The organism is Saccharospirillaceae bacterium (assembly GCA_022448365.1).
Classification (GTDB): Bacteria; Pseudomonadota; Gammaproteobacteria; order Pseudomonadales; family Oceanobacteraceae; genus Bacterioplanoides.
The window spans coordinates 1-100,838 of sequence record JAKVCS010000007.1 but is presented as its reverse complement, the minus strand read 5'-3'; the positions used below and the strand labels follow the sequence as shown (position 1 = coordinate 100,838).

Below are 100,838 nucleotides of genomic sequence, written 5' to 3'. Positions count from 1 at the left end.
GTTTTACCATGGTCAACGTGACCGATGGTGCCAACGTTTACGTGCGGTTTGGAACGCTCAAACGTTTCCTTAGCCATAATTACAGCCCTCAAAACAATATAAGTATTAACTGAAACCCCAACCAAGTCAGACCACACCGGGTTTCCACACTTGTTTCAGGGCGAAATAAAGTGGGCAATATTAATGTTCTGGAGATGGGAGTCAACAACCCTGTTGAGAGGTTTGGTCAACTGTCACATTGACGTAACACCAAAACGCCTGTTCATGGGGCTTATTAGGGCACCGCTTGTGCCACTCAATCGCCGCGAAAAGGCAGTTAAAAAGCGGCTGTTGATAACGATTGAAAATTGCCACACAAAGACAGTACCTTTCGGCGGGCAAACCTTGTAGAATGGCGCGCGATTTTGACCTTACCTTTTTGAGTAACGATATGACTGACTTAAGCAAATACAGAAATATCGGTATCTTCGCTCACGTTGATGCCGGTAAGACCACTACAACTGAGCGTATCCTGAAGCTCACTGGTAAGATCCACAAGACTGGTGAAGTTCACGATGGTGAATCCACTACTGACTTCATGGATCAGGAAGCTGAGCGTGGTATTACCATTCAGTCTGCAGCTGTTACTTGTGAATGGGCTGGTCACCGCCTGAACGTTATTGACACTCCTGGACACGTTGACTTCACCGTTGAAGTATACCGTTCCCTGAAAGTACTGGACGGCGGTGTCGGTGTATTCTGTGGTTCTGGTGGTGTTGAGCCTCAGTCTGAGACTAACTGGCGTTACGCTAACGAATCTGAAGTATCCCGTATCATCTTCGTGAACAAGCTGGACCGTCTGGGTGCCAACTTCTACCGCGTTGTTGATCAGGTTAAGAAAGTACTGGGCGCAAACCCACTGGTTATGGTTCTGCCAATCGGTGAAGAAGACGAGTTCGTAGGTGTTGTTGACCTGCTGAGCCGTCAGGCGTTCGTATGGGATGACACGGGTCTGCCAGAGAACTACGAAATCAAAGAAGTTCCTGAAGACATGAAGGACGACGTTGAAATGTACCGCGAGCAGCTGATTGAAACTGCTCTGGAACAAGACGAAGACCTGATGATGGCTTACCTGGAAGAAGGTGAAGAGCCGTCTATGGACGACATCAAGCGTTGCATCCGTGAAGGTACCCGTAAGCTGGACTTCTTCCCGACTTACTGTGGTTCTGCATTCAAAAACAAAGGTGTTCAGCTGGTACTGAACGCAGTTGTTGACTACCTGCCGTCTCCAACTGAAGTTGACCCTCAGCCGCTGACAGACGAAGAAGGTAACGAAACCGGCGAACACGCGATCGTTTCTGCTGATGAACCACTGCGTGCGCTGGCGTTTAAGATCATGGATGACCGTTTCGGTGCCCTGACCTTTATCCGTATCTACTCTGGTGTAATGAACAAGGGTGATACCGTACTGAACTCAGCCACCGGCAAAACTGAGCGTATCGGTCGTATGGTAGAAATGCAGGCAGACGATAAGTCTGAGCTGACTTCTGCACAAGCGGGTGACATCGTTGCTGTTGTTGGTATGAAGAACGTACAGACTGGCCACACTCTGTGTGATCCTAAGCACGAATGTACTCTGGAAGCCATGGTATTCCCAGAGCCAGTAATCTCTATCGCCGTTAAGCCGAAAGACAAAGGCGCTGTTGATAAGATGGGTGTTGCGATTGGTAAACTGGTTGCTGAAGATCCATCTTTCCGCGTTGAAACTGACGAAGATTCCGGTGAAACCATCCTGAAAGGTATGGGTGAACTGCACCTGGATATTAAAGTAGACATCCTGAAGCGTACTTACGGCGTTGAGCTGGAAGTAGGTGAGCCTCAGGTATCTTACCGTGAGACTATCACTCAGGCGATCGAAGACAGCTACACCCACAAGAAGCAGTCTGGTGGTTCTGGTCAGTACGGTAAGATTGACTACACCATGAAGCCAGGTGAGCCAGGTTCTGGTTTCGTATTCAGCACGTCTGTTGTTGGTGGTAACGTTCCTAAGGAATTCTTCCCAGCAATCGAAAAAGGCTTCAAGGCTATGATGGCTGAAGGCCCACTGGCTGGCTTCCCGGTACTGGACGTTGAAATCGACGTGAACGACGGTGGTTACCACGCGGTTGACTCCTCTGCAGTCGCATTCGAAATCGCTGCAAAAGGTGCTTTCCGTCAGTCTATGCCGAAAGCAGGCGCACAGCTGCTGGAACCAATCATGAAGGTTGACGTATTCACTCCAGAAGACAATGTGGGTGATGTGATCGGTGACCTGAACCGTCGTCGCGGCATGATCAAAGACCAGGAAGCTGGCGTAACAGGTGTTCGCATTAAAGCAGACGTACCACTGTCCGAAATGTTCGGCTACATTGGTCACCTGCGTACCATCACTTCTGGTCGTGGTCAGTTCTCTATGGAATTCAGCCACTACATGCCTTGCCCAATGAACATTGCAGAAACTGTAATGGCAGAAGCAAAAGCAGCTAAAGAAGCTAAGTAATTAATCCTTAATCCTTAATTACTGAATTTCAGAAAAACCCGGCATCGTTTTGCGATGTCGGGTTTTTTATATCTGTTCTTTAACCGATCATCGGTTTTCTGTATCTGATCTGTTTTGACCCTGATCAAAAGTCCATTAATTTTTCACAATAACGCCCGTTTTAAATTCAGGTGTGAAAGTGATGAAGCCGCTCAACTTATTCGTGTCCTTAGCTTGTGCTGCCTCGCTGTCAGCATGCTCAGTCAATTCTTGCAGAGATCATCAGGCTGATAAAATTCAGTTTCTTGCCTTTGGTGACAGTGGTTATCATTATGATTACCTGAAGACCAAACTGCAGAAAAATCCACAAACACCAGCGAAGTTTCAGGCTGCAAAGTTGAAGAAGTGGCTGAAACAATACCGTCCGAAAAAAGACTTTATTGCGCCACCCATGTACTTATTACCAGGCGGTCAGTTTGCCGTCGAACGCACGGGTCTGCATGCAACAGCAAAAGCGATGACCCGTTTCTGTCAGCGGGCAGTATGTGAGTTTGGGATTATGCTGGGTGACAATATCTACCCGGATGGTGCGGATGGAAAAAACGATGATGAGCGTTTTTATAAAATATTTGAGCAGCCTTATAAATCCCTCGGTGCCGGCGTTGAAGACTTTAAGTTATACGCGGCGTTAGGTAATCATGACTGGAATACATCACGCCTCGGACGCAATGCCCAGGTTGATTATGCTCAACGCCACGATACAAAAATCACCATGCAGCAACCCGGCTACTTTACGTTTAAGCGTCAGCAGGGTGAGCTAACGGCTGAATTTTTTGTTCTGGATACCAACCTGTTATTAAAAGGACAGAATGTCCTTGATGATCAACTGAATCCGGATGGCAGCCCAAAACAACATACTGAACTGAATCAGCCGGAAAGTTGGGAAAAGCCGACCAAGGCCGACAGTCGGCAATTGCAGTGGTTAGATGATCAATTAGCAGCGTCCGACGCGGACTGGAAAATTGTGATGGGACATCACACGGTCTGGTCATCCGGTGGCAGTAAGTTTGAAGAAGCTAAAGTTCTGCGCCGGTTGTTATTACCGTCTTTGTGCGAGTATGCAGACATGTACTTTGCTGGTCATGAACATGACCTGGAGGTCCATCTGGATACGTGTCAGGGTGAACAAGGGGAGGAAGCAAAATCACTGCCGTTGATCATTTCCGGTGCCGCAGCAAAACAGCGCGCCATTCATACGACGTTTCAGCAGTGGCAAAAAGCTAATAATCCAACGTACCGTGAGTTGTGGCTAAAAGGAATGGTTTGGGGGTTCAGTCATATTCAGTTGGATAAAACCAACGCCCGGGTTGATATGTTTACCACGCCAAATGATGAAAGCGGAAAGGTCGTGCACGAGGTGAGCTTTAACTTCGGAAACCGATAACAGCACAATATGGGCTGCATTGCCGGGAAACCATCTGTTGCTTGTTATCACCAAACCGTTCCAGCTGTGCTACCTACTCATCCTTATGGAGCTTGCTATATTGAATCGAGGTTACTGAGGTTACTGAGGTTACTGTGATGAATGAGCATGAAAAAATTAACTATGTCGAATTTCCAACCTGCGACATGAGGGCCACCCGTAATTTTTTTGTGGACGCCTTTGGCTGGCAGTTTCAGGATTTTGGCCCGGATTATATGGCGTTTTCGCGACAGGGAATTGAGGGCGGTTTTTTCCGTGCCAATTTACGTTCATGCACGCAAAACGGTGCGGCGTTGCTTGTGTTGTACAGTCAGAATCTGGAAGCCACCAAAGCGTCCATTGAAAAAGCCGGTGGTCGTATTGTTAAGGATGTTTTTGATTTTCCGGGAGGAAGGCGTTTTCACTTTTCAGAGCCGAGCGGCAATGAGCTGGCAGTATGGAGTGATTGCTGAGTTTGAGAGGGCTTTGCGGGTTAATGAATAACCCGCTCTTGCGGAATAATAAAGCTGAAGGTAGTGCCTTTACCAATTTCCGACTCCACTTCCAGCCAGGTATCGTGGTGCTCAAGTGCATGCTTAACAATAGCAAGCCCCAGGCCTGAACCACCGACGCTTGATTCCCGTGAATCGTCGACGCGGTAAAAGCGCTCAGTCAGGTGCGCAATGTGCTCTGGCGGAATGCCTATCCCCTGGTCGGAAACACTGACACGAATGCCATTATCGTTTTCTTCAATCCGAAACTGCACGTCGCTGCCATTACCGTATTTTACCGCGTTGGTAATCAGGTTACTTAACACCGAACTCATCTCATCATTGAAGCCGTCGATCGCAAATTCTTGATCACAGTGAAATACAATCTTTGACTCGCCGTACTGCTGCAGCTGATCGACCACAGAATGTCCCAAATGCTGAAGGCTCAGGCGTTCTCCTGCCCGTTCTGTGTTGGCACTCTCCAGCTTTGACAATTCGATCAGGTCGTTCACCAGGCTTTTCATCCTCTGCCCCTGACTATTCATCTGACCCATTGCTTTACCAAGGCTGTTCGGCAATTCCATATCGCTGAACATTTCCAGATAGCCGGTGATGACGGTCAGTGGTGTGCGCAGTTCGTGGGAAACATCCGCGATAAAGTTCTGACGCATGGTCTCGACACGTTTGCGTTCGGTCATATCCCGAATCAGCATAACTTTCTGATCGATACCGAACTGGGTGATCTGAACCTGAACACTCAGTTGAGTGATGTTGTAGGTATCGAATTGCAGTGAGTCTGAATAGTCGCCCTTATCAAAATATTTAATAAAGCGCGGAGTCCGTATCAGGTTTTTGATGTGCTGGCCGGTATCTTCTTTTCTCAGGGCCAACAAGCGACTTGCAGCCGCATTAAAGGTGGTGATGTATCCCTCTTTGTCGATCACCACAACACCATCATGTAATGACTCGATCCCCTGATTATACCGACGTAGCTGCTTAGCCTGCTGAGCCAGCTTGCTTTTGAGGTTCTTCTCACGACGAATCAGTTTATCAACGCTGTAGCCAATCAGACCGCTGTCCTGAGGCGCAGTGCCCTGGCGATAACTCCATTTATACAGAGCTCCCATCGTACGTAACGAAATAACCAGCGCAACAGTGACGCCGATGAGCAGACCATGCAGGGGTTGTTCCACCGTCCAGCCAGATGCCAGACCCAGGGCGATGACGACGCCGGTTTTGGTTAATTCACCCTGCCAAGCAGATTGGTGCAATGTTCAAGCCTCACAACAGGCGGGTTTAACCGCCTTTATTATTCATCCGGACTAAAGCGATAACCGGCGCCACGCACCGTTTGAATCAGCTTGTCCTGATCTTCGATTGAAATTGCCTTCCGTAAGCGTCGGATATGGACATCCACTGTTCGGTCTTCAACGTAAACGTTGCCGCCCCATACCCGGTCTAGCAATTGGGCGCGCGAGTATACGCGATTCGGGTGCAGCATGAAAAATTCCAGCAGACGAAATTCCAGAGGACCAAGGGAAACCTCATTACCGGCGATGTTACAACCCTGACTGGAACAATCCAGCTCAATTTTTCCCGCATTTAACATGCCGTCACCACTGGTATTGGTGCGTCGCAGTACCGCACGGATACGGGCGATCAACTCGCGTGGCGAAAATGGTTTCACCACATAATCGTCAGCACCAGCATCCAGGCCAGAGATACGGTCATCTTCGTCGCCACGAGCGGTGAGCAGAATAACCGGAATGTCCGCCGTGCGATCATCACGCTTCAGCTTACGGGTTAATTCGATGCCCGACACCATTGGCATCATCCAATCGAGCAGTACCAGATCCGGACGATCATTAATGATCATCTGATGCGCCAGCGCCCCGTTGGCCGATAATTTAACGTTAAAGCCAGCCATTTCCAGGCTGGTCGAAATCATTTCCGAAATGGCTGGTTCGTCGTCCACGACCAGAATATAGCCACTCATGCGAGGCTCCTGATTTTACGTTAAAATTCGGGATTCAATTGTGACATTTTTATTAAGACCCTGCAGTGTCTATCTGCTACTTTTGCCCGAATGCTGTGCCAAGACGATAAATTGAAGTTTTTCATAAACTTAGCGAAAAAAATGGTTGACGGATGGTCACTTGGTCATTAGTATTCGCAGCCACTTAGCCGCTATAGCTCAGTTGGTAGAGCAACTGACTTGTAATCAGTAGGTCCCGAGTTCGACTCTTGGTGGCGGCACCATATTAAAAAGCCCGCACTGTGTGCGGGCTTTTTTTTGCCTGTTTTTCAGAATCGCATTGTCAGCTCAAGGCTATAACCATCTTCTTGTGGCAAGCTTAGTGAGTAACGCCATTCACCTTTTTGCGGTTCTCCCTGATAAATGTCCCATGCGGCTTCTGCTGCAAATTTCATAATGTCCTCGGATGACGAGGAGGCACCAACACGCTCGTAGGCAAAGTCACTCCAATGACTGATCTGCGACCAGGGCTGGGTATCGGCGCTTGGATCATCACTGGCAAAGCAATCAGAAAAAGGACTCATCAGCGCAAAACAGGCGGCACATGGACGTAACCAGCGTTGTTTGCTCAGAGTGCGTTTCAGGGTCTGTTGTGAGATGTAGCCAAGATTGACAAGAATTTCTCCCAGTTTCAGATCGCTCTGGCGCTGACATTTGAGTGCCTGGTGCAGTTGTGTCCGATCAATCAGCTGCTGTTTCAGCAGTAGTTGCCCTAAGCGCTGGCGCTGGTCACCTGACGCGGTGGAGTTGGGATTGTTCCAGTTCATAGCCAGTCTGTCTCATTTCTGAATACGCTATTCAGAATGGCATATCGTTACCGAATCACCATTGCAATTGGTTTGCTTTGCGTAGCGTTTCGTAACGTTGCCTCGCTTATCTACTGACCGATGTCTAGCCTTTCTGCCTAACAAGTTGATTCAGGGGCAGTTTATGGTGTTGGTGAACTGGCTGGTTAACCAGCTACGACCTCATATTGACGAGCTGGCAGTGGCAATAATTGCAACTGCATTGGTCATTTTCGGTGATCACATTAATGAACTGTTACGTTTCTTGGTAAAGCGGCGGCCGCTATGGCTCCGGCTAACAGCATTTGTTGCGCTATGTACTCTGGGTTACGGGGCGATCGCAGTGTGGTTGACACCGGTACTGGAGAGGTTCTTGCGGGGATTACCTGGCTGGCAAATGTTGTTGGTTGTTGTCATCGCTTTTATTGCGCTTGCTTTGTTGGCACAAAAACAAAGGAAGATTTGAAGGTTCAGGCAACCCGGTGAATATAATCAGGATGCAAAAATAAATCGGGCGGCTCGGACATCCTGTCCGGCCGCCACAGCACCCTAAAACCGTCCTGGTTTAAGATCTTCCCTGCCGCCTTACCTGGCGATTGATCAATCCCTGACTGCTTCCCGGCACTCGTTCCCTGTCCGCAATCCATTGCGTCTGATCCATCAGTACAGCCATCCAGGCTGGGTTCCATTCTTCCTTACAGCATCCTGCTGGTCTTCCGTGCGGCAATCATTGCCGTGTCCAAGAGAGGCTCCTGCCTCGGATCCACTTGGAGCTCCTGCTCCGGGTCCTGATGAAGCTCCGCTTCATTCTTCCTTGCGATCATCCAGATCTGCTAACTCCGTGTCAGCGTTGCGTCCTGCGAGATAAAAGATAGCAAATTGACGGCAGCGGGAAAGGACAATTTCTCTATACTGTGAAAGTGTTCCGAAATCTTCTGTTGGATAAAATCCCATAAAAACAAGGGTTTGAAGAGATTTCTCGGCTGGAACCAGCAAATTGACGAAGTACTTTTATCGATATGTCGCACTGGCTTGTGAGATATATCTCACACGTATCCAGGGGAAAGTCTGCAAGGTGTTCTATGGCAGAAGTATTAAAACCGAACGTGTTACTACCACAGTGGGTCTATCTGGCACTGGGAGCGGATGCGATACCTCTATTGAAGCGAGGTTTTTTGCCGCTTCAGCCACTATCGATGGAATATGCACCCTGGTGGTTGCAACCTGCGCCGATAGCCCAGACGTCGATCTCTGAAAAAGAGTACCTGGCGCATATGGAACGTGAATTCGGTAAATTACCGGATTCGTTGAAGGGACTGCTGGATTTCGAACAATTCTTACAGCAAGCACAGCCTAAACGATGTGAAATTGAAGCAGCAATACGCAAAACGAATGATCTGCGGCAGCAGGCCAAACAACCAGACGCATCTGCCTGGCTGCAGCAGTCGTTTTACTCACTGCCTTACCACAGTCTCAGTTGGCAGCATCATCGCAGCGGCTATGGGGCTATCTGGCTGGCGATTGATCATACCCAGTTGTCAGCTCAGATTTCGCCAGTGAGATATCGTATAGATCAGCCGGCCCGTTACAGCGAGCGACTGATGTCGGCACCGATGGATCAGGAACCATTACAGCAATATCGCTTGCTGCTGCAGAAAAATCAGTTAGACAGGTTTATCGATCTGAATGGGTGCCGACATGGTCTGCTGCGTTTGCCGCCAAAGGCGGTGAAGGCAGCATTGCTTGGAGCGCAGGTTTCGCAGACGCTGAAGTCAGAATTTTGCGATTTCTGGCGAATGGACTTCCTCTATCAAAGGTCCATTCTGGCGCAGATGAAGTGGTCGCCGGGTGATTATGACTTTGCCTTCGAACGCCTGTAGTTCGAGGTGGTATCACTGTTTATGATGCGGCTGTTTGTATCAGTTGCAACGCCACGATTCCATTGTGTCGCTGCTCTCTCATTGTTCTCGGTCAGTTATTTTTTTGCTGAATCCGGCGAGTTAATTAACCTGGAAAATGCTTGTGGGTCGGCCAGTTCACCATCTTCACGTAAAGGTGGATATGGCAGATTGTATTTCTTGCACAGCTTCAGCTCGACCGGACGACACCATTCAAACATCATTTGATTGTAGGTTGCATCATCAAGGCGGCGTTCGTCATACATACCCGCTTTCTGACGCTGATGTTGCGCTTCGGTAAGAATAATGGCGGCTGCAACTGACACGTTAAATGATTCAACCATTCCCTGCATCGGGATAATCAGATGATGATCGGCCAGTTCAGCCGCTGCATCGCTGATGCCTTCTTTTTCTGTACCCATCATCAGCACCGTTGGCTGCGTAAAGTCATATTCCCGGTAGTTCATCGCCTCATCACTGAGGTGCGCGGCGCAAACTTTATACCCCTTTGCCTGAAAACCAGTAATTGCAGATTCAATATCCGGGTGAGTATGCTTCTCGATCCAGGAATCCGATCCCGCCAGTGCCGCTGTTTTCAGACGAAACTCATCGTGCGGCCAAACGCAATGAACCTCCGGAATTCCGACGGCGTCACAGGTGCGGGCAATCGCTGCCAGATTGTGCGGCTTATACACCTCGTCGGTTAATACGGTCAGATCCGGTTGACGCTTGGCAAGGGTTGCTTGAATTCGTTGCAGGCGTTCGGGTGTCATGCGGCGATATCTCCGGCTAAAAATCACGGGTGTAGTATTTGCGGGGCACGCATTGTATAAAAGCCACGCGATTGATGCACGTTGTCGGCGCGTGGTGATTTTTCTTTGATACAAAAGCCACGTTGTCTATTGCCAGCAATAAGAAAGGAATAAACCGATGAAAGGTAATCCACTGTTGGGTTGGGGTTACGTCTTGCAAGGCGTAAAGAATTTAGGTCAGCCCGGTCTGCGACGTTTTGTTGCTTTACCGCTTCTGATCAATGCTCTGCTGCTATCAGCGCTGAGTTATTCCGGTATTCGCTGGCTCAACAGTGCAATCGAAAGTGTTGTCAGTTACTTACCGTCGTGGCTGGAATGGCTCTACTGGATAGTGATGCCGCTGGCGGCCATGACGCTGCTGCTGATCTTTGCCTACTTTTTCAGCGCGATCCTGATCACAATTGCCAGTCCGTTTAATGGTATGTTGAGTGAGAAAGTTGAGCGTCAGCGGGGCGTTGAGATCGCCGATGAAAGCGTTGCCAGTGTTGTAAAGCGCACGTTCGCGCGCGAATGGACAAAACTGAAATACATCCTGCCGCGTTATCTGGGATTATTAATTCTGAGTTTTATTCCCGGTCTGAATCTTGTCAGCCCATTTTTATGGTTCTGGTTCGGCAGCTGGATTGTGGCGTTGCAATACATCGATTATTCGTTTGATAACCATGCACGCAGTTTTACAGAGATGCGTGCCGAGCTGGCTACCCAGCCACTCACCGTACTTGGTTTTGGTGCGACCGTTGCGTTGTTAATGATGATACCGGTACTCAATTGGTTTGTAATGCCGGCTGCGGTTATTGGGGCGACACTGTTAAGGATGGAACAGATGCCACTGAACGGCCCAATCGTTGATAAATCAGGCAAAAATGACTCAGTGAACTATGCTGACAGTAATACTGATCCTCTCAGGCTGACTGATGGCAAAACTGAAAATTCTGGTCGTGGATGATGCGGCATTCATCCGCGACCTTGTAAAAAAAGCCGTAAAAGAAACCTACCCCGGTTGTGATTTATTCGAGGCTATTGATGGTCGCAAGGCCATCAGCATCATGAATGCACAGGACATCAATCTGGTTTTGTGTGATTGGGAAATGCCTGAATGCTCAGGCATTGAGGTGCTGCAATGGATGCGCGCTGATGAGCGTTACAAGAAAACCCCATTTATGATGATCACCAGTCGTGGCGATCGTGATCATGTTATCAAAGCGGTGGAAGCGGGGGTGTCGGAATACATCGGCAAACCCTTCACCCGAGAGAATTTTGTTGCCAAACTTAGCAAGCTGGTGTTCAAACATCTGAAGATCAAACCCAATCAGGATGCACGCCAACACGCGACCGGACTGGGGGGCGATTCTGCCAATGTTCTGGCGACCGCCAGCGCTAAACCGAATCCTAAGGAGGCAAAACAAGCCGCATCACAGGACATGGGGGGCGCATCAGTGCTGATGGGAAATACCAAATCAGCCAAGGTGGTCGTGGATTCTGCGCCCGTTAAGGTTAATAAAAAGCCGGCAGTTCGTGCCAAGGGGATCGTCAGTGTCAGGTTTGGTTCCGGTGGTACGGCCAAGCTGGTAATTAAGGATATTAACCTTCAGGAAATGCTGGGCGTATTTCGCCGTGAAGGCAGCCTGCCTGCTCTGCTGGAACAGGTTGTGCTCGATATTGTCGACAAAGAAGGGGGCGAAGTGGCACGTATTAACGGGTACGTACGCATGATGCAGGCTCAGGAGCCGCATGTGGATGCTGAAACGATTCAGATGCTGATTCGCTATGTCGATGACGATCCGGATAAGATGGCAACCCTCTCAAAATACATCGCCAGCGTGCGCTGAAAACGATTGCATCCCAGTGCTGTGGAGTCGGTGCCAATACCGCTCTTTGCAGTCCTCCTATGAAACCTCGTCTTTATTTAAATCCCGGCATTTTTCCGTGTCCATGGGGCCAAATTCACAACGACCTGCCGGGAAATGCACTCGGAATTCACTGCCTTTGCCGAGTTCGCTGGCAATCTCCAGCTCTGCTTGATGGCGCAATAATACGTGCTTAACAATGGCCAATCCCAAACCGGTGCCGCCGGTCTGATTGTTGCGACTGGGGTCTGCCCGATAGAAACGCTCGGTTAAACGGGGTATGTGATGTTGTTCGATGCCCGGGCCATTATCTTTAACGCAGAACCAGGCGCCGTCGCTGTTGTGAAACCAGCGAATCTCAATGTGGCCACTGTCCTGGGTATATTTAACGGCATTAAACACCAGATTCGAGAAGGCACTGCGCAATTCATCCTGATAACCTTTGATCTGATCGTTGCTTTGAATATCCAGCGTAATGCGATGGCAGCGTTCGCCACTTAACGCCCGGGCATCGGCAGCAATACATTGCAGCATGGATGTTATTGCTATGTCATCCGGTTGCTGCTGGTGGCTGGTTTCCAGCCGCGACAGCATTAATAAATCGGTGATCAGATTCTCCATACGGCGACTTTGCTGGCTCATTTGCGAGATCATCCGGCCCCATCGGGGAGGTAAGCTGTCAGCGGCCATGTCCATGGTTTCGATATAGCCAGAGACCACCGTCAGGGGGGTCCGTAACTCATGGCTGACATTAGCCACGAAGTCTTTACGCATCTCTTCCAGCTGCTTGAGTCGGGTGATGTCATGTACCAGCATCAGACGATCTTTGCGGCCAAATAAGGTGATATTAAATTGCAGCTGCAATTGTGGGTTAACCGGAGACGGAATGGACAGCGGATCGTCGTAGTTAACGTGATCGAAGTAGTCTTTGAACAACGGGTTACGGATTAAGTTGGTGATCGGTTGACCGACATCCACCGGCGCTTGTAACCCCAGAAAGTCGCCAGCAGCGCGGTTCCACCATTCCAGGTTTCCCTGGCTATCAACCATTAACACGGCATCCTGCAACGCTGCTGTTGAATCCTGAATACGATTAATAATGGCTTGCAGTCGTTGCTGATGTTTTTGGCTGCGTTGTTGTAAACGCTGGGTGTCGCGGAAAATACCGCCCCAGATTCCGATTGTTGAGGGCAGTTGCCCGGCTTGTTCTCGCTGCAGCCATTTTTGCAGGCGATAAAGTTGCAACCATTGCCAGACGATATACAGGCTACAGGTGACGGCAAAGGCCAGTTCCATCCGATTAACGTGATAGCCAATACCAAGCGCCGCGACCAGCAACAGCAATATACGGCGCAGCTCCCTGCGCCATACCGGATTCATAAGGCGTTATGACGCTTTGGTGGAGAAGCGGTAACCTGTACCACGTACGGTCTGAATCAGATGATCATGGGCATCACCCAGTGCTTTGCGTAAGCGACGAATATGAACGTCGACAGTGCGCTCTTCAACGTAGACGTTACCTCCCCAAACCTGATCGAGCAGTTGGGCACGGGAGTAGGCACGCTCCTGGTGTGTCATAAAAAACTGCAGCAAGCGATATTCGGTAGGACCAATATCGATTGGATCTTCATGAGACATCACGCGGTGGCAGACCGGGTCCAGCACCAGGCCACCCACTTCGATTGGTTCCTCGATCCCTTGCGGAGTGGCGCGGCGCAGCACGGCCTTCAGGCGGGCAACCAGCTCGCGTGGCGAGAACGGTTTAGTGATGTAGTCGTCGGCACCCGCCTCTAACCCCTGCACTTTATTATCTTCCTCACCCTTGGCGGTCAGCATAATAATCGGTAGTTCAGCGGTCAGCTCCTCGCGCTTCAGGCGACGCGCGAATTCAACACCACTGGTACCGGGTAACATCCAGTCCAGCAGAATCATGTCGGGCTTCTGGTCAACAACGTGGGAATGAGCTTCCTGAGCGGTCGCTGCTTCCAGGCATTCATAACCAGCCATTTCAAGTGCTACTGCAATCATCTCACGAATCGGTGCTTCGTCATCGACGATCAGTACGGTTTTACCTGCTTTGCTCATAGTCTTGGTCACGCAAGTGTAATAATCGATAATGCGGCGCTATTACACTGGGGGAATGTTACAAGCATGTGACAGGGGTGTTATTACTTACTGTTATCGCAACAACACTGTCTTATTGGAGGGGGGCAGCGAGTGCCAGATTCGTTTATCTGAGCAGGTAATGGGCGACGAAACCACCCCAGATAATCAGGCCAAACCAGTGGCTCTTGCGGAAGATAGCGAAGCAGATATCACGCTCGCGTGAGCGAATACTCCACACTTGCCAGGCCAAAAATACGGCCCCAGCGGCCAAACACAGATAATAAGGCCAGCTCATTTCCAGTTGCGTGCCAGCCAGCAGCAAGGCAAATACTACCAACCCTTTCAGTATCGCAACCATAGCGATATCCAGATCGCCAAACAGCACGGCGGTGGACTTCACGCCAATTTTCAGATCATCGTCACGATCAACCATGGCGTAGACGGTATCATAAGCCACCGTCCAGCTCAGATTTGCCATATACAGCAGCCATACGACGGCTGGTAATTCGTTACTCTGGGCGGCAAAAGCCATCGGGATGGCCCAGGAAAACGCGGCTCCCAATACTACCTGAGGCAGGTGCGTGTGGCGTTTCATAAAGGGATAGAGAGAGGCCAGGACGAGGCCACCGATTGACAGTAATACCGTGAATTGATTGGTGAATAACACCAACACAAACGCCAGCAGAATTAACACGGCAAAGGTGATTAGCGCTTCTTTCGCGGTAATTTTTCCGGTGGCCAGTGGCCGATCGACGGTGCGTTTAACATGGCCGTCAATCTTTCGGTCGGCAAAGTCGTTAATGACACAACCGGCGGAGCGCATCAGAAACACACCCAGGACAAAAATCAGCACATTGGCGAAATCAGGGTGTCCCTCTCCGGCCACCCACAATGCCCACAACGTTGGCCATAACAGCAAATAGGAACCAACCGGTTTATCGATACGGGTCAGTTGTACCCAGTCAAACCAGCGTGGCAGGTGGCGATCCAGTTGCTGGCGCAACGGTTGTGTCAGAGCGTTCATGGGCGCTAGTCGTTATGCAAAGTCGTATAATTGGGCAGTAAATGCCTCGGAAACCATGAGCGGTTTGTGGCCGAGGGTAAATACCGAATGGCGACACCATTCTAGCCCTAATTGATTAGGATTGCAGTGAGATACCGCCAGTGGCTGACGTTGCAGGTTGGGTTGCTGAAACAAATAGCTGCCGAGCGATTTCTCGCCCAGGTGTTGCAGGCGTTTCTCTTTCCCTTGCAGGGTTCGCTGCGGCACTGCGGTGCGGGCGTATACCAGGGCAACCCCATCCACTTTGAGTACCACTTCCCGTACCCAGACTCTCGCCTGGTGATTCAGTGCCAGTTGCTGACGTTCAAGTTGCGTCGGTGCGCCATGAAATTCACGCAGAATTTCGACCCGGAAATTACCCAGGCCGCACAGTCTGGTGGTCAGAGATCCGGTATCGAGTAACCAGTCACGCCAAAACGCAGGCAGGCAGCAAGCCGCCATGTGATTGCGTGTTGACCAGTTGGGAACCAATGGGTGCAGAATGCCGTTGAGAGTGTTGCTGTTCATCGCCGCGCAGGATGCGCCAAAGCCATTGTTTACGCAAGAAAAAGCGCAGTATTTTAGCGATCCGGGGCATGATGACGCCTTCTTACCCAGTATTTGCCCGGAAAAGACCGTTGATTTTACTGCCTCAGGTGCGTACTTTTACCGCCCTCCTTGATGGCATGTATAGAGGGATAAAGATAATGAAAAGATGGCAATGCGTGGTTTGTGGCTGGATCTATGATGAAGCCGAAGGCGCACCGGAAGAGGGTATTGCACCAGGTACGGCGTGGGACGATGTCCCCGACGATTTTATCTGTCCGGATTGTGGCGTCGGTAAAGAAGATTTTGAAATGGTGGAAATCTGATCCTGAAGCCTGCTTGAGCCAGTGCCGCCCGGCGCTGGCCACTTATCACATCTCTTTAAATTCCCAGGAAAGACACTATGAGCAATGCACCTGTTATCGTGATTGGTAGCGGTCTGGCCGGATACAATCTGGTTAAGGAACTGCGCAAACTGAATCCGACTCAAGAAATTATGATGATTACTGCTGACGATGGCAGTAATTACTCCAAGCCTATGTTGTCCACCGGTTTTGGTAAAAACAAAACCGCTGCTGAACTGGCGATGGCGTCCGCAGCGGACATGGCAGAGCAGTTCAATCTGGTGATTCGCACCAACACCCGTGTCACCAATATTGATGCTGCTGCGAAAAAAGTCTTCGTTGGTGAAGAGCCGATAGAATATAGCAAACTGGTTCTTGCCTGGGGCGCCGAAGCAAGCAGCCCGCGCATGGAAGGGGATGCTGGTGATTGCATTTTCTCCATCAATGACTTGCAGGATTACGCCAAATTCCGCGACGCGGCGGAAGGTAAGAAGCGCGTTCTGATAATGGGAGCTGGTCTGATCGGTGCTGAGTTTGCCAATGATATGGCGACAGGTGGCTTTGAAATCGATGTGGTAGCTCCGTGTGAACATATTCTGCCTTCGCTGTTGCCGGCTGAAGCAGCGGATGCGGTACAGAATGGGCTTGAGGGCCTCGGTGTTCGTTTCCATTTAGGGCCGCTGGTTACCCGTGTCTGCAAAGAGGGTGACGCTCTGGTTGCTCACTTAAGCAATGGTCAGACGATTGAAACGGATATTGTAGTGTCAGCAATAGGGTTGCGACCGCGCCTTGATCTGGCTGTTAAAGCCGGTCTGCAGGTGAACCAGGGCATTGTTGTAAACCGTGAGCTGCAGACCAGCGAGCCGGATATCTATGCGTTGGGCGACTGTGCCGAGGTAGAGGGCCGTGTGTTGTTGTATGTATTGCCACTGATGGCATCGGCACGTTCATTGGCGAAAACACTCAATGGTGACACCACTGCAGTCAGTTACGGCGTAATGCCGGTAACCGTAAAAACCCCGGTGGTACCTGTGGCAGTTGCTCCGGTTGCCTCCGACAGCGAGGGAAGTTGGTCAATTGATGTACAAGGTAACGATGTACAGGCAGAATTTCGCAATTCTGACGGCCAATTACTCGGGTATGCTTTGACCGGAGCCAAGGTTATGAATAAAGTAGCGCTCAACAAAGAATTACCACCGTTGATGCCATAAGGATTAGTGGTTAAAAAGCATTCAATGGTGTGGTTGTGATATGTACGTAGCAGCCAGATTCGCGTTACTTGATATTGATGTCCCGCTCCGGCGGGGTTAGACACAAAACACAATAAGGATTTGATCCATGCGTAAACCAGAACTGGCAGCCGCCATCGCAGAACAAGCTGACCTGAGCAAAGAAAAAGCATCTGAAGTAATCACTGCAATTACCGATCAGATCGCTAAAGCTCTGAGCGAAGGCGATTCTGTAAGCCTGATCGGCTTCGGTACTTTTGAAGTCCGTGACCGTAAAGAGCGTCAGGGTAAAAACCCACAGACTGGTGAGCCAATCACCATTGCTGCGGCTAAAGTTCCTGCATTCAAAGCCGGTAAGGCTCTGAAAGAGGCAGTACAATAAGTACTGACCCCAAGCTGCTGACCCGCGAGTGGGTTAAGCAGCTGGTGATTGGTGAGGGGCTGTGTCCCTTCGCTCATCCCGTCTTTTCTACCATGCTGATTGACGTCAGCAACAGCGACGACCTCGAAACCGTCACCGCTGAATTCATGACGCTGCTGCAGAACGTTGCAGAAGCTGATTCTGAACAAATCCCCACCGCTTTATTTGTTACCCCAAACGTTCTCAACTGCTTTGATGAATTCTGGAATTGGGTCGGAATCTGCGACAACCTGCTGTTCCAGATGGGTTACGAAGGTGTATTGCAGCTGGCAACATTCCATCCGAATTATCGGTTCGATGGCGAAGACGATGACGATATGAGTCACTTCACGAATCGTGCGCCATTCCCGACATTACATATTATTCGCGAAGCCGAAATGGAACAGGCATTGGCCAGCATCAGCAAACCAGAGCGAATTCCCGAAAGAAATCGACAACATATGCGCCGTTTAGGCCAAGAGGGGCTATTAAAGGCTATGCCTGCTCTGGCAAAATCACGGGTGTTTGACGACCACCACTGATGTCGAAACGCTCTCTATCCAGTTTGGTGGCTAACGAGCGACAACTCATTCCGATGTAATTGAGGAAACTCCTGATGATTAAGTTCCGTCTGTTATTGTGGGCTTTAGGTCTGCTGATGAAAAAAGGCGCTAAAAATAACCCTGACTTCCAGAAGCAACTGGAAGGCAAGGACTTCGCGTTTCAGTTGCAAACCGAAGGTGCTGGCATCGTACGACAGTACGTTATCAAAGATAAGAAGGTGAAAACGAAAGGCAAAGCCCATAAAGAGCCAAAATTCACCATTAGCTTTAAAGATGCGGAAACCGGATTGGCAATCCTGACGTCGAAAGACAAAAATGCCTTTATGAAAGGTATTCAGGACAAAAATATTGTCATCTCGGGTGACCTGTCTCTGGTAATGTGGTTCCAGGGTATTTCCAAGTACCTGAAGCCGAAAAAGAAGAAGTAATTGTAAAGCTAGCTGCATCGCCATTACTGCGTTAACAATTCGCTCTCAATGCTCATTTATGGTTTATAAACTGCGCTTGCTCGTGAATTCTATGCCTTGTTCTGGCATCTTCGCTTACGCTTTACGAGATAGATGACTGATGATTGTTTTTTAACGTGGCAACAGGATGTTGCGGTAGGATCAAGGGCCATGTTCTGCCCACTGCTCCGGCGGCTGAAAAATAATCGTTAGTTGTCTATAGAATCGAAAAATAAAAACAGACCAACAAGGAACCTGATATGAATCTGACCAAACGAATTCTGATAGCCATGCTACTGGCGGTGGTGCTCGGCAGTATCACTCAGGTTCTGCTTGCGGATGAAACGTTGAATGAAACCCTGCGTTATGTCCTCGACGATATTCTCGCCAATGGTGTGTTCTTTGTTATTGGCAAAATTTTTGTCGCCAGCTTAAAAGTGTTGGTGGTGCCGTTGGTATTTGTCTCCCTGGTGTGTGGTGTTTGCCACCTGAAAGATCAGAGCAGCTTGGGGGTACTGAGTTTAAAAACCATTGGTCTGTATATTCTGACCACAGGCATGGCAATTTCGTTGGCGTTATTCCTCGCTACCCTGATTGAACCCGGTTCTGGTGTATCGCTTGAAACCGATGCCAATTACAAGGCACCGGCAGAAACCTCGCTGAAACAGGTCTTGATCAATATTTTTCCAACCAATCCAATTGCTGCCATGGCTGAAGGAAAAATGCTGCAGGTCATCGTGTTTGCTGTGCTGATTGGTATTGCTATCGGTCGTGCCGGAGAAGCCGGAGACCGTATTGGTGCGGCCTTCAATAATTGGAACGAAGTCCTGATGAAGCTGGTGACTCTGTTGATGTCGCTGGCGCCGTACGGCGTGTTTGCGCTGTTGTTCAGTCTGTTCGCAAAACAGGGGCTGGGTACCATCGGTGACCTGGCAATCTACATGTTGACGGTCGTTGGTGCGTTAGCCCTGCATGCGTTTGTGGTATATCCGCTGCTACTGAAAACCTTTACGGGTTTGTCGCCCGTGACCTTTATGCACAAGATGCGTAATACACAATTGTTCGCTTTCAGCACGGCTTCAAGCAATGCCACACTGCCAATTACCTTGCGCACGGTTAAGCAGCGTCTTGGGGTTGAAAACCGGGTTGCATCGTTCGCCGTGCCATTAGGTGCAACCATCAATATGGACGGCACTGCGATCATGCAGGGTGTGGCTACAGTGTTTATTGCCCAGGCGTTTAATCTCGATCTGGCACTGACGGACTACCTGTTGGTGATTGTGACAGCCATGTTGGCATCCATTGGTACGGCTGGTGTACCGGGTGTTGGTTTGGTGACTCTGGCGATGGTGCTGCAACAGGTCGGATTGCCGGTTGAAGGGATCGCGCTGATTATTGGTGTCGATCGTATCCTCGATATGATTCGTACTGCGGTGAATGTTACCGGTGATGCCATGGTGTCGGTTACTGTTGCTAACAGTGATAAAGGCATTGATAAAAACGTATTTAATGATCCTAAGGCCGGAGTCGCTCAGTGATTCGATTCGGAGCCAATGTGAATATAGTAAAACCTCTGACGGCAGCTCTGTTCGTTGCCTCTGTGTCTTTGGTGCAGGCTGAAGCGGATGCCATCTCGGTTATTGATTCGCCCGTGCTACAGCAACCCTCCGGGTTAACACCGGAACAGCAGTCGCAGAAACAACGGCAGCTATTACGCCAGGATATTGTGCAGTTGTCTGGCTTAACCGGGTTAAGCCTGCAGGCACGTAATCTGGCGCAGCAGGCGTTAAATGATCAACAAGCTGCACTTGGATACCAATATCAGGTTGCCAGTCGTGTTGCTCAACTCTGGAACCCACAGTTGATTGAAGGTCAGCTGCAGCAAGCGCTGGAAAGTGCCAGTGATGACTCGCTGTTGGCGTTGCAACAGTTGTTGAACGACGCACGTTTGCAGGATGCCCGTGTTAAAGAAAGCAGTGCCGTTTCTGACCAAGGCAGCGAGGCTTTTCAGGCATACGTGCAAAAATTGCGGACCCAACCGCCAGCTGCTGCGCGTTTAGCGGTGCTACAGGAATTGGATAACGCGATGCGTTTTTCTGATTTTATGCTTCTGACCCGTACCTCGGTGTATGCACAGTTAGAGGCGGTACTGAAAGACTGGCAGCCTGCGGAAAACTGGCAGCAAACACTGCAGAACGAAATTCAGGAATTTCTGTTATACACCTATCGCAGTACTCCGAATGACGGCATTCGCGAACTTATTTCGCTTTACCAGAATCAGACACTGCAGCAATGGCTTGCCGCGGTAAAACAATCGTTGCCACAGCAACCCGCCGGGCAAAAGGAGTCCTGATTTCTGATGGCCAGAGCCCAGTCGTTTTCGACGATCGCCGCCTGGCCTCTGGCAATTGCTCAGGCGTTGGAGCAGCACAACATCAACCCTCAGCCTTTATTTCAGCAAGCGGGAATCGACCGCGAGCAACTTCAGAAGAACCCCGACGGTCGGATTGAAATTCAGTGTATGACCCGGCTCTGGCAATTGGCTGAGGCGGCTACGGCTAATCCCGCTTTTGGCCTGGAAGTCGCGCGGTTTGCCCAACCGATGCATTTCCGTGCTCTGGGACTGGTGGTTATGACCTGCGACACCATGTTGCAGGCTATTGAAAAGTTGGCGGAGTATCACGCGCTGGTGTCTAACACCGTCAATGTAAGGCTGGTACATCAACCCGATCGTATCGGCTTTGCCGTTGATCCGTTGGCGGAAGTCACCATCAGCCCGATGGCGACGGAAGCTTTTTTTGCTGCCATGGCAAATCTGGCGAGGCAGTTAACCGGGCGACCTGACCTGGTTGTTGGTGCGGAATTCATTCGCAGCCAACCAGCCAGTAGTATGCCGTGGCAGCCTGTTTTCACCGACCAGGTGCGTTTTGCGGCGAGTACCAACTGTTTATGGTTTTCGCGACAGAAATTAAAAGACACTCAGGTGATGGGTAATGCGGAGTTACGTGAAACCAATGAAACTCTGGTAAAAAAATATCTGCATCAATTACAGGCATTGGGCTGGCGCGCGCGAGTCGAGCAGAGCATTCTGGCCAGACTGGAAGCGGGCGAACCCAGCCTTGAAGACCTGGCGAAACAGTTTGATTTAAGCGAGCGCTCCTTGCGTCGTTATCTCAGTGAAGAAAAAACCAGTTTCCGTGAATGTCTGCAACGGGTACGCCAGCAACTGGCCTGTCGTTTATTGGAGCAGGGGTTGAGTACTCGTGAAGTGGCACTGCGTGCAGGTTTTAGCGACAGCAGTAATTTCAGCCGCGCATTTCAGCGCTGGACCGGGCAAAAGCCCGGTGATTTTAAGCGCCGATAATTGTTTCGTCTTACAATTGTACGGGTGTGACGATCGGGAAGTTATTTTTCGGTTTTTCGAATAAGGCGAAGAAACGGACCAAATCCAACGTGCTGCCATCAATGGTCAATCGATCTGAAAACAGAGTTTCTTTAATGCCCGCGGCACCCAACAGCATATCAACAAATAATTCATGCTCGACGTTTAACGTGGCATCTGCCTGATCATTTGTGCGCAGTGGACGATGATGCATAACGGAATTTTCAAGCCACAATAAATGCGCTTCTTTCAGATCCGGAAAGTTAATGGCGATGCGCCAGTCTTTATCCTCTGCGTCTTCGGCTTTTAGTCGTACTGACATGGAATCGAAAAAATTACTGACGGGTGAATGCATCATCACATCTTTCATCTTGGTGATATCCAGCGCGTTCTGACTGGTGCCTTCGCGCAATTCTTTCGCAGCCGATAAATACACATCCCGCCATGGGCCTGACTCCGCTTGAAAGCCGAGCTGATCATAGCTGGCAGCTAATAAATTTTTAGCGGGCTGGTTATCCGGTTGGGCGTATACCAGATGATTCAGTATCTCTGCAGCCCAACGATATTCGCCGGTGTTCACACTTTTTTGCGCTTGGGCTAACAAAGCCTCAGCGCCTCCGGCTAATTCAACATAACGACTGGCGCTTTGGCTTGCTGGCAATGGATCTAAGTGAGCTGGGTTAGCGTCGTACCACCCCATATATGCCTGATACACCGCCCGGCTGTTATGTTTTAAGGTGCCGTAATAACCCCGATTAGAAAAGTTCATGGCAAGCGACTGAGGTAATTGAATGCGCTCGGCGATTTCGCCCCCATTTAAACCGTTATTTAAATAACGCACGGTCTGATCATGAATGTATTTGTAGGTATCGCGTTGCTGACTCAGAAACGTCTGAATTTTCTCCTGTCCCCAGATTGGCCAATGATGGCTGGCAAAATAGGTATCCGCGTCGGCAAATAATTCTTTTGCTTCATTGATATAGGCACTCCATTTGCGTGCATCCCGCACCTTAGCACCACGTAACGTGTAGAGATTGTGCATATTACGCGAGACGATTTCAGCGCCACAAAAGGCTTTGTGTTGTGGCAGATAAAACGCCATTTCAGCCGGAGCTTCGGATTCTGGTGTGAACTGAAAAATAAATGGCACGCCATCAACATTGAGTTTGGTGCCAGTGGTATCAATAATGGTATTGGGTTCAATCACACCAAAAGTGCCGAATGCCGGGCTTTTCCCCAGTCCTGATCCGACATGACCAACTTCATTGCGTGGCAGTTCTTTGCCATACATAAAGCTGGCACGACGGCTCATCGCGGTACCGGCAATAATATTTTCGCTGGTGGCTTCTTCAAGAAAACCATGGGGTGCAATTACTGGAATATTCTTATCTTTGGCGCGATCGATTAAACCCAGCACGCCGCCAAAGTGATCAATATGGCTGTGGGTAAACAGGATGGCAGAGATGGGTTTGTTGTTCAGGTGCTGCATGGCGAAATCCATCGCAAATGCGGCTGTTTCTTTCGCCGTCAGAGGGTCAATGACAATCCAGCCACTGTCACCTTCAATCAGGGTCATATTGGATAAATCGAAACCACGCAGCTGGTAAACCCCCGGTACCACTTCGAACAAACCGTGAATGTTATTTAACTTGGCCTGACGCCACAGACTGGGGTTGACACTGGCGGGAGCGTCGCCTTGAACAAAATCGTAATCGGCAATACGCCAGATGATTTCGCCCTGGTCGTTGCGTACTTCCAGTGTTTCAGGTTTGGCAATCAGGCCTCGGCTGGCTTGCTGGAAATCCTCTCGATCGGCAATCGGTAAGCGACTGGCAACTGCCTGGTTAGCTGCGAGCGTAAAGTGACTGGCAGCTTGGTATGAGGCGCTGTCAGCAGCTGGGCTGACGTCAGTGGAGTTATTGCAACCGGCCAATATCGCGGCTGATAGAGCAACAATGCTGACCTTTTCAGAAAGGCGCAAGCGGTTTAAAAGATGGGAAGGGCGGATTGATCTCATAGTGCTGATATCCTGATGTTATCTCTTATTTCGATAATCTCAGTGTATGTCAGTAGCGGGTTGATGCTGTGGTTTGATCTGGCCAGCTTTTCGTCTTAAACGGCCAGGTCATTGAGTCGTTCTGTGCGTAATCCACAATTGACGCACAGGAACAGTTGTTTCGACTTCTCGTCGTCGTATGACTGCTATAAGCTGGCCGCTTTGATGAAAAACTGTCACAGCTGGGCGCTATACTGCCAGCCATTGAGTTTCACCCGTTAAGTTTCATAAGGACATCGTATGATTATTAAGCCAAAGATCCGCGGTTTTATTTGTACCACCACGCATCCGGTTGGCTGTGAAGCCAACGTTCAGGAACAGATTGCTATCACCAAAGCACAGGGTGATATCAGCAATGGCCCGAAGAAGGTGTTGGTGATCGGGTCTTCCAGTGGCTACGGTCTGGCCTCTCGCATCACTGCTGCGTTTGGTTCTGGTGCGGCGACTGTCGGGGTGTTCTTCGAAAAACCAGCGACTGAGAAAAAAGCCGGTACTGCAGGTTGGCATAACTCAGCAGCGTTCGACAAGCTGGCGCACGAAGCAGGTCTGTATTCCAAAAGCTTAAATGGTGACGCGTTCAGCCACGAAGCCAAAGCCAAAACCATCGAACTGATAAAAGACGATTTGGGTCAGGTGGATATGGTGGTGTATTCCCTGGCATCGCCGGTACGTAAGCTGCCGGATTCCGGTGAAGTGATTCGTTCAGCACTGAAGCCTATGGGTGATGTGTACAAAGCCACCGCTGTCGATACCAATAAAGACACCTTGTTTGAAGCCGAGGTAGAACCGGCTTCCGAGCAGGAAATTGCGGATACCGTTACCGTCATGGGCGGTCAGGATTGGGAACTGTGGATGTCGGCACTGGCAGAAGCCGGTGTACTGGCGGACGGCTGTAAGACCGTCGCCTACAGCTATATCGGTACCGAAATTACCTGGCCGATCTACTGGAACGGTGCTTTAGGTGAAGCGAAAAAAGATCTGGATCGTGCCGCTCATGCGATTGATATCGAGATGAAAAAGATTGGTGGTTCATCCAACGTTGCGGTATTAAAAAGCGTAGTGACCCAGGCCAGCTCGGCGATTCCGGTGATGCCGTTGTACATCGCTATGTCGTTCAAGAAAATGCGTGAACTGGATATTCACGAAGGGTGTATCGAGCAGATCAACCGCATGTTCCGCGAGCGTTTATTCCGCACTGACGGTATCGCGCCCGAAGTGGACGACAATAACCGGCTGCGCCTGGATGATTGGGAATTACGCGAAGACGTGCAGTCACACTGCAAAGCGCTGTGGCCAACATTGACGGACGACAACCTGCGCGAGTTAACCGACTATCAGGAATACAAAGACGAGTTCTTAAAGCTGTTTGGCTTTGGTATTAAGGGCATCGACTATGACGCGGATGTCAATCCGCTGGTGCCGTTTGATGTCGTTGAGATATGAGATAGTTCCTGTCTCAACACCGGGGAATCGTTTCAGAGCAAACAAGCGGACGTTGTAACAGTCCGCTTTTTTGTGCTCTCCAGCCGCTTATGAATGTTTTACAATGGCGGCTGTCACCGAGAGATATCGCCATGAACCGGAAGAAAAAGATCAAAACCATCCTCACTAAAAAACTGAAAAAAACGCAGAAGCGTGAGGCCCCGAAGAACTCCAATAAGCCACGCTATATATCTAAAGCTGAGCGGGCAGAGCTTGAAACTTGTGTTAACGGGCCAGCTGAAAATCTGGAAGTTTCTGAATAAATGGAATGGCTGGAACCGGGTTACGCCGCCCTGTTTTTCCTGTCATTTGCCGCAGCAACTCTGGTGCCTTTGGGTTCGGAATGGCTGTTGTTAGTGATGTTATCTCAGGGTTTTTCACCGCTGTCTTCGCTGTTGTTTGCTACAGCAGGCAATACGCTGGGTAGTTATGTGAATTATGGCCTGGGTTTTTATGCCCATGAATGGCTACAGCAACGCAATACAATTGGTGGTCTTGGTTGGTTGCGGGCTGAGCAATGGTTCGAAAGGTATGGCGTCTGGAGTTTATTACTGGCCTGGGTACCGGTGATTGGCGATCCATTAACTTTTATTGCCGGTATGCTTAAAGCATCCTGGAAGAAAGTCTGGTGGCTGATTTTATTGTCGAAGCTGGGTCGGTATCTGGTGCTGGTAGCACTGTTTTATATCGCCAGCTAACAGGCAATAAAAGCCGGCGTCAGAATATTCTGACGCCGGCTTTGTTTTTATATCGCAACAGAATTATTGTGACGCTGTCATATCTGAACGGGTAAAGGTTGGATAATCAGAAGGTTTATAGTTATTCACGTTGCCTACAAAATTCCCGTCTTTCATTGGAATCGTGGCTGAACCATAGTTATAGCTGTTCATTTTATTACGCATTTCGGAGTTGCTTACACCGTCACCTGTGACTGTGTACCAGCTGACCAACGGTGGTAATACCCAATAGCCGTATGGGTTTTCTGCTGCTTCGTTTGATTTGGCAAAACGCAGGGCATGAGTCAGGCCGCCATCCTTATGATAGACAATTTTCAGATGACCATTTTCGAACGGCAATTCTGAAGCCGGTTTGGTGTTCAGGTCGCCATGTGCGCTATAGCTGCCATGGGTCACAGCGCCATTTTTAGTCCAGACCGCAGCATGTTCCCAATCGTGACGGTGGCCGCCACCAACGTTACTTATTATCTGATCTTTCATAAAATACAGCGAATAAAAGTGTACGCAGTATTGATCGCCACTGCTGTTCTTACACATATAACGGTGCAGGGTATTGGAATAATTGAGAAAGTCGGATTTACGACATCCGCCACCTAAATCACCACTGGTATTCAGGCCGCCATTCATCGCACCGTCACGACCAATCCCTGCGCTCGGCAAACAGCCATCGCCGTCGAAGTCGAATACCGGATGAGTGGTGCTGATATCTTCATAAGCCGGTAAAGCGATATCTAATGAAGCCAGGTGTTTTACCCCGCTGGGGTTACTGGATGCAATGACTCCGCTTGCCGCGACACCCAGCACCATGGCTGTCATATATTTAATCAGTTTCATTGTTATTGTTCCTCCTGCTGAACTAAGGTGGAACAAAGGTACCATTCAGATGTTGATGAATCATGACACCAAACAGGTCATTTGCGCTAAAACGTCACAACACCGGGCTTAATTGATACATTGGCCTGTATCGCAACACGGTGATGCGTCAGCCCAAGTACGACCGTTATTGCATTTGCGACTCTCGCAACCCTGCAATGGCGCTGGTGCGGATGATTTTACCGGCACGTAATAATTCCAGATCGACACGGTCGCCGGGACGCAGAGCGGCTATCTGATTCATGGCCCGCTGAGCATTGGCAGAGTCTTGACGATTAATCATGGTGAGAATATCACCAGTCGCCAGTCCGGCTTGTTCGGCTGGGCCTCCCGGATAGATTCCGGTAACAATCAGCCCATTTAGCGCATCCGGTAAACCCAGCAATTTCAGCAGTTCCGGGTTGGCTTCCTGTACTTCAATGCCAAGCCAGCCACGAATGGTTGCGCCGTGCGTTACCAGATCATTCAATACCTGAGTGGCAGTTTCTGCCGGAATGGCAAAACCAATCCCTTCGCTGCCGCCGGACTGTGAATAAATGGCGGTGTTGATACCCACTAACTCGCCATAGGCATTAATCAGTGCGCCGCCGGAGTTACCCGGATTTATCGCGGCGTCGGTCTGGATATAATTTTCGTAGGTATTCAGCCCCAGTTGGTTGCGGCCAATGGCAGAAATAATTCCCATGGTAACTGTCTGACCAACACCAAAAGGATTGCCAATCGCCAGCACCACATCACCAATACTCTGACTGCGTTGTGACGTCACCTGAATCACCGGCAGGTTGTCGAGTGTGATTTTCAGTAACGCCAGATCGGCCTCGGGGTCGGTGCCGACTAACATGGCTGGCGCTTCGCGGCCATCACGCAAAGCAATCACAATTTCATCGGCACTGCGGATAACGTGATGGTTGGTCAGCACATAGCCACTGGACGACATGATAACGCCGGAGCCGAGGCTGGATTTCAGTCGTTCGCTTTGCTGCGGTGTTTCACGCAGAAACTGATTGAAATAGGGGTCATCAAAAATTGGGTGATGCTGACGTTTTACGGTTTTCCGGGTGTAAATATTCACAACTGCCGGAGCGGCCGCATCAACCGCGGCTGCATAACTGACCACGCCCAGATTTTGCGGTGGGATCGCCGCAGATTCCAATGGTTTAGTAGCCTGGCTGACTGGTTGCCGGAGAATCCATTCCGGTGCCAGATTCAGTACGGTTAATGCCGCGATGATGCCGAACAGAATGGGCAATAAAAAACGATAGATCATGTGAGTTGCCTGGCCCCTGCCATCGGCCATAAAATTAGAGTTTTTATACTGAGCGAACAGGGTACTAGGATTATGGATCGCCGCCAGCTAATCAAGCATCTCGATACATTATTACAGTCTGCGCGCATTCGCGATTATTGTCCTAATGGTTTACAGGTCGAAGGCAAAGAACAAGTCAGCAAAATCATTACCGGCGTGACCGCCAATCAAGCCCTGATTGATGTGGCCATTGAACGCGGTGCCGACACCTTGCTGGTTCACCACGGCTATTTTTGGAAAGGTGAAGATCAGCGTGTTATCGGAATCAAAAAAGAACGCCTGAAAGCGCTGTTAGCGCATGATATCAATCTGATTGGTTATCACCTGCCGCTGGATGTTCATCCTGTTTATGGTAATAACGTTCAGTTGGCGGATGTCCTCGGTCTTCAGGTAGACGGCCCGATTGATGAACATGATTTATCCAAGCCGGGCAATATTGGTCGCTTGCCTAGACCCATGAGTGGCAAAGAATTTCGCGCCTGGATTGCTGGATGTCTGCAACGTGAACCGCTGCATATTGGCGAAGACGGCGATATGATTGAAACCATCGCCTGGTGTACCGGGGGAGCTCAGGGGTATCTGCAGACTGCCATTGATGCCGGGGTTGATGCCTATTTAACCGGTGAAATTAACGAGCCGGCAGTGCATCTGGCCCGTGAAACCGGGACACACTTCTTTAGCGCCGGGCACCATGCTACCGAACGTTATGGCGCCAAAGCGCTGGGTGAATACCTGGCAGAAGAATTTAACTTAAATGTTGAATTTGTGGATATCGATAATCCGGTTTAATTATCTGAGATTTATTGTTGTTCGTTGCCGGATATCATGAACCGCATATCATCAAACACCCGCATCACAATATAAGGTGCGGTGTTTGAGTTGTACGCCAAGATGGTTTTTTTGATGTAACTCCACTTGCGTTGTAACCGGCCATTGTCAGCAAAACTCTGATTAATAATCGCTTCTGCCCGGGCAACTTTATCTTCAATGGTGTCGCTTGCCCGGCTAACGCCATAGCCGCCGGTGGTGGAGTTGGCGAATTTCATGTAGTGCACCAGAATCTGTTCCAGTTCTAAACGCAGTCGGAAGGCCGCAGAACTGTGTTCACGCGGATTCAGTGCAGCAATTTCTTCCTGCAGGTCCAGAGTTAATAAACTCCAGCCAGCTTCCAGCGTCATATCAAAACCTTCGAATGAACGGTTTTCATTGTCAGCGATAAACGTTTGTGCCGTTTGCCATTTTTTTTGAATATTCGGATGCTGTTGCGCAAGAGAGGCGAGTAACTGACTGCCCTGTTGCAGGTGTTGTTTAGCTTGTTGCAGATATTCCTGCTGACCTTCAAAAAAGATATAGGTCGCGAATGAGGAAGAGAGCCGATAAGACAATAATTCTAATTTTTGTAGTTGAGAACTGCTGGCCTGTGAGAGGGAACTAACCAGCAACAATAACAATACAGCCAAACTTCTCATCCGCACTTCCTTCGTCAGATGCTATCCGAAAGCATTGGTCTATCGGTGCAAAAACCGCTCAAACCAATCGTTATTCGTCTGTTTTAACAAAAGTAAGGCCGGTTGGCTATGGCTCTATGTGCTATGAGCGTGGCAAGTCAGTGGGGCGATCGATATCGCGCAGAATGCCAGGATCGTTTACCTGGAGGTTCTCGATCTGATGGGGGTTGGCTGCAATCACATGACGTGCGCCACGGTCGCCGCAGCATTGCATCAGTTCAAAGGCGAAGGTTTGAGAGAAGGCAACCGGATTGCCCGGCTTTGCTGTCGAGCCAGATCCAGCAACGCAAGGTCTGATGATGTTTTCGCCATTCAACCGAGCGGCCAAAGCCTGATAGGTGGTTGCCAGGACCCAGGGCATATCAGCGAGTGCGATCAGCCATCCCTGCCAATGCTGGGTCGAATGCACACCAAAGGCCAGGCTATGACCCATGCCCAAGTGAGCATCCGGGCAAATGCCCCATTCAACGTTCAGCTGATTCAGTTGCAAACCCAGCGACCGATCTCCCGGACGGAGCACGACAAAACAGGGCAGCTTGCTGGCGCGTATCTGACTCAGCGTACTGAGCAGAACCGATGACTTCACCTGTTCCGATTCCGGGAAGGGCGCATGACGTTTATCACTGCCAAAACGTTGGCTGCAGCCTGCGGCTAATAATACAACTCCAACCGTCATTGATTGCCCTTGATGTGGATAACTGACTTTCGACACTAGCATAGGGATTGAGCCTGCCGCTACTGGTGAGAGTGCGGTAAAAGGTCGAACAGACAGGAGTTATGCGGGTCGATACTGAACGACGTGTGCCATTATCGACAAAGCAATTTCGTAGGGCGTTTTACTGCCGATATCCATGCCGATAGGCGCATGCAATTTTTCCAGCTGTTTCTGCTTGATGTCCAATGCCAGCAACCGCTCGCGACGTTTAGTGGAGGTTTTCAGCGACCCCATAGCACCAATGTAAAAAGCGTTTGAGTTTAGTGCTTCTAACATCGCCATATCGTCGATGCGAGGATCGTGTGCCAGTGCAATAATGGCACAGTGTTTATCGGTGAAAGATTCGGCAATCAGATCGTCGGGCATTCCTTTAATAACAGTGACGCCATCGACCTGCCATCCTTGCAGAAACTCATCGCGAAAGTCACAGAGTGTAATATCGAATTCGAGGTTCTTTGCAATTTCAGCAACGCAGCGTGCGACTTCACCAGCTCCCACCATTAATAATTTATCGTGGGGCCGTAATGCGTGCTGAATAATATCGCCGTCACGCTGTATATCTTTTGGCAGGTTTTCGTCATCGATGATGTTGAGTTCACCGCTGACTAAATTAATCTGACGGCCAATATGATGACGCTGTTTTAATGCCAACAATAATTGCTGAAAATGGAATTGTTGGTTTTGATCGACTTTTTCCAGCAGTACATCGAGATGGCCGCCGCAAGGCAGTTGCAGGCGTTGTTGTTGTTCGGCATCACCGCCGTAACGAATGACGGTTGGGCAGCTTGGTTCACTGTTTGAAAGCTGTTCGATTAACTCCTGCTCGATACAACCACCGGACAATGAACCTACGACGCCTTTATCCGGGTGATACATCATGAGAGAACCAACCGGGCGTGGCGAAGAGCCATAGGTCTCCAGTACGGTTGCTAACCAGGGTTCAATTCCCTGATCTAACCAGTACAGAAGCTGTTGTAAAAGGTGCCAGTTACTGCCGTTCATGAGGTACTTTTAGTCGTCGTTGCTGATCCGGTAGCGAATTTAATCTCGTGACACGCCGTGAATATGTCCCTCGAGGCTCTGGTGCAGCATCCCTGCTGCTCAAGGTCGCTCTGATTAAATACACTACCGAATCTGATAAATCAGAAAGCCGTTGCGGTTTACCCGAGTAAAGAGCGCCAGATATTTATGAGTCGACCTTTTATAGCAGGGACGCTATAAGAGAGCATACATGGACGGACTTGCTGCGTGTCGACGTTAAATGTGCGGCGTTCTTTGCTCCAGTGCTTTAAAAGATCAGCTCTTCAGTTCCAGTGGCAAACTATTAAAACGCTGGCCGGTTTTACGGGTGACCGCATTAGCGATTGCCGCAGCAATTGGTGGAACACCTGGTTCACCAACGCCCGTCGGTTTTTCATCGCTGTCGATGATATGAACCTGAATATCCGGCGATTCGTTCATACGCAACAACTGATAATCGTAGAAGTTATTTTGCTGTGGCTCGCCATCCACGATGGTGATTTTTCCGTACAAAGTGGCGGTTAAACCGAAAATAATCCCGCCTTCCATTTGTGCCTCAACGGTGTCCGGGTTTACTACCTGACCACAGTCGACCACACACACCACACGTTTTACTTTCAGGCGGCTGCCATTGACTTCGACGTCGGCAATTTCAGCCACCCAGGTACCAAACGATTTGTGCAGCGAAACACCCTGAGTACAACCCGGAAGTGGTGACCCCCAGTTAGCTTTCTCGGCTGCTGTTTTCAGCACGTTAGTGGCACGAGGATGACCTTTTAGTAAATCCAGGCGGAACTGAACCGGATCTTTCTTCTGGCTGTCAGCCAGCTGGTCCATAAAAGTTTCGGTAATAAAGCCGTTGTGTGAGAAACCGACGCTGCGCCAGTTACCGACTAAAATACCGGAGTCGGATTTTTTATAGTCGACGGAAATACTCTCAAATTCATAAGGTAAGGCTCCGGCACCCTCAAAAATGGAGCCGTCTGCCGGTGCAATAATACCTTCACCCATTTTACCGGCGCTTTCTAACATGCCGTACATAAATTTGGGAGCAAATGGGTATTGAGCCGGAGCCGCTTCACCAACAAAATAATCGAACACACCAGAGCCAGCCATCTGATGCTGCCAACCGGTGATATCACCTTGTTGATCTAACGTTGCCGTTAGCTGGTGATAACTGGATGGACGATAGAAGTCACGCTTGGTGTCTTCTTCACGCGACCAGATTAATTTAATCGGCTGTTGCAGCTTGTCGGAAATGGCTGCGGCTTCAGCCACGAAGTCGTTATTAATACGGCGACCAAAACCACCTCCGATAAAGGTGACGTTGACCTTAATATCGTTCAGCGAATAACGGCTGGCTTTCGCGGCAGCAACCTGTGCCATGCTCGGACCCTGAGTGGGCGCCCAGATTTCCATACCGTCTTTTTTCGCCCAAGCGGTGCAGTTCTGTGGCTCAAGTGTTGCGTGAGCCAGGAATGGCATTTTAAATTCAGCCGTGATTGTCGAAGAGGCTGACTCCAGTGCTTCGGAAATATCACCTTCATCACGCACGTTTTTACCGCTGTCTTCTGCCATATCGGTTTGATACTGCCGGAAGATGCTGTCATCACTGACGTTATTTAATGTGCTGTTGTGCCACTCAACGGTTAACTGTTGTTGGGCTTTACGCGCTTGCCAGTAACTTTTGGCAACCACGGCAACGCCTACTGCAGCTGGTGCATTAATTTCGAACACATCAACGACACCGGCCACTTTCTTCGCCGCACTGGCATCAAAACTTTTAACCTTGCTGTCCCAACGACCCGCACGGGTTACAACCGCGTACAACATGCCCGGCAGATCGGTATCGATGCCAAAGTCAGCGGTACCGGTTGCTTTCTTTTTCGCATCCAGGCGCTTGTTGTATTTACCGATCACTTTAAATTCGGATTTATCTTTCAGCGTAATATCGGAAGGAATGGCGTAAGTTGCAGCAATGGTTGCCAGCTGACCGTAAGCGATTTTTTTTCCGTTATTTTTGTTAATAACATGACCCAGTTCGGCATAGCACTGATCGGCTTTAACACCCCAGGTATTCGCAGCGGCCTGAATCAGCATCATACGGGTTGCAGCGCCACATTCGCGAATGACCTGCCAGCTGGAACTCACACTGGTGCTGCCGCCGGTAATCTGCAATTTATAAATGGTATTCCGGTAAGCAGAATCAACACCGGCGAATTCAACTTCGACCACCTCTGGATCAATTTCCAGTTCTTCCGCCAATAATGAAGTCATGCCCGTGTAGGTGTTCTGACCCATCTCGGTACGGTCGAGTACAAAATGAATGGTGTTATCGGTATCGATGCGCACCCAGGCGTTGGAATCCCAGCCTTCTTTACCGTTATCAACATTTACACCACCATTTTTCAGCGTGCTGCAGGCCGGTAAAGCCATGGTCATCATCAGACCACCACCGGTAACCGAAGTGGCTTTCAGGAAGGTACGGCGACTTATCGAAGTGTTCGTTGAATCAACCATAGGTCACCTCCTTGAACAAGTCGCTGTTGCGTTCTGCGGATAAATTGCCCGCAGCTTGTTTAATGGCTTTTTTGATACGAGGGTAGGTGCCACAACGGCAGATGTTACCGCTCATGGCATTATCGATATCCTGGTCGGATGGCGTTGGGTTGTCCCGCAACAGAGCCGTCGCTGCCATAATCTGGCCTGACTGGCAATAACCACACTGTGGCACGTTATTATCGATCCAGGCTTGTTGCACGGTGCTGAGGTTATCGGGCGAGCCAACACCTTCAATGGTGGTGATATGCTGGCCAGCCGCCGCAGTGACCGGAGTGATGCAGGTACGGATTGGCATACCATTTAAATGCATGGTGCAGGCACCGCATAAACCGGCACCACAACCAAATTTACTGCCTTTGAGGTCAAGAAAATCACGCACGACCCACAGCAGTGGTGTATCTGCTTCAACATCCAGCGCATGTTTTACGCCGTTCACGGTTAATTCAATCATCAGGCACCTGTATCGTATTCGATCGGGTTATTTTTCTAAGTGACCGAAGGTTACCAATGTTTAATGAGGCCCGTAAAGGTGCTTTTCTGCTAAGATGCGCAACCTGATCGAAACAGTCCGTCTTGGGTTGAATGCAGAATAGCGGAAAGTGAATGGCAAAAAAGTTTTACGTGATTTGGACTGGTCATAAGCCAGGTATCTACAGAGATTGGCCAACGGCGAAGAAACAGGTCGATGGCTTTCCGGGCGCGCGCTATAAATCCTTTACCAGCGAGGCTGAAGCGCTGGCGGCTTATGGTCGCCCGGCAACGATACAAGCGGCTGCGTCCGGCTCTAAGGCCAAAGGCAAAGCCAAGCCGAAACCTGCTGCCAAAGCCGAAACCTTCACTACTGACTATACCTTTTATTGTGATGGCGGCTGTGAGCCGAATCCTGGCAAGGCGGGTTCTGGTATCGCCATTTACCGTGCCGATCAGCTGATCCAGCTGTGGTACGGCATGTACAATCCAAACGGCACCAATAATTCCGCTGAACTGAATGCTTTGTATCAGTCGCTGGTGTTATCGGAAAAAGTCATTGCCCAGGGTAAAACAGCCCAGGTTCGTTGTGACTCGATGTATTCGATTCAGTGCATCCGCGATTGGGCACCGGGTTGGGAAAAGCGTGGCTGGAAACGCAAAGACGGTGACATCCAGAATTTAGAAATGATTAAACGGGCTTACGCGTTGTTTAATACAATCAAAGACAAATTAATTCTGTCTCATGTGAAAGCACATGCAGGTACAGAAGGTAATGAACTGGCCGACCGTATGACCATGGTGGCTGTGGACCGGAAAAAACCGGACTGGAATAAATACCAAACCCGCGACGATGGCAGTTTTGATATTGCTGCGTTATTAAAAATGCGCGCGGGTTAATCAGAAAATTCTGAGAAGTATTTAAGAATGTATTTTTCGATACCGAGAAAATTATGACCCAATTTCGCCCATGCATTGACCTTCACCAAGGCAAGGTAAAACAAATTGTTGGTGGCAGCCTGAATGATCAGGGTGCTGATACTAACTTCGTCAGTGATCACGATGCGGCGTATTACGCTGAGCTGTATCGCAAGCATGATTTACTCGGTGGCCATGTCATTGCGCTCGGTCCGGGCAATAAAGATGAAGCTTTAAAAGCACTGGCGGCCTGGCCGCAGGGTTTACAGTTTGGTGGCGGGGTGAACCAGGGTAATGCCGCTGAATTCCTGGAAGCGGGAGCTTCTCATGTGATTGTCACTTCGTATTTGTTTGAAGACGGTCAGTTCAGCTGGGAGCGTTTAGAACAGCTGAAAAAAGAGACCGGTAAAGATCGTCTGATTCTCGATTTAAGTTGTCGCCGAACCGATGATGGCTGGAACATTGCCACCGATCGCTGGCAGACGGTTACCGCTACTGCAGTGAACGCTAAGAATCTGCGTGAGCTGGCCAGCCACTGTGACGAGTTTCTGATTCATGCCGCCGATGTGGAAGGTTTACAGGCCGGTATTGATGAGCAGCTGGTGGCCATGCTCGGCGAGCATTCAACCATTCCTATGACCTATGCTGGTGGCGCCCGTTCTCTGGACGACTTAAAGCGGGTGCACGAGTTATCCAACGGTAAGGTCGATTTAACCATTGGCAGTGCGCTGGATATTTTTGGTGGTAAAGGGGTGACGCTGGAAGAATGTTTGAGCTGGAACCGACAATCGGATAGCTAAAGCCTCCTGATCGGGGCATGGCCTCTGCAAACACTGTTATCCGGGTCTGTCAGAGGCCGTTACGTTATTTATTGAGCAGGCTTACCAGCTCATTCAGATCATCCATCTTGGTCATAACATTTGCGGTTAATTCATCAACCCTTTCCTGAGTAAGTCCCAGATCATCAAGAATGTACTGTTCCGGTAATTCGAACGGTCCGTCACCAAAACCATGGCGACGCAGGCTGCGGGTAGCAACATAAAGAATCTGTGCATATTCCTTATGCTCGCCGTCGAACTGTGCGTTGTGCTGCTGCCGCAGGGCCGTGACCAGCTCCTCCGGCATCCGCCATTGTTGCATCAAGCAGCTGGACACCTGTTCGCGGGTCATGCCCAGCAAATGGCGCTCGATGTAAAAGCGATTGATGTGTGGGTTGGCTTCAATATGGCGATTAACCAACGAAAACTGTGGTGGGAATACGTGCCCCAGCACCAGGAATCCGAAGTTGTGCATCAGACCGCATAAGTAGGCCAACCCCTGACTCGGACGGTGTCTTGCCGGAATCATACGCACCAGCTCGCCGCATAATGTCGCGGTAATCACAGCTTGCTGCCAGAACGGTGCGTAACCGTGAGGACCTTCCTTGGGAACCGATAGACTGCGCCCCAGAGCCAGGCCCAGCGCCAGGTTAATAACCAGATCAAACCCCAGCACCCTTAACACCGCATCTTCGACGGTTTTAATCTCTCCGCGCACGCCGTAATAGGGTGAACGCGCCCAACTGACTACCTGCGCTGACATACCAGGATCGAGTTCCACAGCCTGTGCCAGCGAGACGGTGTCGGCATTCGGATCCACCCGCAAATCAATAATTTTCCGTGCTGTTTCCGGCAAAGGCGGTAAATCCAGGGTTTCCTCAAGCCGTTGTTTTATACGCATCGGGGTAAACTGTCGAATGGCAGCATGGACATCATCCAGGTCCTGGTCCTGGCTGTTGAGGTGGACTTCACTGGCCAGCGGTGCGGTGTAATTACCAACATGAGAGCTTGAGGTGAGATTGCGGAAATCGTCCGTCGGTACCTTCAACCACTCGTGTTCAGCGCCGGATACGATAAACAGCTCCGGTTGTTCGAGCAGGGTCTCATCCACCAGTGAATCGACCCCCGTGACTTGCGGCAGCGCCGGAAATTCATCCAAACCAAATTTGTTCTTTAAGTGTTGCAGCTCTTCGCCGGACAGTGCTGTGAACTGACGACCAAACTCATGCGCCAGCATGTTTAAATCCAGTAAGCGATTGCCCGGGATAACGACCTGAACCTTGCCATCTCCGTCCTTGAGGAAAACAACGTTGGCCACTTTGGCAGAGTAGGAGGCGGGAGGGTTACTTTGCATAAGCTGAAAAACTTCTTCGTCATCGGTCAGTGAATAGGGGACGTGCCAGTCATCCAGCACTTTCATGACTGTAGCGGGGATAGCCATACTAAAATCCTTATGATTTGCGGCCAATACCGCTCAGCGTCAAATTTGTCTGCCTTAAATATAGTTCAGGCTGGCAAGCTCGCCCGCTGGAATCGGGATTTTTTTAATGAGCGGAAAATTGTGGTCAGGGTCAACGAACGATCAGACGTTGGCGAAACGTTCGGCTTCACCCAACCAACGCTGAATCAACGGTTCCACCGTTTGCGGGTGGTGGTTCCAAAGCTGTTCGGCCATTTCCCGAACCTGGGGTAATAAATCGCCATCGCGCTGTAAGTCGGCAACACGTAGCATTTGCAAGCCGGTCTGACGGGTGCCAAGCATTTCACCGGGGCCACGAATCTGTAAATCCTGTTCTGCGATATAAAATCCATCCTGACTGTCTCGCATCACTTGCAGCCGCTGTTTGCTGGTAAAAGACAACGGCGATTTATACAGCAGCACACAATGAGATTTGGCGCTGCCGCGGCCAACCCGACCTCGCAGCTGATGTAATTGCGCCAGGCCTAAACGCTCCGGATTTTCGATAATCATGAGGCTGGAATTGGGTACGTCCACTCCCACTTCGATCACTGTTGTCGCCACCAGTAAGTCCAGTTCATGGGCTTTAAACGACGCCATGATCCCGGCTTTTTCAGCGGGTTTCATGCGGCCGTGTACCAGGCCGATGCGCAAGTGTGGCAGCGCTTGTTTCAGTTCTTCGGCAGTATTCTCGGCGGCCTGACACTGCAGTGCTTCGCTCTCTTCGATCAGGGTGCATACCCAATAAGCCTGCGCGCCTTCACCGCCCTGTGCGATTGGCGTACAGGCAGCACTGACCCGCTGAATAATTTCCGGGCGACGATTATCGGCAATCGCCACCGTCGTAATGGGGCTGCGACCCGGTGGTAATTCGTCAATGACTGAAGTGTCGAGATCGGCATATGCACTCATCGCCAGTGTGCGGGGAATGGGGGTCGCAGTCATAATCAGCTGGTGCGGTGATAACCCCATCTGAATACCTTTTTCGCGCAGTTCCAGACGCTGATGCACACCGAACCTGTGTTGTTCATCGATGATGATCAGACCGAGTTTGGCAAATCTTACGTCTTCCTGAAACAGTGCGTGAGTACCGACTACCAGCTGTGCACTGCCATCAGCGATATCACTGAGAGATTGGGTTCTGGCTTTACCTTTAACCTTACCTGCCAGCCAGCCACAACGAATGCCCAGAGGTTCAAACCAGGCGGATAAATTCTGCAGATGTTGTTCGGCAAGTATCTCCGTGGGTGCCATCAGTGCCACCTGATATCCAGCTTCCAGCACATCACAGGCTGCCAGCGCTGCCACCAGAGTTTTACCGGAACCAACGTCTCCCTGAACCAGTCGCAGCATGGGGTAGGGTTGCTGAATATCCTGCTCGATTTCTGTCACTACCCGCTGCTGCGCACCGGTCGGTGTAAACGGTAGCTGACGCAGTAGTTGCTGCTGCAGACTCTGTTTGCAGTGAATTGCTGGCGCCTGATGTGCCTGAACCTGCGCGCGGATTTTATGCAGCGACAGTTGATGGGCCAACAACTCTTCCAGAATCAGGCGCTTTTGTGCCGGATGCTGGCCGGATAACAGGTAGGCGAGATCGGTATCTCGATCCGGTTGGTGAAGAAACAGTAACGATTCTTCGAGAGTCGGTAAACGCCATTGGCTAAGCCATTCACGGGGTAATAAATCCACCAGATCAACCTGATGATCCCGCAGCAGACCGTGGGCTTGCTCATGCAATAAGCGCAAACGTTGTTGCGAAATACCGTCGGTAGCCGGGTACACAGGCGTCAGGCTGGCTTCCAGTTCTTCATCCAGACCGTCTTCGAGCACTTTGTATTCTGGGTGATAGATTTCTAAACCGCTGGCACCGCGGCGCGGCTCGCCATAACACCGCAACGTGGTGCCGGAGCTGAATTGTTTCTTCTGGGCCGCGGTAAAGTGATAAAAGCGCAGGCTAATCACCCCGGATGCATCCTGCAGTTTTACTAATAAGCTGCGGCGCTTACCAAAGACGATGTTGGCGACCCGCACTTCTCCCTGAAACACCGCTGGACGCTGCGGCTGCAGGCCACCAATCGGAGTAATCCGGCTGCGGTCTTCATAACGAAACGGCAGGTGAAAATAGAGATCGGCTAAACTGGCGATATGCAGCTTGTGCAGCTGCTCTGCCAGCTTGGGGCCAACCCCTTTCAGATCGGTGAGTTTACTCAGCTTCGCCACAGGTTTTCCTCAATAGTACTGGCCTGCTGAATCAGCCGATACGGCACTGGCGCGCGGTTTCAAGCAACAGGTCCACTGCCTGGCCGCGGGGGAAGCTGGTGCGCCAGGCTAAGGCCACGGTGCGGCTGGGTGCTGGCTGCGCAAATGGCTTGGTCGTTACCAGGTTCTGATCAAGATTACTCACCGCCGACTCTGGCAGAACAGTGATGCCCAGACCTGTGGCAACCATATGCTTGAGAGTTTCCAGCGAACTGCCTTCGGTGACGGTACCGAGTCGGGTGTGGTGCTTATTACTCAGCGCCGGACAAGCTTCAAATACCTGATCACGGAAGCAGTGGCCTTCGCCCAGCATCAGCAGATCTTCATCAATCAATTGCTCTGGATTAATGGTGGTCTGGCTTTCCCATGGATGATTCTTCGGCAGTACAACAACGAAGTTTTCATCGTACAGAGGGCGGGTTAAGACATCGGGTTCGGTAAATGGCAGGGCAACAATAATAGCGTCGAGTTCACCATCGCGTAATTGGCGACGTAATACACCGGTGTAGTTTTCCTCCAGATACAGCGGCATGGTGGTTGCCAGCTGGTGTATTTGTGGCACCAGATGGGGAAACAAGTAAGGACCGATGGTAAAAATGGCGCCGATTTTTAACGGTGTGGATAACTGATCCTTACCAGCGTTAGCAATTTCTTTGATGGAACGCGATTCTTCCAGCACTTTTTGCGCCTGAATGATGATTTTTTCACCCAGCGGAGTAATGGTGACGGAGCTTTTACTGCGTTCAAAAATCGCAATTTCCAGCTCGCTTTCAAGCTTTTTTATCGCTACGCTCAGGGTCGGTTGGCTGACAAAACACTTTTCAGCAGCACGACCAAAATGACGCTCCTGAGCGAGGGTGACGATGTACTTCAGCTCGGTTAATGTCATGACAAATCTCGTTTATAAAAAGGTTTAGCAGCCCCAGGCTGATAATCAGCTTGTATAGGTATGCTTCAATTGATTTAGCTTATCTATAAGAGCGCCGGAGATCCAGCAGAGCGTTGCCGATCCGGCTGAAATAAAGCCTGCTAGGCTGATAAGCAGAGAGACAATAAAAAGTTGGAGGGAAGTACATGGCTCGGATTCTGGTTGTAGGTGCGGGTGATATCGGGGGGCATCTTGCCGGGGACTTAGCTCAGTCTGGTCATCAGGTTTACGGTGTGCGTCGTTCGAATAAAGCCATCGCTGATGGCGTGGAACTGGTCAGAGCGGATGTTGCTGATCCGGAAAGTTTGCTCGACTTACCGACCGATATCGATGTGGTGGTATACAGCGTCGCATCCCCAGTGTTCTCCAAAGAGGGTTATCACACGTACTATTACAAAGGCTTGCGCAATGTACTGCGGGCCGTGCGGCCGATGAAGCCAAAACGGATTGTGTTTGTCTCCAGTTCCAGCGTTTATCATCAGATGGATGGTGAATGGGTAGACGAACATTCTGAAACCACACCATCGAGCTTTGCCGGTAAAGAAATGCTGGCCGCCGAACAGGCCCTGTTGAGAGACAAGCTGCCGGGCACCGTTGTTCGTCTGACCGGTGTCTATGGTCCTGGTCGTAACCGCATGATCGAACAGGCGAAGCAGGGTGGGCACTGCGACCCCGAACCACCGGTCTGGACCAATCGTATTCATCGCGATGACTGTGTTGGCGTGCTGAAAATCCTGGTCGAAAAGGCACTCAGCGATGAGCCGCTGGAGGATGTGTATCTGGCCAGCGACGATGAACCCGCCACTCTGTTTGATGTGCTTGAGTGGATGAAAGATCGGATTGGCGATGTTGAAGACGACCACGATCTGCCAGAGGCAACGCGCCGGGCCAATCGTCGGTGTTCTAATAAACGGATTAAAGACCTGGGTTATCGTTTGAAATACCCCAATTTCCGCATTGGCTATGATCAGCAACTGGCAGATATTGGCCTGGTGTAACTGGATTGTTCTCTGGCCGGGCATGACCCGGCCGCTCGGTATTTCCTCATCTGCGGGTTCCTGACGCCACCTTCGTATCCTCTCCATACCATCCTATTTGTAACAATACCGGGCCATTCACACGGAGGCGGTCGCGATTTTGGGACCATGGCGGGTCATGATTTTGTCTTTTCGGCACGGTTTTTCGTTTTCAGGCGATTCTTCCCTCAGCTGCTACACTGTCTGTACAAATCTGTTTTTCTGGAGCGGGGTGAAATGGTGAGGGATAGCAGGGAAGAGGAGTACGATCTCAGTGATGGTCAGCGTCTGAGTATTCTCGAAAGTAACGTCAGTACCCACCGGAACATGCTGATTGCCATCGTATTAATGGCACTGGTCGGAGCATCAATTGCTATTACCGTATTGGTGATCAAGTTCACCCAGCCTAAAGTTGTGTATGTTCAGCAGCGGAACTTTGAGCCGGCGTTGCAGCGCCTGGCAACAATCGAAGCCGCCATGGAGCAGGTTCGTGAAACAGCCATAGATACCCGCAATGTACTCGACAGCAGCAGCGCCACGGCATTTAAACAGCAGTTTCTGGCTCAGGAAAAAAGCTACCAGTTACACCTCAGTGCGTTAAAACAAGGCATGCGTGATCTTGCTCGAATGAATCCTGGTTCGCGCACCTGGCTGGATATTTACAACGAGAAAATGGACCTGGCGTTAATCCAGAGCAAAGAACGACAGCAGCAGCTGGAGTCTTTACAGACCAGTCGTATCGCGGTGAAAGCTAAGCCACTCGATGAGTGATAACGACGGTTGCTGAAGAGCAAACATGGCACCTTCGGGTGCCATTTTTAATTCCACCTTTTTATTGGCCTGACTAGCCTCGGTGGTCAGATACAAACGGATTGTGCTGGCGCTCATGGCCAAAGGTCGAGTTCGGGCCATGGCCACAAATAAACTCAATGTCATCTCCCAGCGGAAACAGCTTGTCACGTATCGAGCTGACCAGCTCAGCATGATTGCCCCGAGGAAAATCGGTACGGCCAATCGAGCCGTTAAACAACACATCACCAACAAAAGCCAGCTTTTGCTGCGGGTTATAAAACACCACGTGTCCGGGAGTGTGCCCCGGCGCATGGATGACCCGGAACGTCAGCTCCCCGACTTCGACTTCATCACCATCGTTCAGCCAGCGATCTGGAGTGAAGCTTTCCACCGCCGGGAAGCCAAACATCGCCGACTGCTGCGGCAAGCTCTGAATCCAGAACAAGTCGCCCTCGTGAGGGCCTTCGATGGTCAGATCAAGTTCCCTGGCCAGTTCAGCGGTGCCTCCGGCATGATCGATATGAGCATGGGTTAACAGAATTTTGCGGGCGGTGGCCCCCATTTTTTCCAGCTGCTGTTTAATACGGCCGACTTCGCCGCCGGGATCAATAACGGCAGCTTGTTTGGTGTTGTTACACATCAGAATGGTGCAATTCTGAGCGAAGGCAGTTACCGGTACAACGGCCACGGATAAAGCGGACATGGCGCTCTCTCTTCATTTGTTGATCTAATCACGGCGGCTAGGGTAAACGCCGATGAGTTGAAAAACCAGTAGCAAGCTGGTGGCAACGTGTATTTCGTGGCAACAACATCTTGTGATGTTGGGGGGTGATTAGCAGGCCAAACATAACTCTGCTCAGCCTGCGGGCAGAGAAAAATCAGAACTGCTGAACTTTCGGTGCTTTACCGGCAAACTGCGGCATGGTCATACCTGCGTTAGCGTTAATGTAGGTTGGATCTGCGACCACATAACGGCTGCCCTGATATTGCCATGCATCTCCTTTTACTTTGCTGTTAAAGCGGACTGCGGTCGCCACATGACCGGGATAATCGAGAATAATCACATCCAGACCCAGCAGGCTTTCGGTTAACCAGGCAAACAGTGCAGCACGATCTTCACAGTCAGAATATGGGTAGTGCAGCGTTTCCAGCGGGAACAGGTAATTTTCCTCTTTAAACTGCTGATCATCGGTTTTGTACTTGAACGCCGTTTGGACGAAGCGTAACAGACGATTCACGGCTTCCTGTTCACTTTGTCCGGCAACAACCGGACGCAACTGATCAAGCAGCGAAGCCGACGTCACAGCGGGCAGGCCAGCTTTGAAGTAGTTGGGTAAAGACAGCTGTGGGAAGCTGTTGAAGTAGGAAACATAGCGCGCCGGGTAATCCACCATGATTCGATAGTCTTTACCACCATATGCGAATTTTAATGCGCGTTTGGTGTGTTTACCCTGGGCAACAAATTCGTTCGGCTGGCTGAAATCCAGTGTTTTAGAACCGGCGCCATGTTGCCCTCCGTACGTGAACACTTTACCGGGCTTCAGTTGCCTACCATTCAGATTAACGGCGTAATACTTTTTGCCACCGAGTTTGAAGAAGGTAACGCCAAACAGATCTTGTCGGGATGGAATTAATAAATGCAGTTTATTATTGTAAGCCACCCGAGCATCAAACCCGGATTTTACCAGTAAGAACCAGGTTGTCAGACGGCGACTGGTTTCCTGACGCAGAATCGAGCCGGCGAAGCGATCAAATAATAAGGCAGTACCCCAGTCATTTAACTTCAGTCGTGTTGCCGTTTGTTTCAGCTGTTCAATGGTCGGCTTATGCTCTTTGCTGGCCAGGTACTGCCAATAAGCTGCAATTTTCTCGCTGTTCAATTTTCCGGCAAAGATGCGTTTGAAGTTTTTCGGATATTCAATTTTTACCGGGTTACCGTAGAAATTAAAACTTGCCGTGCGGACTGACTTACTCTTGATCTCGATTGCTGGGCTGACCTCAGGTTTTTTAACGACGCTGGGCTTCTGGGTAATATCAGGTTCGACAACGGCTACCGGTTTTTTCGGTTCAGGTTTTTTCATCACCGGAGGTTGAACCGGTACAGGCACTGGTGTCGTTACCGGAGCCGGAGTGGCCTTCACCTTGGGAGCCTCAGGAAAGGTCGTTGGCTTCGGTTGTGGATCACGTTTTTCTGCCGGTTTTACCTCTACCGGCTTCCATTGTTCCTTCAGAAATTTAATAAACGCTTTGTCATTTTCATCCAGATAACTCTGAAAACTCTGTAGCTCTTTTTTACGCCATTTCTGATATTCATCCATCTCGCTATCAGAATGAACAATCGAAGCTGACAACACAGCTGCGACCAGTAATAGAACCTTTTTCATTGCAAAATCTCCTGCATCAAACAAAAAAGCCGGCAACAAGGCCGGCTCTTTCTAAAGTCGTTACAACTTATTCCATGTTGGCAATTTCAGAAGCCAATTCGTCGAAAGACTTCTCCGCCTGGAATTTTTGCCACAGAGCGCGCTCGTTCTTCATAGAAGTTTTCAGCGCTTGCTCAGACAGTTTGGTAACGGTGTCAGCATCTAAACCAACCAGCACCACCATGCCACCGCTTGGGGTTGGCATCTGACGGAAGATTTTAGAACCAACCAGAGTTTCTTTAGTGATCTGCTTCGTAACAGAGGTGTTTACACGGTCAACCGTTTCGCTGTCGCCTGCGCCGGTAGTTTCGGCAAACTGTTTGATCATATTCTGAACTTCAACTTTCATGGTCTGCGCCAGTTCAACACGAGCGGCAGTTGCAGCCATTTGTTTCATGAAGTTAGGGCCTGCGCCAGATTTGTCGGCGTAGCCAACAGCAGACAGATCAATGCCGTTAACCGGAGCGCCACATACCCATTCAGGCGCTGCCTGACCAGAACCGTCAGCGAACACGCAGCTGGCGACTGGCTGAGGTGCTGGTTGGTTAGATGCGCAAGCTACCAGCATGGTGGCTGCAGCAGCTGCAAAAATATTACGAATCATCATCTTCCTCTCCTTGATTGAAGCGGCTATTAATAAAGAATGTTGGTCGAGAATAGCGAATGATATGGCAAAATGCTACACAGGATTTAAGACTTGTGAAGGAGATCAAAAATGCGCCAGCTTTTTACCAATGCAGCGAAAAAAATCGCTGTTGTTTTTACCATTTCAATATTGTCGTCTTGTAAACCGGTGGCAGTAAAACAAGGCCAACCTGAATGGTTGCTGAATCCGGGAGATGGCGTTGTTGCGTCGTGTGGCTTTCATATTCAGGGTCATTACGCCCAGCAGGAGTGCGCTTTGCAACGCGCAAGAGAGCGACTGGCGGCTCGCCAGGGGGTCGAGGTGAGCAGTATTTCGTATTTAAACACGCGAGTTAAGAATGATCGGTCCAGCGTTAGCATGGATAAAGAAACTTTGGAAAAAGTGAAACGCGTCACAGTTAAAACCCAAGTAAAAGAGACTTGGTACGACGTTCAGCGCGACGAATATTATGTGTGGATGTTTGCGGAATAGAGTGTTGCCATTTTGATGGCTAATACAGCAGAGCGCCGCCGGTGTTTTCCATAACCACTGGCGGTGCGATTGCATCGGCGTTGCATTGTTACTTCAGCCGATGCGTGGAATGGAAAATATAAAAGTTTCCGATTGCTCTGAGTATCGACCAGCGATTAATGCTGGTGGCCGCCGACACCATGGGCGTGTTTGTGTTCAATTTCTTCCGGTGTTGCCGCACGTACGTTGACAATATCCACATCAAAGCGCAGCGCCTGGCCAGCCAGCGGATGGTTCGTATCCACATCCGCCATAAAATGACCCACTTTTACAACAGTGACCTGGCGAGTACCCTGAGGGGTTTCCACCCAGGCAACCATGCCTTTGCGCCACTTTTGTTTCTTGGTGGTGTTCGGTCCCTGCAGGTGCTTAACCGGCACTCGTTGTTCGTTGCCGTCTTTACGCTCACCATAAGCGTCTTTTGGCTCAAGGGTGAAGCTTTGTTGCTCACCGGCCTCCATACCAGTAACCGCGTTTTCAAAACCCGGAATCATATTTTGATGGCCCTGCAGATAGGCCACCGGGTCGCCACCGGTTGATTGGGTACTTTCAATCAGGTTGCCCTGATCGTCATACAGGCTGTAGTGCAATTGAACGACTGTGTTTTTGGCGATTTTCATAGAAGTACTTCTTATTTAAAAAAGCGTTGGCCGTCAGGACTTATGTATGACCTGTTCCGGCAACGTGGATTTCTGGTAATACCTTGGTTGAAGCGAGCAGTATCGGGATTGAGCTGCTGGGGTACAAGCTCTTGAACTCTCGATCAGTGTCCCCATATCAGAATCATCTATAAGTTTCGTGCTAACAGAATCAGGATTCAGCGATGACAACAATTGTATCCGTGCGCCGTGGTGATGAAGTGGTCATTGGCGGCGATGGCCAGGTGTCTCTGGGCAATACCGTAATGAAGGGAAATGCCCGTAAAGTTCGCCGTTTATACAACGGCCAGGTAATTGGTGGTTTTGCCGGTGGAACGGCAGACGCATTTACATTATTCGAAAAATTTGAAGCTCAGCTGCAAAAGCATAACGGTCAGCTGACCCGTGCAGCCGTTGAGCTGGCGAAAGAGTGGCGCTCTGATCGTGCGTTGCGCAAGCTCGAGGCCATTCTGGCTGTGGCTGATCACACCGCCTCGCTGATCATCACCGGTAATGGCGATGTGCTGCAGCCGGAGGAGGATCTCATTGGTGTTGGTTCCGGGGGTAATTATGCGCTTGCTTCAGCCCGTGCATTGCTTGAGAACACCGAGCTGAGCGCCCGCGATATTGTTGAAAAAAGCCTTAAGATTGCCAGCGATATCTGTGTGTTTACCAACGTCAACCACACCATTGAAAGTTTAAGCGCTACCGATGTGGCGGGAGATAAATCATGAGTCAAATGACCCCACGTGAGATTGTTCACGAATTAGATCGTCATATCATTGGCCAGAATAATGCCAAGCGCGCAGTGGCTATTGCGCTGCGTAACCGCTGGCGCCGTATGCAGCTGGATGCTGACCTGCGTGATGAAGTAACGCCAAAGAATATTCTGATGATTGGCCCAACCGGTGTCGGTAAAACCGAAATCGCCCGTCGGTTAGCCAAGCTCGCTAATGCGCCTTTTATTAAGGTGGAGGCCACCAAATTCACCGAAGTGGGTTACGTCGGTAAAGACGTTGAATCCATCATTCGTGACCTGGTTGAAACCGGCGTCAAAATGCTGCGTGAGCAGGAAATGGAAAAAGTATCGCTGCGCGCCGAAGAAGCCGCAGAAGAACGAATTCTTGATGCGCTATTGCCCCCGGCGCGGCCTGCCACGACCAGCTGGGATACCACCGAAGAACCAAAACAGGAAGATTCCGGAACCCGTCAGATTTTCCGTAAAAAGCTGCGCGAAGGTCAGTTGGATGATAAGGAAATTGAAATCGATATTGCTCAGGCACCGAATGTTGGCGTAGAGATTATGGCACCTCCCGGCATGGAGGAAATGACCAGCCAGCTGCAAAACATGTTCTCGAATATGGGTGGCGATAAGAAAACCAAACGTAAGTTAAAGATTGCCGATGCCAAGAAACAGTTGCGTGATGAAGAAGCCGCAAACCTGCTGAATATGGATGAGGTGAAAGCCAAAGCGGTTGATCTGGTTGAGCAAAACGGCATCGTCTTCCTGGATGAGATTGATAAAGTAGCCAAACGTCAGGAAAGTGGCTCTGGTGGTGATGTATCCCGCGAAGGGGTTCAGCGTGATTTGCTGCCGTTGATTGAGGGCTGCACCGTATCTACCAAATACGGCATGATCAAAACCGATCATATTCTGTTTGTGGCCTCAGGTGCGTTTCACCTGTCCAAACCGTCTGATCTGATTCCGGAATTACAGGGTCGTCTGCCAATTCGTGTTGAGTTGGAAGCACTCACACCGGAAGACTTTGAGCGCATCCTGACCGAACCAAGCGCATCATTAACGCAGCAATATGTTGCGCTAATGGAAACCGAAGGTCTGACGATTTCCTTCGCCGACGACGCCATTAAGCGCCTGGCTCACATCGCTTTCGAAGTGAACGAGAGCACAGAGAACATCGGCGCCCGCCGGCTGCACACGATTATGGAGCGGTTGTTAGAAAAGATTTCTTTCGACGCGACGGACATGTCGGACGCGGTCGTGATTGACGCTGATTACGTTAACGCACAGCTGGGGAATCTGGTGCAGGATCAGGATTTGAGTCAGTTTATTTTGTAAATAACCGGCAAGTCATAACCATAAGCCGCACTCATTTCTGATGCGGCTTTGACGTTGTCTGGCATCACGCCTTCAATTTGTGAGTAACAGAATGATTCCTTCCTCCATCAAAGTACGTAAAGCCAGTCGCAGCGTCGAATTGGGGTACGGCGATAAGATTTACCAGCTCAGTTTTGAGTTTCTCAGGGTCCATTCGCCATCTGCCGAGGTGCGTGGTCATGGTGTGGGTAATGAGGTGCTGCAGTACGGCAAAAAAGACGTGGTGTTGCTGAGCATGGAACCGGCCGGTAACTACGCCCTCAAGCTGATATTTGATGATGGTCACGACTCCGGTCTGTACGATTGGAAGTATCTTCATCACCTGTGCGAACGTCACGACGAACTGTGGGCGGAATACCTGAATAAACTGGAACAGGCAGGTAAACAGCGTGAGTCTGCCAGCATCAATTTTAAAGCGCTGTAAATTCTCTTCCATGATTGCTTTATGGCTCGGTTAGCGCCAGCCAGCCATCCTAACTAAAACCAGCAACCACGCGCTTTTCTGGTTATACTGTGGCCATCATTCACCGGTCGGCTGTGCGTGCTTATTGTTAAACGTCTGTTCCGGCCTACGGACATCTCCGAAATCAGGATTCCATGACGAAAAAGTCAAAACCTTCCAAGGGCGCTGCAGCCAAAGGCAGCAACAGCACGTTTAAAGATCCACAAGCCGCCATCGAAGCGCAACGCTACGATAATCCGGTTGCCAGCCGTGATGCACTGCTGATGCTGCTGGAACAGCAGGGTCATCCAATGACTCATTCTGATGTGTGTGCCGCACTGGGCGAAACCGATGAAGAGCGGGTTGAAGCCCTGCGTCGTCGTTTGATTGCGATGTCGCGTGACGGCCAGCTGATCTCCAACCGTCGCAATCAATTTATGCCGATGAGTAAAGCCGACCTGGTCACCGGTATGGTGATGGGTCATCGCGATGGCTTTGGGTTTGTGCTGCGCGACGGCGGCGACGATGTTTATCTCTCTAATCGCCAGATGGGCAAAGTATTCCATGGTGACAAAGTCGCGGTACAGATTTTAGGCCTGGATCGTCGCGGTCGCCCTGAAGGCAAAGTTGTTGAAGTACTGGAACGTAATACCCAGCAGATCGTAGGCCGTTACTTTGATCAGGCCGGTGTTGGCGTGGTTCAACCGGATAATAAACGCGTCAGCCATGAAATTCTGGTACCCCCTGCCGGCAGAAAGAAAGCCGAGCACGGCCAGTTTGTGGTGGTTCAGATCACCCAGCAACCTCGCCCTGGCGCATTACCCATGGGTGAAGTGATTGAAGTATTAGGCGAACATCTGGCACCGGGTATGGAAATTGATGTGGCCATTCGCAGCCATAATATTCCCGCTGACTGGCCCGATGAAGTTGTTGCCGAAGCTGAGAAGTTACCGGAGCAGGTAAAAGCTGCTGATAAGAAAAACCGCGTTGATTTACGTCACCTGCCGTTTGTCACCATTGATGGTGAAGACGCTCGTGACTTCGATGATGCGGTTTTTTGTGAACCGAACAAAAAGACCGGTGGCTGGCGTTTATTCGTTGCCATCGCGGATGTATCTCACTATGTAAAAGTGAAATCGGCCTTAGACGATCACGCCTACGAGCGTGGTAACTCGGTGTATTTTCCGGGCTTTGTTGTGCCCATGTTACCGGAGAAACTATCCAACGGTTTATGCTCGTTAAATCCGGAAGTGGATCGTCTGGTAATGGTGTGTGAAATCACCATTTCTGCCGCGGGTAAGTTATCCGGCTATAAATTTATGGAAGGTCTGATTCATTCCCACGCACGGTTAACGTACAACAAAGTGTGGGACATGCTGCAGAAGCCATTAACCGAAGATGGCAAAGCCTGGCGTAAACATTACCGTCCGATTGTTCCGCATTTAGAGAATCTTTATAAGCTGTTCAAGCTGTTGCGCAAAACCCGTGAACAGCGCGGCGCGATGGACTTTGATTCGGTGGAAACCCGTATCGTATTCGATGCCGAGCGCAAAATTCAGGAAATTGTGCCAACCGAACGCAACGAAGCCCATATGCTGATTGAAGAGTGTATGTTAGCGGCCAATGTGTGTGCGGCCGACTTTTTCCAGCGTTACAACATTCCGGCGTTGTTCCGGGTGCACAAAGGCCCGAGCCAGGAGAAGCTGGAAAATCTCTACAGCTTCCTGGGTGAGTTAGGTTTATCGCTGCATAAAGGCAAAGAAGTGTCGCCGCAGGATTATCAGGCGTTACTGAAGAAAATCGAAGACCGTCCGGATTCACATTTAATTCAGACGGTACTGCTGCGTTCATTGTCTCAAGCGGTTTACGACCCTGAAAACGAAGGGCACTTCGGTTTAGCCTATAAAGCCTACACGCACTTTACCTCACCAATTCGTCGTTACCCGGATTTACTGGTACACCGTGGTATTCGCCACGTGATTCGCAGCGAGATTGAATGTCGTCATGTTCGCCGTGTGGAAGACGCGAAGAACATGCAAAAGTGGCGTATTTATCCGTACGACACCGCGCGTATGATCAGCCTGGGTGAACACTGTTCTATTACTGAGCGCCGGGCTGATGATGCCACCCGCGATGTGATGGATTTCCTTAAGTGTGAATATATTCGTGACCACATCGGTGAAGAATATGAAGGTGTGATTTCTGCTGTTACCGGCTTTGGTTTGTTCGTCGAATTAAAAGACGTATATGTTGAAGGTCTGGTGCACATTTCCACCCTGCAAAACGACTATTACCAGTTTGATGCGGTGAAACATCGTCTAATCGGCGAACGTACCCGTCGCAGTTTCCGTCTGGGCGACAAACTTTGGGTTCGAGTGGTGGACGTTGACCTTGATGATCGCAAGATTGACTTCGAATTAACCACCGCCCCGATGAATAAAAATCGCAAAGGGGCCGACCTTCCGACACCCACACGTTTGCCGCGTCGTCGGGGTGCTGAAGGTGAAACGGAAGACCTTCTACCCGGTAAAAAAGGGACCGGTAAAAAAGAACCGGATAATAAGCCCGGTTCTAAACCACGGCGTTCCCAGCGCGATAGCTTTAAAAAAGCCCAGGCGGATAAAACCTCGGGCCGTCACGCCGCTAATGACTCGGATGATGATGGCAAGCGTTCTTCCAAAAAGCCTGCCGCTAAAAAAGGCACCAGCAAGAAGCCAAGCAAACGTCAGAAGCTGAATGCGAAAAAGGCAGGTGCTGCGACCAAGGCCAAAACGACCAAAGCGAAGCACAGTAAAAAAACGGCTCGTAAAACCGTTAAGAAGAAGTAAATTCGCTTAATCCTTACGAATATTTTCTTTCCGCCGCCCCGAAGGCACATCTTTGTGCCTGCCGGGCGGACGCAACATCCATGTTGCTGCTTCAGAAAACATTCCCAACGGTTAAGCTTTAAATGGCGGAAAGGTCCGCTGTTGGAGAAATCAGAATGAAATTAGAAGCCGTTTATGGCTTACACGCCGTCACCACTTTATTACAACGCAGCGCCGATCAGGTGGTGGAAATCTGGGTGATGAAAGGCCGTCAGGACAAACGTATGCAACGCGTACTGGAACTGGCGGAAGAACAAGGTTTACTGGTTCGGGAAGCCGATAAAGGCTTAATGAACCAGAAAGTGGATGGCAACCACCAGGGCATTATTGCCCTGCGTAAACCGGTACAGGGCATGAGCGAAAAACAGCTGCCCGACGTATTGGACAATATCGAAGGTCATCCGTTTATTCTGATTCTGGATGGTGTGACAGACCCCCATAATCTGGGTGCCTGTATCCGTACAGCCGATGCAGCCGGCGTGCATCTGGTGATTGCTCCTAAAGATAAATCTGCGCCGCTAAATGCAACAGCCGCTAAAGTCGCCTGTGGCGCGGCAGAAACCGTTCCTTATATTCAGGTAACTAATCTGGCTCGTACCATGAAAGAACTGCAGGAGCGCGGTATCTGGATTGGTGGTACCGCCGGCGAGGCTGAGCAGAATATTTATCAGCAAAATATGACTGGCCCTCTGGCGCTGGTGATGGGTGCTGAAGGCCCGGGTATGCGTCGTTTAACGCGCGAGCATTGTGATTTCCTGGTGAATATCCCAATGGCGGGTGAAGTCAGCTCGGTGAACGTTTCTGTTGCCACCGGTATTTGCTTATTTGAAGCGGTACGCCAACGCGGCTCGCTGTGATCTTCACCTTATCTGTCTTTAAATAGCGCCGTTCTGGCGCTATTTTTTGTCTGGAATCTGAATACAAAGGCGTACTGTGAGTATAAACAGTATGATTTGCCCGAACGGCTGAATTGATGGCACGATTTGTTTTCGTGCTTGCCCGTATTCTCTGCTGGTGATATTTTAATCATCAATAGAATCAATGGGTTAGGGTATAGGGTTTACAAGATAGTAGGCATACCGTGGCCGAAATAGTGTGCGCGCACGCTTTTCTGGAAGGGAATGGTCTTGCTAAGGAAGGTTTCTTAATGAAATCAGTAAGTTACACGACGAAGCTCGACAGACTCTCGCCAGAATATCAGGCACGCACACGAATAAACTGTTAAGCTGCAAAGCACTAATTAATCCAAATTTAAACTGAGGGAATTGTGTTTAAAATTAAATATATAAAAATATCAGGTTTCTGGGGTGAGCATACTATAGAAACCAATTTCTATAATTCTGTAAATGTGATTATTGGTAGAAACGGAACTGGTAAGACAACATTTATGAGCATTCTTCATGCAGTTTTAACAGTTGATACTGAATGGTTAGATGATTTTGAGTTTGATTATGTTGAAATTAAACTTAGTGAAGGAAATAAGACTAAGACAATTAAAGTTAAAAAAATCATCTCAAGTGATTATAGGTTTACACATGTTGAATATGTGATATCTAAAAATAAGTTCAATTTGAGGGTTGTAGGTTCTGATGAAAATGTTCCTTTACACTTCAGAAGACGAATCATTGAAGAGTCCGAAGAAATTCGAGATAGAATGAATGAATTAGTAAACATTACCACTCTTTCTGTATATCGCATTAAAAAAGATTATGATCATAGCCGTAGAGAAAGGCAAGAATCCAAAAGTGCGACACCTGTAGATCATATACTCCAAGATTTAATACAAAGATTAACCACTTATCAACTTGAGTTATCAGATAAAGCAAGAGCTGTTTCATCAGCTCTTCAAAGGAAAGTGCTTACATCACTTTTATATACCGATGATAGCGATCAAAAATCTGGATTTAGTTTAGATTTTGATAAAAAAGATGAAAAAAGAAAATTACTTTCGGCATACCGTCAACTTGGTGTATTAGACGCTAAGGTACGTGTCGATATAAATAACCATGTTGAAAAAGTTGCTGAAAGTGTTGAAAAAATGAGACACGCAATAGATAACTCTCAAAAAGATGAACCTATTGATTTTGATTTCAGTCCCTTAGAAAGGATAAAACAAACAAGCAATGTAGTTAGGATGTCTTTAGATGCGGAAAAAGAAGAAAAAGAAATATTTAAACAACGCGATGATTTCCTAAAAATACTAAAAGCATTTATTACGGATAAAAACTTTGAGTTTCGTAATGGGCATTTAACTGTTAATAAAAATGGAAACGTTCCAATTCCAAAGCTTTCATCAGGTGAGAAGCAGCTTATTATTTTGTTTGCTGAAGCTCTACTCCAACGTCAAGCACCTTATATATTTATAGCTGATGAGCCTGAATTATCTTTGCATGTGTCTTGGCAAAGAGAAATATTACCGGCGATAAAACAACTAAATCCTAATGCGCAACTAATTGTTGCAACGCACTCACCTGAAGTTGCTGGTAAATACTCAGATAAACTCATTGATATGGAGGATCTCCATAAATGAGCGCCGTAGAATATTCAGGAGATGCAGTAAATGTATTAAACAAATTTCACCGATGTGAGAAATTAGTTTATGTTGAAGGGGATGATGATGTCCTTTTTTGGGAAGTTATATTTAATTATTTTGATTTTACAAACTTTAAGATCGAAGTTAAAGATGGCTCTAGTGAGCTAGACAAATATACTAAACGATTAGTTGATGAAAATTTAAATATTATTATAGCTAGAGATTCTGATTATAAGTCTCTCACAGGAAAACTGCCTGAACATGAACGGCTTATCACAACTTATGGTTACTCCATTGAAAATACTCTTTATATCTCGGAGGCGGTTACAGAAATTACAAAGCTTTGGATCAAAGACAATGATCTTGAATTATCAGAGTTCAGAGAGTGGATAGATGCATTAACAGATAATTTGAAAGAATTAATTTACTTTGATGTAACAAATGATTGCTATGAACTTTATATAGAAGTAATTGGTGATAATTGTTCTCGATATATGAAGTCTCAATCCTGCGCTAATATAGATTCCAATAAAATTAGCAAACATCATACTCAGTTACAGCGTCATTTTTGTGAAAGTCAAATCAATCATGTTGTAGAGTTAATAAATGATTCAGGAAGATCGCTATGGGAAATTATTAGAGGGCACTTTTTACAGTCTGCAATTTTAAAATATATCAGCAGTCAAATTACCAGAAAAGGTCTTAGTTCTAAGTTATCTCACGACGCACTTTACACTAACGCAATACAAGAGTTGAAAAATACTTTTAATGACAGTCATAGACATTTTAATCACTATAGCATGTCAATAAGACAGCTTAAAAATGCAGCTTAACAAGTCGTTTAAAAGGACAAAAAACAGTTGGCTTTTGGCTCCTACGTCGCTAATTTTAGACAACTATTTTTTGCCTCTTAACGAGGCGTTATGTTTTTTGAGAAGGGCTGGAGTATGAAAAAACATCTTTTAGTTATTTTGCTAACTTTGAATTCGCCTACGGCATTTGGTGAAGATGGGTATGTTTACGGGGATAATCACTGTTTCTATTTTAGCGCGCCCGCTGCTTGGGTCGCAGACCCCTTTTCAGGAAAACGCCAAGGGTTGCCTTTCGTGTTTTATCCGAAAAGCAGTACATGGGCTAGTGCTACAAACGTTATTTATGCTCGCGCGGCCGATAAATCAACTATTGTGAAATCCATTCAGGATCAAGTGAACCAAACCTTGTCACAATTCAAAACAGAGTATGAGAGTCCAAATATAACAGCCAAGAAAATTGAAGAGATTGAGAGTGCTTTAGGTGTAAAAGGAGATATATATAAATTTTCAGGTGACAAGTGGGGGAATAACGAGCTTGTTGTCTACTTTTCGGGAGCGCATACGATTAACTTTTTTGTGATGACATCGAGAGATGAAAAGGTTTTGATGCAGGATAAAGGTAACTTGATCGAATTGGCCATGTCATATAGAGAGTCTAATGACTGTAAACCTTGTTCTCAAAAAAGTGGAGGTTTTGCATCTTGTGGCTTAGGGGAAGTAAGTGGAAAAACATAACAAGCGCAAGCGCGCGACAGTTTTCCGTGGTTTCGTTTTACTGTTGCTTCGCAACTTAACAGTAAAACTCGCCACTACAACCTGCGCATGTTGCGGGCGTTATATGCACGGAGCAAACAAATGAAAATTAAGTATCTATCAATTCTACTCATTCTTTTCTCTTGCGGCTCATACGCCTGTAAGAACAGGGTTGAGCCGGAAAAATACCCCATCTCTGAACTAGAAGCTTACGATGAGGTATTGGTAGTAGAAATTTCAAGTACTAACCAAAGTAACAATAGTAGATACACTAAAACTGAGAGTGCAACAGCTAAGGTAATTCAAGTACTTAAAGGCAACCTTAAAGAAGGCCAGAAAGTATCACTTCGACATGACACTAGCGTTCCTAGAGCAGTATGTCCGGTTTTCTTGAAGTCGGGATATACATATCTCATACCGCTTAGAAAACAAGATAACCAATTTATTTATTCAAGGTTTTCATTAATAGTGTCAGATATTGAGCCTGAAAAATTTACTAATTATGTAAAACAAATTGAAAATGGCATATAACAAGTTGCAGCACAAACAACACGGCTTCGCCGTTCGGACTACCAAAACGCTAGCGCATGTACAAGGCGTTAGTAGGCATTAATAATGAGTGATTTTTACAACTCTGGGTATTCTGGTGGTGATTGGTATGCACTACGGGATGCAGTTTTGATGGCTGCAATGAAGGATGCACATGGAAAAATCGAAATTTTCGATAAGCTTCCGCCGCACTTAAGAAAAACAGAAGTTGGCGATCTTGTGTATCAAGCGGTATATCTTGGTCACAAAAAAGCTGCTTCTAAAGCTGCAAAATTGTTGGTTGGTGGTGCTGATAAATGTTGGCTAATACTAGCAAAAGGTTAATAGCCGCTACTAACAAAGCCAGCCAGTATCGCCAGCAAGCCGGGTGGTCTCGTAAACTCGCCGCTGCTTTGGGCGTTAGAGCTACGAGGAAGCAACGGTGACTGGTACATATGAGCGGAACCCAATGCCACATAAAGTTGATGTTCGTTGCAAAAATTGCAATGGGATTGCAGTATTTGAATTCGCTGAAGTTGTAAAAATTTCTTTTAAAAAAGATGTTCCCTTCTTTCAGAAGAGCAAATTTTTTGATTACCACATTATAAGTGACAGTTGTGGCCATAAATGGCATGGAGCTTTTTTTTTTGAGGGGCTTCATGGTTCTGTACAGTCCATTACTGATTTGCCTGAAGGTTATTCACCAAATAATTGGGCTCATTCAAAATACTTAACAAGAAGCCACGGATTCGATTTAGGATCGGTTAGGTGTAATAGTTGTGGTACTAATCAAATCCATGCCCTCGACTGGCCTAATGAAGCATATTATTCTATTGAGCATAAAGGGCATCAGCTATGGGCATTCAATAGGGAATCAGCAACTGATTTACATAGCTTCATTAGTGGAAATGAACGCAAAGTTTCGGACTATAAATGGCGTGGCTTTCTTCTACATATTCCAACAGTATTTAAAACTAAAAAAGCTAGAGAGCCTGTCGTAAAAAAACTAAATAGGTTACTCATGTGCTAAGTAGCTCTAAAAAAAACTTTAACAAGGACGCAAAACAGCAGGCTTACGCTCCTTCGTCGCTAATTATAGCCTGCTTATTTTACGCCTGTTAAGACGGGCGTTAAGGCTTCTGATGATACGAAACCAGAGATTAATCCCGTTGCTACTGAAGTTTACCGCTTCGTCCAATGAAGATTGGCAACACAACCCTTCAAAACTCAATCGTCAAGATACTTACAGCATCGGTAACCGTGTAACTCGGATATATACAACAGCCAAGAAGACATGCCAAAACGTTTAAAGCGTGGGAAAACTTGATTTCTGAGAAGAAAACTGTTGAGTTTGTACCATGATCAATAACAAATGGCTCAAGGCATTGGACGGCGCAAAGTGCTGACCTTTAGCTTAAACGTTATATTTAATGGAGTTTGAGTGCGTAGAATTATTTTGATTTTAGCCGGTGTAGCCTCGATAAATGTGGCTGCTTTAGATTTCGAGCAGGATCTTGTTAGCGCTGCACACGAAAGAACAAAGCATGATGTTCGTTACGATGGTGCATACGTAGCTATCGGCTACCCAATGGGTGACGTTCCAAAAGAAATTGGTGTATGCACAGATGTAGTTATACGTTCATATCGTAAGCTAGGCACTGATCTGCAGCAGTTAGTACATGAAGATATAAAAACCCACTTTAGCCAATACCCATCAAACCGAATATGGGGTCTAAAGCATCCTGACAAAAATATTGACCATCGACGAGTTCCTAATCTTCAGACGTTTTTCATGCGGCACGGCCAAGAGCTGGCAGTTACCCGAAATGCCGGAGATTATAAGCCGGGCAACCTAGTAACCTGGATGTTACCGGGGAATCTCCCTCACATTGGTATCGTCACCGAAAGGATTAATCCTGCTACCGGTAACCCCATGATTGTGCATAACATTGGCCGCGGCCCTGAACTCGAAGACATGCTTTTCGACTATAAAATTACCGGGCATTATAAGTACGTTCCCAATAAATATAAGAAGTGCCAGCAACACGATTGTTGAATTACTCGCGCATTTAAACAGCCGCTACGCCAAAGCTAGTTTTTTGAGTTTATGGAGAAAGAGGCGTACTTTGTTCACTGACACGTATAAGAAGCAGCAACGGGCTCGTAAACCGGTACTTATTTTATCAAAACCCGCTAAGAAAGCGTCAACTTAACTAACCCGGAAGGCCGTAACTAAAGAAAGGGAAATCATGAAGATAGCCATCGCACTCACTATTTCACTCCTCCTGATCACCAGCGCTCAAGCTGATGACAAAGAATTCACATCCTGGATGAAAAAGTCCGACTTAGACAGCTACTTTCAGGTTCTTAATAACTTTGATGAAGACAACGATTTCTTTGCAAAAGGCTACTGGATCACGGCTGTCGAAGGGCGGTGGCACAAAGGAGATTTCGAGTATCGGGTGAAATACGGTAATGGCCCGAGTAGAAAGTACTCCTGGTATTGGCACATTAACCAGGACTACAATGATTTTTCTCAACAGTCTGACGGTTATAACAATCGTGGATTTCGCCTTGTTTATGCTCAGTCTTTTCAATCAGCGACCGGTGAGTTGCGTTATCAAAGTGTCTGGCATAAGGATGATTATAAGTAACAATGAATCAATATCTCGCTTCCTCAATCTACATCGACTGGCAGGCTCCCGAAGTGCTTGCTAAAGCCAAGCAACTGGCAGCAAATGCTTCAAACCAGGAAGAAATCGCCCGCTGTTGTTTTGAGTTTGTTCGCGATGAAATTAACCACAGCTGGGATTATCAGCAAAATCCGGTTACCTGCAAAGCTTCCGATGTTCTGAAACACGGCACCGGATACTGTTATGCCAAGAGCCACTTGTTAGCGGCATTGCTGCGGGCGAACAATATTCCCACCGCGTTGTGTTATCAGCGCCTGACCATCACCGATGCACCACCTTTCTGTATTCACGGTTTAAACGCCGTTTATCTTGAGAAACACGGTTGGTATCGGATCGATGCCAGAGGTAACAAGGAAGGTGTGAATGCTGAGTTCTGCCCACCAATCGAAAAACTGGCTTTCGCTATCGCCAATTCAGGAGAGGCAGATCTCCCAGAGTTATGGGCAGAACCGATGCCGGAGGTTGTCGACCTGCTAACCACGTATTCAACGTACCAACAGGTGGCTGATAATTTACCGGATGTTAACGAGGCTTAACCATGACTCCGATAACCGGCAGCTGTATGTGTAACAAGGTGACGTACACCTTAAAAGACGGCATTGAAGAAATTGTGCACTGCCACTGTCAGACCTGCCGCAAAGCCCATTCGGCAGCATTCTCCAGTAAAGCCAGTTGGTATCAGCTGAACTCGGATATTCCGGGCTATAGCGAATTCGAGTGATAGAAATATGAAAGATTCAAAAAAGTTCTGGGATGACAGTGCTGAGAAGTACGTTAAAAGCCCAATCAAGGACCAGGCGACCTACCAGAAGAAGTTAGACATTACACGCGAGTATTTAACACCACAAAGCCAGGTTTTGGAGTTTGGTTGCGGTACTGGTGGTACGGCTGTGCTTCATGCTCCTTATGTAAAACAGATTGTCGCGACCGATATCTCAGGCAATATGATTGCGATTGCTGAACAACGGGCTAAAGACGCGAATGTAGAAAATATCCGTTTTCAGCAGGGTACGTTAGATCAGCTTCACAACGCTGACGGCAGTTTTGATATGGTGCTGGGGCTGAATGTTTTACATCTTTTGGAAGATGTCGATGAGGCCATCGACCGGGTCCATCAGCTGTTAAAAACCGATGGCGTATTTGTTTCCAGCACTTCGTTAATTGGGGAAGTGAATATCGTGTTTCGTTGGTTAATCTCTGCTATGCAACGGCTGGGTCTGGCACCTTATGTCAGTCGTTTTACCCGACAGCAGTTAATTGAAAAATTGCGGAAATCAGGTTTCAGCATTGAACGCGAGTGGCAGACCAGTTACGAGTCTGTATTTATTGTAGCCAGGAAAAACGGCACGATTTGAGTACAGTAATGCAGTGGCAACGGTTAACTACAACGGTTTTACGCTTTTGTACATTATTTAATCACTTCTCACGTTATACTTCCGGGCTACAAAGAGGTGGTTATGAAGTATTGGTTATCTTTTGGTTTAGTGGTGCTGAAGCTGACGACAGTTGATGCAGCCGAAGTAGATCAGTTTACTCAGCTCACGGGGTTAGATGACAGCTCCGAAATTATTGCCCAGGAAGTCAATCGTCGTATGCGGTTGGCGGTTGATAAAGCCAACTCGGCTTTTCCCCGGCCACTGCAGCATAAGAAAATCCATCATATAAAAAGACCGCAGTGCGATATCAATCGACTATATGGTCAGCTGCAGTATCAATTGGCACGACCACTGGTTGGCCAGCTTGAGAGTTTTGCTGAGCAATCGCCACAGGTTGATAGACGCAGAGTCTCTTTTTCAGATTCAATTTATCAGGATTACCTGCCGAAAGAAGCGCCGACGTTGGTGCTGAGTGAACGAATCGCAGCGGTTATTAAGGTGAATGGCGTTGAAATTGGCAGTGATAAGCTGGGCCATTTTTTTACCGAGGGTCATAGTTATTTTGAGGTGACCAATCGTTTGCGAGAAGGCACAGAGTTTGGTTTTTTATTCGGTGATTGGTCTGAGTCTTTGTATTACGGCGCGCAAACAACCGGCGTATTTTCTTACGCTGATTTAACTGCCAACTTTAACGGTCTTCGCTTTTGGAACCGGATTCTGGCGAATCAGCCCGATCCGCTTAATCAACAGACTGTCATTCCTTATATTCGCTGTGAAAACCGACGCTGGGTTGTGAATAACCCATTTGATTTCGATGGTTATATCGATAGTGGCTGGAACGAAGCGGTGAATTGTTCAGCCTTTCGAACCGCACAATTATTACAGAAAGTTATGAACCATCAGGCGGTTTGTCGTGTGGAGCAATTGCCTAAGCGCTACGCTACGATAGGGCATGACATTATTAATCACGAAGGACTGAAAGTACTGCCTGAAAATCTGCAGCCTGAGGTAATTCTGGAGCGGCGTACCATCGACCTGCCCTGGAAACTGCCTGAGCAGGCGAAGGAACGGATTAAAGAAATCCGCCTCGACCTGGAGCAATGGCGCTCCAGAGCCGAGTAGAATCAGTGTAATTACTTACAGCTAACTTCTACGGTTTTCGGATACCACAGTGGGAAGAAGATATTCACTAAACCGCTAACCAGACCGTTTACAAAGGTCAGTTCTGTTTTTACAGAGGTCCACTCTTTGTTGCCTTCGCACTTGTCTTCCAGATTTACGGGGTCGGAAACCTCAACCAGTGCCAGAATCGCATTATGATGCCATTCTTCAGTCTGAAAAGGCGTTGCTTGTGGCTCTGGATTACGATCGAAGTGAATCGTTGAACAGCCAGCCATTAGCAGCAAGGCAGTAGCTAAAATTACTTTTTTCATCATTTTCATCCTTAAACTATCTTATTTGCACCAAACTTTGGCTGTATGAGGAGCATAAATCCCCAAAGTAATTCCGCCCAACAGTCCATCAACGAACGTTTGTTGAGTTTGCATTTGAAGTGGACCCTTACTTCCACAAATTTCAGAAACGTTGATGCGGTTTTCTCCAACAAGACCCCACAGGTAGAAAGTCTGGCTTTCTTCGAATGTTGGATTAGAAGATAGCTTAGCTGCAGATTTGGGATGAATCGTAACAGTAGAGCAGCCAGCTAAGGCGACAATTGCAGATGCAGCAATCAATTTTTTGATCATTATAGTGATCCTTTACAATTTTAGGTCAGAATACGCTCGTCCATAAATAATGAGCGCAGTGCTTATAGCGCAGGCTATCTATATACGCAATACTCTGTTAGCCACAACGCAAAGATTCGTCGATAAACAGTAGTATTGGCGCGTTATGACTTGTAAATTCAATGACCACAGGTGTTCTTGTAATATCTGGTATCCGCAATTTTTTAACGTCATAGTGCAGCTTGAGCATTGAAAATAAGGTGCCAAGGGAATGCCGCTAACACTGTAGAATTGAGCGAAAGGTATTTGTGATGGGGCAGTTTTACTGCTTATCTGAGCCGAAAAATCAGGTTACTAACGACTTAACAAATGTGCTTAGCCGTTAATATCCAGATGTTTAGTCATAGCACTGTATATTTTAGTTAAAGCGTAGCTTGGCAGTAAGTTGAATGTAGCTACTGTCATCAAGCTTCAGGGTATCTTTAACGCCTTGCTCGTTATCCAATTCCAGTTCCTGATTAAACTGAACGCCGGCTTCACCGCCCAACCATACCGGCCCACCAACGTGGAATTCGGCACCTAAGCCGAAGCGAATTCCTTTTTGTTGAAAATCAAACGTTTGATCTTCTTTGCCGTTGTTGTACACGTGCCAGCTGCCACCTTCTGGTGTCAGTTTGGCAAAGTAGTGCTGCTTTCGGCTGGGCGCATAACTCAAGCGCGAAAAAGGGAAGCCGACGATGGCTTTTAAGGTTTTTCCGCTGTTGTATTGATAATTGGCCAGCGGCACAAATTTTCCTTCACCAAAACTGTGTGTGTAAACGATCCCCAAGTTGTAGCCATGGCCTTTGTTGCTGCTGTTGTACTGAGCAACAGCGTTGGCGGATAAATCATCAGTGCCGAAATACTCCAGCGACGATTTGACCCCCGGTGTCAGGTTAAAAATCCAGCGTGACGCATTATCATTTTTGATGATGTAGCTGACCGGAAACGCAATATCATACAGACGCTGTTTGCTATTGCTGTCTGCGTTCTCGATACGGAATTCACGTTCACGCAGAGTGAATTGGAACAGGAACAAACCGTTATCAATACTGCCCTTGGTGCCTAAGGGCAGTTTCAGATGGGTATCCAACTGAGTGGCTTTCGGATCATCCCCCGGGCCGTCAAGGTTGTTGATGGCTGCTTCATCAAAATAGGTAACAGCAAGGGAGCCCGCAGAGGTGGAAGGCACGTAATTTTCTTCAGCCAACAGGTTGTTGGCAGCAACAGCCAAGGTTGCGCTGACCAGAGATAAAAGTTTCATCAGTTTCTCCCGGAAGTGTCTCCCCTCAGCATAGTCGCTGTGATCCGATAAGTTAAGAGAATGTATGGCCGGCAGAGTCGCATCAGTGTTAGCAACGGTATTTTCTTCTTTTACCCATCAGTCATGAGATTAGAGTTTTTGTACTAACAAAACAGCCACCAGTAATAAGCAGGAGCCTGTCAGTGCATCGAGCAACTGCCAGTGATGGGGTTCGCTCAGCTTTGGGCGCAAATATTTTGCCCCTACTGCCAGGCTATAAAACCAGATTGCAGAAGCACTGCCCGCGCCCACAATAAACCAACCCGGGTAGGCTTGTTGGGCGCCGACACTGCCAATTAACACAATGGTATCGAGGTAAACGTGGGGATTTAGCAGGCTGATTGCGAGCGCCTGACCAACACTGCGCCACGGATTACCAACCTTTGCACCAGCTTCAGTGACCAGACTACCGCCACCTTGCCAAGCGCGATAAAACGCCTGTGCACTGAGCCATACCAATAATGCAATGCCCATCAGAGTAATGGCCGGTATCAGCGGTGGCATCCACTTCTGGATGGTGCTGATGCTGTAAACACCAATTGTAATGAGGATGGCGTCTAACATAAAACACACCGTGGTAATCACCCATGGGTGTTCACCTTGCAGGCTTTTGTTCAGCACCCAGGCGTTTTGTGCACCAATCGCTACAATCAGACCAAAACTCACCATTAAGCCGGTACTGATGGTGGTAACAATTTCGATAATTTGAGCGGGCACAAACGTCTCCTGAGTCGCAATTGGGTGAGGGCTGTCGCAGCGGAATTTGCAGGAACCTTACGGCCGGAACTATTATTAGTCCAACTCATTAATCTTATTGGGCATAAGTAAAACTAATGATTGATTATCGTGCATTGGAAGCCTTGGCGGCGGTGATAGAGCATGCTGGTTTTGAACGCGCCGCGCGTGTACTGAATATCTCGCAATCAGCGGTTAGTCAGCGCATTCGCCAGCTGGAGTTTAAATTAGGTCAGCCGGTGTTATTGCGCACTTCGCCGCCGCGACTGACGGACCTGGGACAGCGTTTGAGTAATCATCTGCAACAGGTTAAGCAGCTTGAGCAGGGTGTGTTATTTCAGGATGAAGAGGCGGAGGAGCTGAATATCCGTTTGGCTGTGAACGCGGATTCGATTGATACCTGGCTGGCACCGGCACTGTCAGCGTGTGAGTCGAGCAAGCGCATGAACTTTGATCTGGTGATTGAAGATCAGCGGGTAGGCCTGCAGCGCATGAAAAACGGCGAAGTAATGGCCTGTATCTGTGAAAGCGCGAAGCCAGTTAACGGCGGTATGGCGCAAAGGCTGGGTACGTTACGATACCTGGCGTTAGCCAGTCCGGACTTTGTAAGCCGTTATCGGAGTCATTCGAGCAGTCATCAGTGGTTGCAACAGGCACCGTGTTTGTTATTCAGTGGAGACGATCAGCTGCAGCACCAGTTTTTAAATAAGCTGAAGCTGGCCGCTCCCAGTCGTTTTCAGCGGGTACCTTCGAGTCGTGGCTTTGTCGAAATGGCCCGCGCGGGGCTGGGCTTTGGTATGATGCCGGAAATACAGGTGCGCGATTATCTGCAGTCGGGTGAGCTGATTAACGTGGCACCCAAAACCGTGATTGATGTGCCTTTGTACTGGCACTACTGGCAAACCGAAAGTGAATATATGGCGCAGCTACGTCATGCCGTTGCGGCGCAAGCGGCACACACACTAATTCAGAAATAACAGTATTCAGCTAACAGGAGATGGATGTGCAATTCGACTGGTGGAATGATCTGCTCTCGCAAAACTACGATTGGTTCTGGGATGTCTCGATTGCCCTGGGCATTACGTTATTTGCCGGGCTGTTCTGGCGTGTGGCGCGCAAACGCATTTTGTTGCTGGCGGAGAAAACCAAAAACCGATGGGACGACGTTGTTATCGAATCCGTTGGTATACCGATCAACTGGATTATCTTCGCCATTGGTATGACCTGGGTGGCGGATATTTCGGCGCGTCATTTCTCGTCGGAAGTAGCAACCAGCATTCCGGTTGTGCGCCAGTTGGCGCTGGTGATTCTGGTGGCCTGGGCGATCTGGCGTTTAATTAACCGGGTTGAAGATCGCCAGATCGACAAAGGTTCCGATCCAACCACGGTGCAACTGGTGGGCAAGGTTGCCAAGCTGACGGTGACGGTACTGATTGTGCTGCCCGTCTTCCAGTTACTGGGCATTTCTATTTCCGGCATTCTTGCCTTCGGTGGTGTGGGCGGTTTAGTGGTGGGTATGGCCGCCAAAGACCTGCTGGCAAACTTCTTCGGATCTATCATCGTTTACCTGGATCGCCCGTTTAAGGTTGGTGACTGGATTCGTTCACCGGATCGCGCCATTGAAGGTACGGTGGAAAAGATTGGGTTTCGCGTCACCCTGATTCGCACCTTTGATAAACGTCCGCTGTATGTACCGAATTCGGTATTTACCAATATCTCGGTGGAAAACCCATCGCGTATGTTGAATCGCCGGATCTACGAAACCATTGGTGTGCGTTATCAGGATTCGAAAAAATTACCGCAGCTGATTGAAGCGGTAAAAACCATGCTGCGCAATCATCCGGATATCGATACTAACCAGACGCTGATTGTGAACTTCAATAGCTTTGGTGCTTCCAGCCTCGACTTCTTTGTTTATACCTTCACTAAAACCACCAACTGGGTTGAGTACCACGAGGTAAAACAAAAAGTGTTGCTGGAAATCCTCGATATTATTCATCAGCACGATGCCGATTGTGCCTTCCCCACGCGGACTTTGCAGGTGGAGAGTTTGCCTGAGGGTTTTGTTGGGCAATAAGGAATTAATTAAATGTCTGCTTTCGAAAAACTCGTTAAACACTCCAGGAAAGTCTCTAACTTCAGCCACCTGTCTTCGATTTGTGGTTGGGATCAGGCATCGATGATGCCGGCCGGTGGCGCCGCAGCACGCTCTGAGGCCATGGCGGAATTGTCGGTGCATATTCACGGTTTGCAAACTCAGCCTCAGCTGGAAGAGTGGTTTAACGACGCTGAAAATGAAGCGTTAACTGCTGAGCAACAAGCCACCCTGCGGGAAATGAAACGCAGCTGGCAGCAGGCTAACGTTCTGCCGGAAGCTTTGGTGGAAGCACAATCACTGGCAGGCTCTAAGTGTGAGCACGCCTGGCGCACCCAGCGTAAAGAAAATGATTGGGTGGGTTTCGAAAAGAACTGGGCTGAAGTGGTTAAGTTATCTCAGGAGGAAGCGCAGATTCGCTCTGATGCTACAGGCCTTTCTCGTTACGATGCGATGTTGGAGATCTACGAGCCGGGTACCAGCAGTGCATCACTGGATATCGTCTTCGACGATGTGAAAAGCTGGTTGCCTGACATGATTGATCAGGCGATTGAAAAGCAAGCGTCAGAATTCTTTATAGCACCAAGTGGCCACTATCCAACCGAACAGCAAAAAGCGCTGGGCCTCGATGTGATGAAGCTGCTGCAGTTCGATTTTAACCACGGTCGTCTGGATGAAAGTGTGCATCCGTTTTGTGGTGGTGTGCCGAGTGATGTGCGTATTACCACGCGTTACAGCCAGGATGAGTTTGTTCAATCATTAATGGGCATAGTGCATGAAACCGGCCATGCCCGTTACGAGCAGGGCTTGCCAAAGCATCTGGCAGGTACCGCAGCGGGTGAAGCACGCTCGATGGGTATTCATGAATCCCAGTCGTTATTTTTTGAAATGCAGTTAGGTCGCAGTCCGGCCTTTATCGAACACTTAGCGAAGTTATGTGGCCAGCATTTCACAGGGCCTCATTCTACAGGAAAACAGGGTTCCGTTTTTGAAATCGATAATCTGCAGAAAATTTATACCCGGGTGAAAAAGGACTTTATTCGTGTCGATGCCGATGAATTAACCTATCCAGCTCACGTGATTCTGCGCTATGAAATTGAGCGCGATTTAATTAATGGTGTGATCTCTCATAAAGACGTTCCGGAATTATGGGAAGTCAAGATGCAGCATTATTTAGGTTTAAGCACAGCGGGTAATTTCCGCGATGGCTGTATGCAGGATATTCATTGGACCGACGGTGCTTTTGGTTACTTCCCGAGTTACACCCTGGGGGCCATGTATGCCGCACAATTTATGGCCAGTATGCGTGAAACCGTTGATGTCGAAGCAGCGATTCGTTCGGCCGATCTGACGCCGATCTTTAGTTGGTTACAGGAAAATCTGTGGCGCAAAGGCAGCTTGTTAACCACGGATGAGCTGGTGAAGCAGGCAACGGGTGATGTGCTGAACGCCAAGCACTTTAAAGCACATTTGCAGCAAAGGTATTTGGGGTGATTTTACAAGTCATTCGTTTAAATCGTTGATGGATTTGTGAGGGCGATCTCCCCCCCCCATTCCTTTGAGAATAAATTTATAATAGCTTCAGTTAATGAGTAGGTGAGAATCAAAATGGAAGTAAAGGAAGCACTGCAACTGGTTGATCGGTTATCAAACATAGCCGAGATTCATAGTAGAAGATACAGCTTTATTACAGCGTTTGTTTATGAGTACTTTTCAGAGATTTTTAAAATTGAAAAACTTGAGTCTGAAATGATCCTCAATAACAGAAATTTAGAGAAAGAACAGCAGGAAGACAGTTTTAAGTATTTGCCTGCCAAAAGGGAAATACATAATAAATATTGGTCAAATAGTTCTTTATTCTACGTTCCTTGCTCGGCTGGCTCTGAACCGGAGCATGACTGGTCGAAGGTTTCAGATATAGAAATTATGGAAACAGGAGACGATGATTGCCCTCAGTTTATCTTTATGTGCAAATATCAGGATTGCTCTGCAGTTCGAAAGGCTTTGCTTATAAAAATCGAGGGAGGAAGGCTAGGTATAGAACACGAATTCTACGGTTGATAAAGTACGTAGACGTGTTAGTCAATTTTCCCGAACCCATAGATATCTTTGAACTGTGTGAAGGTATCTATATGCGAGTAGCACTAGAATTTGTTATCTGAAAAATTGCTCTTGGCTTAATTATGATATCTGGTTTTGTGCTCTCAGGGTACGATGATGAAACACCTCAATGGTCCGACTTTAGTGATTTTCAGAAGCTTCATGAAGGTAATGATTGGCAACGATCAGACACAATGCCAGTCAAAGGCGAATCCAGATTTGTCTACTCTGAGAACTCTCTGAGGAAAGCGTACCCGACTACATTCTGGGTTCTTTTTGAGCCGGCGTTGTCATTTTTTAATGGCTGGGAAGAACATCCGGAAGAAATCGAACGTTCATCATTTATTTGCTTAGAGGTGGTGAAGGAACGACAAGAAAAAAACGGATTCTGGTCAGTTGTGAAGGTAACAGACTCAATTCCTGTTAAAAATATTACGTCTGATATTCCTGAATACACTGGAACAACCGATCACCTGGAGAGAATTCAATTTTTAAATACTTTGGAATGCACCGAGTTAAACAGTGAGTGGTTTTATTTCTGTGGCCGGGATTTACACCATGATTCCCTGGGAAACTGGATGCTGATACGCAAGGTTAAGTCGAATTACCATCTTATACTTTACTCCGTGTGGGATTACTCCGGTGAGGATGGCCTGTACTTGGGAAACATATTGCTTAGCGAAGAGTTCTTTGAAAGACTGCTAGAGAGTTCGAGAAGCTGGTAAATGCCAATAGCTATTGCTGTCACTTAGGTTGATAGCCTCCCTCAATCAACGATTAAGAATCCTAATCACCCTCTTTGAAAAGATCAATTTAACGAATCGCCCGCCGCTCCCTACTATAGATCCTGTTCTTATTACTTATGTTTTTACTTATCAGGCCTTCGGGCAAATGATTCACTTAATGGAGCAAAACCATGATCAACACTGAAATCAAACCATTCAGCGCAACGGCCTTCAAACAAGGCGAATTCGTAGACGTTACTGAAGCCGATGTGAAAGGTAAGTGGGCAGTATTCTTCTTCTACCCAGCTGACTTCACCTTCGTATGTCCTACTGAACTGGGCGACGTAGCTGACAAGTACGAAGAGCTGCAAAAGCTGGGCGTAGAAGTGTACTCAGTATCGACTGACACTCACTTCACTCACAAAGCATGGCACGATGCTTCTGACACCATCGGCAAGATCAACTACTACATGCTGGGCGACCAAAACGGCAGCATCACCAACAACTTCGGTGTAATGCGTGAAGGCCAGGGCCTGGCAGACCGTGCTACTTTCCTGATCGATCCGGATGGCGTTATCCAGGCGATGGAAATCACTGCAGAAGGCATTGGCCGTGATGCAGACGACCTGATGCGTAAGGTGAAAGCGGCTCAGTACGTTCGCAACAACCCAGGTGAAGTATGCCCGGCTAAGTGGAAAGAAGGCGAAGAGACTCTGGCTCCTTCTCTGGACTTAGTTGGCAAGATCTAATTCTGGCTTTGCCTATGAGCGAACGACTGTGTTGTGATTTTCGCTCGGCCCGTCGCCTACCAATTTGGTATGTCTCGGGCTCTCGCTTAAATCACGCCTTGTCCTTCATCTCACATGCTGTGCCAGAACAGCTTAAGTCGAAGTTCTGGCACAGATACAAAAAAGCTCCGCTATAACAGCGGAGCTTTTTTGTATCTGTAAGCCGAGCAAAAGCTTTGTTTTATGAGCAGCCACAGGATGTAGCGGAAGCATTTAGCTACATGGACAAAATGCAGGATGCACATTTTGCACAGCGAAGCTGCCCGCAGGGTGAGCTACAGGGATGTAGCGAGTGAAGTAGCACAAATGCGGTTGGTAAAATAAAGCTGTTGTTTGGCTGGTATCGAGGCAAGGGATTTGGTCAATTAACTTTCTTAATGACCCTTCGTTAGTAAATAGCTATCAATGTATTTAAAAAGATTGATTTAAATAATTCAAAGCAGCTCGCTACTATAACTTCGTACTTTGAATTAAGCAGTGCACATCACTGAGTCCATACATACATCAACGACCTCAGACGCGCTGAAACAAACAACACAAGGAGCTCGTCATGCTTGACGTAACTATGAAACAACAACTGGGCGCTTACCTGGCTAATCTGCGTAATCCGATTGAGCTTCAGGTATCGGTTAACGGTTCTGATAAAGCACGTGAGTTAGAAGAATTAGCGCGCGAAATCGCTGAATTACACAAAGATATCTCGGTTTCTGTGACCGAAGACGAAATCAACGGCCGCTCGCCAGTGATGACGGTCGCGAAGGCGGGTCAGCCAGCACGCGTTACGTTTGCCGGTGTACCGCTGGGCCACGAATTTACTTCTCTGGTACTGGCACTGTTACAAGCGGGCAGCCACCCATCGAAAGAAGATCAGGCACTACAGGATCAGGCGAAAAGCCTGACTCGCGAGCTGAACTTCGAAGTGTACGTATCGCTGTCGTGCCATAACTGCCCGGACGTGGTTCAGGCGGTGAACTTAATCGCAGCACTGAATCCAAACGTGACCGCCACCATGATCGACGGTGGTGTGTTCCAGCAGGAAGTGACCGACAAAAACATCATGGCGGTACCGTCGCTGTACTTAAACGGTGAGCCATTGGCGAACGGTAAACAAACGCTGGCGGAAATTCTGAATAAAGTGGATGACGACGCTGATGCCAAAGCCGCTGCGGCCGTCGCTGATAAAGATCCGTTTGATGTATTGGTTGTTGGCGGAGGCCCGGCGGGCGCATCAGCCGCGATTTACGCCGCGCGTAAAGGCATTCGTACCGGTATTGTGGCCGATCGTTTTGGCGGTCAGGTTGCAGACACCGTGGGAATCGAAAACTTTATTTCGGTACCGTACACCGAAGGTCCGAAGCTGGTGGCCCATCTGGAAGAACACGTTAAAGAATACGACGTGGACGTGATGAAAGCCCAGCAAGCGGTGGGTGTCCGCAAGACGGATTCTGGTTTAACCGAGGTCGAATTGGCCAATGGCGCAGTGGTCAGCGGTAAAACCGTGATTATGGCCACCGGTGCACGCTGGAGAGAAATGAACGTACCGGGTGAGCAGGAATACAAAGCCAAAGGTGTGGCGTACTGCCCACACTGTGACGGCCCGCTGTTCAAAGGCAAAAAGACCGCTGTGATCGGTGGGGGTAACTCCGGCATCGAAGCGGCGATAGATTTGGCGGGTATCGTGGAACACGTAACGGTACTGGAATTTGCAGACACCTTGCGTGCTGATGCGGTACTGGTGAAAAAAGCCGAATCGCTGCCAAACGTCACCATTATTAAAGAGGCCATGACCACTGAAGTGATTGGCGATGGCGAGCGCGTAACCGGGCTGAAATACCAGGACCGTTCAACAGGCGAAGAAAAGACGCTGGAGCTGGCCGGTATTTTTGTTCAGATCGGTTTAGTACCGAATACTGAATTCCTGAAAGGTTCGCTGAACTTATCCGAACGGGGCGAAGTCGTAATTGATGAACACGGCCAAACTAATGTACCTGGCGTATTTGCCGCCGGTGACTGTACTACCGTGCCGTACAAGCAAATTATCATCTCCATGGGCGCAGGTGCCACTGCGGCACTGGGAGCATTTGATTACCTGATTCGTAACTGAGTCAGAATTTGATGGAGCCTGATGAGAGGCATTGGTTAAACAAATTAACAGCAGCACCCTACGGGCTTAACCGCCCGGCCCACACGCTGTTAGTGTAAGAACCGTGGGCAATAAAAAGCCCGGCGATCATGACGATCCCGGGCTTTTTTTATCCATTTCTCAGAGCTATTTTTCGCACCAGGGACAGTCGTGTGTTATGCCAATCGCTTTTCCATTAAAACTGCGTTTTTGCCATAGCTTGGGCATATATGCGTTCCCGTAATTGCCTTGAAGCCCAGTAATGACCAAAAGCTATCTGAGCCCTGAACAGCAACCAGTGTTATTCTCTTAACACCTTTCAGTGCAGCCACTTTTAGTAGTTCTGCCATCATTGATCGGCCTAAACCTTGTCCTTTTGAGCGCGAACCAACAGCCATATCATGTAGATATAAGGAATCACTATTTTCAATATCTGGCAGAGGTTCGAATAATTTGGGTGGCTCATCTGCAGCTCATTCTCTGCTTCAAGCTTCTTAATCTTTGAGATTTCCTTCTCTTGCTTGCTGGTTGCTTCGGTTAACTTCTTCCGTTTATCTGCCACGATCTTTCCTTCACGGTATTCTTTTCGCCATCGTGACAGCATAAACGGATGTATGTCGAGAGTATTGGCTACTTCCTGAACCTGAATTCCTTCAATTAAGCTTAGCTGGACAGCTTTAACTTTGAACTCATTTGAATACTGCCAAGTCTTCCTTGGCTGAATATATTTGGGCATTGGACACCTCGTCAGTTTGACTTTGGTGTCCGTTAAAGCGGGGGAGGATCACAGTCCGATGCAGCAACTTGTTATGCCTTGAGCCTACCAACTGGAAACCCACATTTTTTGCAGCTTTTTCTATAATCCGGGACTGTCTGAGAACACTCTGGACAGTTACGGCTTGAATACTTCTCATCCTCGATGGCTTCTGCTTTATAGTCAATCTCTTTTGTCACGAAACGAGGAACGTTTTGTCCTTTTGCTTTTTTAGAAGTCCACATTTCCATTTCGTTTTTTGGTCCATAGAACTCTGCTCCATTTTCTTGAACATAGTTAGCTATTAGTTGGCCAAGTGGATCAGGATAGTCGGTAAATTTATTGGAAAGAGTCCTCATTTCTTCAGTGAATATTGAGTTTTCATCGTTCTCATAGAGATTTTTAGCATTAAGGAAGATTTTAGCCATTTCATTGGCTTTAAGACTTAATAATGCCTGATATGTTAATTGAGCTTTATTATCATCAGATTCAAAGAACTTTTCTAAGCCGCCATTATTGGCATCAGCCTCAAGAAGCCAAATAAGCCAATAAGTCTTTTCTGGATCTGATAGATTCTCAAACCCTACCGAATCGACTCTATCCAGAACTCTATCTTCTATCTTCATGATCGATGCTAATTAATTTATGAGGCATAACGCCCGCATTTGCGGCTGGTTTGTAGCGCAGCGGAAAACCAGTCCGACAACATGCGCTTGTCATGCATTAATCTACCTCTAGGTCACAACTGTTGCCGAAACCATCTGTGCCTTCGATTTCACCTTTACTAACCCACTCCCCATCGAAATCCATTTCTGCGCCATTGTCGAAAGTAACATACCCTGTTACATCTTTGCTGTTTGAGCAGGCGTCAACGTTGCCATAGACGTATTCACCTCCACAGTATCCGGATACGTCATAGTTATAACTTTTCCCACAGGCTCTTGCCACCATGATGAGGTAGTTTTGGTATTCAATTTCTTTTTGCGTCATCGGGACACAACCGTTACTTTGCTTCTTGAAATTAAGGTTGCAGCGCCAGCTGTTTCCAGTGGCATCAATTGAGGCATTCTTAGGAACAGAGAAAGCAATGCAGCCACCTCCAGATTTCATGAATCCTCGGCTGCACTTCCATCTACTACCTGTGTAATCTAGCTCCGCGTTTTTTGGAATTTTAACTGCATAGCATTCGTTCCCTGATTTATAAAAGCCTCGACTGCATTTCCAGCGGCCTCCGGTATAATCGAGTTCCGCATTTTTAGGTATAGAAACTGACAAACACTGATTACCAGATTTGTAATATCCCCGACTGCATTTCCATTTACTTCCCGTGTAATCTAGCTCCGCGTTTTTCGGGATATTTACTGTTAAGCATTTACTCCCAGATTTATAGTAGCCACGGCTGCACTTCCAACGGCTTCCCGTATAGTCTAATTCTGCATTTGGTGGAATTGATACCTGCAAGCATTGACTGCCTGACTTGTAATACCCTCTAGAGCATTTCCAGCGACTACCTGTGTAATCTAATTCGGCGTTTTTTGGGATCACAACCTTTACACATTTATTTCCACTTTTTTGGTACCCTCTTACACACTTCCATCTTTTCCCCGTGTAATCGAGTTCCGCATTAGCAGGCAACTCTATTCCAAGAGATGACTCCGATTGAAAAATCAGCAGTAATAAAATGATGGCGTACTTCATAATTTTCTATGCATAACGGCGCAAGCAACTGCAGCTGGAACGGAATTTGTGTTTGTGCGAAGATTTTCTCGCACAAACACAAATGGAGGGTAAGCTGTCAGATTGACTTGCTTTGTTATGCACTTAACAACCACCAGCACGCTACACCAGCTGAAAGATTTAATATAAACGACACAGCTGCAGTACCTATAAGCTTAATAGCGCCATTCTTCGATTTAGCCGCCATTTTTGTTACTGCATCAACATCACCATTAGTTAGCTGAAAAAGCCCTATATGCTTTGACTTGGCTGCCCACTCTGCCATTTCGGTATTTACTTTACTTGCTATACTCTGCAAAACAAAGAATATACCTATTAGAATTGGCGTAGCAGCTAACTGATCTTTTAAGTCAAAATTCATTGAAGCATATATAGAGCCAACACACACTGCTAATAGAGGAAGAACTGAGCCATTAAACCTATCAATATACCACTCATAATTTTTATAGATTGACCCTACCGATATAAATGCATGGGGCTTATTCCTTGCATTAATCCAATTTTGAATCCTAAGGAAAACTTCATCAGCATAAGACTGGCCTGCTCCATCAACTGTCACGCAAGTTGACCCCATCTCAAATTCCACATTATCAATTTCATTCGGAGACTTTGACAAAGCAGCCTGGAGGAACACTAAAGGGTTTATAGGATTTGAAATCCGAATTGTTATAGAAAGATCATTATCTTCTCCATTCACATCATGCACAACAGACCACCTCATAACCACTCGATCTGTTTGTTTTCCAGTTGGGATTTGATTCAGATTATTTAGATCATCCACTACCCCGTCTTGATGTGTTTTGTCTGCGTAAGATATTAGAAATGAAAATTCAGGATCTTTTTTTGGTGATAGTGGTGCAAGCTTCTCTGCAATATGGTCAAATATTTCACGCAATGAACCAAGATCACAAATGTATTTATCATCAAATACTTTCGTGATGGCGGCCAGCCTTGATTTAGTGATAGTGTATGGCTTGCCCAGCGTCGTAACCGTATTCGTTAAATCATTCATATAGATATCCTTTCTTGATTTTAATTTCTGCATAACAGTTTATTCGTGTGCGTGCCTGATATTCTGGCGAGACTCTTTCGAGCTTGGTCGTGTAACTATTTGATTTCATATAGAAACCTTCCTTAGCAAGACTATTCCCTTCCAGAAAAGCGTGCGCGCACACTATTTCGGCTGCGGTATGCCTACTATCTTGTAAACCACCGCCCGTAAGCCACTGATTTCTTTAGTGTTTAAAATATCATCAGAGAGAAATACGGACAAGCCTGAAAGCAAAGCGTGCCTGCTATCAGGCCTTTTCCCGAATCATACTGGTTGTAATGGCAGTGTTTCTCTGCATGGGAGAAATGGGTCGTTATGGTCAACCAAGAGACATAAAAAAGCCGCTGATAACCAACGTGATCAGCGTCTTGTGTGGAAGCTCTATGGAATCAGCCTTGTTCACTGGCTTTAAGATAAGCCTCACGTTGCTGCACGGTTTGCAGGTATTTTTGAGTATTCGGGCGATTATCCAAAATACCGTTAGCAGCGACTGTTTCCAGCATAAAGGTCATCATAATGTCGGCTGCACTGAATTCGTCTCCGGCAAAGTAAGCTTGCTTCGACAGTGTGTTTTCAATAAAGCTGAAGTCGAGTTCAATTTCTTTACCGATGTAATGGTCCATGGCTTGTTGGCCTGAGCGTTCTTCCATGTTCATAAACAGGTTGGTGATTACTGGTAAGCTCAGAGAACCCTCCGCGAAATGCATCCACTCTTGAAAACGATAATACGCTTCGGTACCGCGTGCTGGGCGCAAGCGATTCTGCTCATCCTGGTCGAGGATGTATTCAACGATGGCACCTGACTCACTTAGTAAGAACTCACCCGTATGAATAACCGGAGCCTTAGCCAGTGGATGAATGGCTTTAAGGCTCTCTGGTGCCAGGTGTGTTTCTGTGTCGCGTTGATGTTTTACAACCTGGTAGGGCAGTTGTAACTCCTCCAGTAACCACAGGACTCGTTTGGAGCGTGATTGATTCAGATGGTGTACGGTAATCATAAATTGTTTCCTGACGTGTATGTATGCAAGGCATTCGGGACGAACTGAACCGCTTGTGGGGTGCGTCAGAAAATCTCCCAATCTGAAGAAACCGGATACTGCTGGTTATTCGGGATACATTCCTGGTTGTGTTGTCACTAACGGGGCGGGCAGCCAAATGGTCTTGGCTGTTATCGCTCGGTATTCGCACTCAGCGCTGCGATTCTGATTAAGCAGGCGCAGAGTGTAGTCTGTTGCCGGAGCTTTCGGTGAGTGTTACCGGGCAAAACACTATGCCTGAGGTGCAATAATCAGCGGTAAGAGAGCGGAATTAAGTGCCCGGATGTGTTATCTGGGCTTGTATTGAGTGGAGCAGTAGGCTCGGCTGACATCCGGACTGCGTAGTTGCAAATGTTTGGTGGTGCGTCCTGAAACACGTTTTCGCCACATCTTAAAACTGCTGGCTTTCATTTCTCTGCGCATCAGTTTAATCACTTGTGATTCGTTAAGACCAAACTGCAGTTCGATGGCTTCAAACGGCGTTCTGTCTTCCCAGGCCATCTCAATAATGCGCGATTGTTGTTCCGCGGTGAAGGTCATAGTGCTTGCCTCAGTATCGGTTAGCTACATGTTAAATGGTGACCAAAGTCTTTGTCATTCTCTCGCACGTAATTAATAAAGGCCTGTGCTACCGGGCTGGGCTGTTTTGCCGACGGATACACCAGGCACCATGAGCGAACCAGCGGGAAGCCCGTTACGGGAGCAATCTCTAATAAGCCCAGTTCCAGCTCTGCCTGAATGCCCAGTTTAGGCACGACCGAAACACCCAAACCCGCCAGGATCGCGTGTTTCAGTGCGTCGCTGGAGCCAAGTTCCATATAGGGTTTAAAGTTGAGTTTGTGTTCCTGGCAATGAATCTCTAATGCCAAGCGGGTACCTGATCCTTGTTCCCTTACCAGTTGGGGCAGGTCGAGAAATTTTTGAGCGGATAGTGACTTTCCTGACTTCTTCAGTTTTTTTGCCAGGGAATGGTCGTGGCGCCACACCGGCACCAGTTCATTGTCGAGAAAGGGAACCGAAGTGAATGGTCGCTCACTCGGCACCATACCCATAACAACCAGGTCATCGCGATTGTTTTTCAGCCGTTCAATGGCGTTATGACGGTTCACAACATTCACCTGAGTAGCGACATTGTGGTGTTGGTTAAGGAAAGGCTGCAGCAGGTAGGGCACCACAAACTGTGCGGTATTCACCGCAGCGATGCGCAAGTCGCCAGAGATATTGCCGTCCAGTGCGTGCAGGTTAGCCTGCATATTGCGCAGTTCTTCGAATACTTGATTCACACTCTGGGCAACCACGTCACCCGCTTCCGTACGGTAAAGCTTGCGGCCCACGTATTCGAACAACTTCTGATTCAGTGTTTCTTCAAGCTGTTTGACCTGCGCGCTGACTGCAGGCTGAGTCAGGCCCAGTAATTCAGCCGCTTTACCATAACCTCCTTGTTGATCAACGGCCTGAAACAATTGCAGCTGGCGCAGACTTAAGCGATTTACCAGACGCTGAACGGTCAGAGGCATAACGACTCCAGATATCTATAAAGTAAGGTTTATGCTATTCAGAAAGGCTATTTGTTACAACTAATGCAGAGTCGTGCGGCTGTGGTGTTCTTTGAGGCAGTATTCTCGAAAAATCACTCTTTCCCTGACTTTAATAAAGTTGGGCTAATGTCGCTGGGTTCGCTCAGTAAAATCACGTATGCTTATTCTCCACAGATAAAATAGCCCTTAAAAATTAAGGGATATAACAGCGATAAAAGGTGAGAACACTGTGGATTTAAAGATTATCGAAGGCGTTCTGAACTTCCGTGAGAAGGTCTATCCGGAGCGCAAAGACCTGTTCGGCACACTGGCAAATGGTCAGAGCCCGCATGTTTTATTCATTACCTGTTCCGACTCTCGTATTGACCCTAACCTGGTCACCAGCGCCGACCCCGGCGATCTGTTCATCTGCCGCAACGCCGGTAACATCATTCCTCCCCACAGCACCGAAACAGGTGGTATGACGGCATCGGTAGAATATGCCGTGGCGGTGCTGGGCGTTGAAGACATTGTGATCTGTGGTCATACCGATTGCGGTGCGATAAAAGGTGCTTTAAACGTTGAGCAATTGAAAGGCCTGCCGCACGTGAAAGAATGGTTAAGTCACTGTCGCAGCGCGATGGAGATTGTTCGTGAACGTAACGGTATTGATAGCGAAGCGTGTATTGGTCATGAGCATCTTGGCGAAGCGATTGAAGAAAACGTTTTACAGCAGCTTCAGCATTTGCGTACTCACCCGGCAGTTGCCGCTAAATTAGCAACTGGCAAAGTGCGTTTGCACGGCTGGGTATACGATATTGAAAAAGGCGAGATACGTTGCAGCGACGGTGGCCCTTTCACCGATTTTCAGGAGCTGTATGCGGCTGAGGTTACTGCGGTGAATGAGCGACGGTTTTTCTCGAAGTAGACCAGAATTTCAGGAAACGGTATGTATAACCGTTTCCTGAATTTACAGATTACCAGTGATAACCAAATGATAGTTTTACCCGACTGTTATTATCATCGGTAATAACTAAGCCATCCTCTTCCGCCTTATCAATTGCATCAAATACTCCACTGGTAACGATGAATACCAGATCGATATCCCAGCCAGATGAGTATCCGCGTCTACCCCAGCCCAAACCAAGATTCATACCATGATAATTTTTCAGAGTTTGATCACAGAAGCTGCGAAAAGAGGAGCTGCCACAATCAGAAGTCTCCAGCACTCCGTTAGTGCCATAAAACGCTGAAAAACGAACACCAGAAGGACCTGCCTCCGGGAAAATGCGGGCCCCTAACGCCCAACCCAATCCGAATGCTGCGCCCACTGCAGCAAATGCGTCGACCTTTTCACCAACGGTGTGAGCGTAGTTTAGGCCGATACCGCCATAGGGAATACCAAGCCCTAAGCCCATTGAACCACCAGATTTATTATCGGTAACTTCAGCCAGAGTAAATGGGGAAGTGAACAGAAGAATGATCATTAATAGGCGAGACAAATTCATACATTGATTCCTTACAAAGTAATGTCTGTTAAACGGCGCGCAAGGTAAAGGAACCAGAAGTAAATATCAATCGCGTCAACTTAAAAGGATGAATTTATTGAACACAATAAACATTCATCCCCATGCCGATACCAGAATATGCTTTGAAGTGATGGCCCGATCACCAGCTGGCTAATGTCTTTACTGATATCACGATAGGCGCTATTCAGTTCAAACTGGTTCTGATTAAGCCTCGATTTTTGATCATAAGAAACTCAGGCAAAGACCGCCTTAAAGCGTTGTGGCCCAACGCTCTATTTCTCACGATACTCCGGTAAAACCAGATTCCAGCGAATCGCCATCAGTCGGGTTATAAAAATAAAACCAATCACCACCGCGGCAGACACCGCCTGACTGATCTGATACTCGTTCATAACAATTAATATCAGTGAACCAACCCAGGCAACAGTGGCATACAGTGTGTGTTCACTACGGAAAACCACCGGGATTTCGTTTAATAAAATATCGCGCAAAATACCGCCGGCGACACCGGTTAATACCCCCATAAAACTGGCAACCAGCCAACTGACTTCTAACGCCAGCGCAGCCTGAGTGCCAGCCACCGTATACAATCCCAACCCTGCAGCATCCGGTACAATAAACCAGCGACTGGACAGGCGAATGGAGCGGGCCAGGTAGAAAGTGAAAATCGCCCCGAGCCAGGTGAACACCAGATAACTGTCGTCGTGTACCCAGAACACATCACGATCCAGAATCACATCGCGTAAGGTTCCGCCACCCAGAGCGGCACTGAAGGCGATGATCATCACACCGAATAAATCGAATTGTTTACCGCGGGCGTCCAGTACGGCAGCCGCCCCGGTAAAGACCGAGGCAAACATGGTTGACCAGTACAACACCTGTTCAGCGCTGAGATGTTGTTGGCCAAAAAGAAGTTGCGTTAAATCGGGCATTATTCAGCGTTAAAACGGTTTTGCAGATAAGAGAAAACAGCACGGATTCCCATTGCTTCTCCACCGGTCGGACGTCCTGGTAATTTGCGCTGGTTCCAGGCCATGACGTCAAAGTGCACCCACGGCGTATCGTCCACAAAGTGCTCCAGGTACAGAGCCGCCGTAATCGCACCGCCAAACGGTCCGGGTACCGAGTTCACCATATCCGCGACGTCACTTTTTAACATATCGTTGTAAGGCGTGTGCAACGGCAGTTGCCAAACCGGGTCAGTAACTTTATTGCCTTGCTGCATTAAATCACTGGCCAGCTGCATTTGGTTGGTAAAGAAACCCGGCAGTTCAGTACCCAGTGCGACGCGACAGGCACCGGTTAATGTTGCAAAATCGAAAATGATTTCTGGCTGATCGCCAACCGCTTCGGTGAGCGCATCACACAACACCAGGCGACCCTCTGCGTCGGTGTTGTCAATTTCAACGGTGGTGCCTTTGCGGGTGGTGATAACATCACCCGGACGGAAAGCATTGGCACTGACGGCATTCTCAACCGCCGGAATTAATACCCGCAAATTCACCGGCAACTGCTGCGACATGATTAAGTACGCCAGGCCCAATACCTGAGCCGCGCCCCCCATATCTTTTTTCATCAGACGCATGGCCGCGGCGGGTTTTAAATCAAGGCCGCCGCTATCAAAGCAAACGCCTTTACCCACCAGGGTAACTTTCGGGTCTGAGCTTTTGCCCCAGCGCAGATCAATTAATCGCGGTGCATGATCGCTGGCGCGGCCAACAGCATGAATGGTTGGATAGTTTTCAGTTAATAAATCGTCACCAACAACCTGTGTCACGCTGGCGCCAAATTGCCCGGCGATGGCTTCGGTTGCCGCGGCTAAATGCTGCGGCATCATATCGCCGGCCGGCGTGTTAATCAGATCTCGGGTCCAGCTGACTGCCTGCACCATATCACGCGCTATTTTCAGTGCATCGCTGTCGGTTAGCACTAGCTGAGCCTGTGGTTTGTCGTTGCTTTTGTACTTTTCAAAACGGTAAGCACCAGTGCCCCAGGCAAATGCGATGGCAATTAACTGATCAGTATCGTTGATATTATCAATCTGATATTGGCCAGCTGGCAGCTGAGAGGAAAGGTCACCGGCGGCAAAAACATTATCCAGCGTTGCACAGACAAACAGTGCGCGTAAGGCTGAACCATCGGCGTTGGGAATCAGTTGTGCGCCATTGCCGTTATAACCACAGCTTCGCAGCCAGGTTTGGCATGCGTCTGTTTGTGCCGCCAGCCAGCTTTCGTAAGCGGACTTTTCCAGAATTGTCAGAGGAACAATGGTACTGGCTTGATCGGCGGCTAATAAAACTGCGGACATAAGGTGTGGACTCCTGAATGTGAATCCACACAGTATAGGAAAGAATGACGGGCGCTTAAAAGCGGAATGATTGTTGTAGGTGAATTTCAAGGCGCGCAGGATACGATTGCCAGCCCAGGCCGTCGCTGTATAACAGCTGTAATTTCTGATATTGCGACAGCGCCATTGTTGCCATCCAGGTCAGTCGTTGTGGCGTATTTCCGGCGTTGTTCAGACGTGAATCATCCAGTTTGTTATCACTGGTGTTGCGCACTTCGGTATCGGAATACAGGTAGTCGTAACGCATGCCAAGCTGCAGCTGCTGGGTGCTGTCAGACCACCATAGCTGGTGGTAGTGACCCTGGCTGTTTAATGTCAGTTCGGCAATATCACTGCTGGCGCTGTTGCTGCGGCTGTACAACCGACCGTCTTCCCGGCGCTGGCTGTATTCCCCCTGATAACTCAGCTGGCCAAGTTGGTTTATGGAGTAGCTGACCTGTAAGCCTGCGCCCCAATGGTAAATTGTGCCATCAAAAAACTCTGTGAATCCTGAGTTGGTATGGACATGGGTGTTATTGCTCAGATCAAACAGAAACATACCGCGATCCGTCACATCGGTATAATAACCGTTCATCAGAAACGTGATGTCCAGTGCTGCAAAGCGCTGGTTTAATTCAATCTGATACAATCCTGCCAGGGTCTCCTTGTTACTGTTTAAATGCTCACTGCCAAGCAGGTTCAGTGAGTGATCGATTTGCCAACCAGCGAATTGCTGGTGCCGTTGCAGGTTAATACCCGCATCAGCCAGTTGATCTCCCCAATACACTTTATTGACCAGTGGCGACTGAATAAAGGTTTGTGCGTGTTGGTGCTGATGATTTAAAAAACCGATACGCGGTAAATATTTACCCAGGGTCAGTTGCAGCTGCTGTGTGTGCCAGTCATTACGTATCCAGGCTTCAGCTAACTCACTGCTGCCACTGTGATAAGCCAGCGCTATCTTGCCGGAAACGGCATCAGTATTAATGACCTGAGAAAACGCTTCCGGAAGCTGGCGCTGTACCGACAAGTCAGCATGGTCCATGTGCAATCCGGCATATTCCTGATGTTGATTGGTGGGTAAAAAGCCCAGCATGTTCGGACCGGATTGCTGTCGATACACCAGATCAGTGTCGAGTTGCCAGGTGGTGGTGACAGGCCCGTGATCAGGAGCCGATGAATGGTTGGCTGATGCCAATACCTGGCCGCCGATGCAGGTCAGAATAATCATCAAAGCCGACTTCATAACGACGGTTCCTGTGTGGTGATAAATGGATTGGCGAAACGGGGATCGTTAATAAATTCGTGATCCGTCAGACTTTTCAGGAAGTTCACCAGATCGGCCTTTTCCTGAGCCGTTGCTTCAAAGCCGGATACAAAACCATTGGCTAATTTATTGGGGTTGGCACGACCATCTCCGGCGAGATGACGGATCGCATTGGCCGGTTGTCCCAGCGATTCATTAATAATGGCCAGATTATCGATATCCCCCGACGATTGAATCTGACGACCACCGTTGGCGTAAAACTCGACGATGCCTTCTAACGTTTGAATGCTGCCATCGTGCATGTAAGGTGCGGTCAGCTCAATATTTCTCAGAGTGGGTGGGCGGAAGCTACCCTTATCTTCGGCTTTGCCGGTTACTTCAAAAGCGCCCTGATTATTTTGTGGATAGTCACCATCCTGGCTCAGATTGTATAAACCGTTGTTAAAAAACCGCTGGCTCGGAATGGTAAGTGAATTAACGTTTTTGCTCGATTGTGAAAAATTAAAACTATCGTGACAGTGGAAGCAGTCGGCTTTTTCGCTGAAAAACAGATCACGACCACGTTGCGCTGATTCCGATAATTGCCCTTTATCAAACGCAGAACGATCGGATATTAAAATGCGGTTAAACGATGCCAGTGCTTTGATTATGTTAGCCAATGAAAAGGGATCAGCATCGTTTGGAAAGGCGGCGCTGAATAATTGCTGGTACAGTAAACGGTCGCGGAAGCGCTGCAGAATATGACTTAAATTACCGTCGTTTATACCCAGTTCAATCGGGTCTTCCGCTGTCAACGGAATCAAAATTTGTTGTTCCAGTGTGGTTAAGCGTGGGTTGGCCCAGGTGTAATTAATGTTGTAAGCCACGTTCGTCAGTGTTTGTGAATTACGCGCTAATAAATCTCCGGTTGTGCCATGGGGTAAAGCAGTACCGTCACTGAAGGCTTTGCTCTGTTCGTGGCAGGATTCGCAACTTTGTTGTTGATTGGATGATAACTGCTTGTCATAAAATAAATGACGCCCCAGTTCAATTTTGGCGTCCGTTAAAGGGTTGGCATCGGGCACCACTGGCATGGCAAAACCTGCTGCCGGGTTGAGTTGTAACAGCGTTATTCCTGCAGCTGGGGTATCTTGCAAGCGTTGGTATTCAGACTCTTTGCAGGCGCTGATAAACAAACCCAATAACGGCACGATCAGTTGAATAAAACGAGGCATAAAATAGGTCTGCAAGAAATAACAAAATAATGCAGAACCGACAGGCTTAGTGCTGTCGGTTTCTGATACAGGGTTGTCGTTGTAATAAAAACTATTTTGGCTCAGAGCGAATCCAGCTTTGGCTATTACAGTCCCCGTTTAAACATTGGCCGGAGGTTAAGTCCAATCCGAGAGATTTAAAGACTTCACCACATTCCGGGTCGTCGATACGAGACATACAGCCCGGAGGTGTATTAGCCGTGTTGCTGCTGATGTTTGAGTTATTCACCAGGGCGGCGTAATCAAACACAATCTGGTCAGCATTCAGGTCGATATTTTCCAGTGTATAGCGTGGTCGATTGCCATTGTTGCAGCGTGCATCAGCATTTTCGCCTGTGCAGTTGGTTGAACCCAGGTGGATGTTCCAATTGGCAACATCCATCCGGATATGTTTGTAACCTGCGGTCCAGTTCCAGTGCATAAAGATACTTTTGGCCAGGATACCTTCGGTTTGTGTTGCGTCCAGGTGGTTATATTGTTCAGGAACCCCCAGTGTAAAACGCACACGTGTGTAGTCTGCAGCTTCGGCCACGGTTCCCTGGATCTGGTTATAAATGGTCGTTTCCTCAGAGGACGGGTCTTGATTTCCACAGAAAGTGATCAGGCTGATACCGCGTTCAACATCGGTATTTTTGGCACTGCTGAGAGTGACCTTCTGAAATTCGCCACTTGCCGTTGCAACTTCCAGCTCCGAAATATAAGCACCAAAGTATTTAATATCGGCGGGCGTTTGTGCGGTGCCGACCGTTTCGGTATTGCTACCGCATTTCAGTTCACTGCTGTTCAACTGTGCTGCAAATTCCAGACTGATGTTTTTATCGCCAGACTGGCTGTCACTGTCTGAACCACAGGCTACCAAAGCGGCAGTGGCTGCTGTGAGTGCGAGCTTACTGAATGTACGAGCTTGCATGATCTTCCCCCGAATACCTTACTGTAAATTTAGGGCGTAATTATCGGTGTTCGTCAGGCTTCTGGGGTGTGACAGGTTGTCGCACCGGGGGAACTTTTGCCCGTTAACACGGGTGAAGTTTGATATTGCTCAAGGTTATAAATGCTCGTGTAACAATACCCCTGTCATGCTGGTGCAAAGAAAGCGCAATCTTACGGTCAGAAAACAGCCACGCAGATGTCATCAGTGGCACGCTAAATAGCCGTCATAACTCAGCTTAACCGGGCTAATTATGTCGCTATCCCCAATGCCGCTGACACGCCGACAATTTATGTTCCGCAGTGTGGCTGCTTCCGCGATTTCTTATTCGGCTTACAGCGATTCTCCGGAATACGCTGAGTTTCAGCACCGTCAGTCTCATAATACGTTTCCTTTTCAGCACGGCGTTGCCAGTGGTGATCCGTTAACCGATCGGGTTATTTTATGGACTCGTATCACGCCGCCACGCCGTGATTTTTCTCAGCTACCGGATTATCCGATTCATTATCGCTGGCGAATCGCGCTGGATGCGCAATTTACTCAGGTGGTAGTACATGGGCATGGCAGCACCGATATTAGCCGCGACTTTTGTGTAAAAGTGGATGCCAGCGGTTTAGCGCCAGGCCAGAGTTATTATTACGTGTTTGAAGCACTGGGGCAGGTGTCCGATATCGGGCGCACCAAAACGCTACCCCAGGCAGGCGTTGAGCATGTGCGGCTGGCGTTTACGTCGTGTTCGAATTACGCCCGTGGCTATTTCAACGTGTATAAGGAAATCGCCCAACGTGCAGATCTGGATGCGGTGCTCCATCTTGGGGATTACATTTACGAGTACGATAATATTGAGCAGAGCCTGACGACGGGTCGATTGCATCAGCCCACACACGAAACCAAAACACTGCAAGATTATCGTCTGCGCCACGCCTGTTATAAAACCGATAAAGATCTTCAGGAAGCTCATCGCCAGCATCCTTTTATTGTGATCTGGGATGATCATGAAGTGGCAAACAATGCCTGGGGCGCCTTGGATAAAATTGCCACGACAGACGGTGGCGCCGATAACCATCAACAACATGAGGGCGATTGGCGTGTGCGTTTATCCGCCGCAGTGCGCGCCTATATGGAATGGATGCCAATTCGAGAGCAAGTGAATCAACAGGGTCAGCATCAGGTGTATCGCCGCTTCCGTTTTGGCGATTTATTAGATCTGAACATGTTGGATACCCGACTGGCTGGTCGCGATGTTCAGTCGGATGATCCGGATGTTCGCGATGACCAGAATCGTACCTTATTGGGTTACGAGCAGGAGCGCTGGCTTGAGAATAACTTAGCTCAGGCACAACAAGACGGAGTAACCTGGAAGCTGCTGGGGCAGCAGGTGATGATGGCTCAATTTCAGCTGAATAACTCGCCACTCAATCATGATCAGTGGGATGGTTACCCGGCGGCGCGCCAGCGTTTGTTTGGCCATATTCGACAAGCCAATATCGACAACTTTGTGGTATTGACCGGCGATATCCATTCCAGCTGGGCGCTTGAATTGCGAAACAATCCTTTCAATGACGCTGATGAGAATGCTTTGGGTGTCGAACTGGTAACGCCTGCGGTGACTTCGCCAGGTATTGAAAGTCAGGCCCAGGCAGTGTTGGCTGCAGCCTCGTTACAATCTTTATTACCCCATTTGAATTTTGTTGAGTTCTATCATCGTGGTTACGTGCTGCTGGATATCCGCCCGCAGCAGATTCAGGCCGAGTGGTGGGTCGTGGATACTGTCGAAAGTCCGCGCTATGTCAGCGATTGCCTGCGTGCCCTGATCATTCCTGCCGGTAAGTCACAATTACAGCCCGCAGGCGAAATAAGCCACGCCAAATCTTCTGCGCTGCTGGCACCTGAATTTTCGTCCTCCTTTGCTTACCTGCGGCAATGGCGACAGGACAGACGCCGCTATGGGCTGGAAGGTGTACTGGCAGCTAACGTCGGTGTTCGTTAGTGCTGGTTCCATGCGGCATCAAAGTGCCGATCAGGCCTTGTTAAGTAACCGAGGTCTTACGGCCACGCGGCGGAGTTGTTAACCGACCATGGGGCACCTATTGCAACCCATAGTTTTCCACGCTTTCTGTGGATAAGATTTTGGATAAGTTTGGGGTATTTGTCGCCAGCCCGCATCACTTGGCCTCCTTTGTTAAATCGATGAAATTTTAACCTATCTGTCATATTTCTCTGAAGAGCACACCCTACCTGGGCTTGCAAGCAATTAGTCAAATAAAATCAATGCGTTGAGGCGCTTAAAAAGTGTTTGATGATTTCTTCCCGGACATCAAACGTTCTGTGGAAAAGTCTGTGGTTATTCTTGGGAAATACAGTGGAATCTGTTGTAGATAAAGTTTCTGCAAGGGTTTCGCGCAACTTTAGTGGGCGTTGTGTACTTTGCCACATAGATTTATCAACAATTGGCTGCGATTCAGCAGGATAGGTTTACGTCGTTTTGGCGCGATCGTTCCTATCTGATCATTCTTTTTATTGCCAGAATATCGGCCGAATCGGGGAGCAGTCATACAGCTGTCACAACAATAACGATAATAGTTTTCCCCGAATTAAGCGCCAGACCAACCGTTCGACAATAACAATCTGAGGTTTTATATGCGTGTTCCATCTCTCACCAAAACTACTATGGCTGTCGCCCTGACAGTGGCCGCAAGCAGCAGCTTGGCTATGTCCGATCCGAAAGCTGTTGATGATATTTCCGGCGACGATATCGATATCGTTCTGGATGGTGTGGTTAATTGTACCGATTTCGATGCAGGCCAGAATCCGGCCGCATTCCAGTTTCCGGCAAAACAGAGTTTTGATCATTTTCGCAGCCGAATCACGGCGCGCAGCACTCCGTATCATATGGGTCATGATCGGGTGACCAAGGCGGGTGAAGCCGTCACAGTAACCGGTAAGTTTGACTACGGTACGATTTTGCACAAAGACCTGGAAGATGAAAAAGTTCGAGCTTACCTCAGTGGCACGGGTAAAGACGGTTGGGATTACCTGGGTGAATTCACCACCAACAGCGATGGTAAGATCTTTGTACCGGTAGACGGTCAGCAGGAAGGCCAGTATGTACTGCGCATGGTTGTGATGGGTGACCTGACATACGCCGATGCTTACATCACCGCGATTGAACCCGGTAAAAAAGCGGTGGTATTTGATATCGATGAGACACTGACCAAAAGTGATCTGGAACAGATTCTCGATTACACCGGAATTGAAGCGGCCGAAGCCCGCCCGGCAGCGGGCCAGTTAGTGCAGGAATACCTCGATCGCGGTTATCACCCGGTATTTATTACTGCCCGCAGCTACTGGTATGCCAAAGGAAGCCGTCGCTGGCTGCGTGAAACCCTCAATTTGCCAGATTTCACATTGCGTACGACATTAGCAAATGAGCAGGGCCTTTTCGAAACCGCGCAATACAAAACCGATGTTATGAATGAGATGAAGGCTGCGGGCCTTGAGTTCTTCCGTGCTTACGGTAATGCCGACACGGATGCTGAAGCCTTTAACAATGCTGGTATTCCATTATCAGAGACTTATATCATCGGTGAAAACGCCGGTATCAACGGCACTCAGCCACTCACATCTGAGGGCTACGAACAACACATATCGGATGTGGTTTTGAGCACACCGCACAGCGGTTGTAACTGATCGCTCTGACGTTTCTCTAAAGCAGTAACAACCGGCCCCGAATGACTATGCCATTGAATGGCAGAGTCATTCGGGGCTTTTTTGTGCGATTGGATCGAGATGGTAAATGTTATAATATAACATTTACCATAAGATAAGCTTGAAGAGAACGATGATGAACACTGTTGATAAACGCTTGCCGGTGACCTTGTTGTCAGGTTTTCTCGGCGCTGGAAAAACGACGTTGTTAAACCACATTCTGCATAATCGAGACGCACTCAAAGTGGCGGTCATCGTGAATGATATGAGTGAAATCAATATCGATGCGGCTCAGGTAAAAAACGAGATATCGTTTAACCGTACCGAAGAAAAACTGGTGGAAATGAGTAATGGCTGTATCTGCTGCACGCTCCGGGAAGATTTGTTGCTGGAGGTCAGCCGTCTGGCGAAGGATGAGCGCTTTGATTATCTGGTAATCGAATCAACCGGTATCTCTGAACCTTTACCAGTAGCAGAAACCTTCACTTTTGCCGATGAGGACGGCACCAGTCTGGCTGATATTGCCCGGCTTGATACCCTGGTAACCGTGGTGGATGCGTTTAATTTCCTGAACGATTTCCGCGAAGCCAAGATGCTGCAGGAAACGGGGGAGTCGCTTGGTGATGATGATCAACGCAGTGTTGCTGATCTGTTGGTTGATCAGATCGAGTTCTGCGACAAAATTATTGTCAATAAAGCCGACCGGGTCAGCGAGACTGAGCTGGCCGAGCTGAAGAGTATTCTTGCCAGTCTAAATCCTGACGCCGAGCAGATAACGGCTGAGTTTGGCCGTATCGATACGGGTAAAATTCTGGCAACGCATTCTTTCAGCTTTGATAAGGCGCAGCAGGCGCCGGGCTGGCTGAAAGAAATGCGCGGAGAACATGTTCCTGAAACTGAGGAATACGGCATCAGCAGTTTCAGCTATGAAGCACGTAAACCGTTTCACCCTAAGAAGTTCTTCGACTTTTTGCATCAGGATTGGCCGGATGGCAAGTTGATTCGTTCTAAAGGATATTTTTGGTTAGCAACACGGCCGCAATTTGCCGGGCAGTGGAGTCAGGCGGGTGGCATTGCCCATCATGGTTTTGGTGGTATTTTCTGGAAAGCGGTGCCTCAGGAGCGTTGGCCAGAAGATGAGGAATACCTCGAATTTATAAAAGAAAAGTGGGTTGAGCCGTTCGGAGATATGCGCCAGGAATTGGTGTTTATCGGTCAGAACCTTGATCCGGTAGCGACACGTGAAAGGCTGGATGAATGTTTATTAAGTGAAAGCGAACTTATGCAGGGTGCAGAGTTCTGGAAAACTCTGGATGATCCGTTCCCGATCTGGCAGGAACGTTGAATACGGCCCTTATTGTGACGGAGTTTTGTTCGTTTTTTGTGCGTAATAACTTGTCAATGAGTGCACTGTTATAATATAACTTGCACGCTGCGACATCCGGGACCTTTGCCCGGATTATTTTTATGGTCTTATTGTTATGTTATATCGTATTTTGCTTGCTGGCGCTGTTGCGGCAGGCACGGCTTCACAAGCCTCTGCTGTTGAACTTGATACTGTGGTTGTCAGTTCAGGTGATGACTCCTCCCTGGCTGACGTTGCGCAACCTGTATTGGTGCTGGATCAGCAGGCACTGGCGAAAAATCCGGGTGACACTTTGGGGACTTTGCTGGAGCAACAGCCTGGCATCAGCAATGCCTCGTTTGGTCCGGGTGTGGGTCGTCCGGTATTGCGCGGTATGAGTGGCAGTCGGGTAAAAATGATGATCAACGGACACGACAGCGCTGATTTATCGGCCATGAGTTCGGATCACGCTCCGATGGCAGAGGTTGCCAATGCCAGTCAGGTTGAAGTCATTCAAGGACCAGCGACCTTGCTGTTTGGCGGCGGTGCTATTGGTGGCGTGGTTAATGTGATCGACAACAAGATTGCCCGCAAGCCGGTTACTGAAACCGAGGGGCAGGTAAGTGCTAAATTCGATAGCAATGCCTCAACTCGCCAGCTTAGTGCGGAATTAAATGGTGGCAACGGCGAGTTTGCCTGGCACGTCAGTGGCTTCGATAAATCGACCGATGATTATCAGGCGGCTGACTCGGAAACAGTAAATAACAGCGACACTTCGGGTAAAGGATTCAGTCTGGGTGTCAGCCATACTGCTGCCGAGAAAGGCTTCATTGGGTTCAGTGTTTCCCAAAGCGAATACGATTACGGCGTACCCAATGAAAATGATGAACAGACTCGTGTTCGCCCGGAGCAGATTCGTTACGATCTCAAATCATCCTGGTTGAACCCATTCTCCGGCATCATCAGTTGGGACAACGAAGTTTCATTTAATGATTACGAGCACGATGAGCTGACTGAACCAACGGTAGAGGGTTTGTTTGATCAGGAAACCTGGGAGTACAACAGCCGTCTGCGTCACGACACGCTGTTTGGTTGGCAAGGACACCTCGGACTGCATCTGAGTCAGCAGGTAATGCAGCTGTGTCATGACCATTCGGGCTGCTCAAAAATTCCGGACTACAGCAGCCAGAGCTGGAATGGCTATAAAGGTGGTGCTTTTACTGAGCGTGGGGGTTTTGAGTTTGTTCACAATACACCAATGCCAGAAACAGAAACGACGGATATCGGTTACTTCCTGGTTGAAAAGCGCGACTGGCAAAACGAATCATTCGGTAACGGTAATTTTGAGCTGGGTGCACGTATTGATTTCCGTACCATCACGTCTGACCCCAAAACCATTGCAGCATCCAGCCGTCAGGATGAAAGTTACTATGACGACAAATATTTCGCGCCGCTGACCTTATCGTTTGCATCGACCTGGAACATCTCACCGCAACAGCGATGGGCGATCAGTGTGGCGCGTGCTCAACGTGCGCCGGATGCTCAGGAGATGTTCTGGAACGGTGATCATCATGCGACTTTCTCCTACCAGCTTGATAATCCGGAGTTGAAGGAAGAGACCGCTTACACCTTTGATATCAACTGGACTTATGCCAGCGAGCAGTTATTCACTCGTGTTTCGGCTTATCGCTATCAGTTCGACGACTACATTTATAACGATCTGAAATCGGTTAAAGATCCTTACCACGGTAATGCGGTTTATCGCTATGAGCAGGCTGATGCTGAGTTCTACGGCGGTGAGGTGACCTCTGAATATGCACTGACCGAGCAATGGCACGTACTGGTGCAGGCTGACTATGTGTCTGCGCAGCTAACCAAAGCCGCAGCGGGTACCTCGAATAAGAATCTACCACGCACACCGCCGGCGACGGCATTGTTGCAGTTTGGCTGGCACCACAACCAATGGCAGGCAGAAATTGAAAATCGCTGGTCCTTGGCACAGAACAAAACGGCAGCAGAAGAATCTGCAGCAGCTGCTTATCAGCATGTTAATGCACGGGTTAACTACAGTGTCATGCTGGCCACCAGTTATGAGTGGCAGCTGGGTCTGCAGTTAACCAATTTATTTGATGCACCGGGACGTAATCATGTTTCTTATCTGAAACAATTTGCGCCACTACCGGGACGCAACATCAGTTTATCGACATCGATACAGTTTTAACTCACCCGTTGGAGAAAGTTATGCAATTTAAAAAATCCGTTTTATCAGCTCTGGTGCTGACTGCGGCGTTAACCGGCTGTAAGGACAGCAGTGATAATGAACCTGCTCAGACACGTGAAGGTGTCGAAACCTCGGGTCGTCTGTTGGTTTCTAATGCCAGTACAGAAAATCCAACGGTGTCGGTGATTAATCCAAAAGGTGGCAGTGTACTGGAAACCATTACTCTGAACTCTGCCGCTGAAGCGTTAAATGCTTCCCCTCAATATCGTTATGGTCTGGTGAGCCAGGACGGTCAGGTGCAGATTATTGACGGCGGTTTGTATCTGGTTCCTCACGATGATCACTTCGATTTGAGTGAAAATGATCCACAATTAATCAGCAAGACACTGACGGGTACCAAACCAGCGCATTTCCGCCATAACGAGGAATACGCGGCATTTTTCTTCGACGGTGTGCAAGGTACATCTTCTAAAGTTATCACGCTGGACGACGAAGCCATTACCGATGACGAAGAACGCGAACTGCAGTTAAACAACAACATGCATGGCACCGCTGAGCCTCGTGACGAATTCCTTCTGACCACCTACCGTGCGCCGGAAGCGAGTGCTGACGACCAGTTGCCTTCCGCGGTCGAACTGTATCATTACCACGATGGCGAATTTGAAAAAGAAGAACTGACCAATGCAAATTGCGACAAGTTGCATGGTAGCTTCTCGACCGAAGAAGCCAGCGTATTTGGCTGTTCAGATAGCGTTTTGGTGGTTAAGCAAGAGGGTGAAAACTTCACTGCATCAACCATTGCCAATCCAGCAGAAATGACTGGTCGTATCGGCAGCTTTACCGGTCATTCTGATGCCCATGTTGTCGCTGGTTGGGCCTCAAACGCATTGTACGCCATTCATCTGGAAGACGCTGAAATTGAGCTGGTGGATTGGAGTGAAGGCGAAGGCGCGACAAAACACGCCGCGATTATGGATGATGAAGGTGAAGCCATGCTGGTACTGGATGACACCGGAACACTGCACGTGCTGTCTGTTCATGAAGAGCACAATCACGGAGGTGAAGGCGAATCTGATGGTGAATCGGCTGGTGTAACCGCAGCGTCTGCAGAAAGTGAAGAAGAACATACGTTTGAGCGTACGGCCAAGATTAAAGTTCTGGAAACCATTCCTGCATTTGAAGGTCACGATCACGTAGAAATGGCAGTAAGTCCGGACAGTGATGAAGTGTTTGTTGTTGACTCGGTTGCCAAGCAGATTGTTGTGGTGGATCTGGCTGAAAAAGAAGTGAAAGAGCGTATCGCTTTGAGCTTCGAGCCTTCAAAACTGGCTTGGGTTGGTGCTGTTGGTGAGCATAAGCACCATCACGGCGGTGATGACCACAACCACGGCGGCGATGATCACAACCACGGTGGAGACGATCACAACCACTGAGAAGACGATTAACTCCACTCTTTAAAGTCAGTGATCAGGATGTTTGTTTGGCGAGGTCCTGATCATTCTTTGCCGCGGTATCGTTTTGGTGTCGCGGTTTTTTTGTGTCTGAAATAGGGCAGAGGTTGCTTCTAGATCACTTTGCAAAGTGAGCAAGCATAAAAAATCCCCGGCAGATCAGATCTGTCGGGGATTTTTTATGTTCAGAGGTGCGCGATTCGCCGAAAACGCGATGAGCGGTTTTCGGCGAATGCTGCAGATCGCTTACTTAGAAGCTTCTACAATACGCTTCATATCAGTCATGTAGCCACGCAGCTCCTGACCGACCCACTCAACCGGGTGGTTACGAACCAGATCGTTCACTTCGATCAGTCGCGCGTTATCCACAGAGTTGGACTTCAGGTTCAGGCCTTTACCGATCACATCAGTGCTGATGTGTGGCATGAACTTCTCGCGCAGGAGAGGCACTGCCGCGTGAGCGAACAGGTAGCAGCCGTATTCTGCAGTGTCAGAGATCACAACGTTCATCTCGTACAGTTTCTTACGAGCGATGGTGTTAGCGATCAGTGGGGTTTCGTGCAGAGACTCGTAGTAAGCAGACTCTTCAACGATGCCAGACTCAACCATGGTTTCGAATGCCAGCTCAACGCCCGCTTTCACCATAGCAACCAGCATTACGCCGTGATCGAAGTATTCTTGCTCGTCGATTTCAACGTCAGAAGCCGGAGCTTTTTCGAAGCCGGTTTCTGCCGTTTCTTCGCGCCATTTCAGCAGGTTAGCATCGCCCGCAGCCCAGTCTTCCATCATGGTTTTGGAGAAGTGCCCCGTCATGATGTCGTCCTGGTGCTTACGGAACAGAGGGCGCATCAGCTCTTTCAGCTCTTCCGCCATGTCGAAAGCAACCAGCTTAGCTGGGTTAGACAGACGATCCATCATGTTAGTGATGCCGCCGTACTTCAGTGCTTCAGTAACAGTTTCCCAACCGTATTGGATCAGTTTGGCTGCGTAGCCTTCGTCGATACCGTCTTCAACCATTTTTTCGAAGCCCAGGATGGCGCCGGTTTGCAGCATGCCACACAGGATAGTCTGTTCACCCATCAGGTCAGACTTAACTTCAGCAACGAAAGAGGATTCGAGAACGCCAGCGCGGTCGCCGCCAGTAGCCGAAGCCCATGCTTTCGCTTGATCGTGACCTTTACCTTCAGGATCGTTCTCTGGGTGAACAGCCATCAGAGTCGGTACACCGAAGCCGCGCTTGTATTCTTCACGTACTTCAGAACCCGGGCACTTAGGAGCAACCATGATGACAGTTAAGTCTTCACGGATCTGCATGCCTTCTTCAACAATGTTGAAACCGTGGGAATAACCCAGAGTTGCACCTTGCTTCATCAGTGGCATAACGGCTTCTACAACGCTTGTGTGCTGCTTGTCTGGCGTCAGGTTACAAACCAGGTCAGCCGTTGGGATCAGCTCTTCGTAAGTTCCAACAGTGAAACCGTTTTCAGAAGCGTTCAGGAAAGACTGACGCTTTTCATCGATTGCCGCTTGGCGCAGAGCGTAAGAAACGTCCAAGCCAGAATCACGCATGTTCATACCCTGGTTCAGGCCCTGAGCACCACAACCAACGATCACAATTTTTTTGCCTTTCAGAACTTCACAACCGTTAGTGAATTCTTCACGGTCCATAAAACGACAACGGCCCAACTGGTCCAGCTGTTCACGCAGGTTCAGCGTGTTGAAATAGTTCTCACCCATGACAGGTTCTCCAATTAGTAGAGTGAATCCACCGGACGCTTTCCGGTGAACAAAATCGAATCGGTGCGAATAATAGAAGAAGAAGGGTGTTGCGTAAAATGCTATATTTGCGAGACGGTGTTGCATATTTTGCAATGAAACCTGATTGGCACTTCAATATTGTTTTTCAGAGCTTTGGTACCTCGCTGATTTCAACGCCTAAAACGTCAGCGAACGCCGTAATTACATCCCTTTAGGCTCGGGCGCTGCATTTCTGGAGCCAAAGCCACTGGCCGTTTTATCCGATGTAATCAGCATTGGTCGTGAGGAAGTCGTGGACTATAAAGACCTGCAATCATTTCTTAGCCTGTGCTCACACCTTCATCTAGGTAAGGCCAGCGAAGCACTGCATATGAGCCCATCAACCCTGAGCCGACGTTTGGCTCGTATGGAAGAAGAAGTGGGTGCCACCTTGTTGGTGCGCGAAACCTCACCCTTGTCACTGACCAATGCCGGAGAGCTATTTAAGCGCCACGCTGAAAGCACTTTGTCTGATTGGCAGCAACTGAAGAGTTCCGTCTCAGGGGAGGTGAGTGATTTGCAGGGATCACTCACCTTATTTTGTTCGGTGACCGCCAGCTATAGCTTTCTGGCCGATTTACTGGCGCGTTTTCGGGAGCGTTACCCATTGGTTGACCTGCATATTCACACCGGAGATGCTGCTGAATCGATTCTTAAAGTAGAGAATGGTGAGGCTGATATTGTGGTCGCTGCTCGACCAGAACAACTCAGTGAGGAGCTGACTTTCAAGACCATTATGCCCTCGCCGTTACTGTTTATTGCGCCCAAAAACAGCACAACCATCTCTCAACTTAATCAGGCAGAAATCGACTGGTCTGCCGTACCTATGGTGTTATCTGAAACCGGCCTGGCGCGCACACGAGTTAATCATTGGTTTGCGGCCCGTGGTATTCAGCCAAATATCTATGCCCAGGTTTCCGGTCATGAAGCCATTGTCAGTATGGTCGCGTTAGGAGCAGGGGTCGGCGTCGTGCCAGAGCTGGTATTGAAGAACAGCCCAATGGCAGCGAGGGTTCGGGTATTAGCGGTGCAGCCCGAGCTTGAACCCTTTGCTGTAGGATTGAGTGCCAAAACGCAGCGAATGCAGGAGACATTGTTGCAGGCGTTATGGAAGACAGCAGCCCTGTAATACTCCATAATGAAGCGGTAAAAATGTATTTCTGATGAGTTAAGAATGAACCAAGAAGACAATAAGGTTGTTCCTTTGACTGATAACGCGCAAGACAGCCAGCCTCAGGGCGCAGATAAGCCAGCAAAATGGCCAGGTCGTAAAGGCATTTATTTATTACCCAACCTGTTCACCACCGGTGCGCTGTTTTCAGGCTTTTATGCCGTTGTTGCCAGTATGAATGGCCACTTCGAAAACGCTGCGATCGCAATTTTTATCGCCATGATTCTTGATGGCCTGGACGGGCGGGTTGCCCGACTGACGAATACTCAGAGTGATTTTGGCGCTGAGTACGACAGTTTGGCGGACATGGTGTCGTTTGGTGTAGCCCCGGCGCTGGTGGCCTTCAGCTGGTCAATGCAGAGTTTGGGTAAGATTGGTTGGGTGGCTGCCTTCATCTATGTTGCGGGTGCGGCACTGCGGTTAGCTCGTTTCAATACACAGTTGTCGGTGTCTGATAAGAATTTCTTTACCGGATTGGCCAGTCCTGCTGCCGCTGCAATCGTTGCTGGTACGGTCTGGGCCTTCAGTGAGACCGGTACGGTGGGTGCCGATATTGCCTGGTTAATGGCAGTGATCGTTCCGGGTGCAGGCTTATTGATGGTCAGTAACTTCCGTTATCACAGCTTTAAGGGTCTGGACCTGAAGGGTAAGGTTCCTTTCGTTGCTTTACTGGCCGTCGTTATGGTGTTTGTCGTTGTTTCGATTGATCCGGCCAAAGTGCTGTTGGGCGTCTTTATGGGTTATGCCTTATCCGGACCTGCTTATGAGGGCTGGACTCGTCTGAAAAATAAAAAGCAGGCGAACTGAATTTTTCAGAAACCATCTGTCTAACTCTGTTAACGACAATACGCAATTAACCCGTCTCTTCCGGAGTGATTCCGAGTGATGGGTCAGAGTTAGGCAGGAATTTCAGCATGATTATCAATCGCAGAAAAAAGTCGGATGTTGCACCGTCCGAGATTACCTCCCGCAGTAGTTATCTCAACCGTCGTCAGTTTCTTGGTCAAACCGCTGCTCTATCCGTCGCAGCTGCTGCGCTACCTGCTAATGCAATTCAGACTCGTGAATCAACCCGCAAGCAAAGACCGGTTTGGCTGGCGAAGCAGGTTGCCGCGGCCAAAGAAACGGGCTGGGGTAAGGGCGAAAACCTGACGCCTTATGCAAATGTTACCCAATACAATAATTTCTACGAATTCGGAACAGGTAAGGATGATCCTTATCGTTACGCATCCAAGTTAAGAACCGATCCATGGATGGTAGAGATCGAGGGTGAATGTGAAGTGAAAGGTCAGTTCACTCTTGAAGATATCCTGAGTCAGGTGGATCTGGAAGAACGTATTTATCGCCTTCGATGTGTCGAGGCCTGGTCGATGGTCATCCCCTGGATTGGGTTTGAGTTGTCGGCTCTGCTAAAACGTTTCAAGCCGTTATCCTCAGCCAAGTTCGTCGAGTTCACCACTTTGAATGATCCGAAACAAATGCCGGGGCAGCGTTCAGTCTTTTCAACGATTGATTGGCCGTACGTCGAAGGACTGCGTATGGATGAAGCGATGAACCCTTTGACCATTATGGCCGTGGGTTTATACGGAGAGGTGTTGCCCAACCAAAATGGCGCACCGTTTCGTCTGGTGGTGCCATGGAAGTATGGCTTTAAGAGTATCAAGTCGATTGTCAAAATCCGCTTTGTAGAGAAGATGCCCATGACAACCTGGGCTGAACTCGCTCCAAGTGAATATGGCTTCTTCGCCAATGTAAATCCGCAAGTCGATCACCCGCGTTGGTCTCAGGCAAGCGAACGTCGCCTTCCTTCAGGTTTGTTTAAACCGAATCGTATTAAGACTCTGATGTTTAACGGTTACGAAGACGAAGTGGCGGCCATGTATTCCGGGATGAACCTGCGTAAGCTTTATTAAACGCAGGGTGTACTTTCAGATGCTTGTTACTTTACGACGCATAACCCTTTTCTTGCTGGCGTTGGTGCCTTTCTTCTATCTCACGCAGGCGATTGTGCGCTTGCAACTTGGGGAATGGGATATTCTTGGGCCTGAGCCTGGTAAAGCGATTGTCTGGTTCACTGGAACCTGGGCATTTAACTTCTTGTTGATCGTTCTCGCCGTGACGCCTGTTAAAGATCTGCTCAAGCAGAAATGGATATTGGTGCATCGACGCATGATCGGGTTGTTTGCTTTCTTCTATACAACACTTCATTTGCTGTCGTACTTTGCTTTTTTGTTGGAATGGCAATGGCAGGAACTCGGTACAGAGATTGTTGATCGCCCTTATCTTCTGGTGGGGGCTTTAGCCTGGCTATTGTTGGTGCCGTTGACGATTACCTCTACCAGAAACTGGCAGCGCCGTCTTAAACGTCTCTGGAAAACATTGCATAAACTCGTATACGTGATTGGCTTACTCGCTGCCGTTCACTATTTGTTACAGATTCGTTCTAGCTGGTTTGAACCGGTGCTCTACACTGTAGTGGTGTTGCTGGCGATGGCTCTAAGATTGCCTTGGCAAAAGTGGTCGTCAGACCGGGTGGATACAACGGCTGAAAACCCTTAATTCATATTTCTGTAAAAAACTTACAAAAAGGTGTTGACGGTTTTTTCTCAGTCTGTAAAATGCGCCGCTCCTGACCACTGAGGTGGTTCGGAAAGAGCTAAAAGCTCTTTTATTTCAACAGGTTAAGTAATTCATTTAGGGTTCTTAATCGAGCGAAATAAGCAAGTTAAGGGTTGACTCGTTGAGTCAAGTGCGTAGAGTTCGCCACCTTGATTTGAGGCAGCTCTTCTGGGTTGTCGTCAGGCGAAAAGATCTGAAAAATCTTTTAAAAATAAACGCTTGACACGCTGCGCTAGAACATTAAAATACGCAGCCCGCTTTGAGAGAAACAAAGCGACGTTCTTTAAAAAATTAGCATTAAGTAATTCGTGTGGGTACTTACTGAGGTGTTGTGGAGACACGCTGATTTTGCTCTTT

99 protein-coding genes, 1 tRNA gene and 1 pseudogene are annotated in these 100,838 nt (G+C 48.5%); 59 read left to right on the top strand and 42 right to left on the bottom strand.

Annotated features, from left to right (window positions below):
* The coding region (locus MK185_16835; protein MCH2042299.1) for an elongation factor Tu at positions 1–77 on the bottom strand (77 nt) is incomplete at its 3' end.
* 353 nt (positions 78–430) lie between these two features.
* Between MK185_16835 and fusA the strand changes: the two genes are divergently transcribed.
* The 3 genes from fusA to MK185_16820 all read left to right on the top strand — a co-directional run bounded on the left by fusA (position 431) and on the right by MK185_16820 (position 4,432).
* Positions 431–2,518 carry an elongation factor G gene (gene fusA, locus MK185_16830; protein ID MCH2042298.1) on the top strand — a complete coding sequence of 696 codons (2,088 nt, stop codon included), beginning with the start codon at positions 431–433 and terminating at the stop codon, positions 2,516–2,518.
* A 181-nt stretch (positions 2,519–2,699) separates the two neighbouring features.
* The gene (locus MK185_16825) at positions 2,700–3,941 is read left to right on the top strand and encodes a metallophosphoesterase (GenBank protein ID MCH2042297.1); all 1,242 of its coding nucleotides are present in this window, start codon (positions 2,700–2,702) and stop codon (positions 3,939–3,941) included.
* Positions 3,942–4,078: 137 nt separating this feature from the next.
* Positions 4,079–4,432 (top strand): VOC family protein, encoded by a 354-nt coding sequence (locus tag MK185_16820; GenBank protein ID MCH2042296.1) that lies wholly within the window; start codon positions 4,079–4,081, stop codon positions 4,430–4,432.
* Positions 4,433–4,452: 20 nt separating this feature from the next.
* Here MK185_16820 and phoR (MK185_16815) read toward each other — a convergent pair whose 3' ends face one another.
* Positions 4,453–5,721, bottom strand: coding sequence for a phosphate regulon sensor histidine kinase PhoR (gene phoR, locus MK185_16815; protein MCH2042295.1), 1,269 nt, complete (start codon positions 5,719–5,721; stop codon positions 4,453–4,455).
* A gap of 38 nt (positions 5,722–5,759) precedes the next feature.
* Entirely contained in the window at positions 5,760–6,446 is a 687-nt protein-coding gene (gene phoB / locus MK185_16810; protein MCH2042294.1) for a phosphate regulon transcriptional regulator PhoB, read from the bottom strand.
* A 187-nt stretch (positions 6,447–6,633) separates the two neighbouring features.
* Here phoB (MK185_16810) and MK185_16805 point away from each other — a divergent pair.
* Positions 6,634–6,709: transfer RNA gene (locus MK185_16805), tRNA-Thr, on the top strand.
* Between the two features lie 45 nt (positions 6,710–6,754).
* Here MK185_16805 and MK185_16800 read toward each other — a convergent pair.
* Positions 6,755–7,252 (bottom strand): hypothetical protein, encoded by a 498-nt coding sequence (locus MK185_16800; GenBank protein ID MCH2042293.1) that lies wholly within the window; start codon positions 7,250–7,252, stop codon positions 6,755–6,757.
* A gap of 163 nt (positions 7,253–7,415) precedes the next feature.
* On the opposite strand from MK185_16800, the gene MK185_16795 reads away from it, so the two are divergent.
* Both MK185_16795 and MK185_16790 read left to right on the top strand, forming a co-directional pair.
* Positions 7,416–7,736: a DUF3392 domain-containing protein gene (locus MK185_16795; GenBank protein MCH2042292.1), complete on the top strand. Its 321-nt coding sequence runs from the start codon at positions 7,416–7,418 to the stop codon at positions 7,734–7,736.
* A 616-nt stretch (positions 7,737–8,352) separates the two neighbouring features.
* Positions 8,353–9,150, top strand: coding sequence for a hypothetical protein (locus MK185_16790; GenBank protein ID MCH2042291.1), 798 nt, complete (start codon positions 8,353–8,355; stop codon positions 9,148–9,150).
* Positions 9,151–9,245: 95 nt separating this feature from the next.
* Here the strand turns inward: MK185_16790 and trmH are convergent, their stop codons facing one another.
* Entirely contained in the window at positions 9,246–9,941 is a 696-nt protein-coding gene (gene trmH / locus MK185_16785) for a tRNA (guanosine(18)-2'-O)-methyltransferase TrmH (protein ID MCH2042290.1), read from the bottom strand.
* 157 nt (positions 9,942–10,098) lie between these two features.
* Here trmH and cysZ point away from each other — a divergent pair, with 157 nt between their 5' ends.
* Both cysZ and MK185_16775 read left to right on the top strand, forming a co-directional pair.
* Positions 10,099–10,926, top strand: a complete 828-nt coding sequence (gene cysZ, locus MK185_16780; protein MCH2042289.1) for a sulfate transporter CysZ — start codon at positions 10,099–10,101, stop codon at positions 10,924–10,926.
* On the top strand, positions 10,895–11,809 hold the full coding sequence (locus MK185_16775; GenBank protein ID MCH2042288.1) for a response regulator: 915 nt from the start codon (positions 10,895–10,897) through the stop codon (positions 11,807–11,809). Before cysZ ends, MK185_16775 begins: the two co-directional genes overlap by 32 nt.
* Positions 11,810–11,866: 57 nt before the next feature.
* On the opposite strand, the gene phoR (MK185_16770) is transcribed toward MK185_16775, so the two are convergent.
* From phoR (MK185_16770) to MK185_16755, 4 genes are all read right to left on the bottom strand, one after another.
* Positions 11,867–13,207: a phosphate regulon sensor histidine kinase PhoR gene (gene phoR / locus MK185_16770; protein MCH2042287.1), complete on the bottom strand. Its 1,341-nt coding sequence runs from the start codon at positions 13,205–13,207 to the stop codon at positions 11,867–11,869.
* A gap of 6 nt (positions 13,208–13,213) precedes the next feature.
* Entirely contained in the window at positions 13,214–13,912 is a 699-nt protein-coding gene (phoB, locus tag MK185_16765) for a phosphate regulon transcriptional regulator PhoB (protein ID MCH2042286.1), read from the bottom strand.
* A gap of 145 nt (positions 13,913–14,057) precedes the next feature.
* A complete protein-coding gene (gene ubiA / locus MK185_16760; protein MCH2042285.1) occupies positions 14,058–14,957 on the bottom strand; it encodes a 4-hydroxybenzoate octaprenyltransferase in 900 nt (299 codons plus the stop codon).
* 12 nt (positions 14,958–14,969) lie between these two features.
* Positions 14,970–15,503 (bottom strand): chorismate lyase, encoded by a 534-nt coding sequence (locus tag MK185_16755; protein ID MCH2042284.1) that lies wholly within the window; start codon positions 15,501–15,503, stop codon positions 14,970–14,972.
* A 179-nt stretch (positions 15,504–15,682) separates the two neighbouring features.
* Here MK185_16755 and MK185_16750 point away from each other — a divergent pair, with 179 nt between their 5' ends.
* The 8 genes from MK185_16750 (at position 15,683) to MK185_16715 (ending at position 21,867) form a co-directional block, all read left to right on the top strand.
* The gene (locus MK185_16750; GenBank protein ID MCH2042283.1) at positions 15,683–15,847 is read left to right on the top strand and encodes a rubredoxin; all 165 of its coding nucleotides are present in this window, start codon (positions 15,683–15,685) and stop codon (positions 15,845–15,847) included.
* Between the two features lie 77 nt (positions 15,848–15,924).
* Positions 15,925–17,076 carry an FAD-dependent oxidoreductase gene (locus MK185_16745; GenBank protein MCH2042282.1) on the top strand — a complete coding sequence of 384 codons (1,152 nt, stop codon included), beginning with the start codon at positions 15,925–15,927 and terminating at the stop codon, positions 17,074–17,076.
* Positions 17,077–17,203: 127 nt separating this feature from the next.
* Complete coding sequence (locus MK185_16740; protein ID MCH2042281.1) at positions 17,204–17,476, top strand: HU family DNA-binding protein; 273 nt, start codon at positions 17,204–17,206, stop codon at positions 17,474–17,476.
* A gap of 44 nt (positions 17,477–17,520) precedes the next feature.
* Complete coding sequence (locus tag MK185_16735; GenBank protein ID MCH2042280.1) at positions 17,521–18,036, top strand: DUF1415 domain-containing protein; 516 nt, start codon at positions 17,521–17,523, stop codon at positions 18,034–18,036.
* 74 nt (positions 18,037–18,110) lie between these two features.
* Positions 18,111–18,485, top strand: a complete 375-nt coding sequence (locus tag MK185_16730; protein MCH2042279.1) for an SCP2 sterol-binding domain-containing protein — start codon at positions 18,111–18,113, stop codon at positions 18,483–18,485.
* Between the two features lie 278 nt (positions 18,486–18,763).
* Entirely contained in the window at positions 18,764–20,041 is a 1,278-nt protein-coding gene (locus MK185_16725; protein ID MCH2042278.1) for a dicarboxylate/amino acid:cation symporter, read from the top strand.
* A gap of 17 nt (positions 20,042–20,058) precedes the next feature.
* On the top strand, positions 20,059–20,856 hold the full coding sequence (locus MK185_16720) for a hypothetical protein (GenBank protein ID MCH2042277.1): 798 nt from the start codon (positions 20,059–20,061) through the stop codon (positions 20,854–20,856).
* 6 nt (positions 20,857–20,862) lie between these two features.
* Positions 20,863–21,867, top strand: a complete 1,005-nt coding sequence (locus tag MK185_16715; GenBank protein ID MCH2042276.1) for an AraC family transcriptional regulator — start codon at positions 20,863–20,865, stop codon at positions 21,865–21,867.
* A gap of 10 nt (positions 21,868–21,877) precedes the next feature.
* On the opposite strand, the gene MK185_16710 is transcribed toward MK185_16715, so the two are convergent.
* The gene (locus MK185_16710; GenBank protein ID MCH2042275.1) at positions 21,878–23,902 is read right to left on the bottom strand and encodes an MBL fold metallo-hydrolase; all 2,025 of its coding nucleotides are present in this window, start codon (positions 23,900–23,902) and stop codon (positions 21,878–21,880) included.
* A gap of 279 nt (positions 23,903–24,181) precedes the next feature.
* Between MK185_16710 and MK185_16705 the strand changes: the two genes are divergently transcribed.
* From MK185_16705 to MK185_16695, 3 genes are all read left to right on the top strand, one after another.
* The gene (locus tag MK185_16705) at positions 24,182–25,384 is read left to right on the top strand and encodes a trans-2-enoyl-CoA reductase family protein (protein MCH2042274.1); all 1,203 of its coding nucleotides are present in this window, start codon (positions 24,182–24,184) and stop codon (positions 25,382–25,384) included.
* Between the two features lie 131 nt (positions 25,385–25,515).
* On the top strand, positions 25,516–25,686 hold the full coding sequence (locus MK185_16700; GenBank protein ID MCH2042273.1) for a DUF2986 domain-containing protein: 171 nt from the start codon (positions 25,516–25,518) through the stop codon (positions 25,684–25,686).
* Positions 25,687–26,121, top strand: coding sequence for a DedA family protein (locus MK185_16695; protein ID MCH2042272.1), 435 nt, complete (start codon positions 25,687–25,689; stop codon positions 26,119–26,121).
* Positions 26,122–26,184: 63 nt separating this feature from the next.
* Here MK185_16695 and MK185_16690 read toward each other — a convergent pair whose 3' ends face one another.
* Complete coding sequence (locus tag MK185_16690; GenBank protein ID MCH2042271.1) at positions 26,185–26,994, bottom strand: NPP1 family protein; 810 nt, start codon at positions 26,992–26,994, stop codon at positions 26,185–26,187.
* Between the two features lie 166 nt (positions 26,995–27,160).
* A complete protein-coding gene (locus tag MK185_16685) occupies positions 27,161–28,300 on the bottom strand; it encodes a trypsin-like peptidase domain-containing protein (GenBank protein ID MCH2042270.1) in 1,140 nt (379 codons plus the stop codon).
* A gap of 72 nt (positions 28,301–28,372) precedes the next feature.
* Between MK185_16685 and MK185_16680 the strand changes: the two genes are divergently transcribed.
* Positions 28,373–29,128, top strand: coding sequence for a Nif3-like dinuclear metal center hexameric protein (locus tag MK185_16680; GenBank protein ID MCH2042269.1), 756 nt, complete (start codon positions 28,373–28,375; stop codon positions 29,126–29,128).
* A gap of 11 nt (positions 29,129–29,139) precedes the next feature.
* Here MK185_16680 and MK185_16675 read toward each other — a convergent pair whose 3' ends face one another.
* The 5 genes from MK185_16675 to MK185_16655 all read right to left on the bottom strand — a co-directional run bounded on the left by MK185_16675 (position 29,140) and on the right by MK185_16655 (position 34,595).
* Positions 29,140–29,808 carry a hypothetical protein gene (locus MK185_16675; GenBank protein ID MCH2042268.1) on the bottom strand — a complete coding sequence of 223 codons (669 nt, stop codon included), beginning with the start codon at positions 29,806–29,808 and terminating at the stop codon, positions 29,140–29,142.
* Between the two features lie 121 nt (positions 29,809–29,929).
* Positions 29,930–30,523, bottom strand: coding sequence for a nucleotidyltransferase family protein (locus MK185_16670; protein ID MCH2042267.1), 594 nt, complete (start codon positions 30,521–30,523; stop codon positions 29,930–29,932).
* Positions 30,524–30,622: 99 nt separating this feature from the next.
* Positions 30,623–31,564 carry an XdhC family protein gene (locus tag MK185_16665; GenBank protein ID MCH2042266.1) on the bottom strand — a complete coding sequence of 314 codons (942 nt, stop codon included), beginning with the start codon at positions 31,562–31,564 and terminating at the stop codon, positions 30,623–30,625.
* A gap of 294 nt (positions 31,565–31,858) precedes the next feature.
* Complete coding sequence (locus tag MK185_16660) at positions 31,859–34,102, bottom strand: molybdopterin-dependent oxidoreductase (protein MCH2042265.1); 2,244 nt, start codon at positions 34,100–34,102, stop codon at positions 31,859–31,861.
* Positions 34,095–34,595, bottom strand: a complete 501-nt coding sequence (locus MK185_16655; protein MCH2042264.1) for a (2Fe-2S)-binding protein — start codon at positions 34,593–34,595, stop codon at positions 34,095–34,097. The genes MK185_16660 and MK185_16655 overlap by 8 nt, the downstream gene beginning before the upstream one ends.
* 152 nt (positions 34,596–34,747) lie before the next feature.
* On the opposite strand from MK185_16655, the gene MK185_16650 reads away from it, so the two are divergent.
* A complete protein-coding gene (locus MK185_16650) occupies positions 34,748–35,512 on the top strand; it encodes a ribonuclease H family protein (protein MCH2042263.1) in 765 nt (254 codons plus the stop codon).
* Positions 35,513–35,565: 53 nt separating this feature from the next.
* Complete coding sequence (gene hisA / locus MK185_16645) at positions 35,566–36,330, top strand: phosphoribosylformimino-5-aminoimidazole carboxamide ribotide isomerase (GenBank protein ID MCH2042262.1); 765 nt, start codon at positions 35,566–35,568, stop codon at positions 36,328–36,330.
* Positions 36,331–36,394: 64 nt separating this feature from the next.
* Here the strand turns inward: hisA and MK185_16640 are convergent, their stop codons facing one another.
* From MK185_16640 to MK185_16630, 3 genes are all read right to left on the bottom strand, one after another.
* Complete coding sequence (locus tag MK185_16640) at positions 36,395–37,789, bottom strand: HDOD domain-containing protein (protein MCH2042261.1); 1,395 nt, start codon at positions 37,787–37,789, stop codon at positions 36,395–36,397.
* Between the two features lie 141 nt (positions 37,790–37,930).
* Positions 37,931–40,027: an ATP-dependent DNA helicase RecG gene (gene recG, locus MK185_16635; GenBank protein MCH2042260.1), complete on the bottom strand. Its 2,097-nt coding sequence runs from the start codon at positions 40,025–40,027 to the stop codon at positions 37,931–37,933.
* Between the two features lie 31 nt (positions 40,028–40,058).
* The gene (locus MK185_16630) at positions 40,059–40,955 is read right to left on the bottom strand and encodes a hydrogen peroxide-inducible genes activator (GenBank protein ID MCH2042259.1); all 897 of its coding nucleotides are present in this window, start codon (positions 40,953–40,955) and stop codon (positions 40,059–40,061) included.
* Between the two features lie 185 nt (positions 40,956–41,140).
* On the opposite strand from MK185_16630, the gene MK185_16625 reads away from it, so the two are divergent.
* Positions 41,141–41,992: an SDR family oxidoreductase gene (locus MK185_16625; protein ID MCH2042258.1), complete on the top strand. Its 852-nt coding sequence runs from the start codon at positions 41,141–41,143 to the stop codon at positions 41,990–41,992.
* Between the two features lie 255 nt (positions 41,993–42,247).
* Positions 42,248–42,781 carry a hypothetical protein gene (locus MK185_16620; GenBank protein MCH2042257.1) on the top strand — a complete coding sequence of 178 codons (534 nt, stop codon included), beginning with the start codon at positions 42,248–42,250 and terminating at the stop codon, positions 42,779–42,781.
* A 73-nt stretch (positions 42,782–42,854) separates the two neighbouring features.
* Here MK185_16620 and MK185_16615 read toward each other — a convergent pair whose 3' ends face one another.
* From MK185_16615 to MK185_16605, 3 genes are all read right to left on the bottom strand, one after another.
* Positions 42,855–43,505, bottom strand: a complete 651-nt coding sequence (locus MK185_16615) for an MBL fold metallo-hydrolase (GenBank protein MCH2042256.1) — start codon at positions 43,503–43,505, stop codon at positions 42,855–42,857.
* Positions 43,506–43,680: 175 nt separating this feature from the next.
* Positions 43,681–45,186 (bottom strand): hypothetical protein, encoded by a 1,506-nt coding sequence (locus MK185_16610; protein ID MCH2042255.1) that lies wholly within the window; start codon positions 45,184–45,186, stop codon positions 43,681–43,683.
* 67 nt (positions 45,187–45,253) lie between these two features.
* Positions 45,254–45,832, bottom strand: a complete 579-nt coding sequence (locus tag MK185_16605) for an LPP20 family lipoprotein (protein MCH2042254.1) — start codon at positions 45,830–45,832, stop codon at positions 45,254–45,256.
* Positions 45,833–45,940: 108 nt separating this feature from the next.
* On the opposite strand from MK185_16605, the gene MK185_16600 reads away from it, so the two are divergent.
* Positions 45,941–46,342 carry a hypothetical protein gene (locus tag MK185_16600; protein ID MCH2042253.1) on the top strand — a complete coding sequence of 134 codons (402 nt, stop codon included), beginning with the start codon at positions 45,941–45,943 and terminating at the stop codon, positions 46,340–46,342.
* Positions 46,343–46,497: 155 nt separating this feature from the next.
* On the opposite strand, the gene MK185_16595 is transcribed toward MK185_16600, so the two are convergent.
* On the bottom strand, positions 46,498–47,001 hold the full coding sequence (locus tag MK185_16595; protein MCH2042252.1) for a peptidylprolyl isomerase: 504 nt from the start codon (positions 46,999–47,001) through the stop codon (positions 46,498–46,500).
* Positions 47,002–47,204: 203 nt separating this feature from the next.
* Between MK185_16595 and hslV the strand changes: the two genes are divergently transcribed.
* The 17 genes from hslV to MK185_16510 all read left to right on the top strand — a co-directional run bounded on the left by hslV (position 47,205) and on the right by MK185_16510 (position 62,261).
* Positions 47,205–47,753, top strand: a complete 549-nt coding sequence (gene hslV / locus MK185_16590) for an ATP-dependent protease subunit HslV (protein ID MCH2042251.1) — start codon at positions 47,205–47,207, stop codon at positions 47,751–47,753.
* Positions 47,750–49,096: an ATP-dependent protease ATPase subunit HslU gene (gene hslU, locus MK185_16585; protein MCH2042250.1), complete on the top strand. Its 1,347-nt coding sequence runs from the start codon at positions 47,750–47,752 to the stop codon at positions 49,094–49,096. The genes hslV and hslU overlap by 4 nt, the downstream gene beginning before the upstream one ends.
* A gap of 91 nt (positions 49,097–49,187) precedes the next feature.
* Positions 49,188–49,559 carry a DUF971 domain-containing protein gene (locus tag MK185_16580; protein ID MCH2042249.1) on the top strand — a complete coding sequence of 124 codons (372 nt, stop codon included), beginning with the start codon at positions 49,188–49,190 and terminating at the stop codon, positions 49,557–49,559.
* 173 nt (positions 49,560–49,732) lie between these two features.
* Entirely contained in the window at positions 49,733–52,405 is a 2,673-nt protein-coding gene (gene rnr, locus MK185_16575; protein ID MCH2042248.1) for a ribonuclease R, read from the top strand.
* 155 nt (positions 52,406–52,560) lie between these two features.
* Positions 52,561–53,301: a 23S rRNA (guanosine(2251)-2'-O)-methyltransferase RlmB gene (gene rlmB, locus MK185_16570; GenBank protein MCH2042247.1), complete on the top strand. Its 741-nt coding sequence runs from the start codon at positions 52,561–52,563 to the stop codon at positions 53,299–53,301.
* A gap of 410 nt (positions 53,302–53,711) precedes the next feature.
* Complete coding sequence (locus tag MK185_16565; protein ID MCH2042246.1) at positions 53,712–54,974, top strand: ATP-binding protein; 1,263 nt, start codon at positions 53,712–53,714, stop codon at positions 54,972–54,974.
* Complete coding sequence (locus tag MK185_16560) at positions 54,971–55,810, top strand: DUF4435 domain-containing protein (protein ID MCH2042245.1); 840 nt, start codon at positions 54,971–54,973, stop codon at positions 55,808–55,810. The genes MK185_16565 and MK185_16560 overlap by 4 nt, the downstream gene beginning before the upstream one ends.
* Positions 55,811–55,924: 114 nt before the next feature.
* Entirely contained in the window at positions 55,925–56,524 is a 600-nt protein-coding gene (locus MK185_16555; GenBank protein ID MCH2042244.1) for a hypothetical protein, read from the top strand.
* Positions 56,525–56,644: 120 nt separating this feature from the next.
* On the top strand, positions 56,645–57,073 hold the full coding sequence (locus MK185_16550; protein MCH2042243.1) for a hypothetical protein: 429 nt from the start codon (positions 56,645–56,647) through the stop codon (positions 57,071–57,073).
* Between the two features lie 84 nt (positions 57,074–57,157).
* Positions 57,158–57,415 (top strand): hypothetical protein, encoded by a 258-nt coding sequence (locus tag MK185_16545; protein ID MCH2042242.1) that lies wholly within the window; start codon positions 57,158–57,160, stop codon positions 57,413–57,415.
* A 97-nt stretch (positions 57,416–57,512) separates the two neighbouring features.
* Positions 57,513–58,100 carry a hypothetical protein gene (locus MK185_16540; GenBank protein MCH2042241.1) on the top strand — a complete coding sequence of 196 codons (588 nt, stop codon included), beginning with the start codon at positions 57,513–57,515 and terminating at the stop codon, positions 58,098–58,100.
* A gap of 411 nt (positions 58,101–58,511) precedes the next feature.
* The gene (locus MK185_16535; protein MCH2042240.1) at positions 58,512–59,126 is read left to right on the top strand and encodes a DUF1287 domain-containing protein; all 615 of its coding nucleotides are present in this window, start codon (positions 58,512–58,514) and stop codon (positions 59,124–59,126) included.
* Between the two features lie 193 nt (positions 59,127–59,319).
* Positions 59,320–59,724 (top strand): hypothetical protein, encoded by a 405-nt coding sequence (locus tag MK185_16530; protein MCH2042239.1) that lies wholly within the window; start codon positions 59,320–59,322, stop codon positions 59,722–59,724.
* Positions 59,725–59,726: 2 nt separating this feature from the next.
* A complete protein-coding gene (locus MK185_16525) occupies positions 59,727–60,299 on the top strand; it encodes a transglutaminase family protein (GenBank protein MCH2042238.1) in 573 nt (190 codons plus the stop codon).
* A 2-nt stretch (positions 60,300–60,301) separates the two neighbouring features.
* Positions 60,302–60,484 (top strand): hypothetical protein, encoded by a 183-nt coding sequence (locus tag MK185_16520; GenBank protein MCH2042237.1) that lies wholly within the window; start codon positions 60,302–60,304, stop codon positions 60,482–60,484.
* A gap of 7 nt (positions 60,485–60,491) precedes the next feature.
* Positions 60,492–61,118, top strand: a complete 627-nt coding sequence (locus MK185_16515; GenBank protein MCH2042236.1) for a class I SAM-dependent methyltransferase — start codon at positions 60,492–60,494, stop codon at positions 61,116–61,118.
* Positions 61,119–61,220: 102 nt separating this feature from the next.
* Positions 61,221–62,261 carry a hypothetical protein gene (locus MK185_16510; protein ID MCH2042235.1) on the top strand — a complete coding sequence of 347 codons (1,041 nt, stop codon included), beginning with the start codon at positions 61,221–61,223 and terminating at the stop codon, positions 62,259–62,261.
* An 11-nt stretch (positions 62,262–62,272) separates the two neighbouring features.
* Here the strand turns inward: MK185_16510 and MK185_16505 are convergent, their stop codons facing one another.
* The 4 genes from MK185_16505 to MK185_16490 form a co-directional block, all read right to left on the bottom strand.
* The gene (locus MK185_16505; GenBank protein MCH2042234.1) at positions 62,273–62,572 is read right to left on the bottom strand and encodes a Bor family protein; all 300 of its coding nucleotides are present in this window, start codon (positions 62,570–62,572) and stop codon (positions 62,273–62,275) included.
* A gap of 21 nt (positions 62,573–62,593) precedes the next feature.
* On the bottom strand, positions 62,594–62,884 hold the full coding sequence (locus MK185_16500; protein ID MCH2042233.1) for a Bor family protein: 291 nt from the start codon (positions 62,882–62,884) through the stop codon (positions 62,594–62,596).
* A gap of 397 nt (positions 62,885–63,281) precedes the next feature.
* Positions 63,282–64,166: a DUF6268 family outer membrane beta-barrel protein gene (locus MK185_16495; GenBank protein MCH2042232.1), complete on the bottom strand. Its 885-nt coding sequence runs from the start codon at positions 64,164–64,166 to the stop codon at positions 63,282–63,284.
* A 129-nt stretch (positions 64,167–64,295) separates the two neighbouring features.
* Positions 64,296–64,922, bottom strand: a complete 627-nt coding sequence (locus tag MK185_16490; protein ID MCH2042231.1) for a LysE family transporter — start codon at positions 64,920–64,922, stop codon at positions 64,296–64,298.
* A 116-nt stretch (positions 64,923–65,038) separates the two neighbouring features.
* Here MK185_16490 and MK185_16485 point away from each other — a divergent pair, with 116 nt between their 5' ends.
* The 7 genes from MK185_16485 (at position 65,039) to ahpF (ending at position 72,752) form a co-directional block, all read left to right on the top strand.
* Complete coding sequence (locus tag MK185_16485; protein MCH2042230.1) at positions 65,039–65,917, top strand: LysR family transcriptional regulator ArgP; 879 nt, start codon at positions 65,039–65,041, stop codon at positions 65,915–65,917.
* 26 nt (positions 65,918–65,943) lie between these two features.
* A complete protein-coding gene (locus MK185_16480) occupies positions 65,944–67,017 on the top strand; it encodes a mechanosensitive ion channel family protein (GenBank protein MCH2042229.1) in 1,074 nt (357 codons plus the stop codon).
* 12 nt (positions 67,018–67,029) lie between these two features.
* On the top strand, positions 67,030–68,529 hold the full coding sequence (locus MK185_16475) for a carboxypeptidase M32 (GenBank protein ID MCH2042228.1): 1,500 nt from the start codon (positions 67,030–67,032) through the stop codon (positions 68,527–68,529).
* A 114-nt stretch (positions 68,530–68,643) separates the two neighbouring features.
* On the top strand, positions 68,644–69,096 hold the full coding sequence (locus MK185_16470) for a hypothetical protein (protein ID MCH2042227.1): 453 nt from the start codon (positions 68,644–68,646) through the stop codon (positions 69,094–69,096).
* 122 nt (positions 69,097–69,218) lie between these two features.
* Positions 69,219–69,860 (top strand): hypothetical protein, encoded by a 642-nt coding sequence (locus tag MK185_16465; GenBank protein MCH2042226.1) that lies wholly within the window; start codon positions 69,219–69,221, stop codon positions 69,858–69,860.
* Between the two features lie 191 nt (positions 69,861–70,051).
* On the top strand, positions 70,052–70,609 hold the full coding sequence (ahpC, locus tag MK185_16460) for an alkyl hydroperoxide reductase subunit C (protein ID MCH2042225.1): 558 nt from the start codon (positions 70,052–70,054) through the stop codon (positions 70,607–70,609).
* Positions 70,610–71,198: 589 nt separating this feature from the next.
* A complete protein-coding gene (gene ahpF / locus MK185_16455) occupies positions 71,199–72,752 on the top strand; it encodes an alkyl hydroperoxide reductase subunit F (protein ID MCH2042224.1) in 1,554 nt (517 codons plus the stop codon).
* A gap of 493 nt (positions 72,753–73,245) precedes the next feature.
* On the opposite strand, the pseudogene MK185_16450 reads toward ahpF, so the two are convergent.
* The 7 genes and pseudogenes from MK185_16450 to MK185_16420 form a co-directional block, all read right to left on the bottom strand.
* Positions 73,246–73,506: pseudogene (locus tag MK185_16450) on the bottom strand (transposase).
* A 71-nt stretch (positions 73,507–73,577) separates the two neighbouring features.
* Positions 73,578–74,150, bottom strand: a complete 573-nt coding sequence (locus MK185_16445; GenBank protein ID MCH2042223.1) for a DUF4375 domain-containing protein — start codon at positions 74,148–74,150, stop codon at positions 73,578–73,580.
* Positions 74,151–74,247: 97 nt separating this feature from the next.
* Positions 74,248–75,222 (bottom strand): hypothetical protein, encoded by a 975-nt coding sequence (locus tag MK185_16440; protein ID MCH2042222.1) that lies wholly within the window; start codon positions 75,220–75,222, stop codon positions 74,248–74,250.
* Positions 75,223–75,337: 115 nt separating this feature from the next.
* Positions 75,338–76,273 carry a hypothetical protein gene (locus tag MK185_16435; GenBank protein ID MCH2042221.1) on the bottom strand — a complete coding sequence of 312 codons (936 nt, stop codon included), beginning with the start codon at positions 76,271–76,273 and terminating at the stop codon, positions 75,338–75,340.
* A 428-nt stretch (positions 76,274–76,701) separates the two neighbouring features.
* The gene (locus MK185_16430) at positions 76,702–77,310 is read right to left on the bottom strand and encodes a glutathione S-transferase family protein (GenBank protein MCH2042220.1); all 609 of its coding nucleotides are present in this window, start codon (positions 77,308–77,310) and stop codon (positions 76,702–76,704) included.
* Positions 77,311–77,637: 327 nt separating this feature from the next.
* Positions 77,638–77,889, bottom strand: a complete 252-nt coding sequence (locus tag MK185_16425; GenBank protein MCH2042219.1) for a TIGR03643 family protein — start codon at positions 77,887–77,889, stop codon at positions 77,638–77,640.
* Positions 77,890–77,909: 20 nt separating this feature from the next.
* Positions 77,910–78,866 (bottom strand): LysR family transcriptional regulator, encoded by a 957-nt coding sequence (locus MK185_16420; GenBank protein MCH2042218.1) that lies wholly within the window; start codon positions 78,864–78,866, stop codon positions 77,910–77,912.
* A gap of 250 nt (positions 78,867–79,116) precedes the next feature.
* Between MK185_16420 and MK185_16415 the strand changes: the two genes are divergently transcribed.
* Positions 79,117–79,794, top strand: a complete 678-nt coding sequence (locus tag MK185_16415; protein ID MCH2042217.1) for a carbonic anhydrase — start codon at positions 79,117–79,119, stop codon at positions 79,792–79,794.
* 49 nt (positions 79,795–79,843) lie between these two features.
* On the opposite strand, the gene MK185_16410 is transcribed toward MK185_16415, so the two are convergent.
* The 6 genes from MK185_16410 to MK185_16385 form a co-directional block, all read right to left on the bottom strand.
* The gene (locus MK185_16410) at positions 79,844–80,374 is read right to left on the bottom strand and encodes a hypothetical protein (GenBank protein ID MCH2042216.1); all 531 of its coding nucleotides are present in this window, start codon (positions 80,372–80,374) and stop codon (positions 79,844–79,846) included.
* 293 nt (positions 80,375–80,667) lie between these two features.
* Entirely contained in the window at positions 80,668–81,327 is a 660-nt protein-coding gene (locus MK185_16405; protein ID MCH2042215.1) for a trimeric intracellular cation channel family protein, read from the bottom strand.
* Positions 81,327–82,703, bottom strand: a complete 1,377-nt coding sequence (locus tag MK185_16400) for a leucyl aminopeptidase family protein (GenBank protein ID MCH2042214.1) — start codon at positions 82,701–82,703, stop codon at positions 81,327–81,329. Before MK185_16400 ends, MK185_16405 begins: the two co-directional genes overlap by 1 nt.
* Before the next feature lie 55 nt (positions 82,704–82,758).
* Positions 82,759–83,967, bottom strand: coding sequence for a hypothetical protein (locus MK185_16395; protein MCH2042213.1), 1,209 nt, complete (start codon positions 83,965–83,967; stop codon positions 82,759–82,761).
* Complete coding sequence (locus MK185_16390; GenBank protein ID MCH2042212.1) at positions 83,964–85,202, bottom strand: di-heme enzyme; 1,239 nt, start codon at positions 85,200–85,202, stop codon at positions 83,964–83,966. The genes MK185_16395 and MK185_16390 overlap by 4 nt, the downstream gene beginning before the upstream one ends.
* A 91-nt stretch (positions 85,203–85,293) precedes the next feature.
* Positions 85,294–86,151 (bottom strand): metallo-mystery pair system four-Cys motif protein, encoded by an 858-nt coding sequence (locus tag MK185_16385; protein MCH2042211.1) that lies wholly within the window; start codon positions 86,149–86,151, stop codon positions 85,294–85,296.
* 271 nt (positions 86,152–86,422) lie between these two features.
* Here MK185_16385 and MK185_16380 point away from each other — a divergent pair, with 271 nt between their 5' ends.
* From MK185_16380 to MK185_16360, 5 genes are all read left to right on the top strand, one after another.
* Positions 86,423–88,159 (top strand): alkaline phosphatase D family protein, encoded by a 1,737-nt coding sequence (locus MK185_16380; protein MCH2042210.1) that lies wholly within the window; start codon positions 86,423–86,425, stop codon positions 88,157–88,159.
* A 722-nt stretch (positions 88,160–88,881) separates the two neighbouring features.
* Entirely contained in the window at positions 88,882–89,859 is a 978-nt protein-coding gene (locus MK185_16375) for a haloacid dehalogenase (protein MCH2042209.1), read from the top strand.
* Positions 89,860–90,013: 154 nt separating this feature from the next.
* Positions 90,014–91,222: a zinc metallochaperone GTPase ZigA gene (zigA, locus tag MK185_16370; GenBank protein ID MCH2042208.1), complete on the top strand. Its 1,209-nt coding sequence runs from the start codon at positions 90,014–90,016 to the stop codon at positions 91,220–91,222.
* A gap of 136 nt (positions 91,223–91,358) precedes the next feature.
* Positions 91,359–93,443 (top strand): TonB-dependent receptor, encoded by a 2,085-nt coding sequence (locus MK185_16365; protein ID MCH2042207.1) that lies wholly within the window; start codon positions 91,359–91,361, stop codon positions 93,441–93,443.
* A 20-nt stretch (positions 93,444–93,463) separates the two neighbouring features.
* Entirely contained in the window at positions 93,464–94,876 is a 1,413-nt protein-coding gene (locus MK185_16360) for a hypothetical protein (GenBank protein MCH2042206.1), read from the top strand.
* Positions 94,877–95,140: 264 nt separating this feature from the next.
* On the opposite strand, the gene ilvC is transcribed toward MK185_16360, so the two are convergent.
* On the bottom strand, positions 95,141–96,631 hold the full coding sequence (gene ilvC / locus MK185_16355; GenBank protein MCH2042205.1) for a ketol-acid reductoisomerase: 1,491 nt from the start codon (positions 96,629–96,631) through the stop codon (positions 95,141–95,143).
* A gap of 313 nt (positions 96,632–96,944) precedes the next feature.
* On the opposite strand from ilvC, the gene ilvY reads away from it, so the two are divergent.
* The 4 genes from ilvY (at position 96,945) to MK185_16335 (ending at position 100,421) form a co-directional block, all read left to right on the top strand.
* Positions 96,945–97,820 (top strand): HTH-type transcriptional activator IlvY, encoded by an 876-nt coding sequence (gene ilvY / locus MK185_16350; protein ID MCH2042204.1) that lies wholly within the window; start codon positions 96,945–96,947, stop codon positions 97,818–97,820.
* A gap of 45 nt (positions 97,821–97,865) precedes the next feature.
* Positions 97,866–98,669 carry a CDP-diacylglycerol--serine O-phosphatidyltransferase gene (pssA, locus tag MK185_16345; protein ID MCH2042203.1) on the top strand — a complete coding sequence of 268 codons (804 nt, stop codon included), beginning with the start codon at positions 97,866–97,868 and terminating at the stop codon, positions 98,667–98,669.
* A 107-nt stretch (positions 98,670–98,776) separates the two neighbouring features.
* Positions 98,777–99,775, top strand: coding sequence for a protein-methionine-sulfoxide reductase catalytic subunit MsrP (gene msrP, locus MK185_16340; GenBank protein ID MCH2042202.1), 999 nt, complete (start codon positions 98,777–98,779; stop codon positions 99,773–99,775).
* A gap of 19 nt (positions 99,776–99,794) precedes the next feature.
* Positions 99,795–100,421 (top strand): sulfoxide reductase heme-binding subunit YedZ, encoded by a 627-nt coding sequence (locus MK185_16335; protein ID MCH2042201.1) that lies wholly within the window; start codon positions 99,795–99,797, stop codon positions 100,419–100,421.
* Positions 100,422–100,838 lie beyond the last annotated feature (417 nt).

Excerpts from the sequence above, each read along its gene's own strand:
- fusA (MCH2042298.1), top strand. The coding sequence starts at position 431 with ATGACTGACTTAAGCAAATACAGAAATATCGGTATCTTCGCTCACGTT.
- MK185_16825 (MCH2042297.1), top strand. The coding sequence starts at position 2,700 with ATGAAGCCGCTCAACTTATTCGTGTCCTTAGCTTGTGCTGCCTCGCTG.
- MK185_16820 (MCH2042296.1), top strand. The coding sequence starts at position 4,079 with ATGAATGAGCATGAAAAAATTAACTATGTCGAATTTCCAACCTGCGAC.
- phoB (MCH2042294.1), bottom strand. The coding sequence starts at position 6,446 with ATGAGTGGCTATATTCTGGTCGTGGACGACGAACCAGCCATTTCGGAA.
- MK185_16800 (MCH2042293.1), bottom strand. The coding sequence starts at position 7,252 with ATGAACTGGAACAATCCCAACTCCACCGCGTCAGGTGACCAGCGCCAG.
- MK185_16795 (MCH2042292.1), top strand. The coding sequence starts at position 7,416 with ATGGTGTTGGTGAACTGGCTGGTTAACCAGCTACGACCTCATATTGAC.
- MK185_16790 (MCH2042291.1), top strand. The coding sequence starts at position 8,353 with ATGGCAGAAGTATTAAAACCGAACGTGTTACTACCACAGTGGGTCTAT.
- trmH (MCH2042290.1), bottom strand. The coding sequence starts at position 9,941 with ATGACACCCGAACGCCTGCAACGAATTCAAGCAACCCTTGCCAAGCGT.
- cysZ (MCH2042289.1), top strand. The coding sequence starts at position 10,099 with ATGAAAGGTAATCCACTGTTGGGTTGGGGTTACGTCTTGCAAGGCGTA.
- MK185_16775 (MCH2042288.1), top strand. The coding sequence starts at position 10,895 with ATGGCAAAACTGAAAATTCTGGTCGTGGATGATGCGGCATTCATCCGC.
- phoR (MCH2042287.1), bottom strand. The coding sequence starts at position 13,207 with ATGAATCCGGTATGGCGCAGGGAGCTGCGCCGTATATTGCTGTTGCTG.
- phoB (MCH2042286.1), bottom strand. The coding sequence starts at position 13,912 with ATGAGCAAAGCAGGTAAAACCGTACTGATCGTCGATGACGAAGCACCG.
- ubiA (MCH2042285.1), bottom strand. The coding sequence starts at position 14,957 with ATGAACGCTCTGACACAACCGTTGCGCCAGCAACTGGATCGCCACCTG.
- MK185_16755 (MCH2042284.1), bottom strand. The coding sequence starts at position 15,503 with ATGAACAGCAACACTCTCAACGGCATTCTGCACCCATTGGTTCCCAAC.
- MK185_16750 (MCH2042283.1), top strand. The coding sequence starts at position 15,683 with ATGAAAAGATGGCAATGCGTGGTTTGTGGCTGGATCTATGATGAAGCC.
- MK185_16745 (MCH2042282.1), top strand. The coding sequence starts at position 15,925 with ATGAGCAATGCACCTGTTATCGTGATTGGTAGCGGTCTGGCCGGATAC.
- MK185_16740 (MCH2042281.1), top strand. The coding sequence starts at position 17,204 with ATGCGTAAACCAGAACTGGCAGCCGCCATCGCAGAACAAGCTGACCTG.
- MK185_16730 (MCH2042279.1), top strand. The coding sequence starts at position 18,111 with ATGATTAAGTTCCGTCTGTTATTGTGGGCTTTAGGTCTGCTGATGAAA.
- MK185_16725 (MCH2042278.1), top strand. The coding sequence starts at position 18,764 with ATGAATCTGACCAAACGAATTCTGATAGCCATGCTACTGGCGGTGGTG.
- MK185_16715 (MCH2042276.1), top strand. The coding sequence starts at position 20,863 with ATGGCCAGAGCCCAGTCGTTTTCGACGATCGCCGCCTGGCCTCTGGCA.
- MK185_16710 (MCH2042275.1), bottom strand. The coding sequence starts at position 23,902 with ATGAGATCAATCCGCCCTTCCCATCTTTTAAACCGCTTGCGCCTTTCT.
- MK185_16705 (MCH2042274.1), top strand. The coding sequence starts at position 24,182 with ATGATTATTAAGCCAAAGATCCGCGGTTTTATTTGTACCACCACGCAT.
- MK185_16700 (MCH2042273.1), top strand. The coding sequence starts at position 25,516 with ATGAACCGGAAGAAAAAGATCAAAACCATCCTCACTAAAAAACTGAAA.
- MK185_16695 (MCH2042272.1), top strand. The coding sequence starts at position 25,687 with ATGGAATGGCTGGAACCGGGTTACGCCGCCCTGTTTTTCCTGTCATTT.
- MK185_16690 (MCH2042271.1), bottom strand. The coding sequence starts at position 26,994 with ATGAAACTGATTAAATATATGACAGCCATGGTGCTGGGTGTCGCGGCA.
- MK185_16685 (MCH2042270.1), bottom strand. The coding sequence starts at position 28,300 with ATGATCTATCGTTTTTTATTGCCCATTCTGTTCGGCATCATCGCGGCA.
- MK185_16680 (MCH2042269.1), top strand. The coding sequence starts at position 28,373 with ATGGATCGCCGCCAGCTAATCAAGCATCTCGATACATTATTACAGTCT.
- MK185_16675 (MCH2042268.1), bottom strand. The coding sequence starts at position 29,808 with ATGAGAAGTTTGGCTGTATTGTTATTGTTGCTGGTTAGTTCCCTCTCA.
- MK185_16670 (MCH2042267.1), bottom strand. The coding sequence starts at position 30,523 with ATGACGGTTGGAGTTGTATTATTAGCCGCAGGCTGCAGCCAACGTTTT.
- MK185_16665 (MCH2042266.1), bottom strand. The coding sequence starts at position 31,564 with ATGAACGGCAGTAACTGGCACCTTTTACAACAGCTTCTGTACTGGTTA.
- MK185_16660 (MCH2042265.1), bottom strand. The coding sequence starts at position 34,102 with ATGGTTGATTCAACGAACACTTCGATAAGTCGCCGTACCTTCCTGAAA.
- MK185_16655 (MCH2042264.1), bottom strand. The coding sequence starts at position 34,595 with ATGATTGAATTAACCGTGAACGGCGTAAAACATGCGCTGGATGTTGAA.
- MK185_16650 (MCH2042263.1), top strand. The coding sequence starts at position 34,748 with ATGGCAAAAAAGTTTTACGTGATTTGGACTGGTCATAAGCCAGGTATC.
- hisA (MCH2042262.1), top strand. The coding sequence starts at position 35,566 with ATGACCCAATTTCGCCCATGCATTGACCTTCACCAAGGCAAGGTAAAA.
- MK185_16640 (MCH2042261.1), bottom strand. The coding sequence starts at position 37,789 with ATGGCTATCCCCGCTACAGTCATGAAAGTGCTGGATGACTGGCACGTC.
- MK185_16630 (MCH2042259.1), bottom strand. The coding sequence starts at position 40,955 with ATGACATTAACCGAGCTGAAGTACATCGTCACCCTCGCTCAGGAGCGT.
- MK185_16625 (MCH2042258.1), top strand. The coding sequence starts at position 41,141 with ATGGCTCGGATTCTGGTTGTAGGTGCGGGTGATATCGGGGGGCATCTT.
- MK185_16620 (MCH2042257.1), top strand. The coding sequence starts at position 42,248 with ATGGTGAGGGATAGCAGGGAAGAGGAGTACGATCTCAGTGATGGTCAG.
- MK185_16615 (MCH2042256.1), bottom strand. The coding sequence starts at position 43,505 with ATGTCCGCTTTATCCGTGGCCGTTGTACCGGTAACTGCCTTCGCTCAG.
- MK185_16610 (MCH2042255.1), bottom strand. The coding sequence starts at position 45,186 with ATGAAAAAGGTTCTATTACTGGTCGCAGCTGTGTTGTCAGCTTCGATT.
- MK185_16605 (MCH2042254.1), bottom strand. The coding sequence starts at position 45,832 with ATGATGATTCGTAATATTTTTGCAGCTGCTGCAGCCACCATGCTGGTA.
- MK185_16600 (MCH2042253.1), top strand. The coding sequence starts at position 45,941 with ATGCGCCAGCTTTTTACCAATGCAGCGAAAAAAATCGCTGTTGTTTTT.
- MK185_16595 (MCH2042252.1), bottom strand. The coding sequence starts at position 47,001 with ATGAAAATCGCCAAAAACACAGTCGTTCAATTGCACTACAGCCTGTAT.
- hslV (MCH2042251.1), top strand. The coding sequence starts at position 47,205 with ATGACAACAATTGTATCCGTGCGCCGTGGTGATGAAGTGGTCATTGGC.
- hslU (MCH2042250.1), top strand. The coding sequence starts at position 47,750 with ATGAGTCAAATGACCCCACGTGAGATTGTTCACGAATTAGATCGTCAT.
- MK185_16580 (MCH2042249.1), top strand. The coding sequence starts at position 49,188 with ATGATTCCTTCCTCCATCAAAGTACGTAAAGCCAGTCGCAGCGTCGAA.
- rnr (MCH2042248.1), top strand. The coding sequence starts at position 49,733 with ATGACGAAAAAGTCAAAACCTTCCAAGGGCGCTGCAGCCAAAGGCAGC.
- rlmB (MCH2042247.1), top strand. The coding sequence starts at position 52,561 with ATGAAATTAGAAGCCGTTTATGGCTTACACGCCGTCACCACTTTATTA.
- MK185_16560 (MCH2042245.1), top strand. The coding sequence starts at position 54,971 with ATGAGCGCCGTAGAATATTCAGGAGATGCAGTAAATGTATTAAACAAA.
- MK185_16555 (MCH2042244.1), top strand. The coding sequence starts at position 55,925 with ATGAAAAAACATCTTTTAGTTATTTTGCTAACTTTGAATTCGCCTACG.
- MK185_16550 (MCH2042243.1), top strand. The coding sequence starts at position 56,645 with ATGAAAATTAAGTATCTATCAATTCTACTCATTCTTTTCTCTTGCGGC.
- MK185_16545 (MCH2042242.1), top strand. The coding sequence starts at position 57,158 with ATGAGTGATTTTTACAACTCTGGGTATTCTGGTGGTGATTGGTATGCA.
- MK185_16530 (MCH2042239.1), top strand. The coding sequence starts at position 59,320 with ATGAAGATAGCCATCGCACTCACTATTTCACTCCTCCTGATCACCAGC.
- MK185_16525 (MCH2042238.1), top strand. The coding sequence starts at position 59,727 with ATGAATCAATATCTCGCTTCCTCAATCTACATCGACTGGCAGGCTCCC.
- MK185_16520 (MCH2042237.1), top strand. The coding sequence starts at position 60,302 with ATGACTCCGATAACCGGCAGCTGTATGTGTAACAAGGTGACGTACACC.
- MK185_16515 (MCH2042236.1), top strand. The coding sequence starts at position 60,492 with ATGAAAGATTCAAAAAAGTTCTGGGATGACAGTGCTGAGAAGTACGTT.
- MK185_16510 (MCH2042235.1), top strand. The coding sequence starts at position 61,221 with ATGAAGTATTGGTTATCTTTTGGTTTAGTGGTGCTGAAGCTGACGACA.
- MK185_16505 (MCH2042234.1), bottom strand. The coding sequence starts at position 62,572 with ATGAAAAAAGTAATTTTAGCTACTGCCTTGCTGCTAATGGCTGGCTGT.
- MK185_16500 (MCH2042233.1), bottom strand. The coding sequence starts at position 62,884 with ATGATCAAAAAATTGATTGCTGCATCTGCAATTGTCGCCTTAGCTGGC.
- MK185_16495 (MCH2042232.1), bottom strand. The coding sequence starts at position 64,166 with ATGAAACTTTTATCTCTGGTCAGCGCAACCTTGGCTGTTGCTGCCAAC.
- MK185_16485 (MCH2042230.1), top strand. The coding sequence starts at position 65,039 with ATGATTGATTATCGTGCATTGGAAGCCTTGGCGGCGGTGATAGAGCAT.
- MK185_16475 (MCH2042228.1), top strand. The coding sequence starts at position 67,030 with ATGTCTGCTTTCGAAAAACTCGTTAAACACTCCAGGAAAGTCTCTAAC.
- MK185_16470 (MCH2042227.1), top strand. The coding sequence starts at position 68,644 with ATGGAAGTAAAGGAAGCACTGCAACTGGTTGATCGGTTATCAAACATA.
- MK185_16465 (MCH2042226.1), top strand. The coding sequence starts at position 69,219 with ATGATATCTGGTTTTGTGCTCTCAGGGTACGATGATGAAACACCTCAA.
- ahpC (MCH2042225.1), top strand. The coding sequence starts at position 70,052 with ATGATCAACACTGAAATCAAACCATTCAGCGCAACGGCCTTCAAACAA.
- ahpF (MCH2042224.1), top strand. The coding sequence starts at position 71,199 with ATGCTTGACGTAACTATGAAACAACAACTGGGCGCTTACCTGGCTAAT.
- MK185_16445 (MCH2042223.1), bottom strand. The coding sequence starts at position 74,150 with ATGAAGATAGAAGATAGAGTTCTGGATAGAGTCGATTCGGTAGGGTTT.
- MK185_16440 (MCH2042222.1), bottom strand. The coding sequence starts at position 75,222 with ATGAAGTACGCCATCATTTTATTACTGCTGATTTTTCAATCGGAGTCA.
- MK185_16435 (MCH2042221.1), bottom strand. The coding sequence starts at position 76,273 with ATGAATGATTTAACGAATACGGTTACGACGCTGGGCAAGCCATACACT.
- MK185_16430 (MCH2042220.1), bottom strand. The coding sequence starts at position 77,310 with ATGATTACCGTACACCATCTGAATCAATCACGCTCCAAACGAGTCCTG.
- MK185_16425 (MCH2042219.1), bottom strand. The coding sequence starts at position 77,889 with ATGACCTTCACCGCGGAACAACAATCGCGCATTATTGAGATGGCCTGG.
- MK185_16420 (MCH2042218.1), bottom strand. The coding sequence starts at position 78,866 with ATGCCTCTGACCGTTCAGCGTCTGGTAAATCGCTTAAGTCTGCGCCAG.
- MK185_16410 (MCH2042216.1), bottom strand. The coding sequence starts at position 80,374 with ATGAATTTGTCTCGCCTATTAATGATCATTCTTCTGTTCACTTCCCCA.
- MK185_16405 (MCH2042215.1), bottom strand. The coding sequence starts at position 81,327 with ATGCCCGATTTAACGCAACTTCTTTTTGGCCAACAACATCTCAGCGCT.
- MK185_16400 (MCH2042214.1), bottom strand. The coding sequence starts at position 82,703 with ATGTCCGCAGTTTTATTAGCCGCCGATCAAGCCAGTACCATTGTTCCT.
- MK185_16395 (MCH2042213.1), bottom strand. The coding sequence starts at position 83,967 with ATGAAGTCGGCTTTGATGATTATTCTGACCTGCATCGGCGGCCAGGTA.
- MK185_16390 (MCH2042212.1), bottom strand. The coding sequence starts at position 85,202 with ATGCCTCGTTTTATTCAACTGATCGTGCCGTTATTGGGTTTGTTTATC.
- MK185_16385 (MCH2042211.1), bottom strand. The coding sequence starts at position 86,151 with ATGCAAGCTCGTACATTCAGTAAGCTCGCACTCACAGCAGCCACTGCC.
- MK185_16380 (MCH2042210.1), top strand. The coding sequence starts at position 86,423 with ATGTCGCTATCCCCAATGCCGCTGACACGCCGACAATTTATGTTCCGC.
- MK185_16375 (MCH2042209.1), top strand. The coding sequence starts at position 88,882 with ATGTCCGATCCGAAAGCTGTTGATGATATTTCCGGCGACGATATCGAT.
- zigA (MCH2042208.1), top strand. The coding sequence starts at position 90,014 with ATGAACACTGTTGATAAACGCTTGCCGGTGACCTTGTTGTCAGGTTTT.
- MK185_16365 (MCH2042207.1), top strand. The coding sequence starts at position 91,359 with ATGTTATATCGTATTTTGCTTGCTGGCGCTGTTGCGGCAGGCACGGCT.
- MK185_16360 (MCH2042206.1), top strand. The coding sequence starts at position 93,464 with ATGCAATTTAAAAAATCCGTTTTATCAGCTCTGGTGCTGACTGCGGCG.
- ilvC (MCH2042205.1), bottom strand. The coding sequence starts at position 96,631 with ATGGGTGAGAACTATTTCAACACGCTGAACCTGCGTGAACAGCTGGAC.
- pssA (MCH2042203.1), top strand. The coding sequence starts at position 97,866 with ATGAACCAAGAAGACAATAAGGTTGTTCCTTTGACTGATAACGCGCAA.
- msrP (MCH2042202.1), top strand. The coding sequence starts at position 98,777 with ATGATTATCAATCGCAGAAAAAAGTCGGATGTTGCACCGTCCGAGATT.
- MK185_16335 (MCH2042201.1), top strand. The coding sequence starts at position 99,795 with ATGCTTGTTACTTTACGACGCATAACCCTTTTCTTGCTGGCGTTGGTG.